Source organism: Nonomuraea sp. H19, assembly GCF_052068215.1.
Classification (GTDB): domain Bacteria; phylum Actinomycetota; class Actinomycetes; order Streptosporangiales; family Streptosporangiaceae; genus Nonomuraea.
Genome location: NZ_JBQHCV010000014.1, coordinates 166,858 through 281,871, shown reverse-complemented (window position 1 = coordinate 281,871; position 115,014 = coordinate 166,858). Strand labels below are relative to the sequence as shown.

General features: G+C 71.3%; 93 protein-coding genes and 1 pseudogene (2 of these 94 cut by a window edge). 57 read left to right on the top strand and 37 right to left on the bottom strand.

The window, feature by feature from the left end:
* The 5 genes in view from ACTMTI_RS30475 to ACTMTI_RS30455 are tightly spaced (at most 40 nt apart) and all read left to right on the top strand, a layout consistent with a single transcriptional unit that may run on beyond the window.
* Positions 1-816, top strand: the 3' portion of a protein-coding gene (locus tag ACTMTI_RS30475) for an SWIM zinc finger family protein (RefSeq protein WP_441124012.1). The gene continues 765 nt to the left of window position 1, outside the view; the window shows 816 of its 1,581 coding nt (coding positions 766-1,581); the start codon falls outside the window, past its left edge; the stop codon is at positions 814-816.
* On the top strand, positions 813-2,183 hold the full coding sequence (locus tag ACTMTI_RS30470; RefSeq protein WP_441124011.1) for a DUF5691 domain-containing protein: 1,371 nt from the start codon (positions 813-815) through the stop codon (positions 2,181-2,183). The genes ACTMTI_RS30475 and ACTMTI_RS30470 overlap by 4 nt, the downstream gene beginning before the upstream one ends.
* 40 nt (positions 2,184-2,223) lie before the next feature.
* On the top strand, positions 2,224-3,288 hold the full coding sequence (locus ACTMTI_RS30465; RefSeq protein ID WP_441124010.1) for an ATP-binding protein: 1,065 nt from the start codon (positions 2,224-2,226) through the stop codon (positions 3,286-3,288).
* On the top strand, positions 3,285-5,624 hold the full coding sequence (locus tag ACTMTI_RS30460) for a DUF5682 family protein (RefSeq protein WP_441124008.1): 2,340 nt from the start codon (positions 3,285-3,287) through the stop codon (positions 5,622-5,624). The genes ACTMTI_RS30465 and ACTMTI_RS30460 overlap by 4 nt, the downstream gene beginning before the upstream one ends.
* Entirely contained in the window at positions 5,621-6,760 is a 1,140-nt protein-coding gene (locus ACTMTI_RS30455; protein WP_441124007.1) for a VWA domain-containing protein, read from the top strand. Before ACTMTI_RS30460 ends, ACTMTI_RS30455 begins: the two co-directional genes overlap by 4 nt.
* A 35-nt stretch (positions 6,761-6,795) precedes the next feature.
* Here the strand turns inward: ACTMTI_RS30455 and ACTMTI_RS30450 are convergent, their stop codons facing one another.
* Positions 6,796-8,229, bottom strand: coding sequence for an MFS transporter (locus ACTMTI_RS30450; RefSeq protein ID WP_441124005.1), 1,434 nt, complete (start codon positions 8,227-8,229; stop codon positions 6,796-6,798).
* A 99-nt stretch (positions 8,230-8,328) separates the two neighbouring features.
* On the opposite strand from ACTMTI_RS30450, the gene ACTMTI_RS30445 reads away from it, so the two are divergent.
* From ACTMTI_RS30445 to ACTMTI_RS30430, 4 genes are all read left to right on the top strand, one after another.
* A complete protein-coding gene (locus tag ACTMTI_RS30445; RefSeq protein ID WP_441124004.1) occupies positions 8,329-9,060 on the top strand; it encodes a TetR/AcrR family transcriptional regulator C-terminal domain-containing protein in 732 nt (243 codons plus the stop codon).
* A gap of 73 nt (positions 9,061-9,133) precedes the next feature.
* Complete coding sequence (locus ACTMTI_RS30440; protein ID WP_441124003.1) at positions 9,134-10,504, top strand: MFS transporter; 1,371 nt, start codon at positions 9,134-9,136, stop codon at positions 10,502-10,504.
* Between the two features lie 13 nt (positions 10,505-10,517).
* Entirely contained in the window at positions 10,518-11,522 is a 1,005-nt protein-coding gene (locus tag ACTMTI_RS30435; protein WP_441124002.1) for an enolase C-terminal domain-like protein, read from the top strand.
* Between the two features lie 37 nt (positions 11,523-11,559).
* The gene (locus ACTMTI_RS30430; RefSeq protein ID WP_441124001.1) at positions 11,560-13,566 is read left to right on the top strand and encodes a methyltransferase domain-containing protein; all 2,007 of its coding nucleotides are present in this window, start codon (positions 11,560-11,562) and stop codon (positions 13,564-13,566) included.
* 332 nt (positions 13,567-13,898) lie between these two features.
* Here the strand turns inward: ACTMTI_RS30430 and ACTMTI_RS30425 are convergent.
* Positions 13,899-13,955 (bottom strand): annotated as a pseudogene (locus ACTMTI_RS30425) (hypothetical protein); the annotation flags it as partial.
* A gap of 90 nt (positions 13,956-14,045) precedes the next feature.
* On the opposite strand from ACTMTI_RS30425, the gene ACTMTI_RS30420 reads away from it, so the two are divergent.
* From ACTMTI_RS30420 to folP, 3 genes are all read left to right on the top strand, one after another.
* The gene (locus ACTMTI_RS30420; RefSeq protein WP_441124000.1) at positions 14,046-14,414 is read left to right on the top strand and encodes a YciI family protein; all 369 of its coding nucleotides are present in this window, start codon (positions 14,046-14,048) and stop codon (positions 14,412-14,414) included.
* 3 nt (positions 14,415-14,417) lie between these two features.
* Positions 14,418-15,581, top strand: a complete 1,164-nt coding sequence (locus ACTMTI_RS30415) for an RNA polymerase sigma factor (RefSeq protein ID WP_441123999.1) — start codon at positions 14,418-14,420, stop codon at positions 15,579-15,581.
* A gap of 285 nt (positions 15,582-15,866) precedes the next feature.
* Positions 15,867-16,742 (top strand): dihydropteroate synthase, encoded by an 876-nt coding sequence (gene folP / locus ACTMTI_RS30410; RefSeq protein WP_441123998.1) that lies wholly within the window; start codon positions 15,867-15,869, stop codon positions 16,740-16,742.
* A gap of 286 nt (positions 16,743-17,028) precedes the next feature.
* On the opposite strand, the gene ACTMTI_RS30405 is transcribed toward folP, so the two are convergent.
* Entirely contained in the window at positions 17,029-17,607 is a 579-nt protein-coding gene (locus ACTMTI_RS30405; RefSeq protein WP_441123997.1) for a helix-turn-helix domain-containing protein, read from the bottom strand.
* 158 nt (positions 17,608-17,765) lie between these two features.
* Here ACTMTI_RS30405 and ACTMTI_RS30400 point away from each other — a divergent pair, with 158 nt between their 5' ends.
* The 5 genes from ACTMTI_RS30400 to ACTMTI_RS30380 all read left to right on the top strand — a co-directional run bounded on the left by ACTMTI_RS30400 (position 17,766) and on the right by ACTMTI_RS30380 (position 21,719).
* Positions 17,766-18,311, top strand: a complete 546-nt coding sequence (locus ACTMTI_RS30400; RefSeq protein ID WP_441123996.1) for an MOSC domain-containing protein — start codon at positions 17,766-17,768, stop codon at positions 18,309-18,311.
* Between the two features lie 11 nt (positions 18,312-18,322).
* Positions 18,323-19,252: a PDR/VanB family oxidoreductase gene (locus ACTMTI_RS30395; RefSeq protein ID WP_441123995.1), complete on the top strand. Its 930-nt coding sequence runs from the start codon at positions 18,323-18,325 to the stop codon at positions 19,250-19,252.
* Positions 19,253-19,371: 119 nt separating this feature from the next.
* Complete coding sequence (locus ACTMTI_RS30390) at positions 19,372-20,673, top strand: MFS transporter (protein WP_441123994.1); 1,302 nt, start codon at positions 19,372-19,374, stop codon at positions 20,671-20,673.
* A complete protein-coding gene (locus ACTMTI_RS30385) occupies positions 20,666-21,490 on the top strand; it encodes a hypothetical protein (protein ID WP_441123993.1) in 825 nt (274 codons plus the stop codon). Before ACTMTI_RS30390 ends, ACTMTI_RS30385 begins: the two co-directional genes overlap by 8 nt.
* A gap of 61 nt (positions 21,491-21,551) precedes the next feature.
* Positions 21,552-21,719, top strand: a complete 168-nt coding sequence (locus ACTMTI_RS30380; RefSeq protein WP_441123992.1) for a hypothetical protein — start codon at positions 21,552-21,554, stop codon at positions 21,717-21,719.
* Here ACTMTI_RS30380 and ACTMTI_RS30375 read toward each other — a convergent pair.
* On the bottom strand, positions 21,701-25,405 hold the full coding sequence (locus tag ACTMTI_RS30375) for an nSTAND1 domain-containing NTPase (RefSeq protein ID WP_441123991.1): 3,705 nt from the start codon (positions 25,403-25,405) through the stop codon (positions 21,701-21,703). The two genes, ACTMTI_RS30380 and ACTMTI_RS30375, sit on opposite strands and share 19 nt — an antisense overlap.
* A 1,221-nt stretch (positions 25,406-26,626) precedes the next feature.
* Between ACTMTI_RS30375 and ACTMTI_RS30370 the strand changes: the two genes are divergently transcribed.
* The gene (locus tag ACTMTI_RS30370) at positions 26,627-27,280 is read left to right on the top strand and encodes a tetratricopeptide repeat protein (protein WP_441123990.1); all 654 of its coding nucleotides are present in this window, start codon (positions 26,627-26,629) and stop codon (positions 27,278-27,280) included.
* Between the two features lie 266 nt (positions 27,281-27,546).
* Here ACTMTI_RS30370 and ACTMTI_RS30365 read toward each other — a convergent pair whose 3' ends face one another.
* Complete coding sequence (locus tag ACTMTI_RS30365; RefSeq protein WP_441123989.1) at positions 27,547-28,689, bottom strand: ROK family transcriptional regulator; 1,143 nt, start codon at positions 28,687-28,689, stop codon at positions 27,547-27,549.
* 106 nt (positions 28,690-28,795) lie between these two features.
* Here ACTMTI_RS30365 and ACTMTI_RS30360 point away from each other — a divergent pair, with 106 nt between their 5' ends.
* The 4 genes from ACTMTI_RS30360 to ACTMTI_RS30345 are packed head-to-tail and all read left to right on the top strand — an operon-like array spanning position 28,796 to position 32,099.
* Positions 28,796-29,698 (top strand): transporter substrate-binding domain-containing protein, encoded by a 903-nt coding sequence (locus tag ACTMTI_RS30360; RefSeq protein ID WP_441123988.1) that lies wholly within the window; start codon positions 28,796-28,798, stop codon positions 29,696-29,698.
* Positions 29,699-29,702: 4 nt separating this feature from the next.
* The gene (locus tag ACTMTI_RS30355) at positions 29,703-30,347 is read left to right on the top strand and encodes an amino acid ABC transporter permease (RefSeq protein WP_441123987.1); all 645 of its coding nucleotides are present in this window, start codon (positions 29,703-29,705) and stop codon (positions 30,345-30,347) included.
* Positions 30,344-31,159 (top strand): amino acid ABC transporter permease, encoded by an 816-nt coding sequence (locus tag ACTMTI_RS30350; protein ID WP_441123986.1) that lies wholly within the window; start codon positions 30,344-30,346, stop codon positions 31,157-31,159. Before ACTMTI_RS30355 ends, ACTMTI_RS30350 begins: the two co-directional genes overlap by 4 nt.
* A complete protein-coding gene (locus ACTMTI_RS30345; protein ID WP_441123985.1) occupies positions 31,152-32,099 on the top strand; it encodes an asparaginase in 948 nt (315 codons plus the stop codon). Before ACTMTI_RS30350 ends, ACTMTI_RS30345 begins: the two co-directional genes overlap by 8 nt.
* A 38-nt stretch (positions 32,100-32,137) precedes the next feature.
* On the opposite strand, the gene ACTMTI_RS30340 is transcribed toward ACTMTI_RS30345, so the two are convergent.
* The gene (locus ACTMTI_RS30340) at positions 32,138-33,646 is read right to left on the bottom strand and encodes an LCP family protein (RefSeq protein WP_441123984.1); all 1,509 of its coding nucleotides are present in this window, start codon (positions 33,644-33,646) and stop codon (positions 32,138-32,140) included.
* A gap of 362 nt (positions 33,647-34,008) precedes the next feature.
* On the opposite strand from ACTMTI_RS30340, the gene ACTMTI_RS30335 reads away from it, so the two are divergent.
* The gene (locus ACTMTI_RS30335) at positions 34,009-34,935 is read left to right on the top strand and encodes an alpha/beta hydrolase (RefSeq protein WP_441123983.1); all 927 of its coding nucleotides are present in this window, start codon (positions 34,009-34,011) and stop codon (positions 34,933-34,935) included.
* Positions 34,936-34,957: 22 nt separating this feature from the next.
* On the opposite strand, the gene ACTMTI_RS30330 is transcribed toward ACTMTI_RS30335, so the two are convergent.
* Positions 34,958-36,451, bottom strand: a complete 1,494-nt coding sequence (locus ACTMTI_RS30330; RefSeq protein WP_441123981.1) for an alpha/beta hydrolase family protein — start codon at positions 36,449-36,451, stop codon at positions 34,958-34,960.
* A 107-nt stretch (positions 36,452-36,558) separates the two neighbouring features.
* Here ACTMTI_RS30330 and ACTMTI_RS30325 point away from each other — a divergent pair, with 107 nt between their 5' ends.
* The 3 genes from ACTMTI_RS30325 to ACTMTI_RS30315 all read left to right on the top strand — a co-directional run bounded on the left by ACTMTI_RS30325 (position 36,559) and on the right by ACTMTI_RS30315 (position 42,402).
* Positions 36,559-37,668: an exonuclease SbcCD subunit D gene (locus ACTMTI_RS30325; protein WP_441123979.1), complete on the top strand. Its 1,110-nt coding sequence runs from the start codon at positions 36,559-36,561 to the stop codon at positions 37,666-37,668.
* Positions 37,669-41,403, top strand: coding sequence for an AAA family ATPase (locus ACTMTI_RS30320; protein ID WP_441123978.1), 3,735 nt, complete (start codon positions 37,669-37,671; stop codon positions 41,401-41,403).
* 114 nt (positions 41,404-41,517) lie between these two features.
* Positions 41,518-42,402: an NAD-dependent epimerase/dehydratase family protein gene (locus ACTMTI_RS30315; RefSeq protein ID WP_441123977.1), complete on the top strand. Its 885-nt coding sequence runs from the start codon at positions 41,518-41,520 to the stop codon at positions 42,400-42,402.
* Between the two features lie 79 nt (positions 42,403-42,481).
* Here the strand turns inward: ACTMTI_RS30315 and ACTMTI_RS30310 are convergent, their stop codons facing one another.
* Positions 42,482-43,114: an HAD family hydrolase gene (locus ACTMTI_RS30310; protein ID WP_441123976.1), complete on the bottom strand. Its 633-nt coding sequence runs from the start codon at positions 43,112-43,114 to the stop codon at positions 42,482-42,484.
* Between the two features lie 117 nt (positions 43,115-43,231).
* On the opposite strand from ACTMTI_RS30310, the gene ACTMTI_RS30305 reads away from it, so the two are divergent.
* Positions 43,232-44,518 carry an MFS transporter gene (locus ACTMTI_RS30305; RefSeq protein ID WP_441123975.1) on the top strand — a complete coding sequence of 429 codons (1,287 nt, stop codon included), beginning with the start codon at positions 43,232-43,234 and terminating at the stop codon, positions 44,516-44,518.
* On the opposite strand, the gene ACTMTI_RS30300 is transcribed toward ACTMTI_RS30305, so the two are convergent.
* Positions 44,515-45,735, bottom strand: a complete 1,221-nt coding sequence (locus ACTMTI_RS30300; RefSeq protein WP_441123974.1) for a LeuA family protein — start codon at positions 45,733-45,735, stop codon at positions 44,515-44,517. The genes ACTMTI_RS30305 and ACTMTI_RS30300 overlap by 4 nt on opposite strands.
* 68 nt (positions 45,736-45,803) lie before the next feature.
* Between ACTMTI_RS30300 and ACTMTI_RS30295 the strand changes: the two genes are divergently transcribed.
* From ACTMTI_RS30295 to ACTMTI_RS30280, 4 genes are all read left to right on the top strand, one after another.
* On the top strand, positions 45,804-46,994 hold the full coding sequence (locus ACTMTI_RS30295) for a citrate synthase (protein ID WP_441123973.1): 1,191 nt from the start codon (positions 45,804-45,806) through the stop codon (positions 46,992-46,994).
* Between the two features lie 149 nt (positions 46,995-47,143).
* A complete protein-coding gene (locus ACTMTI_RS30290; RefSeq protein ID WP_441123972.1) occupies positions 47,144-47,497 on the top strand; it encodes a hypothetical protein in 354 nt (117 codons plus the stop codon).
* Between the two features lie 24 nt (positions 47,498-47,521).
* A complete protein-coding gene (locus ACTMTI_RS30285; protein WP_441123971.1) occupies positions 47,522-47,848 on the top strand; it encodes a hypothetical protein in 327 nt (108 codons plus the stop codon).
* A complete protein-coding gene (locus ACTMTI_RS30280; protein ID WP_441123970.1) occupies positions 47,832-48,872 on the top strand; it encodes a hypothetical protein in 1,041 nt (346 codons plus the stop codon). The genes ACTMTI_RS30285 and ACTMTI_RS30280 overlap by 17 nt, the downstream gene beginning before the upstream one ends.
* Before the next feature lie 45 nt (positions 48,873-48,917).
* Here ACTMTI_RS30280 and ACTMTI_RS30275 read toward each other — a convergent pair whose 3' ends face one another.
* The 3 genes from ACTMTI_RS30275 to ACTMTI_RS30265 all read right to left on the bottom strand — a co-directional run bounded on the left by ACTMTI_RS30275 (position 48,918) and on the right by ACTMTI_RS30265 (position 54,577).
* Positions 48,918-51,974, bottom strand: coding sequence for a chromosome partitioning protein ParA (locus ACTMTI_RS30275; RefSeq protein WP_441123969.1), 3,057 nt, complete (start codon positions 51,972-51,974; stop codon positions 48,918-48,920).
* Between the two features lie 78 nt (positions 51,975-52,052).
* Positions 52,053-53,381: a hypothetical protein gene (locus ACTMTI_RS30270; protein WP_441123968.1), complete on the bottom strand. Its 1,329-nt coding sequence runs from the start codon at positions 53,379-53,381 to the stop codon at positions 52,053-52,055.
* Positions 53,378-54,577, bottom strand: coding sequence for a hypothetical protein (locus ACTMTI_RS30265; RefSeq protein ID WP_441123967.1), 1,200 nt, complete (start codon positions 54,575-54,577; stop codon positions 53,378-53,380). The genes ACTMTI_RS30270 and ACTMTI_RS30265 overlap by 4 nt, the downstream gene beginning before the upstream one ends.
* 150 nt (positions 54,578-54,727) lie before the next feature.
* Here ACTMTI_RS30265 and ACTMTI_RS30260 point away from each other — a divergent pair, with 150 nt between their 5' ends.
* The 8 genes from ACTMTI_RS30260 (at position 54,728) to ACTMTI_RS30225 (ending at position 65,342) form a co-directional block, all read left to right on the top strand.
* On the top strand, positions 54,728-56,848 hold the full coding sequence (locus ACTMTI_RS30260; RefSeq protein ID WP_441123966.1) for a fibronectin type III domain-containing protein: 2,121 nt from the start codon (positions 54,728-54,730) through the stop codon (positions 56,846-56,848).
* 13 nt (positions 56,849-56,861) lie between these two features.
* Positions 56,862-57,890 (top strand): AAA family ATPase, encoded by a 1,029-nt coding sequence (locus ACTMTI_RS30255; protein WP_441123965.1) that lies wholly within the window; start codon positions 56,862-56,864, stop codon positions 57,888-57,890.
* Between the two features lie 9 nt (positions 57,891-57,899).
* Entirely contained in the window at positions 57,900-59,030 is a 1,131-nt protein-coding gene (locus tag ACTMTI_RS30250) for a DUF58 domain-containing protein (protein WP_441123963.1), read from the top strand.
* The gene (locus ACTMTI_RS30245; protein WP_441123962.1) at positions 59,027-61,348 is read left to right on the top strand and encodes a transglutaminaseTgpA domain-containing protein; all 2,322 of its coding nucleotides are present in this window, start codon (positions 59,027-59,029) and stop codon (positions 61,346-61,348) included. Before ACTMTI_RS30250 ends, ACTMTI_RS30245 begins: the two co-directional genes overlap by 4 nt.
* A 7-nt stretch (positions 61,349-61,355) precedes the next feature.
* The gene (locus tag ACTMTI_RS30240; RefSeq protein WP_441123961.1) at positions 61,356-62,324 is read left to right on the top strand and encodes a winged helix DNA-binding domain-containing protein; all 969 of its coding nucleotides are present in this window, start codon (positions 61,356-61,358) and stop codon (positions 62,322-62,324) included.
* A gap of 58 nt (positions 62,325-62,382) precedes the next feature.
* The gene (locus ACTMTI_RS30235; protein WP_441123960.1) at positions 62,383-62,958 is read left to right on the top strand and encodes an RNA polymerase sigma factor; all 576 of its coding nucleotides are present in this window, start codon (positions 62,383-62,385) and stop codon (positions 62,956-62,958) included.
* On the top strand, positions 62,951-63,733 hold the full coding sequence (locus ACTMTI_RS30230; RefSeq protein ID WP_441123959.1) for a hypothetical protein: 783 nt from the start codon (positions 62,951-62,953) through the stop codon (positions 63,731-63,733). Before ACTMTI_RS30235 ends, ACTMTI_RS30230 begins: the two co-directional genes overlap by 8 nt.
* Positions 63,734-63,797: 64 nt before the next feature.
* Complete coding sequence (locus tag ACTMTI_RS30225) at positions 63,798-65,342, top strand: heparinase II/III domain-containing protein (RefSeq protein WP_441123958.1); 1,545 nt, start codon at positions 63,798-63,800, stop codon at positions 65,340-65,342.
* A 60-nt stretch (positions 65,343-65,402) separates the two neighbouring features.
* Here ACTMTI_RS30225 and ACTMTI_RS30220 read toward each other — a convergent pair whose 3' ends face one another.
* From ACTMTI_RS30220 to ACTMTI_RS30205, 4 genes are read right to left on the bottom strand one after another with little or no spacing between them, the layout of a single operon-like run.
* Positions 65,403-66,527, bottom strand: coding sequence for an FAD-dependent monooxygenase (locus tag ACTMTI_RS30220; protein WP_441123957.1), 1,125 nt, complete (start codon positions 66,525-66,527; stop codon positions 65,403-65,405).
* Positions 66,528-66,541: 14 nt separating this feature from the next.
* On the bottom strand, positions 66,542-67,225 hold the full coding sequence (locus tag ACTMTI_RS30215) for a maleylpyruvate isomerase family mycothiol-dependent enzyme (RefSeq protein ID WP_441123956.1): 684 nt from the start codon (positions 67,223-67,225) through the stop codon (positions 66,542-66,544).
* Positions 67,218-68,042 (bottom strand): fumarylacetoacetate hydrolase family protein, encoded by an 825-nt coding sequence (locus ACTMTI_RS30210; protein ID WP_441123954.1) that lies wholly within the window; start codon positions 68,040-68,042, stop codon positions 67,218-67,220. The genes ACTMTI_RS30215 and ACTMTI_RS30210 overlap by 8 nt, the downstream gene beginning before the upstream one ends.
* A gap of 31 nt (positions 68,043-68,073) precedes the next feature.
* Complete coding sequence (locus ACTMTI_RS30205; RefSeq protein WP_441123953.1) at positions 68,074-69,114, bottom strand: cupin domain-containing protein; 1,041 nt, start codon at positions 69,112-69,114, stop codon at positions 68,074-68,076.
* Positions 69,115-69,162: 48 nt separating this feature from the next.
* Here ACTMTI_RS30205 and ACTMTI_RS30200 point away from each other — a divergent pair, with 48 nt between their 5' ends.
* On the top strand, positions 69,163-69,915 hold the full coding sequence (locus ACTMTI_RS30200; RefSeq protein WP_441123952.1) for an IclR family transcriptional regulator: 753 nt from the start codon (positions 69,163-69,165) through the stop codon (positions 69,913-69,915).
* Positions 69,916-69,963: 48 nt separating this feature from the next.
* Positions 69,964-70,716, top strand: a complete 753-nt coding sequence (locus tag ACTMTI_RS30195; protein ID WP_441123951.1) for a Clp protease N-terminal domain-containing protein — start codon at positions 69,964-69,966, stop codon at positions 70,714-70,716.
* A gap of 143 nt (positions 70,717-70,859) precedes the next feature.
* Here ACTMTI_RS30195 and ACTMTI_RS30190 read toward each other — a convergent pair whose 3' ends face one another.
* Genes ACTMTI_RS30190 through ACTMTI_RS30180 form a run of 3 tightly spaced genes read right to left on the bottom strand, consistent with a single transcriptional unit; the run spans position 70,860 to position 73,133 of the window.
* Entirely contained in the window at positions 70,860-71,588 is a 729-nt protein-coding gene (locus ACTMTI_RS30190) for a hypothetical protein (protein ID WP_441123950.1), read from the bottom strand.
* 45 nt (positions 71,589-71,633) lie between these two features.
* Positions 71,634-72,752 carry a magnesium/cobalt transporter CorA gene (gene corA, locus ACTMTI_RS30185; protein WP_441123949.1) on the bottom strand — a complete coding sequence of 373 codons (1,119 nt, stop codon included), beginning with the start codon at positions 72,750-72,752 and terminating at the stop codon, positions 71,634-71,636.
* A gap of 15 nt (positions 72,753-72,767) precedes the next feature.
* The gene (locus tag ACTMTI_RS30180) at positions 72,768-73,133 is read right to left on the bottom strand and encodes a hypothetical protein (RefSeq protein WP_441123948.1); all 366 of its coding nucleotides are present in this window, start codon (positions 73,131-73,133) and stop codon (positions 72,768-72,770) included.
* 146 nt (positions 73,134-73,279) lie between these two features.
* On the opposite strand from ACTMTI_RS30180, the gene ACTMTI_RS30175 reads away from it, so the two are divergent.
* A complete protein-coding gene (locus tag ACTMTI_RS30175; protein WP_441123947.1) occupies positions 73,280-73,978 on the top strand; it encodes a M50 family metallopeptidase in 699 nt (232 codons plus the stop codon).
* Positions 73,979-74,032: 54 nt separating this feature from the next.
* Positions 74,033-75,556, top strand: coding sequence for a protein kinase domain-containing protein (locus ACTMTI_RS30170; protein WP_441123946.1), 1,524 nt, complete (start codon positions 74,033-74,035; stop codon positions 75,554-75,556).
* A 4-nt stretch (positions 75,557-75,560) separates the two neighbouring features.
* Here ACTMTI_RS30170 and ACTMTI_RS30165 read toward each other — a convergent pair whose 3' ends face one another.
* Complete coding sequence (locus ACTMTI_RS30165; protein WP_441123945.1) at positions 75,561-77,780, bottom strand: dehydrogenase E1 component subunit alpha/beta; 2,220 nt, start codon at positions 77,778-77,780, stop codon at positions 75,561-75,563.
* Between the two features lie 198 nt (positions 77,781-77,978).
* Between ACTMTI_RS30165 and ACTMTI_RS30160 the strand changes: the two genes are divergently transcribed.
* A complete protein-coding gene (locus ACTMTI_RS30160; RefSeq protein WP_441123944.1) occupies positions 77,979-79,337 on the top strand; it encodes a hypothetical protein in 1,359 nt (452 codons plus the stop codon).
* A 50-nt stretch (positions 79,338-79,387) separates the two neighbouring features.
* Here ACTMTI_RS30160 and ACTMTI_RS30155 read toward each other — a convergent pair whose 3' ends face one another.
* From ACTMTI_RS30155 to ACTMTI_RS30140, 4 genes are all read right to left on the bottom strand, one after another.
* Positions 79,388-80,242, bottom strand: a complete 855-nt coding sequence (locus ACTMTI_RS30155; protein WP_441123943.1) for an ABC transporter permease — start codon at positions 80,240-80,242, stop codon at positions 79,388-79,390.
* A 3-nt stretch (positions 80,243-80,245) separates the two neighbouring features.
* Positions 80,246-81,223, bottom strand: a complete 978-nt coding sequence (locus tag ACTMTI_RS30150; protein WP_441123942.1) for an ATP-binding cassette domain-containing protein — start codon at positions 81,221-81,223, stop codon at positions 80,246-80,248.
* A complete protein-coding gene (locus ACTMTI_RS30145) occupies positions 81,224-81,805 on the bottom strand; it encodes a PadR family transcriptional regulator (RefSeq protein ID WP_441123941.1) in 582 nt (193 codons plus the stop codon). It lies immediately after the preceding gene.
* 83 nt (positions 81,806-81,888) lie between these two features.
* Positions 81,889-82,485 (bottom strand): SACE_7040 family transcriptional regulator, encoded by a 597-nt coding sequence (locus tag ACTMTI_RS30140; protein WP_441123940.1) that lies wholly within the window; start codon positions 82,483-82,485, stop codon positions 81,889-81,891.
* 61 nt (positions 82,486-82,546) lie between these two features.
* Between ACTMTI_RS30140 and ACTMTI_RS30135 the strand changes: the two genes are divergently transcribed.
* From ACTMTI_RS30135 to ACTMTI_RS30110, 6 genes are all read left to right on the top strand, one after another.
* Positions 82,547-84,118, top strand: a complete 1,572-nt coding sequence (locus tag ACTMTI_RS30135; RefSeq protein WP_441123939.1) for a carboxyl transferase domain-containing protein — start codon at positions 82,547-82,549, stop codon at positions 84,116-84,118.
* Positions 84,119-84,120: 2 nt separating this feature from the next.
* Positions 84,121-86,067: an acetyl/propionyl/methylcrotonyl-CoA carboxylase subunit alpha gene (locus ACTMTI_RS30130; protein WP_441123938.1), complete on the top strand. Its 1,947-nt coding sequence runs from the start codon at positions 84,121-84,123 to the stop codon at positions 86,065-86,067.
* The gene (locus ACTMTI_RS30125) at positions 86,067-86,972 is read left to right on the top strand and encodes a hydroxymethylglutaryl-CoA lyase (RefSeq protein WP_441123936.1); all 906 of its coding nucleotides are present in this window, start codon (positions 86,067-86,069) and stop codon (positions 86,970-86,972) included. Before ACTMTI_RS30130 ends, ACTMTI_RS30125 begins: the two co-directional genes overlap by 1 nt.
* A 1-nt stretch (position 86,973) precedes the next feature.
* Positions 86,974-88,110, top strand: a complete 1,137-nt coding sequence (locus ACTMTI_RS30120; RefSeq protein WP_441123935.1) for an acyl-CoA dehydrogenase family protein — start codon at positions 86,974-86,976, stop codon at positions 88,108-88,110.
* A 75-nt stretch (positions 88,111-88,185) separates the two neighbouring features.
* Positions 88,186-88,620: a GNAT family N-acetyltransferase gene (locus ACTMTI_RS30115; RefSeq protein WP_441123933.1), complete on the top strand. Its 435-nt coding sequence runs from the start codon at positions 88,186-88,188 to the stop codon at positions 88,618-88,620.
* A 162-nt stretch (positions 88,621-88,782) separates the two neighbouring features.
* Entirely contained in the window at positions 88,783-91,734 is a 2,952-nt protein-coding gene (locus ACTMTI_RS30110) for a helix-turn-helix transcriptional regulator (RefSeq protein ID WP_441123932.1), read from the top strand.
* A gap of 236 nt (positions 91,735-91,970) precedes the next feature.
* Here the strand turns inward: ACTMTI_RS30110 and ACTMTI_RS30105 are convergent, their stop codons facing one another.
* From ACTMTI_RS30105 to ACTMTI_RS30095, 3 genes are all read right to left on the bottom strand, one after another.
* Entirely contained in the window at positions 91,971-94,259 is a 2,289-nt protein-coding gene (locus ACTMTI_RS30105) for a hypothetical protein (protein WP_441123931.1), read from the bottom strand.
* Positions 94,260-94,342: 83 nt separating this feature from the next.
* Entirely contained in the window at positions 94,343-95,284 is a 942-nt protein-coding gene (locus tag ACTMTI_RS30100) for a carbohydrate kinase family protein (RefSeq protein ID WP_441123930.1), read from the bottom strand.
* Positions 95,269-96,207, bottom strand: coding sequence for a pseudouridine-5'-phosphate glycosidase (locus tag ACTMTI_RS30095; RefSeq protein WP_441123929.1), 939 nt, complete (start codon positions 96,205-96,207; stop codon positions 95,269-95,271). Before ACTMTI_RS30095 ends, ACTMTI_RS30100 begins: the two co-directional genes overlap by 16 nt.
* Before the next feature lie 397 nt (positions 96,208-96,604).
* On the opposite strand from ACTMTI_RS30095, the gene ACTMTI_RS30090 reads away from it, so the two are divergent.
* From ACTMTI_RS30090 to ACTMTI_RS30065, 6 genes are all read left to right on the top strand, one after another.
* A complete protein-coding gene (locus ACTMTI_RS30090; protein WP_441123928.1) occupies positions 96,605-98,119 on the top strand; it encodes a phytoene desaturase family protein in 1,515 nt (504 codons plus the stop codon).
* A gap of 122 nt (positions 98,120-98,241) precedes the next feature.
* Positions 98,242-98,940 carry a response regulator transcription factor gene (locus ACTMTI_RS30085; RefSeq protein WP_441123927.1) on the top strand — a complete coding sequence of 233 codons (699 nt, stop codon included), beginning with the start codon at positions 98,242-98,244 and terminating at the stop codon, positions 98,938-98,940.
* Entirely contained in the window at positions 98,937-100,298 is a 1,362-nt protein-coding gene (locus tag ACTMTI_RS30080) for a sensor histidine kinase (RefSeq protein WP_441123926.1), read from the top strand. Before ACTMTI_RS30085 ends, ACTMTI_RS30080 begins: the two co-directional genes overlap by 4 nt.
* A 24-nt stretch (positions 100,299-100,322) precedes the next feature.
* A complete protein-coding gene (locus ACTMTI_RS30075; RefSeq protein ID WP_441123925.1) occupies positions 100,323-101,498 on the top strand; it encodes a glycosyltransferase in 1,176 nt (391 codons plus the stop codon).
* Positions 101,495-103,432: a glycosyltransferase family 39 protein gene (locus ACTMTI_RS30070; protein ID WP_441123924.1), complete on the top strand. Its 1,938-nt coding sequence runs from the start codon at positions 101,495-101,497 to the stop codon at positions 103,430-103,432. Before ACTMTI_RS30075 ends, ACTMTI_RS30070 begins: the two co-directional genes overlap by 4 nt.
* A gap of 222 nt (positions 103,433-103,654) precedes the next feature.
* The gene (locus ACTMTI_RS30065) at positions 103,655-104,062 is read left to right on the top strand and encodes a hypothetical protein (protein ID WP_441123923.1); all 408 of its coding nucleotides are present in this window, start codon (positions 103,655-103,657) and stop codon (positions 104,060-104,062) included.
* A 134-nt stretch (positions 104,063-104,196) separates the two neighbouring features.
* On the opposite strand, the gene ACTMTI_RS30060 is transcribed toward ACTMTI_RS30065, so the two are convergent.
* The 5 genes from ACTMTI_RS30060 to ACTMTI_RS30040 form a co-directional block, all read right to left on the bottom strand.
* The gene (locus ACTMTI_RS30060) at positions 104,197-104,463 is read right to left on the bottom strand and encodes a hypothetical protein (protein WP_441123922.1); all 267 of its coding nucleotides are present in this window, start codon (positions 104,461-104,463) and stop codon (positions 104,197-104,199) included.
* 69 nt (positions 104,464-104,532) lie between these two features.
* On the bottom strand, positions 104,533-105,384 hold the full coding sequence (locus tag ACTMTI_RS30055) for a helix-turn-helix domain-containing protein (protein ID WP_441123921.1): 852 nt from the start codon (positions 105,382-105,384) through the stop codon (positions 104,533-104,535).
* A gap of 57 nt (positions 105,385-105,441) precedes the next feature.
* A complete protein-coding gene (locus ACTMTI_RS30050; RefSeq protein WP_441123920.1) occupies positions 105,442-105,702 on the bottom strand; it encodes a hypothetical protein in 261 nt (86 codons plus the stop codon).
* 95 nt (positions 105,703-105,797) lie between these two features.
* The gene (locus ACTMTI_RS30045; protein WP_441123919.1) at positions 105,798-106,811 is read right to left on the bottom strand and encodes a phosphotransferase family protein; all 1,014 of its coding nucleotides are present in this window, start codon (positions 106,809-106,811) and stop codon (positions 105,798-105,800) included.
* 61 nt (positions 106,812-106,872) lie between these two features.
* Positions 106,873-107,679 (bottom strand): GNAT family N-acetyltransferase, encoded by an 807-nt coding sequence (locus ACTMTI_RS30040; RefSeq protein ID WP_441123918.1) that lies wholly within the window; start codon positions 107,677-107,679, stop codon positions 106,873-106,875.
* Positions 107,680-107,749: 70 nt separating this feature from the next.
* Between ACTMTI_RS30040 and ACTMTI_RS30035 the strand changes: the two genes are divergently transcribed.
* Positions 107,750-108,652, top strand: a complete 903-nt coding sequence (locus tag ACTMTI_RS30035; RefSeq protein WP_441123917.1) for an ROK family protein — start codon at positions 107,750-107,752, stop codon at positions 108,650-108,652.
* Here the strand turns inward: ACTMTI_RS30035 and ACTMTI_RS30030 are convergent.
* The 5 genes from ACTMTI_RS30030 to ACTMTI_RS30010 form a co-directional block, all read right to left on the bottom strand.
* The gene (locus tag ACTMTI_RS30030) at positions 108,611-110,323 is read right to left on the bottom strand and encodes an acyclic terpene utilization AtuA family protein (RefSeq protein WP_441123916.1); all 1,713 of its coding nucleotides are present in this window, start codon (positions 110,321-110,323) and stop codon (positions 108,611-108,613) included. The genes ACTMTI_RS30035 and ACTMTI_RS30030 overlap by 42 nt on opposite strands.
* Complete coding sequence (locus tag ACTMTI_RS30025; protein ID WP_441123915.1) at positions 110,320-111,081, bottom strand: enoyl-CoA hydratase-related protein; 762 nt, start codon at positions 111,079-111,081, stop codon at positions 110,320-110,322. The genes ACTMTI_RS30030 and ACTMTI_RS30025 overlap by 4 nt, the downstream gene beginning before the upstream one ends.
* Positions 111,078-112,955 (bottom strand): ATP-binding protein, encoded by a 1,878-nt coding sequence (locus ACTMTI_RS30020; protein ID WP_441123913.1) that lies wholly within the window; start codon positions 112,953-112,955, stop codon positions 111,078-111,080. The genes ACTMTI_RS30025 and ACTMTI_RS30020 overlap by 4 nt, the downstream gene beginning before the upstream one ends.
* On the bottom strand, positions 112,952-114,541 hold the full coding sequence (locus ACTMTI_RS30015; protein WP_441123912.1) for an acyl-CoA carboxylase subunit beta: 1,590 nt from the start codon (positions 114,539-114,541) through the stop codon (positions 112,952-112,954). Before ACTMTI_RS30015 ends, ACTMTI_RS30020 begins: the two co-directional genes overlap by 4 nt.
* A 132-nt stretch (positions 114,542-114,673) precedes the next feature.
* On the bottom strand, positions 114,674-115,014 hold the 3' portion of the coding sequence (locus tag ACTMTI_RS30010; protein WP_441123911.1) for a protein kinase domain-containing protein. 1,888 nt of this gene lie beyond the right edge of the window; only the last 341 of its 2,229 coding nucleotides appear in the window; its start codon lies off the right edge, out of view — the gene reads right to left on this strand; its stop codon occupies positions 114,674-114,676.

Genomic DNA, 115,014 nt, shown 5'->3' with positions numbered 1-115,014 from the left:
GTGTCGCGGCTGTCGCGGGTGCGGGCGGAGGACGACTGGCCCGGGCGGCTGCTGGAGGAATACGCCCTGATCAACCTCCTCGCCGTCGCCTACCGGCGGCGGGCGGAGCTGCCCGCCCCGCTGGCGCAGACGGTCCTGATCCGCACCGGCTTCCCCGTCACCAGGGAACAGGTGCTGACCGGGTCCGCCGTGCGGGACCTGTGGGACGTTCTGGGCCGGCGCGACGACGAGCAGGACCGGCTGACGGCCCGCCGCGTCTGGCTCCGCGGCCGCCGCACCGGCCGGCCCGCGCTCATCCTCTCGTTCGCCCCGCAGGGCCAGGCCCTGGACGCGTCCCTGGTCACCGGCACCACCATCGAAGCCGACGTGACCTTCTACCAAGGCGCCGCCCCGTTGCGCGCCCTGGTCGCCACCCGCTACGGCGCCGTCTCCGCGTCCGAGCTCGCCTCCGGCTACAGCACCGTGTCCGCGTCCGGGTCCGGCTACGGTGCCGGGTCCGCGGCCGGACGCGCCGCCCGGCCGGCGAGCCCGCATCCGGCCGTGCCGCCGGGGGTGTCGCCGGAGGACGCGCTCGATGAGGTGGCCAGGGCGGTGGCCGAGGATCCGTGGACCGAGTCCTGGCCGCTCGTGCTGGCCGCGGTGACCCCCGAGCGGGCCTCGATCGGCGGCCTCCCGCTGCACCCCAAGGCCCGCGACCCCTGGCGGCTGATCGCCGTCTCCGGCGGGCAGCCGCTGACGGTGGCCGTCGAATGGACACCGCAGGGCCTGCGGCCCCTGACCACCTGGGACGAGGACGGAATGGCGGTGATCTTGTGAGCACCTGGGAAGAGCTGGCGTCGGCGGCGCTCGTGGGGACCGACCGGCGGCCGTACCACGGCTCACTGCTCGAAGCCGCCGCCGTCCAGGTGGCGCGGCGGCGGGCCGGGATGCGGCTGGGGACAGTCGGGGGACCGGAGCCCGCGCCCGAGGAGGAGCGGCCCGCCGTCGGCAGGCGCGCCGCCGAGCGCCTGGCCAGGATCATGGGCGGCGAGCACGAGAGGCTGCTCGCGGAGTGGCTGGCCGCGGCGGCCGAGACCGGCCGCAGGGTGCTCCCTTACGTGCTGCCCGAACTGCTCGAACGCGGCAGGCGCGACCGCTCGATCCGGGTCCATCTCGGTGTGCTGGCCGGGCAGCGCGGCAGGTGGCTCGCCGCACAGAACCCCGCCTGGGCGTACCTCCTGGAAGAGCCGACGGGCGAGACGTGGGAGCTGGGCGGTGCGGCCGACCGGCTGGCGCACCTGCGCACGCTCAGGGCCGCCGAGCCCGCCGCGGCCAGGCGGCTGCTGGAGAGCACATGGGAGCGCGAGACGCCCGACGACCGGGCCGCGTTCGTCGAGGTGCTGGCCGACGGGCTGAGCATGGACGACGAGCCGTTCCTGGAGTCGGCCCTGGACGACCGCCGCAGAGAAGTACGCCAGTCCGCCGCCAACCTCCTCACCCGCCTCCCCGGCTCGCGCCTGTCCCAGCGCATGGCCGGGAGGGTGAGAGCCTGCGTGGCCATCGCCGGCAACGTCATCGCCATCGAAGCCCCCAAGGAATGCGACAAGGCGATGGAACGCGACGGCATCCGCCTCAAACCGCCCAGAGGCATCGGCGAGCGGGCCTGGTGGCTGCAGCAGATCATCGCCCGCGCGCCGCTGGCGGTCTGGGGCCGGCCGCCCACCCGGCTGCTCCAGCTGAAGATCCCCGACTGGGACGCCGAGGTGAAGGCCGCCTGGGTGCGCGCCGCCGTACTGCAGAAGGACCCGGAGTGGGCGCGGGCGATGTTCGGGTGGGACCCGATCGCCGACCTCCTGGAGTCACTCCCGCCCGACGAGCAGCAGGAGCTCGCCGCCGAGTTCGTCCGCGAGCACGACCTCGACAGCCAGTTGATCATGGTGCTCGGCGGAGTGTCGTCCCATTGGCGCGAGGGGCTGGCCACGGCCGTCCTCCGCAAGATCGTGAAGGTGGCCACCACGCAGCCGTGGAACCTCGGCGAGCTGGTCAAGCTGGCGGGCGAGCGCATCGACCCGGCGCTGTTCTGGCTTGCCGAGAGTTACTCGCCCGTGGAGTCCATCCAGCAGGTGGCGGCCCTGCTGCGGTTCCGTGCCGACATGTACAGGGAGCTGCGCGCTCCCGACGCGAGCGAAACGAGCAATCGATGACATCCAGCATCTCGGTCATGAGACCGGCGAAGGAGACCCCGTGACCGTTCTGCGCCCGCACGCGGAAGACCAGTACGCCGAAGAGCTGGCTCTCCTGGCCAAGGACGACGACCGGCTCAGGCCGCCGGGCTGGAAGCTGTCGCCGTGGGCCGTCACCACGTACATCCTGGGCGACGGCGACCGCGTCACCCCCAAATACGTCGGCGCGCGGCGCATCGTCGAGGTCGCCGTCGCCACGCTGGCGACCGACCGCGCGCTGCTGCTGCTCGGCGTGCCCGGCACCGCCAAGACGTGGCTGTCGGAGCACCTGGCCGCCGCCATCAGCGGCGACTCGACACTGCTCGTGCAGGGCACCGCCGGCACCGCCGAGGAGGCCATCCGGTACGGCTGGAACTACGCCAGGCTGCTGGCCGAGGGCCCGTCGATGGAGGCGCTGACGCCGTCGCCCGTGATGCGCGCGATGGCCGAGGGCCGCATCGCCCGCGTCGAGGAGCTGACCCGGATGCCGTCCGACGTGCAGGACGCCCTGATCACCGTGCTGTCGGAGAAGACGCTGCCGATCCCCGAGCTCAACCGCGAGGTGCAGGCCGAGCGCGGCTTCAACGTCATCGCCACCGCCAACGACCGCGACCGGGGCGTCAACGAGCTGTCCAGCGCGCTGCGCCGGCGCTTCAACACGGTCGTGCTGCCCGTGCCGGCCACCGCCGAGGAGGAGGTGGACATCGTCACGCGCCGCGTCGCCCAGCTCGGCCGCGCGCTGGAGCTGCCCGAGACGACGACCGGCCTGGCGGAGATCAGGCGGGTGGTGACGGTGTTCCGGGAGCTGCGCACCGGCGTGACCGAGGACGGCCGCACCAAGGTCAAGTCGCCGAGCGGGACCCTGTCCACGGCCGAGGCCATCTCCGTGCTCACCAACGGCATCGCGCTGGCCGCCCACTTCGGCGACGGCGTGCTGCGCCCGGCCGACGTGGCCGCCGGGATCGTGGGCGCGGTGGTGCAGGAGCCGGTGTCGGACCGGGTGGTGTGGCGCGAATACCTGGAGACGGTGGTACGCGAGCGTTCGGACTGGCGAGACTTCTACCGCGCCTGCCGCGAGGCGACATGACCGGCACCCCCGGCCCCACCCCCGACATCGGGCCGGGCGCGACGGGCGTGCTGTTCGTCGGTGACACGAAGGTCTCGGTCCTCGGTGTGCGGCACCATGGGCCGGGGTCGGCGCGGGCCGTGCGGGCGGAGCTGGAGCGCCTGCGCCCCGACGCGATCCTCATCGAAGGCCCGCCCGAGGCCGACCCGCTCATCCCGCTTGCCCCGGATCTGGAGCCACCGGTCGCGTTGCTCGCGCACGTGCCCGGGCAGCCGGCCCGCGCCGCGTTCTGGCCCTTCGCGGTGTTCTCGCCCGAGTGGCAGGCCATCCTGTACGGCACGTCCGCCGGCATCCCGGTACGCTTCTGCGACCTGCCCGCGGCCCATTCCCTGGCTGTGGACCCCGGCGAGGGCGAGGTCCCCGACCTGCGGGCCGACCCCATCGGGTCGCTCGCCGCGGCCGCCGGATACGACGACCCGGAGCGCTGGTGGGAGGACGTCGTCGAGCACCGCGGCGATACGCCGTTCGAGGCGATCGCCGAGGCCATGGCCGCCGTCCGCGAGGGACACGTGCCGGATGAGCGGGAGGCCAGGCGCGAGGCGTACATGCGCAAGAGCATCCGCGCGGCACTCAAGCAGGGCTACGCCAGGATCGCGGTGATCTGCGGCGCCTGGCACGTCCCGGCGCTGGCGGGGCCGCTGCCGCCGGCCGCGGCCGACAACGCGGTCCTGCGCGGCCTGCCCAAGGTGAAGGCCGAGCTGACGTGGGTCCCGTGGACGTACGGGAGGCTGGCGTCGTGGAGCGGCTACGGCGCGGGGATCACCTCGCCGGGCTGGTACCACCACCTGTTCAGCGTCCCCGACCGGCCCGTGGAGCGGTGGCTGGCCGCGGCCGCGGCCGTGCTGCGCGATGAAGGGCTGGCGGTGTCGTCCGCGCACGTCATCGAGTCCGTACGGCTGGCCGGCAGCCTGGCCGCGCTGCGCGGCCGGCCCCTGGCCGGGCTCGGCGAGGTCACCGAGGCGGCCAGGGCCGTGCTGTGCGAGGGCGACGACCTGCCCGTGGAGCTGATCCAGCGGCGCATGGTCGTCGGCGACCGGCTCGGCCACGTCACCGACGGCACGCCGATGGTGCCGCTCCAGCGTGACCTGCGCGAACAGCAGCGGCGGCTGAAGCTCAAGCCCGAGGCGCTGGACCGCGAGCTCGACCTCGACCTGCGCAAGCCGCTCGACCTCGGCCGCAGCCACCTGCTGCACCGGCTGCGGCTGCTGGACGTCGGCTGGGGGACGCCTGGGCAGGCGCGGGGCAAGGGCACGTTCAGGGAGACGTGGACGTTGCAGTGGCGGCCCGAGCACGATCTCGCGCTCATCGAGCACGCCGCGCTGGGCACCACCGTGGCCGCCGCCGCCGCGCGGCGTGCCGGGGATCTGGCGGGGGCGGAGTCGGCGGCGCTGGCGGATCTGACGTCGCTGGTCGAGCAGTGCCTGCTGGCCGAGCTGCCGCAGGCGTTGCCGGAGGTGCTGGCGGCGCTGTCGGCCAAGGCGGCGCTGGACACCGACGTCACGCACCTGATGGCGGCGCTGCCCGCGATGGTGCGGGCCCACCGGTACGGCGACGTCCGTGGCACCTCGGCCGAAGGGCTGGTGGTGATCGTGCGGTCGATGCTGGAACGGATCTGCGTCGGGCTGCCGGTGGCGGCGACCGGGCTGGACGACGACGCGGCGGCCGACCTGCTCAAGCACGTGGACGCGGTGCACGCGGCCGTCGCCCTCCTCACCGAGCCGCCGGCCGGCGCCGTCCTCGCCGGGCCTCCCACATCCGTGCCCGCCTCCACCGAGGACGCTACGCCGGGTGAGGGCCCGGCCTCGGCCGTTGGGGTCGCATCCGGGGCGTCGCCGCAGAGCCGGTGGCTGGTCACGTTGCGGGGCCTCAGCGACCGGCCGGACCTGCACGGCCTCATCGAAGGCAGGCTGACCAGGATCCTGCTGGACGCGGGAGAGCTCGAAGACGCCGGTGACCGGATGTCCAGGGCCATGTCCCGCGGCCAGACCCCGGTAAGGGCGGCCGCCTGGGTCGAGGGGTTCCTGGCCGGGGGCGGCCTGCTGCTGGTGCACGACCCGCGCCTGCTCAACCTGGTGGACGGCTGGCTCACGGGCCTGTCCGGCGACCAGTTCACCGACGTGCTGCCGCTGCTGCGCCGTACGTTCGGGGGCTTCGCCGCGCCCGAGCGCAGGGCGGTCGGCGAGCGCCTGCGGTCGGCGGGGACCGGGGAACGGGAAGGGGAGCAGGGCGTGGACGAGCGGCGTGCGGCGGCGGCCGTCGAGACCATACTGAGGATCATGGGGAGGACGGGCGGATGAGCGCGTCCGACGAGCGCATGCGCAGGTGGCGGCTGGTCCTGGGCGGCGGCGACGCCGACGGCACCGGATGCGGCCTGCAGGGCGCCGACGTGCAGATGGACGCGGCCCTGGCCGCCGTCTACGACCAGGGCAGGGAAGGCGGGCTGGGCGCGTCGGCGCCGCGGGTGGCCCGCTGGCTGGGCGACATCAGGACGTACTTCCCCGCCACGGTCGTCCAGGTCATGCAGAAGGACGCGATCGAGCGGCTGAACCTCACCAGGCTCCTGCTCGAACCCGAGATGCTCGAGGCCGTGGAGCCCGACGTGCACCTGGTCGGCACCCTGCTCGCGCTCAACCGCGTCATGCCCGACCGCGCCCGCGAGTCGGCCAGGGCGCTGGTGCGCAAGGTGGTGGAGGAGCTCGAACGCAGGCTGGCCCAGAAGACGAGGGCGGCCGTGACGGGCGCGCTCGACCGGTCGGCCAGGACGCACCGCCCCAAGCGGGTGGCCGACATCGACTGGGACCGGACGATCCGGGCGAATCTCAAGAACTACCTGCCGGAGCGGAACACCGTCGTCCCGTCCCGGCTCGTCGGATACGCCCGCAGGCAGCGCTCGGTGCAGCGCGAGGTGGTGCTGTGCATCGACCAGAGCGGGTCGATGGCGGCGTCGGTGGTGTATTCGAGCGTGTTCGGCGCGGTGCTGGCCTCGATGCGGTCGCTGAAGACGTCGCTCGTGGTGTTCGACACGGCGGTGGTGGACCTCACCGAGCAGCTGCACGACCCGGTGGAGCTGCTGTTCGGCACGCAGCTCGGCGGCGGCACGGACATCAACCGGGCCATCGCCTACTGCCAGGGCCTCATCACCCGCCCGACCGACTCGATCTTCATCCTGATCAGCGACCTGTACGAAGGCGGCGTCCGCCAGGAGATGCTGCGCCGGGTGGCGGCCATGACGCAGGCGGGCGTGCAGGTGATCGTGCTGCTGGCGCTGTCGGACGAGGGCGCGCCGTTCTACGACCACGAGAACGCCGCCGCGCTGGCCGCGATGGGGGTGCCGGCGTTCGCCTGCACACCCGACGCGTTCCCCGATCTGATGGCCGCCGCGATCGAGCGGCGCGACATCGCGCGGTGGGCCGAACGCCATGTTCCGTCATAGAGCGGCGGGCCCTTCGCCCCGGGGCACGATGGTCGTCAAGCCGCCCGGGCGAATCGGGGCAGGAGGAACGACAGGGCGAAGGTCAGGGCCAGCAGCCCCACCTCGACCCACACGGTCACCTGCATGGCCGAGCCGAACCCCCACTCGCGGGCGAGCAGGTTGAAGAAGATCGTGCCCAGCACGGCGGTGCCGAGCGCGCCGCCGAGCTGTTGCGTGGCGGTCAGCGTGCCGTTGGCCGAGCCGGACTCGTGCGGCTCGACCCCGGCCAGCACGATGTCGAAGAACGGCGCCATGGTCAGGCCCATCCCGATGCCGACCAGGCCGAGCCCGGGAGCGAGCTGCCAGGCGCTGACGTCGAGCCCGGCCAGGTGGATGGTCAGCGCGAGCACGGCCGCGCCCGCCGCCATCACGACCGTGCCGATCTGCAGCAGGCCCCGGCCGAGCTTCTCCTGCAGCCCGGACATCGCCAGCCCGAACCCGAGCACGCCGCCCACCGCCTGTGGCAACCCGGCCAGACCGGCCTGCAGCGGCGTGAAGCCGAGACCCTGCTGGGCGTAGAGGCTGAAGACCAGGCCGAAGCCCATCAAGCCGGAGAAGAACGCCAGCCCGGCCACCAGCCCGCCGGTGAAGGCGCGCTTGCGGAACAGGCCGGGCGTGACCAGCGGATCCTTGCCCGCCCTGACGCGGCGCGACTCGTACCGGCCGAACACCGCGAACAGCACCAGCGAGGCCGCCATCGACACGAACGTCCACGCGGGCCAGCCCAGCTCGCGGCCCTGGATGAGCGGGTAGATCAGCAGGACGGCGGCCGCCGACACCAGGCCCACGCCGCCGAGGTCGAGCCTGGTGGAGTTCGCTAGGCGGAATTCCGGCAGGAAGCGCATCCCGGCCAGCGCGGCGGCCAGGCCGATCGGCAGGTTGATCAGGAAGATCATGCGCCAGCCCGTACCGAAGAAGTCGGCGTCGACCAGCCAGCCGGCCAGGACGGGACCGCCGACGGATGAGATGGCCATGACGGGGCCGAACATGCCGAACGCCTTGCCCAGCTCGCGCGGCGGGAACATCTCCTTGATCAGGCCGAGGCCCTGCGGGATCATCACGGCGCCGAACAGGCCCTGCAGCACCCGGCTGCCGACCAGCATCCCCGGGCTGACAGCGACGCCGCACAGCAGCGAGGCGGCGGTGAAACCGCACGCGCCGATGAGGAACATCCGCTTCCTGCCGTACAGGTCGCCGAGCCGGCCACCCGTGATCAGGCCGACGGCCATGGCCAGCGTGTAGCCGGCGCCGAGCCACTGCACGAGGCTGTCGGAGCCGCCCAGCTCCTGCTGGATCGTGGGGGCGGCGATCGCGGTCACGAGCGCGTCGAGCAGGTCCATGACCTCGGCGGCCAGGATCACGCAGAGTGCGACCCAGCGCCAGCGATAGGGCTGGATCTCGGTCGTCGCCGCGGAGGCGGTGACTGTCATGGGGGGCTCCTCGATAAACCGTGTTCTATGGACGAACGATGTTCGCTGACGAACACCGTTTTAGTAGCGAACGATGTTCGTGTCAAGTACGCTGTTCGCATGGATGGCAAGGAAAGCGGAGGCGTGCCCGTACCTCCGTGGCGCAAGTCGCGTAAGCCGGTGCAGCCCAAGCGGCAGCTGAGTCAGGAGCTGATCGTCGAGACCGGGCTGCGGATCATGGACGCCGAAGGTCTCGACGGGTTGAGCATGAGACGCGTCGCCCAGGAGCTCGACACGGGCCCCGCCTCGCTCTACGCGCACGTCGCCAACAAGGACGAGCTGCTCGAACTGATCTACGACCGGGTGCTGGGCGAGATCGTCCTGCCGGAGCGCGATCCCGGCCGGTGGAAGGAACAGCTACGCGGGTACGCCATGGAAGTGCACCGGGTGCTCGGCGCCCATGCCGACGTCGCCAGGGCGGCGCTCGCCAACGTCCCCACGGGGGAGAACTCCGTCCGCGCCGGCGAGTTCATCTTCGGGCTGCTCGTCGAGGCCGGAATGCCGCCGCGGGAGGCGTCGCTGGCGATGGACCGGATCTCGCTGTACGTCGTCGGCGACGCCTACGAGGGCTCCCTGCACTTCGCGCGGATGAGGGCGGCCGGGATGACGGAGCCGCGGGAGTATTTCGAGTCCTTCGCCGGGCAGATCGCCACCTACTATCGGGCGCTGCCGCCGGAACGGTTCCCCCACCTGACCAAGTACATCGACGAGCTGATCGCCGACGACGGCGAAGCACGCTTCGCGTACGGCCTGGAACTGCTGCTCGACGGCCTCGAGGCGCGCATGCCTTAGGCCCAATGGCCGAGGACCGTCTAGGCCCCGCGCCCGATGTGGCGGCCCGCGCCGACGCCATAGCTTGCCTGGCATGACGACAACTGTTGAGACGCCCCCGGCCGGCGTGGTGTCCGCGCCGTACCGGGCGCTGAGCGTGGGGCTGGTCGCGCTGGTCATGCTGGTGGCGTTCGAGGCCATGGCGGTCAACACGGCGATGCCCGTCGTGGCCCGCGACCTCGACGGCCTGCCCCTGTACAACCTGGCCTTCAGCGCCACCCTCGCGGCCAGTGTGATCGCGACCGTGCTGGGCGGGCGGTGGAGCGACGTGCGCGGCCCACTGCCGCCGGTCGCGGTCGGTGTGGCGGGTTTCGTGGCCGGGCTGCTGATTGCCGGGTTCGCGCCGAACATGGAGGTGTTCGTCGCGGGCCGGTTCGTGCAGGGGCTCGGCGGCGGGTTGATCCAGGTCGCGTTGTACGTGCTGGTCGCCCGGGTCTATCCCAGCGAGATGCATCCCAAGGTGTTCGCCCTGTTCTCGGCCGCCTGGGTGGTGCCGTCCATGGTGGGGCCGGCGATCGCCGGGTTCGTGGTCCAGAACGCCGACTGGCGATGGATCTTCCTGGGCGTCTCCTTGATCGTCATCCCGTCGGCGTTGCTGCTCTGGCGCGGCACCGGCGGCCGTGACCTGCGCGACGGCATCGCCGGACCGGCTCCCGGCCTCGGCCGCAAGCTCGTCTGGGCCACGCTGACCGCCGTCGCCGCCGCCCTCATCCAGTACGGCAGCGCGCTGAAGCTCGCGGGCGTGCCCCTGCTCCTCGCGGGCATCGTCCTGCTGGCCGTGGCCCTGCCCAAGCTGCTGCTGCCCGGCTCGCTCACGGGCGCACCCGGCCTGCCTGCCGCGCCCGTGCTGCGCGGCCTGGCCTTCGGCTCGCTCACGGCGGCCGAGATCCTCATCCCACTCATGCTGATCAACGAGCGCGGGTTGACCGCCACCGGCGCGGGCATCGTGCTCACGATCGGCGCGCTCGGCTGGTCCACCGGCTCCTGGCTCAAGGGCCGCGGCATGATCAGCCACATGGCCGCCATCCGCGGCGGCGCCGCCATGATCGCGGCCGGGATCGCGCTGGTGACGCTGGTGCTGGTCGACTCGGTGCCGCTCGCGGTCGCGTACGTGGCCATGGCCATCGCGGGCCTCGGCATCGGCGCGCTGCACCCGACGGTGTCCGTCCTGGTGCTGGAGTTGTCGGAAGAGGGCGAGGAGGGCCAGAACAGCGCGGCCGTGGGCGTGGGGGAGTCGGTGTTCACCGTGGTGGCGGTCGCGGTCAGCGGAGCCCTGTTCACGGCCACGGGCGGCAGCTACGCCATCGCCCTGGCCTTCACCGCCGCGCTCGCCGTCCTGGCGTTCGTCTTGGCCCCGCGTTTTGCGCACTCCTCGCGACCAGGCACCATGGAGGTAAGTGCGTGAAAAAGGGGGGTACATGCCGCGAGTGCGGGAGCTTGAGGTCTTTCGGCTGGTCCTGCCGTTCGGCAGGAGGTCGGAGACCCTGCTCGTGAAGCTCACCGACCACGGCGGCATGGTCGGCTGGGGCGAGGCCACCTCCCCGCAGCCGAAGACCTGGTCCAAGCTGGAGGAGACGCTGGCCGCGCTGCTGATCGGCGTCGACTGGGAGCATCCGGACGCCGTGCCGAGCGGCGACGCCGCGGTGGACATGGCCTGCTGGGACCTGTGGACCAGGATGCGCGGCGTGCCGCTCGCGGAGGCGATCGGCGGCACCCGCACCTCTCTCATGGCCACCGTGCGGCTGACCCCCGACCCGTCGCCGGAAAGCCTCGTGTCCCGGGTCAACCAGCAGGTCTGCGCCGGCTACGGGCACGTCACGCTGGACGTCCGGCCCGGGTGGGACGTCGAGCCGATACGCGCGGTGCGGCAGGCGTACCCGGCGCTGACCCTGGCCGTCGACTGCGGCAACGCCTACACCGACCTCGGCCAGCTCGTCGCGCTCGACTCCTACGGCCTGGAAGTGATCGAGCGGCCCTTCGCCGCCGGCGACGTCTACACGCACGCCGCGCTGCAGGACCAGGTGGCCGCCTCCGTCGCCGTCGAGGTCGGCTCGACGGCCGAGCTGGACGACTACCTGACGCTGCGGGCGGCGCGGGTCCTGCTGCTGCGGCCGGCCGCGTTCGCGTCGCTGAGCGAGGCCCGCAGGGCGCACGACCGGGCCGCGGCGGCGGGCTGGGACATCCAGTGCGCGGGCGGCCACGGGGCCGGGCTGGCCAGGGCGGCCACGGTGGCCGTCGCCAGCCTGCCGGGCTGCACACTCCCGTGCGACGTCACGCAGCCGCCCCGCCAGAACCAGATCGTCACCCCGATCGTGGGCGCGAACGCCGGCGTGATCGCCGTTCCCCTGACCCAGTCCGGCCTGGGCCACGACGTCGACGAGACCCGGTTGCGGCGGCTGGCGAAGGACACATTCCACGCGTAGGGTGCCATCCTGATCATCACGGGGTGGAGGGCTGGGCGTGCGGCTGACTCGCCGGAACGTGTTACGGCTCCGGCTGGCCCGCGAACCGTCCTCCCTGCTGTCGGAAGGCGCCAAGCTCGTCGCCGGCGTGGTTGCGATCATGGCTGCCGCCGCCGGGCTGCTGCTGGTCAGCAGCGTTTACACGATCCCGGAGGTCGTGCTGCTCGTGACCGCCGCGTTCGTCGCCTGCGCCTTCGCTTTCGCGGTGAACCGGTGGCCGCGGCGACTCCGCTGGCGTTACCCCGTGCTCGCGCTGGACGACCATCCGCGGCTCGCGGCGCTGGTCGCCGACGCGGCGCGGCTGGCCGGCTACGAGAGCGCGCCCCGCGTGCGCCTGTCGGCCTTCGCTTTCGTACGAGCCGACCGCAGCTGGCGCGGCACGCCCGATCTGGTGCTGGGCCTGCCCTTGCTCATGGCGCTGAGCGAGCCGGACCTGCACGCGCTCATGGTCAGGGAACTGCTGACGGTGAAGCTGTGGCGCCGGCACGAGCACTCGGCCGTCCTCCTGTTCCTCCACCACGGGACCGAGGGGGACGAACTGCGGCAGGCGTGCCGGCCGCTGCGTCAGGCGCTCTGGGCCGAGGCCCACTCCCTGGTCGGGCGCGAGCGGCTGGCCGCCGCCTCGCGGGCCGAGGTGTTCGTGAAGAGCGCCTTCAACTGGCACCTGACCCGGTACGTGGCACCGTTCGCGTACCGCGGCGCCGCCCTGGACATGTACGAGAGCTTCCTGTGGAAGATCCAGTGGGATGGATTGCTGAACCGTATCGTGCAGCACGTCCAAGCGGACGTGACCATCCATCCCGAAGAGGAGGAACTGTTCGGGGAGGGGCCCTGGAGCACCCCGGATCCGGCCGGGATGGTGGCCGCGCCTTCGGGAGTGGTGCAGCGGGTGGACGGCGGGCTCGAACTCCGGCTGGCGAAGGTGATCAACCATCGCCTGCTGGAACATGGCGGTTTCTCGCTGTTCAACAAGCCGTACCGGCTGGACGAGATCCCTGCCGCGGACTGGAGTCTCGCCACGGAGCAGGAGCGCGAGGCCGTCATCGAGGCCGCCGGCAAGCTCCTCGGCCGCCCTGTCGCCGCCCTGGACGTCGTGGAGCTGGCGGTCGCGGGCCGGGCGGGTGAGCTTTCGTGGTGGCACACCGAGCAGCTGTGCCCGCACGCCTCACCCGGCGTCTGCGCGCTCCTGCCGCTGTTCGACGTGGCGCTGAGGCGCAAGGGGTACGTGCATGAACACCCGTTCGTCCAGCGCGAGCTGGTCGGCCCGCTGGGCAATCGCGTCAATCTGGTAGAACTGGCCGCGAAAGCGGCGCGCGGGGAGCCGTACGGGATCCTGCTGGGGGGATGGATGGAAGGGCGAGACCCGGAGGCGGACGCCATCAGGCTGGCCGCCGAGTCGCTGGCCGAGGGGGACCCGGTCGGCTGGTTCGAGCGTCTCTACGCCGAGTCGGCCGCCGGCGACGCGATCGTCCCGTGGGACTCCCATTCCCCGCACTACCTGCTGGTGGAGTGGGCCACAGCGCACGGCTCCGGGCAGGGGCGGGCGCTGGTCGTGGGCGCCGGGCTGGGGGACGACGCCGAATGCGTGGCGGGCCTCGGCTACGAGACGGTCGCGTTCGACGTGAGCGAGTCGGCGATCCGCCTGGCGAAGGAACGCTTCCCCGAGAGCCGGGTGCGTTATCAGACCGCCGACCTGCTGGATCCGCCTACGGAGTGGCGGCACGCCTTCGACCTGGTCGTCGAGATCATGACCGTGCAGGCGCTGCCCGAGCCGCTGCACGCCCAGGCCGTCGCCGCCGTCGGGGAGTTCGTCCGGCCCGGGGGCACGCTGCTGGTGATCGCGTCGGGCAGGGAGGAAGGCGGGCCGGTGTTCGCGCCGCCATGGCCGCTGACCCCGTCGGAGATCGCGGCCTTCGCCGGCGGTGGGCTGGAGGCGGGGACGATCGAGGACCTGCGCGACGGCGAACGCCACCGCTGGCGCGCCACCTTCCACCGCCCGGCGTAGGTCCTGTCGCGGCCGCTCGGGAACGGCACCGCGTGGGCGTCTGCGGTGTCGCGCCAGGAAGGTACGTGATCTACAGTGTAAAGGCGCTTGGCGGCCGTCGCCAGGATCGTCCAGCAGGGCACTATTCCTCGTCCACCAGCCGCCGCAGCAGATCCCGCAGCGTCTGCTGCTCCGTGGTGCTGAGGCGTGTGGCCTGTGGGGTTGCCGGCCAGCAAACTCTCCTGGAGTCGTCGCTTGAGAGCCGCGCCCGCTTCGCTCAGTCGTACGGCACGCACCCGGCGATCTCCGGCCACCTCGTCGCGCTCGACCAGCCCGCGCCCCTCCAGCCGGTCCACCGTGATGGTGACGTTGGAGGGGTTGGCGCTGAGGAGGTCGGACAGTGCCCGCATCGACATGGATTCCTCGGCGGACAGCACCATCAGGGCGCGCGCCTGCGGCATCGTCAGCCCCGTCTCCGCGACCTTGGCTTCGTAGTGGGCGTGTGTGCGCGTGTGCAGCCGCCCCGCCAGCTCGATGATCTCGCGAACGCACCCATTCGTCTCGCTCCTGGTCACGACTGCAGCGGTGACGAGCGCGCCGCCATCACCGCGGAGTACATCGCGCTGATGGCGGACGACCGCATGATCGGAGGCGAGCAGCTCCAGCCGGCCGACACCGCGACCACCGTACGAGTCGCCGGCGGCGAGTTGCTGGTGACCGACGGGCCGTTCGCCGACACCAAGGAGATCTTCGGCGGCTTCTACCTCATCGAGGCGGCCGACCTCGATGAGGCGCTGGAGCTCGCCGCCCGGATCCCGGCCGCGCGCCTGGGCGGCTCTGTCGAGGTGCGACCGCTGGCGGAACGGTAGGTCGTGCTCGAGGAGATCTTCCGCGACCAGTGGGCCCGCGTCTTCGTCTACCTGGTGAGCTTCACCGGGGACATCGACGTGGCGGAGGAAGCGGCGCAGGAGGCGTTCGTCATCGCCGCCGAGCGCTGGTCCCGCGACGGGCCCCCGGACAATCCGGGGGCCTGGCTGGCGGTGACCGGGCGCAACCGGGCGATCGACCGGCTGCGCCGCGACCGTACCCAGGCGGACAAGTTCCGGCTGCTGGACCGCCCAGACCCCGGCGGGGAGGTGACGGTGGACGAGACCACGATTCCGGACGAACGACTCGAACTGTTCTTCATGTGCTGCCACCCGGCGCTGGCGACCGAGGCCCAGGTCGCGCTGACGCTGCGGGCGCTGGGCGGCCTGTCGACCCCGGAGATCGCCCGCGCGTTCCTGGTGAGCGAGGAGACGATGAAGCGCCGGCTCTCCCGCACCCGCAACAAGATCCGGGCGGCGGCGATCCCGTTCGCGATACCCCGGGACCACGTGCTGCCCTCCCGTCTGGGAGCGGTGCTCGCGGTGCTCTACCTGATCTTCAATCAGGGGTACGGCGACGGCCGGGCCGATCTGGCGGCCGAGGCCATCCGGCTGGGCCGGATCCTGGCCGGGCTCATGCCTGACGAGCCCGAGGCCATCGCGCTGCCGGCGTTGATGCTGCTGCACGACTCGCGGCGCGCGGCCCGCGTCCGCGACGGCGAGATCGTTCTGCTGCACGAGCAGGACCGCAGTCTCTGGAACGCCGCCCAGATCGCGGAAGGGCGGGCGCTGCTCGACCGCGCCGTCGCGCTCGGGGCGCGCGGCGTCTACACGGTGCAGGCCGCCATCGCCGAGCTGCAGACGGAGGCGCGGATCGACTGGCCGGCCGTCGCCGCGCTCTATGATCGCCTGCGGGAGCTGACCGGCTCCGCGGTCGTCGAGCTCAACCGCGCCGTGGCCATCGCCGAGGTGGAAGGACCGCGTGCGGCGCTGGCCATTGTCGACGGGCTCCACCTCGACGGCTACCGCTACTTCCACTCCACCCGGGCCGAGCTCCTGCGGCGCCTGAACGACACGGTGCGGGCACGGGAGGCGTACCGCAGGGCGCTCGTACTGGCCACGACCGAGGCCGAGCGCCGTTTCCTCAACCGCCGTCTCAGCGAACTCTGACTCTGCTTCGGTCTGGCGGACGACGCCGGACTCGTACGCGGCGATGACCAGGTGGACGCGGTTGCGTGCGCCGAGCTTGGTCAGCAGATGACCGACGTGCGTCTCACCGTGCCGACGCTCACGAACAGCTTCTCGGTGATCTCCGCGTTGGACAGGGCCCCTTGCCACCAGGAGCATGGGAGATCATCATAGCCACGATGGATCTAGAGGAATCAGCAGGCGTAGGGTCCATCAGCTTTTTGTGGTGTTGCGGTGGATCATACATTTCCGAAAGAGCGGGAAATAATGCAGGCGTACTACCCCGAACTCGTAGCGCCGGTGCGAAGGATCGGGAGGCGAGAGTTCGACTTTGCGCGACACATAGTCGTGATGGGAATTGTGAATCGGACCCCGAACAGCGGTTTGGATCCCAATAGATCGATGGAGGTCAGCGCGGCGGTCGGCAGAGCGGAGCAAGCCCTGCGCGAGGGGGCGGAATGGGTAGACGTCGGAGGGCGGGCGTTTCGAAGCGATCAGCCGCCTTTGTCTGCGACGGAAGAGATAGAGCGCGTGGTGCCGGTGATCCGAGGTATTCGGGAACTGAGTGACGCGGTGATCAGCGTGGACACGCACCTGCCGGAAGTAGCGGAAGCGAGCTACAAGGCAGGGGCGGACGTGATCAACGATACACACGGACTCCGCTCGCCAGGTATGGCGGGGATCATTGCCGAAACGGGGATGAGCGTCGTCATCACTCATAGCCTGAGAGGTCCGGGGCAGGCGGTAGTGAGGCCAACCTATGAGGACGTTGTCTCAGAGGTAGCTGAATTCCTGCGGCAGCGGGTGGACTATGCGGTTGGGTCGGGAATCGCACCGGAGAAGATCATCATCGATCCGGGGCATGACCTGAACAAGAACACTGAGCACTCGAACGCGCTGACCCGGAGGCTGGCAGAGATTGCAGCCATCGGCTTCCCGACGCTGGTGGCGTGCAGTAACAAGCATTTCATCAGAGAAAGCCTGGGAGTGGAGCGCGGAAGCGAAGCGCTGAGAAACGGAACTATCGCAGCGCACACGTTATGCGTATACCAGGGTGCGCGGATTGTGCGAGTGCATGATGTCGGGGAGCATGTCGCCGCGATGAAGGCAGCGGAACTGGTCTTGGGGTTGACGGAAAGATAGTGGCTCTTCGTCGGACTTGATCGGGTTCAGGGTTCCGCCGGGCACGGCGGCCTGAGCGGGGCCGGGGTCATCTGGCCGCCTGTCTGCCCGCGACCGCGCGCATGGCCCTTACCGGGACTGAGTACTACTTCCAGGTTCAGTCCGGCACGCGTTCCGTTGCTCCGGGTTCGTGGTGACAGAGCTGCCATCGCGAACACCGCCGAGAAAGAACTGACGGATGAATGCTCCGTTTGACATCGCTCGGCAGAGAGGGGGGCGGGATGACGGTCTGTCCCGGAAACGCGGATCAATGGCCCGGTGATGCGCCGGTGACCGGCGAGACCATCACCAACATCAGTCGTGCGGCACCAGAGACGCTGCTCAGCATGTGCTCCTCGCCGGAGTCGAAGTCGATGGCGTCGCCGGCCTCGAGTGTCCAACGTCGCGGGCCTATGCCGAGCTCGACAGCGCCTTCCATGAGAAAGATCCACTCGGTGCCGGAGTGGGATGACGGAGGTGTCGTCGTCCCGGCTGCGATGTCCACCAGGACGATTTGCACGCTGCTCGGGCCTGCGTGGGTGAGCAGCGGCCGGTAGCCGACGCCCGCAGTGAGCGGATGTGTGCGAGGCGAGCTGTGTCGCACGGCGGGGGAGGCGGACTGGTGCTCCCCGACGAGCTCGCCCAGCGTGAGGTCGTAGGCCTTCGCCAGCTGCAGAAGCACCCCGAGCGACGGGGCGCGTTCCCCGCGCTCGATACGCGACAGGTGGGCGGCGGACACCCCGCTCGTCTCCGCGACGCTGGTCAGGCTGAGGCCGCGGCTGCGACGGTGTTCCGCGATCATCCGGGCCGCGAGCCCCTCCAGGTCCTCGGCGTGCGCCTGCGACATCGATCTCCTTCGGCCCCTGGTTCAGATGGTAGCTTTGCCTATTGGCAAAGCAGGCATCGTTTCGGCTCATTTTAGTCCGATCCAGCCGGCACAGGAGTGATACCGGCGCCGAGGAGAGGTGAGGACCGATCGTGATGGATACAGAGAGGCGTGACGAGGTGGCCGACGAGCCATGGCTCGGAGAGGTCCGGGCGATCTACGCAGCCGAGGGCGCCGGCGTGGAGATGCACGCGTTGCCGGCGGCGCGCCTGCTGGCCGGGGTGGGTGTAGAAGGCGACAGGTATGCGCTCGGCACCGGCCACTACTCACACCTTTGGCACCCGGACCGTCAGCTCACCCTGATCTCCCAGGAGGTGATCGACGGCCTCGCCCACGCCCTTGGTGAACCGGTGGACGGGGTGGAGTTGCGACGCAACATCGTGACCAAGGGCGTCCCGCTCAATTCTCTGGTCGAGCGGTGCTTCGCGATCGGGGAGACCGTTGTCTACGGAGGCAGGCTGAATGTGCCGTGCCGTTACCTTGAACGCTTGATCGACAAGCCCGTATTCGAGCCGCTTCTCGGCCGGTCCGGGCTCAACTGCCGCATCTTGCGCGGCGGCACGATACGTCCGGGAGATCCGATACGTCCGCTGCGGCCGGGAGAGGCCGCCGGGATCCAGATACCGCTGGTAGAGCCGGCCGAGATGGGCGGGGGCGCCGAATGAGCGTGCGTCTCATGGTGGCCGCGCGGCTGCAGGCGGACGCGTGGCCGGCGCCGGGGGTACGCGAGCTCACCCTTGTTCCCATTCACCGCGAGGCATTCCCGCCGTTCGTGGCCGGCGATCATGTCCAGATCCAGCACCGGAACGGGACCCGGCGCGAGTACTCGCTCATCGGGCCGGTGAGCGACTCATCGGCCTACCGGATCGCCATCCGCCGGGACGAGGACGGCCGCGGCGGCTCAGTCCTTTTCCATGACGACCTCGCGATCGGCGACATGCTGTTCGTCTCGTACCCGCAACCGGGTATGCGCATCGATCCGACGGCGTCGCACCACGTGTTCGTCGCCGGGGGGATCGGTATCACGGCGATCCTCGGCCTGCTGGGCGGGCTGCCGCCTGGTGCATCCAGCGAGATCAGGTACTGCGTACGGCGTCGCGAGCATGCTGCCTACCTCGACGTGCTGCACGGGACGGGCGCCGATGTGGTCGTGCACGAGTCGTCCGCTGGAGACCGGCTCGATCCGCATGAGCTGGCGGCTGAGCTCACCGGTGACACGACGCTGTATTACTGCGGTCCCGACGGCCTTATGGCCGGGATGGCCCAGGCGACCACCCATCTCGAGCCGGAGCGAGTGCGCTGCGAAAGCTTCACTGCCCGGGCGGGCGCATCCGGCGACAAGCTCGGTAACGCGTTCGACACATGGCTTGTGCTGTCCCAGCGAGCAATTCACGTCGGTGCGGACGAGTCTCTGGTCCAGGCGATGGTGCGGGAGGGGCTGCCGGTCGACTACTCGTGCGAGGGCGGTGCCTGCGGCACCTGTGTGCTCGACGTGGTCGACGGCGACATCCAGCACCGCGACCTGTGTCTGACCGACGACGAGCGCGCCAGGTCCATGGCCGCTTGCGTTTCGCGCGGGAAAGGTGCCATTTCCGTGCTGGCCTGACCCTCGGCGGCGTTTACCTCGCCGCAATGCGCGGCAATCGGCTGGCAACCTAAGGACCGTACTTTGCCAATTGGCAAAAGTCTTGCCTGGTCCCCCACCGATCGCGATTGGACTGGCACATGACCGACACGCTCCCGGCCACAGGCAGCACACAGGACAGTCCCCGGCGCATCAGACGCGTGGTAGCCGCCAGCACGGCGGGCAGCACCATCGAGTGGTACGACTTCATGCTGTACGGCACGGTCGCCGCGCTGGTGTTTCCCACACAGTTCTTCCCTGCGAGTGACGGTCTTGCCGGGACGCTGCTCACTTTTTCGACCTTCTTCGTCGGGTTCGCCGCGCGCCCGATCGGCGCGGTCATCTTCGGGCACCTGGGCGATCGGATCGGGAGGAAGTCGGCCCTCATCAGCACGTTGATACTCATGGGGATCGGCACGGTCGGAGTCGGGCTCATCCCGGGTTACCACTCGATCGGACTGTGGGCGCCTGTCCTCCTCGTGCTCATGAGGACCCTTCAAGGTATCGGGATGGGTGGCGAGTGGGGTGGCGCCGTCCTCATGGCCACTGAATCCGGTGACGCGAAGAGCCGTGGTTTCCGCGCTGCGTTTCCGCAGGCCTCGGCCATGCTCGGGGTGGCTCTGGCCAACGTGGTGGTGCTCGCGGTCAGCAACCTCGCGGGAGAGGCGTTCCTCAGCTGGGCCTGGCGACTGCCCTTCGTGGCGAGCTTCGTGCTGGTCATCCTCGGGTTCTGGATGCGCAAGGGTCTCCCCGAGACGGCGGACTTCGCGGCGGCCAAGGACGCGGGGGCGGTCCACCGCGCCCCTGTGCTCAGCGTCGTGCGGTCGCATCCGCGAGAGATTTTGCTGGGTCTGTTCCTGAAGGTGGGCGAGATGGCGGCGGTGTTCGTGTTCATCACCTTCGTCTTCGCCTACGGCACCTCGGTGGGCGGGTTCGACCGCGGACTGCTGCTCGGACTCGTCGCGGCGGCCGCGCTGCTTTCGGCCTTGATCATGCCGCTGATGGGCTTGCTCGGTGACCGCTTCGGTCCCCGCCGGGTCTACCTGGCCGGCGCCGCCGGCACCGCCGTCATCTGCGTCGTCTACTTCGCGGCCATCAAGAGCGGCAACCCTGCCATGGCGATCCCGGTGATCCTGGTTTCGCTTGTGCCGTACGCGGCCATGTTCGCCAGTGAGGCACCTTTGCTCACCGGGCTGTTTCCTGCTCCGGTGCGCTACTCGGGCAGTTCCCTGGCCTTCAACCTCGCGGGGATCTTGGGGGGCGGGCCCGCGCCTTTCATCGCCGCTGCGATCGCGGGCAGCTTCGACTCTCCGTTCGCCTTGAGTGCCTACCTCCTGGTGACCGTGGCGCTCGGCGTCATCGCGACAGTCCTGCTCGGCCGCCGGGAGCGGCAGCATGCCTGACGACCCGGCCAAATGCGCCGAGGTGCTCGTCATCACGCCGCAGGACGCCCCCTTCGTGGCCGGCTCCGCCGCCGACCGCTCGGTCCACGATGCCGACCTCGCCGGCATCGAGAGTGCGAACCTGTTCTCAGACCTTGCCGATCCACGGCACCCCCTGTTGCAGCGCACGCTCGCCCGGCTTCCATCCGCCGGTGGCCCTTCGGTCGTGGCACTGACCATCGGCTACCTGTCGCGTTACCAGGGCAAGTTCGCCGCCGCCAGTGAAGCAGTGGTCGTGTCTTCACCGTTGCTGGCGGTGCCGACCCTTCTGACGACCATCGCGCCGGACCGGGCGATCCTCGTGATCTACGCGGACTCACGACTCGCGTCGACCGCCGATCTGCCTGGCGTCGCCTCCAAGGACCGTGACCGCCTTGTCGTCGCCGGGTTGCAGGGACCCGGGCCGTTCCGCCGCGCGGTGATCGACCGGGCGGAGGCGTTCGACGCCATAGCCGTCCTCGAGCAGATCGAGGGCGTCATCACCGAGTTCGCGGCGGCACACCGAATCGGCGCGGTCGTGCTCGAATGCGGCGAGATGGCGTCCATCGCCGACCGGCTGCGCGAGCGGATCACGGTTCCGGTAGTCGACTACCACGCCCTCATCCACTTCTTCCGAGGAACGATCGGCCGGACCCCCACGCTCCACCGAGGCGCGCTCGCGCCGACGCGGATCGATCCCTTATCTCGGTGGGAGCCGGAGGCTCTCCTCAGCGGCGCTGAAGAAGACGTGGAAGACGCCGCCAAGGAACGCCGTGAGGACGAGCTCGACGACGCTTGACTCGCCCAGTCAGAGCGCCAGGGGGATCGTGGCGATGCTGACCGCGCGACACGAGTCACAAATGATCACGATCCGTTTGCGGCTCCATCGGTCAACAAGCGCACCGGCCAGCAGCCCCAGCCGCTGGGACGGCGCGGCCTGGGACCGGAGTGAGGTCAACGCCCAGCGCGCCGAGCTCGGCGCGGGCTGGGCGTGGCGGCCGCCGCAGCCTCAGTGGCAGGTCTTCTGATAGGCCAGTTCTGGGATGTGTCGTTGCCACTCGGCAGGGGACAGGCCGCCGTCCCGGCGGCAGATCACGGCGGTGGCAGTGCCGGGATCGACGGTGATCTCACGTAAGGCCCCGTCGGCGGATGAGACGAGGAGAGCCGTCCGGTTGAATGCCACGGCCGGTACGGACTGGGTGTTGAAGCTGATCGGTGTGGCGATCCGCTGATATCCCCGCCAGTCCCATAGCTGGATGCCGAACTCGCCTTCGTCGGCGACGGTGGCGAGTAGTTCACCCTGCGGGTAAGGGACAAGAGCGGTGATCGATGTCGTGTGGCCCTGCGGCGGGGCCAGGGGCCTGCGCAGCTCCCTGTCCCAGAACGTCAAACGCCCCTCCATGTCGCCGATCGCGGCCATGTTCTCGATGAAGAGAGTCTTTCCCTCGGCGCGGGCGTCGGATGAGTGCCGGCGTATCTCTCCGGTGGCCGTATCGACCAGGATTCGCCCCTTGCTGGATCCGTCCACGAACAACCGGCGCCCGTCCGGCTCGAAGATCATAGCCCCTGATCCCGCACCGGAGACGGTGCGGATCCATCTTCTGGCTCTCACGTCCCACAGCTCCAGGTCGTCGAAAAGCAGGCCGTCGAGCGCCTCTTCGTTATCTGGGTTCGCGCTGAGGGGCGCGACCGCGACGGTTCTGCCGTCGGGGGAGAAGGCCATGGACAAGACTCCGACGGCTCCCTGTCTCCGGACGCGCAATGCGCCGACGTTGCGGCCGGTCGTGGCGTCCCACAAGGTCACCACGGGGGACGCGGGGTGGGTGAGCGCAAGTGTGCGCCCATCGGGGCTGAACACCGGGGAGTACGCCGTCTTCGTAGGGTCGTTTTCGGGGAGATCGTCGACAGGTAGCGGGTCGCTCACGGGTTTCCGCGCGGCGACATCCCAAATGCGCACCTCCGGCCTGCCTAGTCGGTGATTCGCCGTCACCAGGAAGCGGCCGTCAGGGCTGAACAGCCGCTTGTCGCTTCCCGGAGCGAGCACCTCAGAGCGGGTGTAGGGAGAGATGTCCAGGACGTTCACCGTGCCGAATCTGCCGATCACTCGGAGAACCCGGCCATCCGGCGAGATACGGGGATGGGCTCCCACAACGCCAGAGTGAACCGAGGTGCTCATCAGCAGTGTGCCGTCGTCCACCCGCCACAGAAGCATCCACCCCCCACCCCGCGTCCCGGCCAGGAACCGGCCGTCGGGGCTGAACTCCACACGTTCCGCAGGCGGAAACAGCGGGCTTAGAACCTTCTTGCCCGAGGAGATTTCCCACAGCCGGACACCGTCGTTCATCGAGGAGACGGCCAGGCGCTTCCCGTCTGGACTGAACACGCCGTCCGTTGCGGTGTCCGGTAGCCAGGGGGCCCGGAGCTGCTTGCGCTTCTCGATGTCCCAGAGCTCCACTCTCCGCCCAGAGCTCGCGCTGCCGCCGGGGGCCGACGGGGGGCTCGTCGGTTCCTTGGCGTCCGCCGGGATGACCAGGGCCAGCCGGCCGTCCGGGCTGATGGCGCTGACCGGCTCGTCGAGCACGCGTGTCCGGTCCGTGATGCTCAAGGCTTCGCTCCTGCCATCGCGGACCCCTATGAGAAAGCGCCCGTCCGGGCTGAACTCCGTAGGGTCGAGGTGGGGGAATGCCACGCCGAGGTCCGTCAGACCGCCGGCGCTGACGGTCCACAGCTGTGCGTTGGTCCCGTCGTTCACCGCCACCGTACGGCCGTCGGGACTCCACACCACTTCCGAGACAGGTTGCCCCGTCCATCTGGCGCTCGCGCTCTCCTTCTTCATGGCCAGGTCGAGCACGCGCAGGGCGCCCGGTTCGGTCGCCGTCCCGGGGGTGTAGACGGCCAGCCTGGTGCCGTCCACGCTGAGCCCATGCACCAGATCCGTCGCGTCGTAGGGGGCGGTGACGACGTCCACCAAGGGGAGCGCCATCGAGTCGATCAGCTCGCTCTTGGCCTCGGGGACCGGGGCGATCCGCCAGGCCGCGGCGCTCAACCGGCGGGCCAGCTTCGGCTCGCTCAACCGCAGGGTGGTCGCGCGCCGGGCGGCCAGCCGGGCCGTCGCCTCCCGCAGCCGGTCGTCGGCCAGTCCGGCCTGCCGGATGGCCACTCCCGCCGCGGCCATGGAGGCGACCAGCAAGACCACCAGAACGGCCGAGACAGCGACCCGCCTGCGGGAGGTGCGCCGGGCCAGTACCGCGCTCGCGTCGACGAAGTTCCGTTCCAGGGGTGTGAGGTCGTCGCGGTTCCCCGGCTCGACGAACAGCTTGTCGACGACGGCCAGGCGGGTGCCCCGGTAGAGCAGCCCGGTATCGCGGCCATGCGCCTGCCACGCCTGGGCCGCCTCGGTCAGCTGCCGATGGGTGCGCAGGCGATCGCGTCCTTCGTCCACCCAGCCACGCAGTCGCGGCCACGACTCGATCAACGCCTCGTGCGCGAGCTCCACGGTGTCCTGGTGCAGCGTGAGCAGCCTGGCCCCGGCCAGCTGCTCGATGACCAGCGCGGTGTCCGCCTGGCCGTACGGGTCCAGCTCCGCCCGGGCGGCGGGACGGCGGGTGTCCTGGGCCTGCTCGCCCGGCTGGATCAACCTGAGCAGGACCCGCCGGGCGATCCTCGCCTGCGCCGGCGACAGCCCGGCATAGAGCACCTCCGCGGTATGACTGATCGCCCCGTGGACCCTGCCCACGCTCTCGTAGGCGTCCAAGGTCAGCATCTTGCCCGTACGGCGGCGCCACACCTCGCGCAGCGCGTGCGACATCAGCGGAAGCGCCCCGGGCTCGTCGGCGACGTCGGCGACGATCTCGGTCGTCAGCGCCCGCTCCACGGTCAAGCCCTCGGCCATGGCCGGCCGGACGATCGCCTCCCGCAGCTCTTGCTGGTGCATCGGCCCCACCAGCAGGTTGGCCTCGCGCAGGGCTGCGGTGAGCTCGCGGTGCTCGGCGCATCGCCCGTAGAAGTCGGCGCGCACCGCAATGACCACCTTCATCCGGCTCTGCGGTTGCCGCGCGTTGAGCAGCAGGTCGATGAACCGCCCCCGCTCGCGCTGGTCCTGGCAGAGCGTGAACACCTCCTCGAACTGGTCGACCACGATCAGCGTGTCGCAGTCGCCCTCACCCGGGAGGAGCCGGTCGGCGTGCCGCATCGGGTGCTCGCCGGGTGTGAGGATCAGGCTCTGCCCGAAGGATGCGCCCGCGGGCGTCGTCTCCCCGCGTGCGGCAGGCACGAGCCCGGCACGCAACAGCGACGACTTACCGCTGCCCGAAGGGCCGAACACCGCGGCGAAACGATGCCGCCGAAGCAGCTCGTGCAAGTCCTCGACGAGCCGCTCCCGTCCGAAGAAACGACCGCGATCGTGGGTGTCGTAGGGGGCCAGGCCCGGGTACGGCCCGGCGGCATCGTCATCGTCTTCTCTCTGGCGGGCCAATTCATGAGCGACCTGCTGCCAGCGGCGCTCCCATTCGGAGACGTCCGCGCCGCATGTTTCCACGAAGGCGAGAACGACGGGCAGTGAAGCCAGACGCTCACCTGCCGCCGCCTGCGACAGCGTGGTGACCGAATAACCGGCACGCTTGGCCATGGCCCGATAGGTGAGTCCGCCCGCTTCCTGGCGCAGCTTGCGTAACTCGGAAGCAAAGCGTTGAACCGGTCCCGCTGCCGGATCCACCGGACTTTCACGACGGCCTGCCACCGTTACGGGACTCCATTCACTAGACGACGAAGACGGCTCAGATGCGCTCGCTGATCACATGTTGGCCCCGGCCCGCCGATCGCGCTCGTTGCAGGCCCGAATCCCTGTGCGCGTGAGCGACACGCACATGGCCGTCGACAGTAGCCCGCCGGACGGGCGGCCGGTGTCAGGAGCCGATGCCTCGGGGGAGGCGCGGAGAGGAGCCATTCGCCGAGAAAAGCATTGTTTGCCCGCCTGATGAGGGGTGCCGAACAATCTTGCCGCCACGATCCTGGTGCCACAGGCCTCGGCGGGCAAGCGATCACGGGACCGCTTGCCGCTGAGACCGCCGGGAGCCGGCACACGGACGTGTGACCTGTCCCAGCCGGGATCAGCGACTGTTGATGATCGCGACCAGTCTCGTGATCCCGTCCCCTACGGATCGACCACCTGCGAAAGGACATCCATGCACACGATCTCCAAGACCGCCGAATTCGGAGGCCAGATGAACGACAGAGCGACGCCTCACGCGTGGCGTGGGGCGACAAGGCACAACGCCATGAGGCGCAGCATCTCTCTTCTTGGGCTCGTAAGCGCCGCGACCGTGGCCTTCGCCACGGTGACCGCCGCGCCCGCCGTGGCCGACCAATCCCGCCTCCCGGGTTCGTGTGGCCCTGTCGGCCACGGCACCACCTGACTTGGTTGTTCATCTTGCCCAGGCCGGGTCGGACAGCGCCCGAGTTGCAGGCCGAGAGCGCCTCCCGCGGTAGCGCCGGGCTCTACACCCGAATCTACGACCACTGGCTTTGGCGGGCGTGGGGGAAGGCCCTGCGCGCCGGCGATGTCGTCTCCATCGACTGGGCCGGCGGCAACCAAGCGAGCAGGTACCACGCCTGCCACCGGACCGTGGCCGGCGGAGCCGGCAGCATGACCACTTACGCCGTCAACTGGCTAGAAGGCCGGCAGTCCGCGCCTGCGCCAATGCCGGCAGCACGTGGCGCTGCACCCCCGGGTTCTGATCCCTGCCCCGGCGGCCCGGCGCGACGCTCAAGGCCCACAAGAGCGTAGGGCACCAGCACAGTGTGCGTGGGCCCAAACCGTCCAAGCCGCGCCCACCGCGCCTGAAAGGGCCGTCATGGACCTTCAGGCCCGTGACGGCCTTTCAGGAAAGAGCGGCACCGCAGCGGTCGCTGCCTGATGTCGATGGAGAGATGAACTGTGGCGAGGGTCCCGGACGAGGGCGACGAGAGCAGGCGGGCTCGGTTGCTCATGGAACGGGTGCATCTCGGGGAGTTGGACCGCGCGGCCGACGCCCTGAGCGCCGAGCGAGAGGCCATCGCCATCTACCGACGGCTGGCCGCGGTCTCCCCCGAGCTCTACCTGTCTGAGCTCGCCACCTGCCTGACCAGTCTCGGCGTGACCCTCTCCGAGCTCGACCGGCATGGCGAGGCGTTGAACGCCGAGCAGGAAGCGGTCTGTGTCTACCGGCGCCTGGCCGCGGTCTCCCCCGGCCGCTACCTGGCCGACCTCGCCGATGCCCTCATCAACCTTGGGACGACTCTGGCGGAGCTGGACCGGCCGGCCGAAGCACTGAGCGCCGAGCAGGAAGCGGTCTGTGTCTACCGGCGCCTGGCCGCGGCCTTCCCTGACCGTTACCTGGCCGACCTCGCAGAGGTGCTCGCCGACCTCGGCATGACCCTGACCGAACGCGGCCTGCCGGCCGAAGCGCTGCCCCTGGCGGAAGAGGCGGTCACCATTCTCCGGGAACTGGCCGCGGCCTCCCCTGAGCGGCGCCGCGCCGGCCTCGCCCACTCCCTGGCCGGCCTCGACACCGTCCTCTCGGCGCTCGGCCGCGACGAGGGAGCACTCTAGCGGGCCAATGCATGAGCGACCTGCTGCCGGCGGCGCTGGTCTCGGAGTGGTGGACGAGATCACCGGTGGCCTCTGCGATGCGAGCACTTGATATGGATGCGTCGATGCGGGGGCACGACGCACCCGTTCTGCCACCATGCTGCGCGGGGAGGGGGCGGAGCCCCTGGTGATGCTGCCCGGAGCTCCCGTCGCGCGTAGCGCGCCATTGCGGAGGGACTTGCAGTGGGGTGTTGCTTCCTCGGATTCCTAGGGCTTGCGGGGATGGCCTAGGGCTGGGTCAGGGCGGCTTCCAGGAGGAGGGAGCCGGCGCCCAGCAGCGCTGCGTTTCGGCCGGCTTTTGCGGGTGCTATCTCCAGGTCTCGGGTGGCCAGCGGGAGGCAGCGTTCCCATACTGCGGCGCGGATCGAGGTGAGCAGGGGTTCGGCTGCTGACAGGCTGCCGCCCACGACCACCACGTCCGGGTTGAAGAAGTTCACCAAGACCGTGAGGACCTCGCCGATGCGGCGGCCGGCGTTGCGGACCAGGCTGGTGGCTTCCGGGATGGCGTCGTTGACCAGGCCCACGATGTCGGCGGGGCGGGTCACCTCGATGCCGGCCTCGGACAACGCGGCCATGAGGGCGGCGCCGCTCGCGTACGCCTCCAGGCAGTCCGGGTGGCCGCAGGCGCACAGGACGGAGGAGTCGGAGCGGACGCGGACGTGGCTGATGTCGCCGGCGGCGCCTCTGCCGCGGTGTAGGCGGCCGTTGACGATCACGCCGCAGCCTATGCCCGTCCCGGCCTTGACGACCATCAGGTTCTCGCGGTCCGGCCACCACCGTGCCTCGCCGGCCGCCATCAGGTTGGCGTCGTTCTCCACGAGGATCGGCAGGTCGTAGCGGGTGGCGAGGTGGTCGGCCACGGGGAAGTCGTTCCAGCCGGGCATGCGCGAAGGGGTGACGACGCGCAGGGTCGCCGGGTCCACGGGGCCGGGGATGCCGGTGCCGACTCCGCGGAGCGGCACCCCGGGTGGTACGTGCGTCTTCACCAGGTCGTCGAAGGCGTCCGCGATGCGGTTGAGGGTGCTTTGGGGGCCTTTGGCGATCTCGCAGGAGCGTTCCTCGACCACGAGTGGGGTGCCGCTCAAGTCGAGGAGGCCGAGGCGTACGTGGTGGGCGCCCAGGTCGGCCACCGCCAGCACGCCGGCCGCAGGCGCGAGGCGCAGGCGGCGCGGGCGGCGGCCGCCGCGCGAGGTGCCGGAGCCCTCTTCGGCCAGGAGTCCCGCGTCGATGAGCTCCTCGACGCGGAGCGACACGCTGGAGGCGGCCAGGCCCGATAAGCGGGCCAGATCGGCGCGTGACTCGGCCTTGCCGGTGGCGACGAGTCTCAGCAGGTCGCCCTGTGCCCCCTGCACGGGCAGCCGCTGGTTCATGTGAGATACCTACCATGCCGTGACTTACGTCGCCAACGTATTGACTTGCTATGAAATTTACCACTACGGTCCGGCTTATCTTCGAAATCGAAGGAAGTGACCGCACATGAAGAAGTTTGTCGCTGTTGCCGCTATCTCCGTGTTAGCCCTTGCAGCCTGCGGTGAGTCGAGCAGCCCCGCCGTCCCCGGTGAGTCCCCGAAGACCGACCTTCTCGCCAAGGCACCCGTCGCGACGGCGGCCGAGATCCTGCCCGGCTCCACCATGGAGAAGATCAAGCAGCGCGGCGAGCTCCTCGTGGGCGGCTCGCTGGATGCGCCCCTGCTCTCCCAGCAGAACCCCGCCACCGGCGAGGTCGAGGGGTTCGACGCGGCGATGGGCAAGGCCCTGGCCAAGTACATCCTGGGCGAGCCCAAAGTCAAGATCGTCAACTCGGCGTCGGAGACCCGCGAGGCGTTGCTGGCCAACGGCACCGTGGACGTGGTCTTCCAGACGTACACGATCACCGAGGAACGCGCGAAGCAGGTCGCGTTCGCGGGCCCGTACTACACCTCCGGTCTGACGATCGCGGTGAAGAAGGGCACGACCGGGATCGCCAAGCCGGAGGACCTGAACGGCAAGAAGGTCCTGGCGGGCGCGAACACCCCGGCCATCCCGGCGATCAAGAAGCTGGCGCCGCAGGCCGAGATCATCACCTTCGGCAGCGACCCGGAGTGCATCCAGGCGCTCAAGCAGGACCGGGGCGTCGCGTACGTGCAGGACGAGACGATCCTGATCGCCGACGCCAAGAAGGACCCGTCGATCGAGATCGTGACCAAGCCGTTCACCGTGGACCCGTACGGCATCGGGCTCAAGCACGGCGACGACCAGTTCAAGAAGTTCGTCAACGACTGGCTCAAGAAGACGCAGGACGCCGGCCTCTGGCAGGAGATCTGGAAGACCTCGATCGGCACCGTCGTGACAGGTGAGGCTCCCCAGCCGCCGCAGATCGGCTCCGTCCCGGGGTCCTGACCTGATGTCCGTCCTCCTCGAACACCTGCCCGAGCTGTGGCAGGGGCTGATCGTGACGTTCCAGCTCACCGCCGCGTCCTTCACCGGCGCGGCGGTGCTGGGCGTGCTGATCTGCGCCCTGCGCGTCAGCCCGGTACGGGTGCTGCGCGCCCTCGGCACCGCGTACGTCGAAACCTTGCAGAACCTGCCGCTCCTCGTGCTCCTCGTGCTGGCGTTCTTCGGCCTGCCGGAGATCGGCATCCAGGCGGACCTGCTGGTGACGGCCATCGTCGTCATCGCCGCGTACGAGGCCGCCTACATCGGCGAGGCGCTGCGCTCCGGCGTGAACTCGGTGTCGAAAGGGCAGGGCGAGGCGGCGCGGGCGATCGGGCTGACGTTCGGCCAGTCGCTGCGGCACGTCGTGTTACCGCAGGCGCTGCGCACGGTCGTGCAGCCGATCGGCAACATTTTCATCGCGACCACCATGAACACCTCCCTCGCCGCCGCCGTCGGGGTCGTCGACCTGACGGCCGCCGCCAACCGGGTCAACCTGGTCGAGGCCCAGCCCATCCCGATCTTCGTGGGCGCCGGGCTGGCGTACGCGCTGATCTCCTCCGCCGCCGGTTTCGTCACCGGCAGGCTCGAACGCCGGCTGGTGATCCTCCGATGAGCGCGCTGTTCGACGAGCCGGGGCCCAGGGCGCGCCGGCGCATCCGGGCCGCGACCGTGCTCGGCACGCTGGCCGCCGTGGCCCTCGCCGCCCTGGCCGTGCGGCAGTTCGCCGCGAACGGGCAGCTCGACGCCGCGCGCTGGCAGCCGTACGCGACCTGGCCCATGTGGCGGTACCTGCTGGACGGGCTGTGGTCGACGTTCCTGGCGGCCGTCGTCGCGGCCGCGCTGTCGATGGCGTTCGGGCTGGTCCTGGCGCTGGGGCGGTCCTCGCCACACGCGTGGGCGCGCTGGCCGGCCGCCGCCTACGTCGAGGTGGTCCGGGTGGTCCCGGCGCTGCTGCTGGTGTACATCGTCCTGTTCGCCCTGCCGCGGTACGGGCTGGACCTGCCGCTGTTCTGGAAGCTGGTCGTGCCGCTGACGGTCTCCAACGCGGCCGCGTACGCCGAGATCTTCCGCGCCGGAATCAACTCCATCGAACGCGGCCAGAGCGAGGCGGGCCTGGCGATCGGCCTCACGCGCCTGCAGACCATGCGCCTGATCGTGCTGCCCCAGGCCGCCCGCCGGGTGCTGCCGTCGCTCGTCAGCCAGTCCGTCGGCCTGCTCAAGGACACCTCGCTCGGCTTCGTCGTCAGCTACGGCGAACTGCTCTACAGCGGCAAGGTCCTGGCCGCGTACAACGGCCTGCTCATCCAGACGTACCTGATCGTGGCGCTGATCTACCTGGTGGTCAACGCGTCGCTGTCCAAGCTGGCCCGCACACTGGAGGCGCGCCAGCCCGTCACGCTCAGAAGGAGGCTCGCCCGTGCCTGACCTCGCCGTGCTCGCCGAGGTGATCCGCTCGGGATTCGTCGAGAGCGTCCACTACGGCAGCGCCGTCGGCCTCGACCCGTCGGGACGCGCCGAGGTGGCGCTCGGCCAGGTGGAGGCGCCGGTGCTGCCGCGCTCGTCCGCGAAGCCGTTCCAGGCCCTGGCCTGCCTCACCGCGGGCGCCGGACTGGAGGGGCCGCGGCTGGCGATCGCGGCGGGCAGTCACACGGGCGAGGACTTCCACGTACGCCTGGTGCGCGAGCTGCTCGGCGACTACGGCCTGGACACCGGGGCGCTGGCCTGCCCGCCGTCGTGGCCGGAGGACCGGCGCACCATGGAGGAGCTCGTCAGGCGGGGCGCCGGCGTCTCCCGGGAGCGCATGAACTGCTCGGGCAAGCACGCCGCCATGCTGGCCGCCTGCGTGGCGAACGGCTGGGACGTGCCCGGCTACCTGTCGCCGGATCACCCCCTGCAGCTCCGGGTACGTTCGGTCACCGAGGAACTGGCGGGGGAGAAGAGCGCGCACGTGGCGGTGGACGGGTGCGGGGCGCCGCTGTTCGGGCTGTCGCTGACCGGCCTGGCGCGGGCGGTTCAGGCCCTGGTGGCGGCGGCGCCGGGCAGCGGGCCGCGGCAGGTCGCCGGCGCGATGCGCGCGCACCCCGAGTACGTCGGCGGCACCGGCCACCAGAACACCGAGCTCATGCGGGCCCTGCCGGGCGCCGTGGCCAAGGGCGGCGCGGAGGGCGTGCTGGTGATGGCGCTGGAGTCCGGGCACGCGGTGGCGGTGAAGGTCATCGACGGCAGCCCGCGCGCCACCACGGCGATCGCGCTGGCGGCGCTGCGCCTGATGGGCTGCGACGTCACGCCCGCCGCCGCGTTCGAGCACGTGGAGGTGCTGGGCGGCGGCGTGCCCGTCGGGCGGATCGTCACCAAGCTCGGATAGAGCCGGCCTCCGGGGAACCGGAGGGCGGGGCCTGACGGTCAGAGCGCTCCGCCGCAGCCTTCGGTGAGGCCCTTGAGCGGGTTCTGGCTGCTCTGCTTCGGGGTCTTCTTCGGCGACGGGCTCGCCGGCACCTTGGGCGAAGCGGAGCCCGCGGGCGAAGCGGAGCCGGTCGGCGCAGCGGGGGCGGTGGCGGCGACGGCCGGTCTCTTGGCGGCCGAGTCGCGGATGGCCTTGGACGCGATGTCGCGGATCTTCTCCCAGTCCGGGTAGCCGGTGTTGATCAGCGGCGGCACGAACTGCACACTCGCCACCTTCGCGTTCTTGACCTTCAGCGCGAGCGGCACCAGTTGATTGAACATCGGCCGCGGGATGTCGGTCCTGATCAGTTCCTTGGTGGCCAGCGCGATCTTGTTGAACCTGGTCAGCACCGTCAACGGGTCCGCCTGGTCGAGCAGCGCGCCCATCACGCACCGCTGGCGGCGCATCCGGATGTAGTCGTCGGTGTTGGTCCGGGAGCGCGCGTACCACATGGCGTCCGCGCCCTTCAGCCTGCGCGTGCCGGCCTTGACCAGGCCCTCGTTGTACTTGCCGAACACGACGTCCGTCTCGACGGTCAGCGTGATGCCGCCGATGGCGTCGATGAGGCGGGCGAAGCCCCACATGTTGACCAGGGCGTACCAGTCGACCTTGACGCCCAGGGTGTAGCCGATGGTGTCCATCAGGACCCTGGCGCCCTGGCGCTGCTTGCCGCCGAAGATCTCCGGGTGCGCGTCGGCGTACTCCCAGACGCTGTTGAGCAGGTCGCTGCGCCCGCCGCCGGGGTCGGGCGGCAGCCGGAAGCCGTCGGGGAAGCGCAGGGCCATCGGCGTGCCCGGCCGGAAGCGGACGTTCTCCAGGTTGCGCGGCAGGCTGAACAGCACGGTGTTGCCGGTCTTCACGTCGATGCTGGCCAGGTTCATGCTGTCGGTACGCACGCCGATCCGGTTGTCGTCGGCGTCGCCGCCGAGGAGCAGGATGTTGACCCGCTGCCGCCCCGCCCACGGGTCATCAGGCTTGGGCTGGGCCACGGCCGGGGACTCGTCGTCGTCCGGGTTGTTCTGGAAGATGTCGTTGAGCGTCTTCTGGTAGGTCAACACGGTCTGCCCGACCGCTCCGAACGGCACCACCACCAGGACCGCCAGCAGCCCGGCCAGTGTGCCGGCGACGATCTGCCCGCTCTGTGGCAGCCGCCCGGGCCGCAGCACCACGAACGAGTGCACGATCAGCACGAACCACGCCAGCCCCAGCACGCCCGCGCCGACCGTGATCGTCGTCAGCCAGCTGTCCGCGGTCAGCGAGCCCAGCAGGTTGCCGGAGTCGGTCAAGAGCCACAGCGCGAGCAGCGCCAGCAGCCCCGCGGCGTAGCAGGAGATCAGGACCAGGCCGGTCTTGCGCCAGCCGGCGCGCAGGTGAGCCGCCCCCGGCGCCAGTGCCGCCAGCGCCAGCCAGCCGAGGAGCCCGCCGACGCTGACCGGTGCCGTCGCCTGCCGCACGCCTGCCTGCTGCACGCCATCCCCGTTTCCTTGTGAACTACAACGCATTGCCGGTTCCGCTACCCCAGGCGGACCGCTGGACGCAGCCACCTAAGGCCTGAATTGAGGCGGCAGCCTACGCACCGAATACGAAATCTGTCTTTATCGGATGGTGAACATCAGGAGCCTTCTCATCGCGTTCCGCGTAACTGATGCATCGCCATCGTCACATTGAACCGGTCCCGGGCGGCTCAACGCCTTTCCCTTTACGCTGCGTGAACAGTTGATCGCACGCATTTGACATCCCCGACACCGAGGATGAGATTGCCCGGCGGAAGTGAGCGAGGATCTGCCGCCAAGCGTGCCGGACAGGCCCGACAATCCCTATCGTGTCTAGCATGTACGAGATCACCGTCCTGCCCATGCCGGACGACTTCGAAGGCCCGGTCGTCGCGACGCTGGTCTCCAGGAAGACCGGATCCCGCCGGGCGGTGCTCTACCTGCACGGGTTCACCGACTACTTCTTCCAGGACCACCTGGCCGACCACTACGTCCAGCGCGGCATCGACTTCTACGCGCTGGACCTGCGCAAATACGGCCGCTCGCTGCTGCCGCACCAGACCAGGGGCCTGATCAGGAGCGTCACCGACTACTTCCCCGAGATCGACGAGGCCGTCCGCATCATCAGGCAGGACCACGACGAGCTGACCATCAACGCCCACTCGACCGGCGGGCTCATCGCGCCGCTGTGGGCCGACCGGGTCCGCGGCCGCGGCCTGCTGCACGGGCTCGTACTCAACAGCCCGTTCTTCGACCTCAACGTTCCCACGCCGCTGCGCCTGGCCGCCGACCTGCTCAAGACGCCGCTCTCGTACACGCGCCGGGCGCTCCCGCTGGGCGCCAGCACCGTGTACGGGCGCACCCTGCATCGCAGCCACGACGGCGAATGGGACTACGACCTGGAGCTGAAGCCGCTCGGCGGCTTCTCGGTGCACGCCATGTGGCTGGCCGCCATCCGCCGGGCGCAGCGGCGGCTGCACGCGGGCCTCGCGGTGGACGTGCCGGTCCTGGTGCTGGCCGCCAAGGCCGGGCTGCGGGTACGCGACTTCGTGCCCGAGGCCCGATCCGCCGACGTCGTGCTCGATCCGCGGCAGATCGCCCGCTGGGCCACCTCGGTCGGGCCGCACGTCACGTGCGTGCGCGTCGCGGACGGCATCCACGATCTGGTGCTGTCGGCCGAGCCCGTACGCAAGCAGGTGTTCGCCGAACTCGACCGCTGGATGAACGCCTATCTCGGTCCGCGTTCAGCGGACCACGACAGGTAGGGGACGACGCCCGCACCTGTGTCTACCAGGGGAACGAGAACAGCCCGTAGTAGGCCGCCGCCACCATCAGCAGGCCGGTGCCGCCGAGCACGCCCGCGACCGCGACGTGCTGCCACCGGGTCGGCCGCAGGCCCTCGCGCAGCGCCGACACGACCGCCGCCACCGCCGTGACCTCCTGGATCAGCATCAGCACCGCCAGCACCCGCACGACCAGCCACCCGGCCAGCACGGCCGGCCAGGCGCCCGCCTGATTGATCGAGAACATCACCAGCAGCGTGATGAACGCCACCACCGAAGCCAGCAGGCCCAGGCTCGTCCACGCGATCCTGACCAGCCTGCGCCTGATCGGCGGCCACAGCTTGGCGTTCGTCTCGACCGGGAGATGGCCGCGGCCGCGCAGGCGTTCGACCATGGCGGCGACGGGGCCGGCCACGTAGCCGACGGCGGCCAGGCAGATCGTCAGGCCCAGCATGGTGCCGCCCGCGTACCAGGGCGCGGCGGGCACGTCGGCGGCCTCGAACCGCTGCACGGGGGTGGCGCCCGCCATGTGCACCGGCGGTTTCGCGGTCCCGGGCAGACCGGTGATCCAGTTGGTGAGCGTTTCCAGATAGCCCTTGGTGAAGTCGCCGCCGTTGACCCGCATGGCGTGGTCGCCCATGGCCATGAAGCGGATGGTGTAGTCATCGTTGCCGGCACTGTCCAGGGCCGTGACGAGCGTCTTGGTGGACTCGACGAAGGGGATCGAAGGGTCCGTCGTGCCGTAGAACGCCAGGACCGGCTGCTTCACCTGGCTTAATGCGGGCATCGCGTCGTAGCGCAGGAAGTCGAAGCCGACGCCGCCCATCGCCCTGGTCAGCAGGTCGCGGGCGCCGATGGGGGCGCGCAGCCGCAGCAACTGCTCGTTGAGCGCCCAGGCGACCTGCCGGAGCGGGGAGACGTTCGGCGAGGACACCAGCACCACGAACCCCACCGCCGTGCTCTTGGCCGCCGCGATCGGCACCACCCAGCCGCCCTCGCTGACCCCCCAGATGCCGACCCGCGCCGGGTCCACCTCCGGGAGCGTGCGCAGGTACTCCACCATGCGCAGCGCGTCGTCGGCGAGCAGGGCGAAGTCCCGCTCACGGAAGTTGTAGCCGACTGTGCGCTTGTCGAACGCGATCGTCACCACGCCCGCCTTGGCCAGGAACTCGGCCTGCGGCGTGAACTCGGTACGAGAGCCGTTGCCCGACCCCGACACGAACACCATCGCCGGATGCCGCCCCGGTGTGAGCGGCGCCCGCAGCGTGCCCTCCAGACGCTGGCCCTCCGCCGGGATCGAGATCTCCTGCCTGCGGATGGGATCGACCGCCACCACCGGCAGCAGCTCGTTCTTCGGCTGCGCCGGAATGGACTGGAAGGTGGAATCCGTCTTGAGCGGCGGCGGGTCGAAGGCGGGCGGCAGCACGTAACCGACCGTCGCGAGAGCCACCAGCACCAGACCGGCGGCGACGCTCAAGGTGCCACGGCCTGTGCGCATTGGCCTCCCCATGTGCGTTGGTTTGCCCGCTGATCTTCTAGCCTACTCCCGGGCGGTGGGACAGCAGGGGCCTCTTTTGTCGGTGGGAAATGTTAGCTTCCTGCGACATGCGGATCCTGCACACTTCGGACTGGCACCTGGGACGCTCCTTCCATCGCGAGAGCCTGCTCGCGGCGCAGGCGGCGTTCGTCGACCACCTGGTGGAGACGGTGCGGGCCGAACAGGTCGACGTGGTGGCGATCGCCGGCGACGTCTACGACCGCGCCCTGCCGCCGGTCGACGCGGTCGCCCTGCTCGACGAGACGCTAGCCCGGCTGCGCTCGGCCGGGGCGCGGGTGGTGCTGATCAGCGGCAACCACGACTCGGCGCTGCGGCTGCGGTTCGGCTCGGCGCTGTTCGAGGCCGCGGGCGTGCACGTGCGCACGTCGCCGGACCAGTCCTGGGAGCCGGTGCTGATCGACGGCGTGGCCTTCTACGGCATCCCCTACCTGGAGCCCGAGCTGGTGCGCGCGCCGTGGGAGCTGCCCGATCGCAGCCACACCGCCGCGATCTCGCACGCGATGAACCGCGTCAGAGCCGATTCCGTACGTCACCGCGCCTCGGTGGTGCTGGCCCACTGCTTCGTGACCGGGGGCCAGGCCAGCGACAGCGAACGCGACATCAGCGTGGGCGGGGTGGCCCACGTGCCGCTGGCGGCCTTCGACGGGGTCGACTACGTGGCGCTCGGCCACCTGCACGGGCGGCAGCGGATGTCGGAGACGGTGCGTTACTCGGGTTCGCCGCTGGCCTACTCGTTCTCGGAGGCCGATCACGTCAAGGGCTCGTGGCTGGTCACGCTGGGGTCCGGGGTGGAGTTCGTGCCCGCGCCCGTGCCCCGGCCCGTCGGGCGGCTGCGCGGGGAGCTGGAGGAGCTGCTGGCGGCCCCGAAATACGCCGAGGTCGAGGACCACTGGCTGCAGATCACCTTGACCGACCCGATCCGCCCCAAATCCGCCATGGACCGGCTGCGCGCCCGCTTCCCCCACGCCCTCGCCCTGTCCTTCGACCCGGTCGGCGGCGCCCCCGCCGCCCAGCCCGCCCGCCTCAGCGGGCGGCCGGAGGCGGAGGTGGCCCTGGATTTCGTTCGGGAAGTACGCGGCGAGCCTGCCGCACCCGAAGAGGAAGACCTGCTAAGACAGGCCATCGAGGCATCCCGGGTGAAGGAGACGATGGCGTAGATGCGGCCGCACCGGCTCACGCTGACGGCGTTCGGGTCCTTCCCGGGCACCGAGACGGTCGACTTCGACGCCTTGGCCGAGGCGGGCCTCTTCCTCGTTCACGGGCCCACCGGGGCGGGCAAGACCACCATCCTCGACGCCCTGTGTTTCGCCCTCTACGGCCAGGTGCCCGGCCAGCGCAACAGCGCCCGCAGCCTCCGCTGCGACCACGCCCCGCCCTCGGCCGGGCCGTCGGTCACGCTGGAGGTCTCGATCCGGGGCCGCTTATTGCGCATCCAGCGCTCACCCGCCTGGCACCGCCCCAAGCTGCGCGGCAGCGGGGTCACCGAGGAGAAGTCCAAGGTCATCGTCTCGGAATGGCAGGGGTCGTCCTGGCAGGGGCTGACCACCCGGCTGGACGAGGCCGGGGATCTGGTGGGCGGGCTGCTCGGCATGAACGCCGACCAGTTCTGCCAGGTGGCGATGCTGCCGCAGGGTGACTTCGCGCGGTTCCTGAGGGCGGACGGCGAGGAGCGCGGCAGGCTGCTGGAACGGCTGTTCACCGTCAAGGTGTTCAGGCAGGCCGAGTCGTGGCTGGCCGAGCATCGCAAGCTGGCGTGGCGGGCGGCGCAGGAGCTGCGGCAGCAGGTGGATTTCGCCATCCAGCGGGTGGAGGAAGCGGCGGGAGACGAACTGCAGGCGGCGCTCAGGGAGGCGGCGTTCGCGAAGGCGCCGCTCGCGGAGGCGGCGTTCGCGGAGAAGCCGTTCGCGGAGGCGGCGCTCAGAGAGGCGGCGCTCAGGGAGGCGGCGCTTGCGGAGGCGCCGCTCACCCCCGACGCCGATCCTCAGCGCTGGGCGGGGGCGCTGCTCGACGCCGCGCAGGCGGTTGTGGCGCGGGCCGGCGAGGAACACGAGGCGGCAGAGCAGGCGCTGCGTGCGGCGCGGCTGCGCTACGAGCAGGCCGCCGCGCTCACCGAACGCCAGCGCCGCTACGCCGAGGCGCTCACCCTGCGCCGCACCCTCGACGAACGCGCGGAGGAACGCGCGGACCTGCAGGCCGTCCTGGACGACGCGGCCAGGGCCGACCGGGTGCTCCCGCTCATCACGGCTGCCCGGCAGCGCGCCGAGGCCGCCGCCAAGGCCCGCACACTGGCCGCCGACGCCCGCGCCCGCGCCCGCCCCCTCCTGGCCGCCGACGCTCCAGTTCGCGCCCGCCACTCCCGGGCCACGCCCACCCCCGCTCGCGCCCACCCCCTTCTGCCCACGGTTCGTGACGAGGCGGTTCGTGACGAGGCGGTCCGTGACGAGGCGGTCCGTGATGAGGCGGTCCGCGATGAGACCGTCCGCGATGACGCGGCCGGCGGCGTCGAGCGTCCGGCGACCGATCTTGCCGCGCTGGCGCGGCAGCGGCAGGCCGAGATCGCCCGCCTTTCGGAGCTGCTGACCGAGGAGGCCCGCCTGTCGGTGGTCCGGCGCGACCTGCTGCGCGTGGAGCAGGAGCTGGCCGAGCTGGCGAGCGCGGACGAGTCCGTCGCCGCCCGGTTCGCCGTCCTGCCGGGCCTCATCGAGGAGGCCGAGGCCAGGCTGGCCACCGCGCGGATCGACCTGGCCAGGATCCCGGCGGTGCAGGCCGTCCGCGACGCCGCGGCCGACCTGATCGAGACCGACCGGGAGCTCGCCGGGCTCGCCGTCGAGCTCGAAGCGCTGGAGCAGCGCGAGGCTCACGTGTCCGCCGCCGGCGCGGAGCTGCCCGGACGGCTCGACGACGCCGCCGCGGCGCTGGCGGACGTACGCGCGGAGACGGCGGCCATCCCGGCGGCCGCCGCGGCACTCGACGCCGCCGCAGCCGCGCTGGAGGCCGCCCACCGCCGCGAAGCCCTGGCCGCCGAGCTGGGGTCGGCCACCGCCGACCTCCAGGTGCTCGTCGATCGCGCTCAGGAGCTGCGCGAACGCTGGCTCGACCGGCGCCAGGCCCGCATCGACGGCATGGCGGCCGAGCTGGCCCGCGACCTGGTCGACGGGCAGCCGTGCGCCGTCTGCGGCTCCGGACACCACCCGGCGCCCGCTTCCCCGGCGCCCAGCGCGCCGTCCGCCGAGGACGAGCAGGCCGCCCAGGCCGCCTGCGAAGCCGCGCTCGCCGAGCGCGAGGCCGCCGAACGCGCCCTCGCCGCGCTCGAATCCTGCCACGCCCAGGCCGCCGAGGCCGCCGCCGGCCTCGACATCGGCACGGCCGAGACCCAGGTGCGCGAGGCCGAGCGGGAGCTCGCCCGCCTCCGCGCGGCGGCCGAACGCGAGCCCGCCCTGGCGGCAGTGCTGGAGCGCATCGAAGCCGACCGCGAACGCCTGCGGGAGCAGGCGCGGGAGATCGCCGAATCCCTCGCGGCCCACCGCGCCCACCACGCCCGTCTCCAATCCGAACGCACCCGCAGGCAAACCCGCCTCGCCCAGGCCGAAGACGCCCAGGCGGCACTCGGCGGCGCGCAGGGGGACATCGACGGAGCGGTGATTCTCCACGCCGTAGAGAAGGAGCTGACGCGGCTCAGGGAATCGGCGGGCAGGGAACGCGAGCTGGCTCAGGAGGCGGCCGGCCTCAACCAGGAGCGTCAGGAGCTCGAGGAACGCAGGCGGCGGGTGGTGGCGCGGCTTGCGGCGTGCCGCACCAGGCATGAGGAGTTGAGCGGCGACGCCGGGCGGCTCACCGCGCGGCTGGACGCCGCCCGGGGCGGCGACGCGACGCTGACCGCGCGCCTGTCCAGGCTGCAGGACGAGGTCGAGCTGCTGCGCGAGGCGCTGGAGGCCACGCAGGTGGCGGTCACGGCCGGCGACGAGCTGACCAGGGCCATGCGGGAGGCTTCCGAAGCGGCGGCCGGCGCCGGGTTCGGCGACGTGGCGGAGGTGGAGGCCGCGCTGAGGAGCCCGTACGAGCGGGAGCGCAAAGCGGAGCTGCTGCGCCGGCTGGATGCCGAGCACGCCGCCGTCACCAGCACCCTCGCCGACCCCGAACTCGTCGCAGCCGCCGCCGAGCCCGCGCCCGACCTGGAGGGGATCGAGGCCGAGCGCGAGGCGGCGGAGCAGGCGCACACGAGGCTGGCGAGCGTACGCGACCGCGCGGTGGCCAGGGCCCGGCGGCTGGCGGAGTTGCACGCCGAACTGTCGGCCTGCATCGACCGCTGGCGACCGGCCGGCGAACGCCACCGGCTCACCGAGCACCTGGCGGCCCTGGCCGGCGGCACCTCCAGCGACAACCGGTGGAACATGAGCCTGACCTCCTTCGTGCTGGGGGAGCGGCTCAGGCAGGTGGTGGCGGCCGCCAACGAACGCCTCGACCAAATGTCGGCCGGTCGCTATCTCCTGCGCCACGACCTGAGCAAGACGGCCGGCGCCAGGACCCGTTCCGGCGGCGGGCTGGGGCTACGGGTGGCCGACGGCTGGACGGGCGTGGACCGCGACCCGGCGACGCTGTCCGGCGGCGAGAGCTTCATCACCTCCCTGGCCCTCGCGCTGGGGCTGGCTGACGTGGTGACCGCCGAGGCGGGCGGCGCGGAGATCGGCACGCTCTTCGTCGACGAGGGCTTCGGCACCCTCGACGAGGACACGCTCGACGACGTGCTGGACATCCTGGACGGTCTGCGTGACGGAGGCCGAGCCGTGGGCATCGTCAGCCACGTCGCCGAACTGCGTACCCGCGTCCCCGCCCAGCTCAAGGTCACCAAGTCCCGCACCGGCTCCACCCTGACCACCGTGGGCGCGCGGTAGCACGCCCGCGGGCCGGCGGCGGGTGCTTCCGGACGTGCCGTGGCGGCCCGGGTGCTCCACGTGAGCGACGGGCGCGTAGATTGCCCACGATTGATTCTGTCGAGGGAGCAGCACATGCGCGTCGTTGTCACCGGAGCCCACGGGAAGGTCGGCCGTGCGGCCGTGCGAGCGTTGGCCGCGGCCGGTCATGAAGTGACCGAGGTCGATGTCACCCGTCCGATCTGGGAGCGTTCCGAGCCGGGCGCTCCCCGCTACCAGCAGGCCGATCTCACCGACGCCGGGCAGGCGTACGCCGTGGTACGCGGCGCCGAGGCGGTCGTGCACGCCGCCGCCATCCCCGACCCCTCACAGAACCCGCCCCACGTGGTGTTCCAGAACAACCTCATGGCCACCTTCAACGTCCTGGAGGCCGCGGTCCGCTTCGGCGTGCGGCGCTTCGTGAACATCTCCAGCGAGACGGTCCCCGGTTTCTTCTTCCCGGAACGCCCCTTCTTGCCGGACTACGCCCCGGTCGATGAGGATCATCCGATCCGGCCGCAGGACCCGTACGCGCTGGCCAAGCACTTCGGCGAGCAGCTCATGGACGCCGCCGTGCGCCGGTCGGACATCCGGTGCATCTCGCTGCGGCCGAGCTGGGTGCAGCACGAGGGCAACTACGAGCGCAACCTCGGCCCGCAGGTCCGCGACTCCTCCTCAATCGGCGCGGGTCTGTGGAGCTACATCGACGTGTACGACCTGGCCGACGCCATCGTCCTGGCCGCCGAGTCCGGCCTGCCCGGCCACGAGGTCTTCTACATCGCGTCCCCGGACAACGCGGGCGGGCACGACTTCGCCAAGGTCCTGCGCCAGTACTACGGCGACCAGATCGAGCTGCGGCCGCTCGCCCGCACCGACGCCTCCGGCATCTCCTGCGCCAAGGCGCACCGGCTGCTGGGCTGGAACCCGAAGCGGTCGTGGCGCGACTACCTCGACGACGACGGGCGCGCCCGTCAGCGGTGACAGCGTGGCCGCACCAGGCCGCCGGATCGGATCTGGTGGTCGCCTCGCCAAGGGAGACGGCCGTGCGGGGCGGGGCTGCTCAGTCCAGGGATTCGATCAGGTCGGGCAAGGTGGCGGGGTCGTGGAAGAGGCTGGCGCCCAGGCCGGCCAGGCGGGAGGCGGGGATGAGGCCGCTGGCGTAGGCCAGGCAGCGCATGCCCGCGTTCATCGCCGCCGTCACCCCGAACGGGCTGTCCTCGACCACGACGCAGCGCTCCGGGGTCACGCCCATCGTGGCCGCCGCGTGCAGGAACAGGTCCGGCTCGGGCTTTCCCCTGGGCACGTCCTCGGCGCTGAACACCCGCCCCTCGAATCGCTTGGCCAGCCCCGTGACCTCCAGGCTGCGGCGGATCGAGGTGTGCCGGCCGTTCGAGGCCACGCAGCTCGGGATCGTGAGCCGGTCGAGTGCCGCCACGATGCCCTCGATCGCCTGCAGCTCGGCCTTGATGGTGGCGGCGTACTCTTCGTGGAGCCGCTCCCACCAGCCCGGCGGGGTCTCGCCGACCTGCTCCTTCCAGTATTCGTTGGTGCAGCCCACGAACCGCTCGGCGTACTCCGCCTCGTCGATCGACCAGCCCAGGCGCCGCAACGCCGCCGTGGCGACGCGTACGGAGATGGGCTCGCTGTCCACGAGCACTCCGTCGCAGTCGAAGATGACCAGATCGACAGCCAAACCGGTTCCTTTCCACGAGAGATCCACTGTCGAACCTATCGGGAGGATGTGACATTTCGCGGGTGATAGCGTCTCCGTATCGCTTCACAAGACGCTAGTCCGCATGGTGAGACATTTATGGAGACCTCCCCCCAAGTCGCGGCGCCGAGCCGGACCAGGATCGCGGCCGCCAGCCTCATCGGCACCGCGATCGAGTTCTACGACTTCTACATCTACGGCACCGCCGCGGCCCTCGTGCTCAACACGGCGTTCTTCCCCGGCATGGACCCGGTGGCCGGCAGCCTGGCCGCGTTCTCGACCTTCGCCGTGGCGTTCATCTCGCGCCCGCTGGGCTCGGCCGTGTTCGGGCACTGGGGTGACCGGATCGGGCGCAAGTCCATGCTGGTCGTGTCGCTGCTGGTGATGGGGTTGTCGACGGTGGCGATCGGGCTGCTGCCCGGCTATGCGGCCATCGGGGTCGCCGCCCCCGTGCTGCTGGTGCTGTTGCGGTTCACGCAGGGCATCGGGCTCGGCGGCGAGTGGGGCGGTGCGGCGCTGCTGGCCACCGAGCACGCGCCGCCCGGCAAGCGCGGGCTGTACGCGATGTTCCCGCAGCTCGGCCCGTCGGTCGGGTTCATCGTGGCCAACGGGCTGTTCCTGATCCTCGGTGAGGTCCTCAGCGACGGGCAGTTCGACAGCTGGGGCTGGCGGCTGCCCTTCGTGGCTAGCCTGCTGCTCGTGGTCGTCGGCCTGTACGTGCGACTGAAGATCTCCGAGACGCCGGTCTTCCAGGCGGCCATGGACCAGCGGCGCATCGCCAAGGTGCCGTTCGCCGGGCTCATGCGGGACCAGTGGCGGCGGGTGCTGCTCGGCGCCGGCGCGATGACGGTCGCGTACACGCTGTTCTACACGGCCACCACCTACTGCCTGGCGTACGGCACCAGCACGCTGGAGATCCCCCGGACCACGATGCTGGCACTGACCATGATCGGCGTCGTGTTCATGGCCGCGGGCACTGTCGTCTCCGCCATGGTGTCCGACCGGGTGGGGCGGCGGCGCATGCTGATCAGCGGCACCGTGGCGGCCGTCGTGTGGGGGCTGGTGATGTTCCCGCTGATGGAGACCAGGTCTGTGTTCCTGGTCGGGGTGGCGCTGGCGGGCGCGCTCGGGCTGATGGGGCTGATCTTCGGGCCGATGGGGGCGTACCTGCCTGAGCTGTTCAAGACCGAATACCGCTACAGCGGGGCGTCGGTCGCCTACAGCCTCGGCGGGGTGCTCGGCGGTGCGGTGCCGCCGCTGGTCGCCACCAGCATGCAGGCGAGCGGGCTCGGCGTGACGGCCGTCGGGATCTACGTCTCGGCCATGGCGCTGCTGAGCCTGCTCTGCCTGTTCGCCCTCCCGGAGACGGGCGACGAAACGCTCTAGGCGGCCTCGTAGCCGGGGAACAGCAGCGACAGCTCACGCGGGTAGGCCGCGATCAGGCGCAGCTCGTCGTCCGTGAGCGGCCTGCCGGTCATCGCGTTGCAGAGCTGGACCAGCCGGAACGCCAGGTCCTCCTCGTGTGCCTCGATCCCCAGGCCGTCCATGACGTGCCGGAAGCCGGCCTTGCCGCCGTACTCGCCGGTCAGCACCACCCGGCCGGCGCGCGCGTGCCAGTCCTCGGGGAACGGGCCCAGCGTGGCCTCGTCGTACAGCTCGTAGTTGCCGTGGTCCTTCAGCGCGCCGTCGGCGTGGATGCCCGACTCGTGCGCGAACGCGTTGCGCCCCGCCCCCACCTGGTTGTACGGCAGCGGCTGCCCGAACGCGTAGCTCGCCCACAACCCGAACCTGCGGGCCCACGACAGGTCCAGCGCGTCGCCGATCTCCGCGTTCAGCCCGAAACCGTGCTGGAACGCCAGGATGGTCGACAGCAGGTCGGCGTTGCCGGACCGCTCGCCGATGCCGTTCACACACGTGTTGATCCACGCGTCCTGGCCCGCGTCGAGGTCGCCGAGCGCGCCCGACACCGAGTTGGCCACGGCCATGCCCAGGTCGTTGTGGCAGTGCGTCTCGATCGGCAGCGCCGTGGCCGCGGCCAGCTTGGCGAAGCGCTCGCGGATCCGGTCCGGCGTGTCGCCGCCGATCGTGTCGCAGTATCGCACCCGGTCGGCGCCCGCCTGCTTGGCCGCCAGCGCGAACTCCAGCAGGAAGCCGTCATCGGTACGCGAGCCGTCCTCCGCGTTCACCCCCACCGTCAGCGCGCCGGCCTGCTTGGCCATGCGCACCGCCGCCGTCATCTCCCTGATGATCGCGTCCCTGTCGAGGCGGCCGCGGAACTTGTTCTGGATCATGTAGTCGGAGGTGGAGATCGACAGGTTGTAATGCTGCAGCCCGAGCGGCGCCGCCTTCTCCACGTCCTGCGGCACGCCCCGGCACCAGCCGGACAGCCGCAGGTTCCCGAACGCCCCCGCCTCGGCCAGCGCCACCTGCGCCCTGACGTACGGGACCTCGTGGAAGAGGAACGGGAAACCGATCTCGGACTGCGCCACGCCGAGCCTGGCCAGATAGAAGTTGACCATGGTCTTGCCGAACTTCGACAGGCCGGTGCGCGCGGTCTGCACGCCGTCCCGGTTGGTCACATCGAGGAAATGGATTTTGGGCATGCCCCCACGTTGACATGGTCGCTCAACATGGATCAATATTGATTTTAGTCAATATAGGAGGCTGTCGGGTGGAGTGGATCGACGCGGCCACGGCGTCCGAGCGTCTCGGCGTGAAGCCGGCGACGCTGTATGCGTACGTGAGCAGGGGCGTGCTCAAACGGCGCCACGGTGACGACCGGCGCAGCCTCTTCGACGCGGCGGAGATCGAACAGCTCGCCCGCCGCGGCCGTCCCCGCGGCCAGCCGCCCGAGCTGGTGATCGAGTCGGCCGTCACCGCGCTCGGCGTCGACCGGCCCTACTACCGCGGGGCCGACGCGCTGGAGCTGGCGCGGACGAGCGACTTCGAACCGGTCGCCGAATGGCTCTGGACCGCCGATCCCGAGGTGTTCCAGGGTTCAGGGCCGTGGCGGCACGAGCCCGGCGCGCTGCGTGCCGCCGTCGCCGCGCAGCACGGCCTGCCGGACGACCTCCTGCCCCTGGACCGCCTCCAGGTGATCGCCACCGTCCTCGGTGCCTCCGACGCCCTCCGCTACCAGCTCGACCCCGTCTCGGTCGCCGCCACGGGCCGGCACCTGGTCTCCGGCCTGGTCGACGCCCTGCCACGGCTCGGCGAGCCGCAAGGCGACGCGATCGCCGAGCGCCTGTGGGCCCGTCTCTGCCCGCACCCCGCCCCGCCGGCCCTGCTCGGAGCGCTACGGGCCGCCCTGGTGCTGCTCGCCGACCACGAGCTCGCCGCCTCGACACTGGCCGCCAGGGTCGCCGCCTCCGCCAAGGCCGACCCGTACGCCGTCGTCCTGACCGGCCTCGGCGTGCTGGGCGGCCCGCTGCACGGCGGCGCCGCGTACGGCGCCGAGCGGCTGCTGGCCGAAGTGGGCGACCCGGCCCAGGCGCCCCGCGCCATCGCCGATCGGGTACGCCGCGGCGAACGCATCCCCGGCTTCGGCCACAGCGTCTACAAGAACGGCGACGCCCGCGGCGGTCTTCTCCTCGACCTGGTCGAGCAGGCCGCCCCCGGTCACGAGCGGATCGCCGCGGCGCGGGCCGTGCTCGACGAGGTGCGCAGGCGGCGGCTGCCCGAGCGGAACATCGACTTCGCGCTCGCCGCCCTGACCGCCGTGAGCGGGATGGCGCCAGGGGCCGGGGAGGCGATTTTCGCGGTGGCCAGAGTGGCCGGCTGGCTGGCGCACGCCATGGAGGAGTACGAACGCGGCACTCTGCTGCGGCTGCGCGCCTCCTACGTCGGCCCGCCGATCGCGTGACGCCCCGCGACGCCGTGGTTCGTGGGCCGGTGGTGCCGGCGGCCACCGCCCCGCAAGCCGGAGGCCGGGTGGTCAGGAAAGCGCTGTGGCGGGTTTAATGCCCTTTGGCATTGGTGTGTCGAGGTGAGTGCTGGGACTGGAGTGATGACGTGCGTGCGGCGCCTGAGGACGACCCGCCCACCGGCGCGGGGGAGACCGCCGGCGGTCTGGTGGGGGCGGTCGTGGGGGAGGATGGTCTGCTGGCCAGGCTGAGACTGGACCCGCGGGCGATGCGTTTCGGGTCGCACGAGCTGGCCGACTACATCCTCGGCGCCGTGCGGGCGGCGCAGCAGGATCGGCTGAAGCGGGTCGGCGAGCCCGCTCCCCCGCCGGAGGAGAGTCTGGACACGGAGGAGCTCATTCGCCGGGTGAACGACATGGAGGCCCAAGCGGCCAGCGATTTCGCCCGGTTGACGTCAAGTCTCGAGGAGATGTTGCGCCGCCTGGATGAGCCGCTCGGCTGAGCTGCCCGCATGAAAGGGTGAAATGTGGTGACAAATGATGGGATCACGTGGGATGTAGCCGGTCGGCAGTCGTCCGCCCGGCAGTTCCGTACGCTGACGGACGAGCAGCAGCAGGTCCACCAAGGCCTTCGAGGGCAGGTGACGGGAAGCACGAGCCCGTTGCCCTACCCGGACTTCGCAGGCCCTTACCAGGAGTTCTTGGTCGCATTGTTCGGCGGCTCCGCGGAAGTGATCGCTCAACTCGGCGGGACGGGAGAGGGCCAGGCGTTGATGGCGGCACGGAACGCGGAGGCGGAGGCGGAGTCGGTGGCGTTGAGCGAGGTGATTGCCGACCATGGCCACAGGGCTTGAAGAAATCGGTTTCGGCCTGCTGGGTGTTCCGCGTCCGCCGGACACCGCCGAGCTCGAACGCCAGGCCGGCGTCCTGCAGTCCATGAGCAGCTCGCAGGCGTCGCTCGGTGACGACGGCGCTCGCGCGTACCGGCTTGCCGGCGCGAACGCGGGCGCCGCCACGGACGCGTTGAATGAGCACGTAATGGGACAGGCCGGCGTGCTACGGCGGAGCACCGCGCAGGCGCAGTTCGCCGCGCTGGGAGCGGGCGCCGCGCAGGTCGCGTGGAACGCGGTCAAATGGGCCGGAGGGATGCTCGTCGGGCTGGCCGGGATGGCGGGCCTGGCGGCTCTCACACCGCAGGGGCGGGCGCTGATCAGGCCGCTGCTGCGGCCGATCGCCCAGCGGATGCAGCAATGGCTGCTGACCGCAACGCGGTTCCTCGGACGGATCTACACCCGCCTGGCCGGACGGCTGGGGGGGACGCCCGCCAAGCCGCCGATCGGCGGGCAGCTGGGAACGGGACAGCGGCTCATCACGGCGGCACGCACCAAGGTCGCGCACGCCAGGGTTTCGACGAACCAGGTCACCATGAGCTTGAACCGGGCCGAGGACCGGCTGCGCCAAGTCGAAACGCACGTGCGCAACGCCAGGGACACCCTCAACGCCAGACTGAACGCCGCGTACGCCCGCGGGGAGATCGACGACGCCATGAGGGCCCGGCTCAACGCACAAAGGCTCGCGGATCACCCGTATCTCGACGACATGACCAGATGGAACCTCGGCCGGCAGGGGGAGCGGCTGCAACAGATCGAGACGCAGCTCAGCAGGCACACCGCCGGGCACCTGGACGACGCCCGCCGCCACGTGGACGAAGGGCTCGGGATCGCCAGGACGAACGGGCTGGACGCCACCGACCTGAACCACCTGCAGAGCGAGGTGAACGGGCTGGCCTGGCGGCGTTCGGAGCTGGCCGACCGCGCATGGACCAGCCGCCTGGACATCCGCGGCCCCTTCGACATCCAGGACATGTACCGGATCTGACGGCCAGCCGGTCGGGGCGGCCGAGCCGCGACCGGCCTCGGCGGCTCAGCCCGCAGGGAGGGCGCGGTCCACGTAGGCCGCCAGCGCCCGCACCCGCTCGGCGTGCTCGTCGTGACCGACGATCACCGGCGGCTCGTTGTACGGCATCGCGTCCGACGACCGGCGCAGCTTGATGTATTGACCGCAGGCGTCGATCGCGTACGGCTCCATGTCGTCCTGCAGCGCCCCGATCACCGTGATCCCGTACGTCTCGCCGATCCTCCTGAACAGCGCCACCGCCTCCCTGCGATGCTCCTTGCCCAGGTTGCGGCCGAGCTCGTCGAGCACCAGGCACAGATGCCCGCCCCCGGACGAGGCGATGGCCGCCGCGCACACCAGCTTGACGGCCTTCTCGTCCATGAGCGCGGTGTTGGCCCGCCGGTTGTACGGCACGAACCCCTGCCCCTCGCCGCGCCGCCACTTCGGCGTCACCCGCCACTGCCAGCGCTGCTCGGGGTCGGCAGGCGCGGGCGGCACCGGGAACTCCAGCGTCGCCCCGTACCCGCCGTAGGAGGTGTCGAGCTTGTCGAATTCCTCGGCCACCCGCGTCAGCCGCGCCTTGATGGCCGCCGTCAGCGCCGCCCGGTGCACGGCCGTCGACTGCGCCGCCTCCTCGGCGCCCCTGGCCGCCGCCGCCAGGTCCCGCTGCCTGGAGCCGATCTGCGCCTCGATCTGGCGGCGCTGGTGCCGTTCGTACTCCTCCTGCGCCCGCAGATAGGACGCCAGCGCCCCGCACACCGCCGCGAACGTCGCCTGCTCCCGCGCCGCGCTCCCGCCCCGCTCGCTCAGCAGGAACCGCAGCTCCTCCGGGATCTCGGCGTCCTCCTCCGGGAACGTGTCCCGCAGCGCCTGGTCGAAGTGCCGCTCGGCGATCCGCCACCACTCGTCGGCGGTCCGCGGCCGCTCCTCCTCCGGCAGCGCCTCCAGCCACGCGCGGGCGGTCTCGGCGGTGCCGCCCCAGTCGGCGGCCAGCGCGTCGAGTTTGAGCGCGTCCCGTTCGGCGCCGACCTTCGCCTCCAGGTCGCGGGCCTGCGCCCGCTCGGCCTCGTGCCGCTGCCGCCGGCCCTCCAGCCGCTCGATCTCCATGTCCCTGGTACGGGCGCGGAAGTCCAGCGCCCCCGCCTGCCGCTCGGCCTCGGCGACCTTGGGCGACAACTCCTCGATGGCGGCGTTGAGCTCGCCCAGCCTGGTCCGCCGCTCGCCCAGCTTCGCCTCGATCTCGGCCAGCCGCACCCCGGCCCCGGCCCCCTCCAGCCGCCGCTGCGCCTCGGCGACGGCCTCCTCCCCATCGCGCACGGCCTGCGCCGCCGTCTCCTGAGCGTCCTTCGCCCGGTGCAGCCGCTGCTCGGCGGCCTTGATGCGGGCCTCCCGCCCGGTCGCCACCCCGTCGAACGCCCCCACCACGCTCACCCCGGCCGCGCTGACCAGCACGGATCCGGGCAGGTCCGCCAGAGCGTCCGCGGCGGCGCCGAGGTGCGCGGCCTCCACGATCACCGCATGCTCGTGCGGCCACCCCCGCGGCCTGCCGGACTGCGCGGCATCGCGGGCCTGCTCGGCCACATCCAGCGCGTCCAGCAGCCCGGTCGCGCCGATGCCCGCCGCCGCGAGCGCGTTGAGCTGCGCCGCCGCCGGGCCGCCCTCCGCATCGTCCAGCGCCGCCTGAGCGGACGACACCTCCCGGTCGGTCACCCCGAGCGCCTTGAGCGCCTCGTTGAGCCGGAGCCTGACCTCCCGCAGCTCCCGCTCGGCCGCGGGCACGTCGCGCCCGTCGGCGAACCTGCGAGTCTCCTCCAGCGCCGGGATCTGACCACGCAGCTCGTCGGCGGAGTTTTCCGCCACCGCGCGGTCGGCGTCGAGCTTGGCGGCCCTGGCCTGCAGCGCCGCCAGCTCCTTGCGGGCCTGCGACACCTGCCTGTCGAGGGTGTCCTCCTTCAGCGTGGCGATCTCCGCCCTCACCATGGCGATCGCCTCGGCGGCCGCCTCCCCGGCCGCGCGGTGGCGCTCGAGATCGGCGGCCAGCGACTCGTCCCTGGCCGCGGCGTCGGCCAGCTTGCGCGCCTGCCTGCCGCGCCAGCACCGCAACGCGTCCGCCAGGCGTACTCTCGCCTGATCACGCCGGTCGAACGTGGTCAGCAACGCCTTCGACTCCGCCTCGAACTCCGCCAGCCGGTCGCCGGCCTGCGCCGCGCGCACCCGCTTGGCGTGCTCGTCGCGGCGGGCCTCCCGCTCCTGCTCCAACTCGGAGTCGAGGCCGGTCAGCGCGGCGATGGCCTCGAAGACCCGCTCGGGGGAGATCTCGTTGAGCGGCTGGGAGAGCAGGTTGGTGGCGACCTTGCTGCGCACGGAGGTGGAAAGGAACGACACGCACCTGACCCGGTCGCCGTAGAGCACCTTGGTCAGGTCGCGGGCCACCACGTCGCGCCGCCCGGCCGACTTCGGCAGCGACGCCCAGATCTCGTCGGCCCGCGCCACCCGCTCGGCCTCGGACGGCGAGGCCGCCAGGTGCACGCCTTCGCGCCAGCGGATCTCCAGGTGCGGCGCCTCCTGGTTGACCTTGAGCCACACGGTGACCGCCCCGCCGGAGGTGTCCGGCACCTCGAAGAGCTCCCCGCCCAGCTCCTCCTCGGGACCGCCGAGCACGAGCTCAGCCGTGCCCCCGCCGGACGGCGTGGACGCGGCACCGTCCACGGAGACGGAAGCTGCGACGCCGTCCGCCATGTCCGCGGGGAAGCCGTCCATGCCCGGCGGGCCGAAGACGCCCACGATGTAGCCGTGGTCGGCGCTGGCCCACTGACGGGCACCCGCGCCGCTGGCCAGCTCGGCGTTGAACAGCAGCTCCGACACCGCCTTGGCGCCCGAGGCGAAACGCCACTGCTCGTCCCCGAGCAACGCCGTGATCGAGGCGATGAACGACGACTTGCCCGCCCCGTTGGAGTCCTTCGGCCCGGCGCCCGCCACGACGATGAGGGTGCCTGGGACGGTGGGCACCGGATGGGTCGACAGCCGGGAAATGTTGACCGCCTGCACGGCGATCAGCACCCGGTCCCCGACGACGTTCTCCACTTGCGACACCGATAACCCCCGTAACCCTTCCATCCGACTTGGCGAAGCTATGTCCGTCCCGCGAGAGCGGGCAGGCGTTCATCTGGCCGATCTTCGAGCGCGTACGGCCGTCGCCAGCGGCGTGTTCGGCCCGGCCGCCAGGATCAGCTCCTCCTGCAGCCGCCGCCGCGCCGCCGGGGTGAGCCGGTGGAACTGCGGCCCCGGCACGTAACCACCCGCCTCCTCGCCGGCCTTGACCTGGGCGAGCAGTCCCGCGTGCCGCAGCGTCCGCAGCGCCGACTCCAGCTCGCCGATGGGCAACTGGGTGTGGCGGCGCAGCTCGTCGATCTGCGTGGGGTGCGGCGACAGCCAGGAATCCTCGGGCAGCAGACCCTCGGCTCTGGGGATCGCCACCGAATGCACCAGCACCAGCGTCAACACCGCCCGCTCGCGCACGCTCAGCGGTGTCTCGCGGCCGGACCTGTCGTCGTGGGTCACCACGTCGTCATAGCCGGACGTCCAGCGGTCGCGGTGCTGGATCAGCGTGCGGCCGCGCCGGGCCAGCATCTCGCCCAGCGTGTGGCGCAGCGCCGGGTCGCGCAGGGCGGCGAAGCGGACCTCCTGCACCGGCTCGGCGGCGTGCTCCACCACCATGAACGCCGCCACCAGCTCGGCCCGCCGCCGCTCGTCGTAGCCGCCCAGCAGGTCGTCGAACTCCGCCGCGCCGCCTTCGACCCGCCCCCCGGACTCCGCCTCCGGACCGGGGACGGCCTCGGCGGGCCGGGCGGCGGCCACGATGTCGGCGTCGCCCACCACGGTGAGCTCGGGGCGCTCCGGCTCGGGCAGGCGGCGGACCAGCTCCTGCAGCTGCGCGTGCGACTCCACCGGCCACAGGGCACAGCGCGGCCCCAGCAGGACCACGCCGTCGTCCATGACGATCCACGCCGAGTCGTGCAGGCGGCGCAGCGCCCCGATCGCCCAGTTGCGCATCAGGTCGTCGGTGCGGCCGATCAACGCCCGGTAGGTGTCGAGCACCAGCTCCACCGGCGCCGGATCGCCCGGCCAGGGATCCACGGACAGATCGGTCCAGCAGCACTTCAGCACCGCCGCCAGGACCCGCCGGGTCTCCCCGGACCGCTCCACGGGGGCGGGCGCGACCTGGTATTCGTCCAGCAGCGACGGCGTCACCCCGTCGGGCCACACCGGCAGCGCCTGCCCGGTGGAGTCCGGTCGCGTCAGGCGCGCCATCCCGGCCGGTGCGGCATCCCCGGCGTCCAGCCACAACGGCCCGCCCGACCGGGCGCGCACATGGGCAACCGGCCCATTTACGGCCTCCGCCCGCCCCGGCACGGCGGCGCCGACCTGCCCGTCACCGGTCTCGGAGCGGGGCTGCGCGGTGGTGAGGGCCGCATCGTCCGTGGTGCTCATGAGGTGCGCTCCAGGTAGCCGTGGGACAGCCAGGCCGGCTCGCGGCCCGGATCGATCGTGAGCCCATCAGACCAGGTCAGCCGGTAAGGCAGCTCCGGGCGGAGATCGACGGTCGTCAGGTCGGCGAGCACGCGGCGCGCCGACGGCCAGTCGGGACCCAGCACGTCGGCCAGCGCCACCCGAGAGGCGTCCCCGAGCAGCGACTCGGCCACCTCGCGCAGCCGCTCCATCGCCGCGCTCGGCGAGCCGTCCAGCGAATCCGCGGGCCCGGGATCGGGCAGGTTGGAGCGCGGGGGAGTGGGCTGGGCGGGCGCCGGGCGCGGGGCCTCGTCCACGGCCCGCGCGATCGCGGCCGGATCGTGCCACGGCGCCGGCGCGTCGAACACGAACCCGTCGAGCACCGCGGCCAGCCGCTCCCTGGAGGCGGTCTGCGCGAACGTCCGCCACGTCTCCGTCGGCAGCAGCGTCAGGTTGCGGGTGGTGCCGGCCGAGTCGGCCAGCCGCCCGGCGGCGCGGCGCGAGGCGTCGCTGTAGGAGTAGATCGCCGCGCGCAGATCGGTGCAGACCCGGTCGAGCTCGGGCCAGCGGGTCAGGATCGTGCCGTGCAGCCCCTGCGCCCGCCGGGCGATCTCCTCGGTGCCCCACAGCTTGGGCGCCTGCTCGCGCAGCTCCTCGATCGTGCCCGTGGTGAGCGTGATCAGCTCCAGCGCCCACAGCCGGAACGCCCGCGCCAGGTTGACCGCGCTCTGCCTGGCCTCCTCCATGGTCGTGCGCGGGTCGGTGACGTTGAGATCCTCCAGCGCCAGCAGCCGGTGCATCTCCGACTGGCCGCCGTCGTCCATCATCCGCCGGATGAACATCAGCCCGACCACGCTCGTGAACGACGCCCGGTAACGCAGCTGGTTGGGCTTGGGGAACACCTCGCGGATCGCACCCAGCCCCTTGAGCACCCGCAGCCGGTTGTCGAACTGGTCGCTCGGATAGGCCCGGCACACGAAACGCATCTGCTCGTGCGTCAGCCACTCCTCGCCCGCCTCCGCGAACGCCGCGAAGAGCGTCTCGGCGATGTCCACCAGGATCGGGTCGTCGATCACCGCGCCGCTGTCGCGGGCCAGCGCGGCGAACATGCGGCGGTAGGTCGACAGGACCGCCTCGTCGGTGAGGACGGCGTCGAGGGTCAGGGGCTGTTCGGACACGCGCACTAAGGTACGGCTTCACACCGACACTCACGGAACGCAAAGCGGCTACCAGCCGGTACGGGCGCATGAGTGACGCCTGACCGCTAGGGTGATGCCCGGTAATACGGGGGCAATTCGCGTTATACGTACATACGGGGTGAGTGACGGATGCGGATCCGCGGGCTCCGAGGCGACCGGGCGACGGCCGTGATCGCCGGTGCGGCGGCCACGATCCTGGTCGCCGCGGCGGCGTGGTTCGGCGTGGGCGTCTCCAGCGCCAGCCCCAAGCTGGCCGACGTCGGCGCCTGGCTCTGGACCACGGCCAAGGGCAGGATCGTGCACGTCAACGGCCTGTCCGGCGAGGTCGACGGCTACCTCGACGACAAGGCGGGCCGGCAGCTGCGCGTCGTCCAGGACGGCGGCAACGTGCTGCTCGTCGACGACCGCACCGGCTTCGTCAGCCGCGTCGAGCCAAGCCAGCTCACCGTCGCCCAGACCCGCGACTTCGGCGCGGCCGGGCTGCAACTGGCCGTGTCTGGCACGGCCGGGTACGCCGTGAACCCGGCGGCGGGCACGATCCAGCAGATCGACCCCGCCACGCTCGACTCCGTCGGCGCGCCGATCACGCTGCCGGGCCCGCTGGGCGCGGCCCGCCTCGACGGCGGCGGCCGGCTGTGGGTGCCGGTGACCGCCAAGGGCGAGGTCGTACCGGTGTCCCAGGGCGTGGCCGCGAGCCCCCTCAAGGTCGGCGAGCCCGGCGAGGAGCTGTCGGTCACGATCGCCGACGGCCGGCCGGTCGTGGTCAACAGCCGCGCCGCCACCGCCACGATCGTCGGCGCGGACGGCGGCGTCGGCGAGATCACGCTGCCCAAGGGCGTGGCCCAGGCCGCCAAGGGAGGCGCGCTCACCCCGGCCACGACGGAGGGCACCCTGGTGCCGATCCTGACGGCCGGCGACTCGGGGTTGCTCGTGGTGATCGACACCGCGTCCAACTCGGTGCTCAGCACCAAGTTCACCGCCGGCGACCCGGCCAAGCTGGGCGTGCCGCAGGTGCTCGGGTCCAAGGTGTACGTGCCCGACCAGGGCAGTGGCGCCCTGATCGTCTGGGACAGCGCCGCCGGCGGCCGGCCGACCACGCTCCAGGTGGCCGAGGGCCCGGGGCCGGTGGACGTGTTCGTCAAGGACGGGCTGCTCTGGGCCAACGACGAGAACGGGGACAAGGCCGTCGTCATCGACCCCGAGGGCCGCAAGCACGACGTCGACAAGGACGACTCCGACGTACCGGGGCCGACCAGCACGCCCAAGCCCAAGCAGACGCCGCGCCCCGAACCGTCGAACACCGACGCCCCGCCCCAGCCCGACCCGGTCAGGACCACCACCGAGCCGCGCCCGACGCAGACGCGGGAGGCCGAGCCGACCCGCGAGCCCACGAAGAAGGCCACTCCCACCGCGACGCCCACTCCCGAGCCCAGCGCGCCCTCCGCGCCCGGCGCCGTCACCGCCAGGTCGGGTCCCGGCAAGGTGACGGTGACCTTCAGCCCGTCCACCGGGGGCAAGGTCGAGCGGTACACGCTCAAGCCCTCCGGCGCAGGCACGTCCCGGCCGCAGTCGGTGGACGCCGAGGGGCCGTACCGGTTCGAGTTCACCGGCGGGGACTGCGCCGACGAGTACACGTTCGTCGTGGTAGCTCACTGGTCGGGCGGCGAGGTCGAGTCGGAGCCGAGCGCCGGGGCCAAGCCGTGCGTGGCGCCCGGCTCGCCGTCCGGTTTCACCGCCAAGGCCAAGAACCGGGGCGCCGTGCTGAGCTGGACCGCCCCCGAGGGCGCCGACGACGGCACCACGTACGAGCTGACCGGAGCCGCCACCCAGACCGGCATCAAGGGCACCTCGTTCACCGTGGACGGGCTGAAGAACAACGTCAAGCACGCCTTCACGCTCAAGGCCAAGAACGCGGCGGGGGAGAGCCCGGACGTGGCCACGGCCGAGGTGGACCTGGCCTACCCGAGGCAGCAGTACAAGAACGCCAGCAACGAGGACACCAACACGATCATCCGGCCGGGCCCGGCACGATCCGGGAACAACGGCAGCATCCCGCAGAAGGTGTACATCACGCTGACGGTGATCTGCCAAGTCAAGGGTGAGAACTACACCGACAGCTCGACCGGCAGGTCCAGCGACATCTGGAACCGGATCGAGAGCCAGTACGGCAACGGTTACCTGAACGACACTCTGGTGGCGACTCCGGACGGCGGCTTCCCCGAGGGGCCGCTCTTCGAGTGCACCGACTGAGAAGGGGACTCAGTTGACCCAGTACAACTACCAGGACCAGTTCGAGCAGACCGCGCAGCCGTACCAGCAGCCGCAACCGCAGCAGCAGCCGGCGGCGCTGGCGCAGCAGTTCGCCCAGCGCTTCCAGCTGCTGGCCGGCAACATCGAGCGGATCATCCGCGGCAAGCACGAAGCCATCGAGCTGGCCCTGATCTGCCTGTTCGCCGAAGGGCACCTGCTCATCGAGGACGTCCCCGGGACCGGCAAGACCACCCTCGCCCGCTCCATCGCGGCCAGCGTGGACGCCGAATGGCGGCGCATCCAGTTCACCCCCGACCTGCTGCCCAGCGACATCACCGGCGTGTCGATCTTCAACCAGGCGCACCAGAAGTTCGAGTTCCACCACGGTCCCGTCTTCGCCAACATCGTGCTCGCCGACGAGATCAACCGCGCCTCCCCGAAGACCCAGGCCGCGCTGCTGGAGGTCATGGAGGAGCGCCGGGTCACGGTGGACGCCGAGCCGCATCCGGTGCCCCGGCCGTTCCTGGTCGTGGCCACGCAGAACCCGGTCGACATGGACGGCACGTACCCGCTGCCCGAGGCCCAGCTCGACCGGTTCCTGATGAAGATCTCCGTCGGCTATCCCGACCACGTCTCCGAGGTCGAGGTGCTCAAGGGCATGCCGACAGGGCCGCAGGTGGAGCGGCTGCCGGTGGTGGCACGGGCGTCCGACGTGGCCGGGATGATCGACTTCGCCTCGCGCATCCACGTGGCCGACCCGGTCTACGACTACATCGTGGCGCTGTGCGCGGCCACCCGCACCAACCCGCACCTGCGGCTCGGCGCCAGCCCCCGGGGCAGCCTGGCGCTGCTGCGCGCGGCCCGGGTCAAGGCCGCCGCCGCCGGGCGGCACTACGTCGTGCCCGAAGACGTGAAGGCGCTGGCCGTACCGGTGATCGGGCACCGCCTGATCCTCTCGCCCGAGGCCGAGCTGCGCGAGATCACCGGCGCGGCCGTGCTCGCCGAGATCCTCGCCGGGATGCCGGTGCCGCAGGCGGCTTAGGTGCCCGTGATGACGATGACCGCAGGGCAGAGCCCGCCACCTGCGGTGCGCCGCTGGACAGTGCTCACTCCGCTGGGCTGGGGCACGCTGGCCGGGTCCGTCGTGCTCTACGCGGCGGGATTCGCCCTCGGCTACCCCGAACCCGTCGTGCTGGCCACCGGCGCGCTGCTCGCGCTGGCCGCCGCGCTCGCGTGGACCGCCCCGAAGCCCAGGCTGGAGGTGCACCGCGAGGTCACACCGGTCAAGGTGCCGCGCGGGGACGCCGCCGTGGCCGTCCTCAGCGTCACCAACCTGGGCCGCCGCGGCCTGTCGGGGCTGCGCGCCCAGGACCGGCTCGGCGCGTCCCAGCACACGATCGACCTGCCCAGGCTGCCCGCGAACGGGGTGCGGACGGTGTCGTACCCGCTGCCGACGGACGTCCGCGGCGTGATCCCCGTCGGGCCGCTGCTGCTCGTGCGCGCCGACCCGTTCGGGCTCACGCGCCGGGTCCGGCAGTACGGAAGTCCCGCCACCCTCCTGGTACGGCCCCGCACCGTCCCCTTGCCCGTCCCCGCGTCCGGCAAGGCCCACCACCTGGAGGGACCGACCAGCGACAACGCGCCCAGCGGCACGGTCACCTTCCACACCCTGCGCGAGTACGTCGTCGGCGACGACCTGCGCCACGTCCACTGGCGGTCCAGCGCCCGCACGGGCACCCTCATGGTCCGCCAGCTCATCGACGCCAGCCTGCCCACCACCACGGTCGTGCTCGACACGCGCGACCTGGCTGAGCAGGCGGTGGACGCGGCCGCCTCGGTCGCGGTGGCCGCCGCCCGGGCCGGCTTCCCGGTACGCGTACTCACCGGCGACGGCCCCCTCCCGGACGCAAAACCCGACGCCGACGCGATTCTTGACCGCCTCGCCCTGGTCCAGGCCGGCACGGCAGGCGTGACGGAGGCCCTGCGGCTGGCGCGCGGCGGAGGGGCGCTGGTGCTGGTGACGGCGGACCCGGCGGAGGCTGGGCGGGTCGCGGGGGTGCGGCGCCGCTTCGACCGGGTCATCTGCATATATGTCGGCACAGCTCCGGTCGCCGTCCCCGGCGTCACGGTCCTGCCGATCACCTCCCTGGACACGTTGCCGCTCATCTGGGGGACCCGATGACCCACCACCGCGGCACCCCACCAAACCCCATCCCCGGCCAACCGTGGGCCGCGGAATCGCCGTCCGCCCGGCACGGCGCCACCCGATCCCACCGGCGCGCCGGGCAGTCCGCCGCGCAGTCGGCCCAGCCGCAGTCCCGTCAGGCGCCGGCGCCCCCGGCGGGGAGGCGGTCCGCACAGGTCCCTGCGCCCCCGGCGGAGCAGCGGTCCGGGCGGCCGGTTGGACCGGCGGGGCAGCGGTCCGGGCGGTCGGCCGGGAGGCCGGCCGGGCAGGCGGTGGCCGGCTGGCGGCGGCCGGCCGGGCTGGTGCTCGTGGCGGCCATCGCCGGTGTCGCGGGCTGGGGTTTTCACCGGGTCTTCCCCGGCGGGGAGCTGGTCCTGGCGATCGTGCCGGCGGCCGTCGCCCCCGCCGTCGTCGCGGCGCTCACCGCGACGCGTCCCCTGTGGCTGGCCCTCGCCCTCGACCTCGTTCTCTGGCTGGCCGGAACCATCCCCCTCTACAAGGGCCTGGAGCAAACCCTCCTCGCCGACGTGGCGAACTCCTGGCACGCGCTGCTCACCACGCTCCTCCCCGCCCAGCCGGCCCCGGAGCTGCTGATCCTGGTCCACACCCTCGTCTGGGCGGCCGCCACGATCGGCGCCGAGACCCTGGCCCGCACCAGGACCAGGATCACCGCCGCGCTCCCCGCCCTCCTCGTGTACGGGGTCGCGCTCCTCCTGGGCGTGGACGGCGAGGGCTCGAACCTTCCGGTGGCCGCCGCGCTGTTCGTGCTGATCGCGGCCCTGGCGATGCTCCGCGACGACCGCCCGCCGCTCTGGTTGCTCGCCGGCCTGCCCGCCGCCGCGGCGCTGGCCGCCCTGGCGCTGGTCGCCGGCCCGTTGCTGCCGATCGCCGGGCAGCCGTACAACCCGCGCGAGCACGCCGACCTGCCGCCGCCCGTCCGCGTGGACAGCGTCAGCCCGCTGGACCGCGTGTCGGCGTGGCTGCAGATCCCAGACAGGAAGCTGTTCACCGTCAAATCCGATAAGCCGCTCAACTGGCGGCTGGCCGCGCTCGACCGGTACGACGGCGTACGGTGGACCTCCGGCGCCCGCTTCCAGCCCACCGGCGGCCGGGTGCCGGAGGGGGAGTGGACCGGCGAGGCGGACGTCGTGCGGCAGCAGGTGACGTTCGACGGGCTGCCCGGCACCTGGCTGCCCGCGGCCGAACGCCCCGAGCAGGTCAGCGGCGTGCGCGGGCTGGCGGTGGACCCGGAGAGCGGGGCGTTGCTGGCCGGGACCAGGCCCGCCAGGGGATTCCGTTACGAGGTGACCTCGCGGGTGCCGCGGCCGTCTAAGGAGGACCTGCTCGCGGCCACGCCGGTGCGTGATCCGGACCTGACCGCGTTCCCTGAGGGACCGCAGAAGGCGCTGTTCCGCAAGCTCGCCCAGGAGGCCGTCAAGGGTGCGGACGAGCCGATGCGGCAGGCGTTCCGGCTGCAGAACTACCTGCGCGCCAACGCCCGCTACGACGTCACCGCGCCGCCTGGCCACTCGCTGAAAGGGCTGGAGTTCTTTCTGCAGACGACGCATCGGGGGACGTCGGAGCAGTTCGCGACCACGTTCGCGCTGATGGCGAGGACGCTGGGGCTGCCGTCGCGGGTGGTGGTGGGGTTCAGACCCGGGCAGACTTCTGGCGGTATTTACCACGTTGCGTCGGGCCACGTGATGGCGTGGGCGGAGATCAAATTCGACAAGCTGGGCTGGCGGCCGTTCTACCCGACTCCCGGCCGCAGCGGCGCCAAGGACGACCATGACGTCGTGTCCGCGGCCGTCGAGGAGAGTGAGGAGCTGGCGGGCGAGTTCGCTCAGGGCGGGAGCGACAAGCAGAAGCCGTCCCAGCCGCAGGCCACCGGCAACGGCGACGAGCCCGCGGGCGGCCCGTCCCCGTGGCTGATCGCGGCGGTGGCGGGCGGCGGACTGCTGGTGGCGTACGCGGGCGTGGTGCCGGCGCTGCCGTGGTGGCGCAGGCGCAGGCGGCGCCGCGCCCAGGGGCCCGAGCAGCGGGTGCTCGGCGCCTGGCGGCAGGCCTGCGACGACCTGGGGCTGACGGAGGTGCGGGCCTTGACGGCGGGAGACGTGGTCGCCCAGCACCCGGGCGACATATCAGCCCATCTCATGCCGTTGGCTGAAATTTCCAACTTCGTCAGGTACGCCCCCGACGCCGTCACCGACGACGCCGCCACCGCCGCCTGGCAACGCAGCGACGCCATCCGCCGGGCCGTACGCGCCCGCACCCCCCTCACCGCCCGCCTGCGCAGACGCCTGCTCCTGCGATGATGCCGCGATGAGAAGCGTCGCGGCCCAGCTCTTGCACCGCCCGCCCGGCCTGGCCCCGGGCGAGATCGTCAGGCGGCTGGCGGCGATGCAGGCGCAGGACGTGCCCGCCGCCTACCTGGCCTTCCGCGCCCGCTCGGCCACCCTCACCCCGGCGGACATCGACACCGCGTGGCATTCCCGCGAGATCGTCAGGACCTGGGGCCCGCGCGGCACCCTCCACTTCGTCCACGCCGACGACCTCCCCTGGATCCACGCTCTCACCAGGCGCGACACGAACATCCTGCGCCGCCTCGCCGAGGAGGGCGTCACCGGCGACGACCTCCTGCCGCTCATCGAGGGGGCGCTCGCGGGCCAGGGGCCGCTCACCAAGGGCGACCTGGAGGAACGTCTGATGGGCCGGGCCCGCGGGCAGGGCGTCGTGCATCTGGTGGCGCTGGCCGCGTACCACGGCCGGGCGGTGCTCGGCCCGCCGCGGGCCGGCAAGCCCACGTACGTGCACGCCGCCGACTGGCTGGGCGCCCCGATCGTCCCCGAGCCGGACAGGGAACGCGCGCTCAAGGAACTGGCCATCCGCTACCGCGGCGCCCACCACCCCGCCGGCCCGGAGGACCTGGCCGCCTGGTCCGGCCTGCCGCTCGGCGCGGCCCGTACGGCCTGGAGCCTGAGCCCGGCCCCGCCGCCGCCCGCCGCGGACAAGCCGGTGGTGCGGCTGCTGCCCGCCTTCGACGAGCACCTGATGGGCTGGCGAAGCCGGGACCCGATCCTGCCCGCCCCCGAACATGCCAGGCAGGTGTTCCCCGGCGGCGGCATCCTGCGCCCGGTCGTGCTCGTGGACGGCGTGATCAGGGGCGTGTGGGGCAGGAAGGGCGCGCAGGTGAGCGTGCGGCCGTTCGAGGAGCTGCCGGACGGCCTGCTGGACGCCGAGATCGCCGACGTACGCCGCTTCCTGGCCGGACGAGACGGCGCCCGATCGTGAAAGCAAAGCGGTGTATCGGGTGATAACAGATGACCACTGATACATCGGAAGGTTGCACATGACGGGGGAGACGATCGCGCCCACCGTGCCCTGGGCCGCTCGCGCGCCGGGGGCGCTGGACGACGCCGGAGGGTTCGCCGAGGCGTTCGGCGCCTACTTCGGCGAGATCCACACCTATGTGGCCCAGCGCCTGGGCCCCGACAACGCGGAGGACATCGTCGCCGAGACCTTCCTCACCGCGTTCCGCAAGCGCGCCCAGTACGACCCTTCCCGCGCGGCGGTGCGCACCTGGCTGTACGGCATCGCCACCAACCTCATCGGCAAGCACCGCCGCCTGGAGGCCCGCACCCTGCGCGCGCTCGGCCGCTGCGGCCCCGAGACGGAGTCTCCGGGGCACGAGGACTCGGTGGCCGTTCGGGTCAGCGCCCAGAGCCTGCGCCCGGAGCTGGCCGCCGCCCTGGCGGAGCTGGACCGGCGGGACCGGGACGTCCTGCTGCTGATGGCGCTCGCCGGGCTGAGCCACGACGAGATCGCCACCGCGCTCGGCATCCCGTACGGCACCGTCGGGTCGAGGCTGAGCCGGGCCAGGAAGAAGCTGCGCGCTCTGCTGGGCGAGGTGCTGGTCCATGGATGACCTGGAGCTCGTCCGCGACCTGTACGGCCGGCCGCGGCCCGGCCCCGACGCTCAGGCCAGGGTGTGGCGGCGGTTGGCGGCCAGGCGCCGGCGCCGGCGGCTGTCGTGGCTGGTGATCCCCGCCGTGGCGGCGACGCTGGCGCTCGTCTTCGCCATGAACCAGCCCCCTGCCCGGCAGCAGATCTCCGGACGGTCGATCCTGCTGTCGGCGGCCACCACGGCGGCCTCCGGACCGGGCGGAACATACTGGCACGTCAAGAAGCTGCACGACGGCGGCCGGGAGACCGAGCTCTGGGTGACCAGGCAGGGCCAGGCGTGGACCGCCGTGCAGGGCCGGGTCACCCGCGTCACCGGCCGGTCGCCGTTCAGCATGGCCGGGCGCGATATGACGGTCCAGCAGATCCAGGCCCTGCCGGCCGAGCCCGGCGTGCTACGGGAGCGGGTGGCCGCCATGCTGCCCGCTGGCTCGGAAGGGCTGCTGGCCGACGCGCTCAGCGGCCTGCTGTGGACCAAGCCGTCCGCCCCGGGCGTGCGCGCCGCCGCCTACCGCGCGCTCGCCGACCTGGCCGGGGTCCGATACCTGGGAGCCCGTACGGACGCGCGGGGGCGCGCGGGTGAGGCGTTCTCCTTCGGCCTGCCCTCCGGCGTCCAGCGCACCTTGATCATCGACCCGGCCACCTCGCAGGTGCTGTCGAGCGCGGACAGCGGTCAGGGCGGCCGCTCCGAGATCGTGCTCAGCGCGGGCTGGACCGACCGGGGACCGGACCTTCCTTAGCCCCTGCGGAGGGCTCATCGGCGTGGCGCGTGGGTTTCGCGCGCCCTGAAACAGGAGCCGCGACGTGTTCTGGCGTGCCCGCACGACCTCAGGCAGGGCCATCTGCCTCAGCGACCAGTTTCCCGGGATCAAAGTGGAGGAGGTGATGCGCGGGCGGGTCACGTTCGTCGGCCTGCCGGCCGTGGATCTCGGCACGGACGTCGACTGGACCGCGAACCCGCACGGCAACCGCTCCTGGGCGTTGAACCTGCACGCGCTGCGCTGGGTGGGCCGCCTGGTCGCGGAGTACGAGCGAACGGGGGAGCCCGGCTATCTCGACCGCGCCGCCGCCCTGGCCGACCACTGGATCCGCGCGAACCCGCGCGGCGCCCGCGGGATCAGCCCCTGGGCGTGGGCCGAGCACGCGGTCGCGCTGCGCGCCCCCGCGCTCGTGTGCCTCAGCGAACACGTACGCACCCCGCGGCTGTGGGACAGTCTGGCCGAGCACGGCGAGATCCTCGCCAACCCCGCGCTCTACCGGGAAGGCCACAACCACGGCCTGGACCAGGACATCGCGCTGCTGGTCGTCGGCTGCAGGCTCGGGCGGGCGCGCTGGCGGGACCTGGCCGTCCGCCGGATGACCGCCTCGGCCGAGCTGGCCATCGACGCTCAGGGAGCATTGCACGAGCAGGCCCCCCGCTACGGCCTGTACGTGCACCGCAGGCTCGGCGTGGCGCTGCGGGCCATCGGCGAGAGCGGCGCCGAAACTCCCCAGAGGCTGGTGGCCAGGCGGACCGCGCTGGAGGCGTACATCGCGCACGCCACCGAACCCGACGGCCGCCTCGTGCCCATCGGCGACGGCCCCGCCGACCTCCGCGCGGCCGGCTTTCCCCGTGAGGGGCCGGTGGTGCGGGTGTTCGACGGCGGCTACGTCTTCGGCAGGACCGCGTGGGACGACCCACGCTCGGCCCACTACTCCATCAGGTTCGGCCCGGGCCGGCGGCTCCACGGGCACGAGGACCACCTGGGCGTCACCTACACCGCCCACGGCCGCCGGATCCTGGTGGAGGCCGGGTTCCACTCCTACGAGCGGACCGGCTACGTGGAGTGGACCCGCTCGCCGCAGGCGCACAACGTGCCCGTCGTGGCGGGCACCTTCCGGCCCGGCACCGCCACGCGCCTGGTCAGCTCCTCCGTCGGCCCGTCACGCCAGTCGTTCGAGCTGACCGACGACGCCTACGGGGTGAGCAGGACCCGGCGCATCCTCGTCAACCACGGCCCTGACCTGATGGCCGTGCACGACTCCGTCCCCGCGGGGACCCTGCGGAGCCTGTGGCACTTCGATCCCTCGCTGGAGCTGGTCTCCTGGGGCGACGGGAGGGTCGTACTCGGCGACGGGGACTACCGCGTGACGCTGCTGCAGGTGCCGGGGACCGGGCAGGCGGTGCGTCCAGGCCTGGTCTCGCCCGGTTACCTGCGTACCGCGGAGGCCGTGACCGTGCTGTCTCCCGAGGCGGCCGGCGTGCTGACCGTGATCGTGCCGGGCAGCGCCGCTCCCGGCGTCTCCGTCTCCGGACAGGTCATGACCGTCGACACACCGAGCGGCCCTGTCACCTTTCAGGCGCCGTAGACGCGGACGACCTGTGGCGGGCCGCTGGACGCGGCCCACCATAGGTGCGGACTCCGTCCGCTACCTGTGGCGAGCCGCTGGACGCGGCCCGCCATACAGCCAGTCGACGTAGGCGTAGCTCGACAGGTCCCTGGTCCGGAACAGCTCGTTGCGCAGCACCCTGGCCACCCCGTCCACGTGCCAGATGTCGCCCCACATCCGGGCCGTGGTCTGGACGCGGGCCGTGCGCGGGGCGCGGATCTCCTGGTACGCGGCCAGCGCCTCGTCCCAGTCCCGTCCCGCCGACTGCTCGGCCAGGACGTGAGCGTCCTCGATCGCCTGGCAGGCACCCTGGGCCAGGTATTGCAGCATCGGGTGCGCCGCGTCCCCGAGCAGGGCGAGCCTGCCCCGCACCCAGGTGCCGATCGGCGGCCGGTCGAGCATGGGCCAATGGCGATCCCGCCACAGATAGGGCAGGCCCTTGCCGATCTCCGCGCAGCAACCGTCGAAGGCCCGCTCCGGCTCGCCCGGGCCGCGGAAGACGGCCACCTGGTTGAGCAGCTCGCCGCCGCGCAGGGCGTACTGGACGAAGTGGCATTCGGGGCCGAGGAACGCGACCACGTCGGAGGTGTCGAAGTCCTCCGGAAGTGGACACGTACCCCTGTAGGCGACATATCCGGAATCTTCGGGTTGGTCGGTCGCCAGTTGCGCCCGCAGCCCCGATTGGAGCCCGTCCGCCGCCACCACCACGCCGCCCTCGTGCACCGACCCGTCCGCGCAGTACGCCCGCGCCCGCTCACCTTCGGTCGCCACCCGCTCGACGTGCTGCCCGTTCAGCAGCTCCACTCCGGCTTCGGCGCAGGCGCCGAGCAGGACGGCGTGCAGGTCGCTGCGGTGCGCCACCACGTACGGCGCCCCGTAGCGCCGCCGGAACTCCTCGCCCAGGTCCAGGTGAGTGAGCTCATCGCCGGTCAACGCGTCACGGAAGACCAGGCGCCGGGGCAGCACCCCCGCCGCGATCACTTGGTCGAGCAGGCCCCAGGAGGCGAGCACGCGGGTGGCGTTCGGGCCGAGCTGCAGCCCCGCGCCGACCTCGCCGAACTCCGGCGACCGCTCCAGCAGCCGGACCGACCGCCCGGCCCTGGCCTGGGCGAAGGCCGCGGCCAGGCCGCCGATGCCGCCCCCGACGACCAGCACCTCACTCACCGGCGCTCCCTCCGTCACAGCCAGCGGCCGATGGCAGGGGCGTCGGGGGCGGGCGCCGGCCCGCGCCCGGTCAGCCAGGCGGCCAGCCCGGCGGCGGTGCCCCGCACCTCGGAGCCGTCATCGCCGCCGGCCGGGGCGGCCACGTGCCAGGTCATCTCCCTGTCGGCCGGCCGGAGCGTCATCGCCGGTCCCTGGCCGCGCAGTCCCCACATCCGGACCACGTCACCGACCAGCGCGTCCACCAGCTCACCGGGAAAGTCCTCGAAGCTCCCGCCGAGGTCCACGCCGTGCACCCAGACCTCGCGCGTGCGCATCCAGACGATCTCGGTGGCGGGCACCACGCGCCCCTGCGCCGTCCGCACCGGCGCGTCCCACTGCGCCCCGGTCAGCCGCCCCAGATCCGCGCGCAGCTCCCCGGCGGTCTCCTTCACCAGCGTCGCGAGCTTCGCGGCGGACAGCCCGGCGGCCAGCTCGTCGATCTCGGCGTCCCGGGCTTGCGGCGAGGCGTACATGGGCCGCTCCTCTCCGGTACGCGCCCAATGCACCAGCCTGCCCAGGGCCCGGGCGTTCGCGGCCACGTGCGCCGCCACGTGCCGCCCCGTCCAACCGGGCAACCCGCTCGGCAGGTCGAGATCGACCGCGTCCACCCGAGACCCGAAGTACGCGGTCCCCGAATCCAGCCAGCCCAGGTCAACCATGGCGGCGCGCCGTGTTCACGAGCTCGCCGACGCCGGAGATCCGCGTCACGACCTTGCTGCCGTCCGCCAGGTACCGGGGTGGCTTGCGGGCATGCCCGACACCGCCCGGCGTTCCGGTGGCGATGACGTCGCCCGGCTGCAGCGTGAGGATCTCCGACAGGTACGCGATCAGCTCGGCGGGCGAGAACACCAGGTCATCGATGTCCGCCTGCTGCATCACCTCCCCGTCCACCTCGCACTGCATGGTCATCGACATTCCTGTCAGCTCGTCGGGCGTGACGAGGTACGGGCCGAACGGCGTACTGGCCTCGAAGGTCTTGCCCTGGAGCCACTGCAGCGTGCGGGTCTGGTAGTCCCGGGCGGTCACGTCGTTGAGCACCGCGTAGCCGGCGATGCAGGCCGGTGCCTGCTCGGGCGAGACGTGCCGCGCCGCCGTACCGATGATCACCGCCAGCTCCGCCTCCCAGTCCATGGCCTGGGAGACCGCGGGCAGCGCGATGTCGTCGTACGGCCCGGTCAGCGCCTCGGCGAACTTCGCGAACACCGTCGGATACTGCGGCAGCTCCCGTCCCATCTCCAGGATGTGGTTGCGGTAGTTGAGCCCCACGCAGATGATCTTCCCGGGCCGGGGCACCACGGGCGCGAGATCGGCCGTGGCCAGCGGATGCCTGGGCCCGTCGGCGGCGGCCGCCAACTCGCGCCACCGGGGGTCGGCCAGCAGCGCCCCGACGTCGGGCCGACCGATCTCCACGGCGTGGTCGTCGTCGATGCGGGCGGCGGTCGTACGGCGCGGCAGCCGCAACGTGGCGAGCCTCACGCGCGCTCTCCCCGATCCTTGAACGCGAGCCTCATACGAGCTCCTCCCGGTACTGGTGCAGGCCCTCGAAAACGGGCGTGTCAGAGAAACGGAACAGATCAAATCGGGTCTCGGCGCGGAACGACCACGCGCACCACGAAGGCACCACGACGAGGTCGCCGCGCGCCAGCCGCCGCTCGGCCCCGTCGAGCGTGACCGACCCTTCCCCGTCGAACACCTGGTACACCGACGAGCCCACCTCCCGCCGCGCGGCGGTGACGGCGCCCGGCCGCAGCCGGTGGAACTCGGCCCTGATCGTCGGCATCACGTCGCCGCCCGTGGTCGGGTTCGTGTAGCGGACGGCGGCGTGACCGGGCTCGGCGACTCCCGGATGGCCCTCGTCCTCCAGCGCGAGCTGCTCATCCAGCGCCCGGTCCGTGTGCTCCCAGCGGTAGGCCGCGATCGGCGAGCTGGGCCTGGCACCCGGCGCCGACACGGGCCGCAGCCCGGGATGCGCCCACAGCCGCTCCGACCGGGACACGCTCGGCGTCGTGGTGTCGGTCACCTGATCGGGGCCGAACTCGAAGAACGAGGTGTCGGTGTAGTGCACGAGCGGGATGTCCAGCCCGTCGATCCACGCCATGGGCGCGTCGGCGGTGTTGTGGTGGCCGTGGAAGTGCCAGCCGGGCGTCAGCAGGAAGTCGCCGCGGCGCATGGCCACCGGGTCGCCGTTGACGACGGTCCAGACGCCCTCGCCCTCGACGACGAAGCGGAAGGCGTTCTGGGTGTGGCGGTGCTCGGGCGCGACCTCACGCGGGCCCAGGTACTGGATGGCGGCCCAGAGGGTCGGTGTCGCGTACGGCAGCCCGCCCAGGCCGGGGTTGGCCAGCGCGATGGCCCGCCGCTCTCCGCCCCTGCCGACCGGCACCAGGTCACCGGCCCGCTCGGCCAGCGGGTAGAGACTCTTCCACTCCCACACATGCGGCCTGGCCTTCGGCTTGGGATGCATCGGCATCAGATCGCCGACCTGCGTCCACAGCGGGATCAGGTTCTCGGCCGTGAAATCGGCGTACAGCCTCTCCTCCGGGTTCATGGACCCCACGCTAGAGAGGTGTTCTGCTCGGCGCACTAGCATTCTGCTGTGAAGAACAAACCCGCGTACGCCGTCGGCTCGGTGGACAACGTTCTGCTGCTCCTGCACATGCTGCGCGACCAGGGGCGGCTCAAGGTCAGCGACGTCGCCAGGGAGCTCAGGATCGCCCGGTCGACCGCGCACCGGCTCCTGGCCATGCTCGTCTATCGCGACTTCGCCGTCCAGGACGAGCATCACACCTACCTGCCGGGCCCGTTCTTCGCCTCCATGCCGGCCACTACGGGCGGCTCGGTCCTGCGCGAGCTGCGCGCCAGGACCAGGCCCGCCATGGAGGCGCTCTGCGCGCGGGCCGGCGAGACGGTGAACCTCATGATCAGGGTGGGCGCGGAGGTGCGTTTCCTGGACAGCGTGGAGTCCTCGCAGATCCTGCACGTGGGGGACAGGAGGGGCACGATCCTGCCGGCGCGGCAGTCCTCCGGTGGCAAGGTCCTGCTCGCCGCGCTGCCCCGCGACCGCCTCTGGGAGCTCTACCCCGATCTCGCCGGACCGGAGCGCGCCGCCCTGGCGCGCGAGCTCGACGAGGTCCGGGCACGCGGTTACGCGCTCAACATCGAAGGTACGGAGCGGGGCGTCTCGGCCATCGGGGCCACCCTCCACGACGGACGGGGCGCGGCCCTGGCGGCGCTGTCGATCTCGGCTCCGTCGGCCAGGTTCGGGGCCGGCCGGGTGGGGGTGTTCGCGGAGGAGCTGAGACGCGCGGTCGCCGAGGCCGAGCAGGCTCTGGCCGACTTCCCGGGCTGACCGCTCGCTCTTATTTACATGTAACCCCTCTGGGGTTATGCTGGGGTCATGCCCAAGATTAACGTGTACCTGCCCGACGAACTCGCGGAGGCGGTCAAGCAGGCGGGCGTGCCGGTCTCGGCGGTCTGTCAGCGGGCTCTGGAGCAGGCGGTGCGCCGGGTGACCGCCATCAGGGAAACCGTTCTGACCGACCTCGACCTGGACGTGCCGACGGGGGCGCTGACCCATCTGACCGCCAGGACGCGCACCGTGCTCAAGCTCGCGGCCGAACAGGCGGGGACCGCGAGCGTCGGCACCGAGCACCTGCTCGCCGGCCTGCTCGGCGAGGGCACGAACCTGGCGCTGCACGTGCTGCGCGCCATGGACATCGATCTGGATCAGGTGAAACGCGACCTCGCCCGGCACGAGCCGGCACCCTCCGAGCAGCCCGCCGAGGCCCCCGCTTCACAGGGCTTCAGCGCGCCCGCCGCCAACGCGCTGGAGTTCGCCGTCAACGAGGCGATCGCCCTCGGCCACAACTACGTCGGCTGCGAGCACCTCCTGCTCGGTCTGGTCGCCGAGCCCGACGGGAGCGCCGGTCAGGTCCTGCGCGCCCTCGGCGCCGAGCCCAAGCTCACCCGGCGCGCCGTGGCGGCGGCCCTGGCCGGCTACGTCCATCTGCGCGCCCAGACCCAGCAGAGCCCGCCCGCCGCCCCGGCCCAAGGTCAGGCCGCGGCCCTGGCCGCCGCGATCAGGGACGAGCTCCAGCCGCTCGTCCAGCGCCTCGAACGCCTGGAAGCGCACGTCGGCCTGGACACCTGAGGATCTCGTGAACACCGTCGTCCGCAGGCGGGCGCTCGCGGCCCTGCGCGTCACCCTCGCGGCCGCGATCGTGGTGGGCCTGGTGATCGGCGCCCTGTGGTGACCAGGCGTTCCAGGCCAGGGCGCTCACCCGGCGCCGGCCGTCACGCGACCTTGGAGGAGGCGGCCGTCCACGTGTTGCACGCGCCGGCCCGGCCTGACTTGTAGCCCTTCTCCATCCAGTGGAGGCGGTTGTCGGGCTTGCCGTGGAATCTGTTCTTCCAGAAATCCTCGACCTTGGTCACGGGCTTCCAGTCCTTGACCGCCCGCCCCAGGCTCTTCGCCGACACTCCCGCGAAGCAGTCGATCTGCAGGTAGTAGCGGCGGTTGTGCTCGTCCATGACGGACTCCGACGCGCCGCTCTCCAGCGCCCACCAGGCTCGCCCGATGCCGGTCTGCCCGGTGACGACCCCGCTCCATGTCGTGACGATGGAGGTGAACGCCTTGAGGTCGTCCTTGGCCTTGACCCAGTCATCGGCCAGCCGCACCTCGATGGTCGTACGGCAGATCTCGGCGAAGGAACTCGAGATCTCCATGCCGGTGGAGCAGGACTTCTTGTCGTCCGCCTCCTTGAACTTCACCTCCACCGGCACGAAATCCTTGATGGCCGGCCGCCACGCCGAGTTCAGGCAGCCGACGAGTTTGGTGATGTATTTCTTGGTCGAGGCGCTGCTCGTGCCCTTGTCCAGCTTGCAGGCGACCTTGGGGAGCTTGGCCGCCTTATAGAGCTCGTTGTGGGTCAGGTCGGGAGCGCCCTTGACCGGCTCGGCGTGCGCCGTACCGGTGAGCAGTGCCAGACCGGCGGCCGATGCCGCCAATAAACGGGTGATCATGGGGCTGGATACTAGGGCCAAAGATTTCCGGCCGCAAAAAGGGGTCTAGAGCCAGTCGCGGCGTTTGAAGACCGTGTAGAGGACCAGGCAGACGACGGCCATCAGCAAAATGGCGAACGGATAGCCGAACTCCCAGTGAGTTTCCGGCATGAAGTCGAAATTCATGCCGTAAATGGTCCCGACCAGGGTGGGGGCGAACAGGATGGCCGCCCAGGCGGAGATCTTCTTGACCTCCTCGCCCTGCCTGATGCTCGCCTCCGTCATCCGCGCCATTTCCGCGTTCTGCGCCTGCGTCACCAGCGTCGAGTTGACGACCAGGATGTTCTGCAGCATCTGGCGGAAGGCCGAGATCCGTTCGGTCACCGTGATCGCGTGGTCGGCCACGTCACGCAGGTAGCTCTGCAGTTCCTCGTTCACCCCGTACTTCGACGCCCCCGCGATGAACCCGTGGATCAGGCCGACGAGCGGTGCCGTGGCCCGCTGGAACTCGATCACCTCGCCGGACAGCTCGTACACGCGGCGCGACACCGACGGGTCCCCGCCGAAGACCTGGACCTCGATCTCCTCGATGTCCTTCTGCAGCCCGGCCACCACCGGTGCGTAGCCGTCCACCACGGCGTCGAGGATGGCGTAGAGCACGGCCTGCGGGCCCTGCCGCAGCAACTCGGGGTCGGACTCCATCCGCTTGCGCACGGCCTGCAGGTCGGGGGCCTCGGCGTGCCGTACGGTGATCACGAAGTTGGGGCCGACGAAGACGTGCACCTCGCCGAACGCGACCTCCTCGGCCTCGTCCAGGTAGCGGGCGGCGCGCAGCACCACGAACAGCGTGTCGCCGTAGCGGTCGGCCTTGGGGCGCTGCGAGCCGACGATGGCGTCCTCCAGCGCCAGCTCGTGCAGTTCGAACTCCTCGCCGAGCTTGACCAACTCCCACTCCTTCGGCCGGTAGAGGCCGATCCAGGCCATGCTGTCCGGCATCTCCTTGAGGCGCTCGAAGGCGTCGGCCAGCGAGCCCGGGTTGTCGACGCGCTCGCCGTCCCGGTAGATCGCGTTGTCGATGACCGTCGGCCGGTAGGGCCGCTCCTCGGTGGCACGCGGGTCCATCGAGTGTTCAGGCGCCTCCTCGCGGACGTCCCCGCTGCGCCGGAACCCCTTCACCCTGGCCATGGACCCTCCAAACGACTATGCCGACCCGAGTTGGTCAAGCTGCTGCGCCGCCCGGTCTCTGATGGTCTTGCGCCACATCGGCGTCCATCCGGACAGCCGCCCGTGCGCCATCTTCGACCAGCGCCTGAAGCCGAACTCGTCATGGTGGTGAACGATCAGGTCGTCCTCGAATCTGAACAGCGCCTCGATCTCGGTGACGACCTCGCGACCCGGACCGGCGAAGCTGTAGCGCGCGGTCCGGTGCGCGATCTTGGCGCCGGCCTCGTGCGCCCGTCGCACGTAGTCCACGACGCCAGGCTCGGGGAAGAAGGTCGCCGGCGGAAGGCACTCAGGTGTACGGCGGGCGAACTCGAGCGTCCAGGCATGGAGATCGACCGACATATCGGGTTTATGTGCATAAGCCAGAGCGGGAAACCTCCGTACGCCCATCGCCCGCAACCGGGCCGGCCCGCTCCTCCGCCGGCCGCTCGTCAGAATCTTGTTCTGTTGCCACAGGAGAGACTCTACCTGGATAGGGTTTCTCCTCGATGGACAAGCTCTGGGCCCACCTCATCAAGGTTCAGCCTGACCCCGACCCCTGGGTCGTGGCGGTCTCGGCTCTGGTCGCGCTCGTGATCGTCGGTTTCCGCATGCCCTGGCAACTGTCCAGGGGGCTCATCACGATCGCCCACGAGGGCGGCCACGCGCTGATGGCGCTGGTCACCCGGCGCAAGCTCGAAGGCATCCGGCTGCACTCCGACACCTCGGGCGTGACGCTGACCAGGGGCAGGCCCAACGGGCCCGGCATGGTGCTGACCGCGCTCGCGGGCTACCTCGCGCCACCACTGCTCGGCCTGGCCGCCGCGTGGCTGACCGAGCAGGGCCGCATCACGCTGCTGATCTGGAGCGTGCTGCTGTTCCTGGTCTGCATGCTGCTGCTGATCCGCAACCTGTACGGCGCGCTGATCCTCCTGGTCACGGGCGGCGCCGTGTACGCCTTGATCATGTACGCGCCCGCTGAGGTCCAGCAGGTCGTCGCGCTGGTCGCGGTGTGGTTTTTGCTGTTCGGCGGCATCCGGCCGATCATCGAGCTGCAGCGCAAGCGGCGCAGGCGGCAGGCCAGGGACTCCGACGCCGACCAGTTAGCGAGACTCACGTTCCTGCCGGGCGGCTTCTACGTGTTCTTCTTCTTCCTGGTGTCGGTGGCCTCCGTGGGCTTCGGGGCGTACCTCATGAACCCACTCTGATCCCGCTAATACCCACTAAACTCCCCCGCGAGCGCTGTAACAGGGGGGAGTGCCGTGCTGCCAGTCGAGGACGCGCCCGGCTATCGGGTACTCGATCAGGCGGGCCAAGGCGGTTTCGCCGTCGTGTACCGCGCCTACCAGGAGCGCCTCGACCGGCTCGTGGCGCTGAAGGTGCTGTCCGTCGACCGGGTCGATCAGCGCACGATGCGCAGGTTCCAGCGCGAGCTGCAGCTCACCGGCCGCCTCACCGGCCACCCGAACGTGGTGACGGTCTTCGACACCGGCGTGACGCGCTCCGGCAAGCCGTACATCGCGATGGACTTCTTCGAGAACGGCTCCCTGCGCGACAAGATCCGCCGAGAGGGGCCGCTGCCGGTGCCCGACGTGCTGCGGGCGGGGGTGAAGCTGGCCGGGGCGCTGGCCGCCGTACATGAGGCGGGGGTCCTGCACGGCGACATCAAACCGCAGAACATCCTCATCTCCCGGTACGGCGAGCTCGCGATCGCCGACTTCGGTGTGGCCAGAGTGGTGGACGCGGCGGAGATCTCGGCCACCTCGCAGGCGTTCACCCCGTTGCACGCCGCGCCCGAGGTGCTCACCGGCGCCCCGCACTCCGCCTCGACCGACATCTACTCGCTCGGCTCCACGCTCTACCACCTGCTGGCCGGCCAGCCCGCCTTCCACAACCCGTCGGACCCGTCGATCGCGCCGCTGATGTACCGGGTGCTCAGCCTCGAGCCGCCGCGCATCAACCGCTCCGACGTGCCGCCGGCGGTCTTCCAGCTGATCCTGCGGGCCATGTCCAAGCAGCCCGAGTTACGGTACGGGTCCGCGCGGGAGCTCGCCCGGCACCTCCAGGCGGTGCAGGCCGAACTGGGCCTGCCGGTGACGGACCTGGTGGGCCAGGATCCGGGACCACAGGCCGCGGGCCAGGGCGGGACACATGGGACGGGCGCCGGCGGTCTGCCCCCGACGGACCGGCACGGAGATTACGCGACCGGCCGGCCAGAGGCGCAAGGGCCGGGCCCGGATGGCGTGCATGCGGCACGATCAGCGCAAACCGTCCCTCCCGGGCAGCCCGATTCCCCGGACCGGGCAGGGCGGCTGCCGAGGGGCCTGGTGATCGGTGGCGCGGTCGCGGCCGTGGCCATCGGCGGCAGCGCGGCGGCGGTGTACCTGTCGCTCCAGCAGACGACGGCGCCCCAAGCCGCCCCCACCTCGCAGCAGACGAGCCGGCCCCAGGCCACCGCCCCGATCGGCAAGCAGGACATCGCCGCGCTCAAGCCGCGCAGCGTGAAGGTGACGGCCGACCAGGGCGCCCTGGTGGAGTTGCGGTGGGCGCTGCCCGCCGGCGCCCGCCGCTATCCGGTAGTCCTCCAGCGCTCCCCGGTCAAGAAGGGCGAGCAGGCCATCACCGCTCTCGGCCAGGGAGCCACCTCGGCCCGCGTCGCCGGCCTGGACCCGGACACCGGCTACTGCTTCCTGGTGGGCGTGCCGCTGCGCATCTCGGAGGACTCGACGGTCGCCTGGTCCAAGCCGACGTGCATCAGGGGCGCGGTGGCCCGCCGGACCCCATGACCGATCAGCCCAGGAGCTTGCGCGCCGCCTGCTCGATCTCCTCCTCCGACAGCAGCACGTGGTCGGCCGCCGGCCCCAGGGGGACGAAGCTGTCGGCCGAGGTGACCCGGGCGATGGAGCCGGTGTATCCGGCGTCGACGAGCTCGGCGATGATGCCCTCCGAAATGCTGCCGGTGTGCCGGGTCTCGTCGGCGATGAGCACCTTGCCCGTCAGCTCGGCCATCCGCAGGAGGTCGTCCAGCGGGAGCGGAGCCAGCCAGCGCAGGTCGAGGACGCGGACGCCGTAGCCCTCCTGGGTCAGCCGCACGGCGGCGCGCAGGCTCATGCGCAGCCCGTTGCCGAACGTCACGATCGTCAGGTCGCGTCCGTCGCCGTAGGAGCGCGCCCGGCCGATGGGCACGTGCGTCTCCGCCCAGCGACCCGTCGGCGCGTAGGACGCCATCCAGCCGCCGTCGCCCTCGTCGAACAGGTCTTTCGTGTGGTAGAGCGCGATCGGCTCCAGGAACACGCACACCGTCCCGCAGGTCCTGGCCGCCGCCAGGCAGGTGCGCAGCATGGCCGAGGCGTCGTCGGGACGCGCCGGCGAGGCGATGACCAGCCCGGGGATGTCTCGCAGCGCGGCGATCGCGTTGTCGTTGTGGAAGTGGCCGCCGAACCCCTTCTGGTAGGCGTATCCGGCCACCCGCACCACCATCCCGTTGCGGTAGGCGTGACGGGAGAAGAACGACAGCGTGGCCGCCTCGCCGCGGATCTGGTCGAGCGCGTTGTGCAGGTAGGCCAGATATTGGATCTCCGGCACCGGCAGCAGGTCCGACACGCCGGAGCCGAGCGCCAGCCCCAGGATGGCCTGCTCGTCCAGCAAGGTGTCGAACACCCGCCCAGGACCGAACCGCTTCTGCAGCCCCCTCGTCACGCCGTAGACGCCGCCCTTCTTCGCGACGTCCTCGCCGAACACCATCATCTCCGGATAGACGGCCAGCGCGTCGGCGAGCGTGCGGTTGATCGCCAGCGAGAGCGTCATCGGCTTGTCGTCCTCCGGCAGCGCGCCGGCGAACGCCTTCTCCCTGACCTCGGGCGCGGCCGCCGTCGGCGCCAGCTTGGCGATCAGCTCCGGTTTGCGCGGCGCGATCGGCTCCATGACCTCCGCGGCCGACCCCAGCCGCGGGCTGCGCGTGGTCTCCAGCGCGATGCGCAGCACGTGCTCGCGCGCGGAGTCGTACTGCTTGAGCAGGTCTTCCGGGGTCGCCAGCCCGGCCTCCACCAGCAGCGCCGCCGTCCGCACCAGCGGGTCGCGCGCCAGGTCGGCCCGGATCTCGCGCTGCGTGCGGTAGGCGACCTCCACGTCGGAGCCGGCGTGCCCCATCAGCCGCACGGTCGACAGGTGCAGGAACGCGGGGGAGCGGTTGGCGCGTACGTGCTGGACCGCGCGCAGGGCGGCGTCGTACGCGTCGGCCAGGTCGCAGCCGTCGGCGGCGAAGTATTCGATGCCCGGACGCCGCGCGGCCGACTCCACCCAGCCCTGGGGCGTGCGGACGCTGATGCCGATGCCGTTGTCCTCGCACACGAACAGGATCGGCAGCGGCTGCCCCTGGTAGGTCGCGTAAGAGGCGGTGTTGAAGCCGGACAGCGCGCTCGCGTGGTTGATCGAGGCGTCGCCGAAGCTGCACACCGTGATCGCGTCCGCGCCCCACGGCGGGCTCGTGCCGAGCGCCTTGGCCCGTTCGATGGCGAAGGCCACGCCCACGGCCCTGGGCAGGTGGCTGGCGATCGTCGACGTCTGGGGGATGACGGCCAGCTCCGGATGGCCGAACACCTTGTGCCGGCCGCCCGCGATAGGCTCCTCCGCCGCCGCGGTCAGGCCCATCAGCACATCCCTGATGCCCTGCTCGGGCAGCCGATCACGCTGCTCCGACCGGGTCAGGTAGAACGCCCCGGAGCGGTAGTGGAGCAGCGCCGGGTCGCCGGGCCGCAGGGCCGCGGCCACGGCCGCGTTGCCCTCGTGACCGGCGGAGCCGATCGTGTAGAAGCCTTGGTCCTGCTCGCGCAGCCAGCGGGCGGCGATGTCGAGCAGGCGGCTGTTGAGCTGGTGCCGGAACAGCATCCTGCACTGCTCACCGGTCAGGGCCGTGCCCTCGCGGACCGGCCGGCTGGGATCTCGCGCGGGGCCTGCCTTCAGCGCCGCAACCGTCTGGGTGAAATGAGTCTCAACTGTGTCGCGCGCCACACCACCGATTATGTCTTTGATCGGCCCTGACGTCTGCTGGACACCGGTGACAGATTACGGACCGGTCCGATTGACGCGCGCTTATAACCGTTTGTCAGAATCCGCAACTTCGTCCGCATGGTGGACGTCTACTGAAGAGACACACGTGGCACCCTCAATGCCGCGTTGAACCACTGGGGTCTCCAGAAAGGAACCCGCATGTTACAACGCATCCGTGTCGCCGCCCTCGCCATCGCACTCGGCGCGGGGGCTCTGGTAGCCCTCGCACCGTCCGCCGCGACGGCGGCCGCAGCACCGATCCTCACCCGAGTGGACATCAGTCCCACCCCGCCGATCGACGTCACCAAGGGCGCGGTCACGGCCACGTTCAGCTTCGCGACCAAGGGCGCGGAGCGGGCCGAGCTCCAGCTCAAGCCGCCGGGCGACGTCGGCGTCGGCTCCCCCCTCACCCTCACCCCGAACAAGAACGGCGACTGGACGAGGTGGACCGGCACCAAGTCCTTCGACGCCGCGAACGCCGGCAAGTGGAGCTGGCTCGCCGTCGCCCACGGCGACGGCAGCCCCTCCCGAGGCGGCACGTTCGAGGTCGTCGTCAAGAAGGTGCTCGACACCAAGATCGTCGACTTCGACGCCAGTCCCGGCCTGGTCGACAAGGGTGATCTGATCAGGATCTCCGGCCGGCTGCTCGCCGACGGCAAGGGGTACGACGGGCAGACCGTCTCGATCACCTTCCGCGAGCGCGGCTCGGACACCTACCGCGAGGTCACCAAGGTGACCACCGGCCGCGACGGCTGGTTCGGCGCCACGGTGCGGGCCGGCGCGACCGGCTGGTGGCGGGCGGAGTTCGCGGCCACGGCCGCCGCCAAGGGCTCCGTGAGCGACGCCGACCGGGTCGGCGTCAGGCGCGGGAACCTCGGCAGCCGCATCGTCCGCTTCGACGCCGAGCCCGAGCCCGTGGACAAGGGCGGCAAGCTGACGTTCACCGGCGCCCTGCTGGTGGAGGGCCGCGACGGCGTGCCCGGCCAGCGGGTGGCGATCTTCTTCAAGCCGTCCGGTTCGAGCAGGTGGCAGTACGTCACCAGCGACGTGACCGGCCGCCACGGCCGCTTCTGGGCCTCCACCACCGCCGAGAGCTCCGGCTGGTGGCGCGCCGAGTACGCGGGCACCCGCGGCGTCAACGGCTCGGTCAGCGACGCCGACTGGGTCAAGGTCGACCAGCCCGCCCCGCCGCCCGAGGAGAAGGCGGACACGCGGCTCATCAAGTTCAACGCCTACCCGGAGCCGATCAAGCGCGGCAAGTACCTGAAGTTCAAGGGCGCGCTGCAGATCGACGACGAGGGCTCCTGGGAGGGCTACTCGGGCCGGGTCGCGCTGTACTTCAAGCAGGCGGGCTCGAAGAAGTGGGAGTACGTGAAGACGACCTGGTCGAGCGACAGCGGCCGGCTCTACACCAAGGTCAAGGCCTGGAACTCCGGATACTGGAGGTTCGTGTTCGGCGGTGACGAGGACACCTACGGCGACACCAGCCGCAAGGACTACGTCCGCGTGAAGCGCTGAACGTCATGAGTTGAGCCGAGGCCCGGGAGATCACCGCCCCGGGCCTCGTCTTATTCCGCCCGCCGGAACTGCGCGATCCCGATCCCCAGCAAAACCGCCCCGAGCGCGGCCACGACGCCCAGCTCCAGCGGCACCGGCACCTGGTAGCCGAACCACTGGACCCCGGGATTCAGCATCGCGTTCACCTGAGGCGGCACGTCCAGATGGGAGAACACCGCCTGCCGCATCGGATCCACCGCGTACGTCATCGGGTTGACCACGGTGAGCACGTGCAGCCACGAAGGCAGGTTGGCCAGCGGGAACATCGCCCCCGACAGGAACATCATGGGCATGATCGCCATCTGCATCAGCCCGAAGAACGTCTGCATGTTCTTCATCCGCGCGGCCACCATCACCCCGAACGCCGTGATCGTGAACGCGGCCAGGAACATCTCCGCCAGCAGCGTGACGATCAAGGTGGCCGAATAGGGCACGCCCACCAGGCCCGCCATGGCGACGATGATGACGCCCTGCGCGGTGGCCACCAGGGCGCCGCCCAGGCACTTGCCGACCACGATCGCCCCTCGCGAGACGGGCGCGACCAGCATCTCCCTGAGGAAGCCGAACTCGCGGTCCCACACGATGGACCCGGCCGAGAACATGCCCGTCATGATCACGGTCATGGAGATCATGCCGGGATACATGAAGGTGCGGAAGTCGATCCCCGGGATCGAGCCCTGTACCAGCGACCCCAGACCGGTGCCCATGACGAACAGCCACAGCACCGGCTGCACCAGCATGGACAGCATGCGGGTGCGGTCGTTGACGAAGCGCAGGATCTCCCGGTGGAGCACTATCTTGATCGCCCGGACGTCGTGCCCGGCGCTGCGCGCGGGCACCCGGACGCCGATCGTCTCAGTAGCCATCGCTCATCGCCTCGCCATCGCCCTCATGAACGCCATGTTGCCGTCGCCTGCCTCGGCGTCGCGGATCGTGGAGCCGGTGTAGGACATGAACACGTCGTCCAGGGACGGCCGTGACACGCTCACCGACTTGATCGGCATCCCGAGGTCGGCGAACAGCTTCGGCACGAACTCCTCGCCCGAGGCCACCGCGAACGTCACCGCGCCCTCGTGCACCGCCGCCTCCAGTCCGAACCGCTCCCGTAGCGCCGTGATCGCGGCCTGGTCGTCGCCGGTCTGGATCTGCACGCGGTCCTTGCCGACGCTGGCCTTCAGCGCCTCGGGGGAGTCGATGACGACGATCTCACCGTGGTCGATGATGGCGATCCTGTCGCAGTATTCGGCCTCGTCCATGTAGTGCGTGGTCATGAAGATGGTGATGTCCTCCATGAGGCGCAACTGGTTGATGTACCCCCAGATGGCCGAGCGGGTCTGCGGGTCGAGCCCCACGGTCGGCTCGTCGAGGAACAGCACCCGCGGCGAGTGCAGCAGGCCGCGGGCGATCTCCAGCCGCCGCTTCATGCCGCCCGAGAACGTCATGACCTTGGCGTCCTTGCGGTCCCACAGCGCGACCATCTCCATCACCTGGCGGATGCGGTCGCCGACCAGGCTCTTCGGCACGCCGTACAGCTCCGCGTGGAAGCGCAGGTTCTGCTCGGCGCTCAGATAGCCGTCCAGGGTGGGGTCCTGGAAGACGAGGCCGATGTTCCTGCGTACCTCGTCGCGTTCGCGCACCACGTCGTGCCCGGCCACGGTGGCGCTGCCGCCCGTCGGTCTGACCAGGGTGCAGAGCATGCTGATCGTGGTGGTCTTTCCCGCGCCGTTCGGCCCGAGAAAGCCGAACACCTCGCCGGGCCGCACCTCGAAGTCGACGCCCTTCACGGCCTCGACCTTGCCGTACGCCTTGCGCAGCCCTCGTACGGCCACCGCCGCTTCCGCGGTCATTCAGTCCTCCGCCAAGATCTGGAAAACGGACTTGCGGGTCTGCTTGATCAACTTTTTGGCCTCCGCCACCTGCCGGTCGCTGGCCGTGCGCACCAAATGGGCGACGGCCTCGTTGAGCTGGGCCCAGAGCAGGCGCAGCTCGTGGTGGTCGGCCGGCACCGTGCGGGCGACCTCGTCCCACGGGGCCTCGCCGGCGTGCCTGGCCGCCTGGCCGCGGCCCTGCTCCGTCAGCCGGTACGTACGGCTCCCGCCCGCTTCGTCGGAGGCCACCAGGCCCTCGTCCTCGAGCTGCTGGAGCGCCGGATAGACCGAGCCGGGACTGGGCCGCCACACGCCCAGGCTGCGCTCCTCGATGTCCTGGATCATCTGGTAGCCGTTTTGCGGCCCCTCGTGGAGGAGGGCCAGCAGGGCCGCCCTGACGTCGCCGCGCCGGACCCGCGGTGCGGGCGTCTCCCAGTGGACGATCGGGCCGAATTCAGGCCCGGGCGGCGCGGACGGTCCCGGCGGGGCGAACGGGGGCGGCGGGGCGAACCCGCCCGGCCCAGGCGGCGGGGGAGCGTCCCAGAAGTCCGGATCATGCATGATGACTCCCAACTATCGAGATATCTTGACGATATATCTAGATAGTTGGGGCAACAAGGCCAAGAGAGAAATCGGCCTCTTGGTTATTGAGCGTTAACGGCGGCGTCGATCGCGGCCCTGGCCATCGCGTGCAGCAGCGGCCGCATGTCCCGCCCCGGCAGCTCGCCGGCGCTGTGCGGCGTGGAGTTGAGCAGGCCGAAGACGGCGTGGGTGGCGGCGCGCAGGCGCGCGGGCGGGCACGAGGGGTGCAGCTCGGCCAGCACGGTGACCCACTCCTCGACGTAGAGCCGCTGCAACCGCCTGATCTGCCGCCGCTGCGGCTCCGGCACGTTGCCCAGCTCCCTGTCGTGCACCGTGATCAGCGCGGGCTGCTCGATGGAGAACGTGATCTGCACGTTGAGCAGCGCGTCCAGCGTCTGCTGCGGATCCGGGGACGAGGTGGCGACCGCGACGGCCGACTCGCGCAGCCGCGAGCTGATGTCCAGCAGCATCTCGGCGAGCAGCGCGTCCTTGCCGCTGAAATGGCGGTAGAGCGCCGGCCCCGAGACGCCCACCGCGCCGCCGATGTCCTCGATCGAGACGCCGTGGAAGCCGCGCCCGGCGAACAGCCGGGCGGCCGCCTCCAGGATTTCCGCGCGCCTGTTGCGCCGATTGCGGGTAGGTGTGGAGACGGTGGTCACGTCTCACATGCTAGACGACTACGTTAATGATGACTAACATCCGTGCCATGAGAGGTGACTCATGAGCAGCGATTGGCCGGTGCTGAAGTCGGTCGCCGACCCCGGGGGCGCGGCGTACAAACGCAACGCCGAGGTCAACGAGAGGCTGGCCGCCGAGCTGCTCGAACGCCTCGACGTCGCCGCGCTCGGCGGCCCCGAGAGGTCACGGCAGCGCCACGTCGAACGCGGCAAGCTGCTGCCCCGCGACCGCGTCGACGGCCTGCTGGACCCGGGCTCCCGCTTCCTGGAGCTGTCGCCGCTGGCCGCGAACGGCCTCTACGACGACCAGGCCCCCGCCGCCGGGATCATCACCGGGGTGGGCCGGGTCTCCGGCCGCGAGTGCGTGATCGTCGCCAACGACGCCACCGTCAAGGGCGGCACGTACTATCCGATCACCGTCAAGAAGCACCTGCGCGCGCAGGAGGTGGCGCTGCACAACCGCCTGCCCTGCGTCTACCTCGTGGACTCCGGTGGGGCGTTCCTGCCGAGACAGGACGAGGTGTTCCCCGACCGCGAGCACTTCGGCCGCATCTTCTACAACCAGGCCACGATGTCGGCCCGCGGCATCCCCCAGATCGCCGCGGTGCTCGGCTCCTGCACGGCCGGCGGAGCGTACGTGCCCGCGATGAGCGACGAGGCGGTCATCGTACGCGGCCAGGGCACGATCTTCCTGGGCGGCCCGCCCCTGGTGAAGGCGGCCACCGGCGAGGAGGTCACGGCCGAGGAACTCGGCGGCGGCGACCTGCACGCGCGGGTCAGCGGCGTCACCGACCACCTGGCCGAGGACGACGCGCACGCGCTGGCCATCGTCCGCGACATCGTCTCCACGCTCGCGCCGCGCCCCCCGCGGCCGTGGGAGACGACCACGCCGGAGCCGCCCAAGCATGACCCCCGCGACCTGTACGGAATCGTGCCCGGCGACACCCGCCAGCCGTACGACGTGCGCGAGGTGATCGCCAGGATCGTGGACGGCTCGCGTTTCCTCGAGTTCAAGGCCGAATACGGTGCCACGCTCGTCACCGGCTTCGCCCACCTGCACGGCCACCCGGTGGGGATCGTCGCCAACAACGGCATCCTGTTCAGCGAGTCCGCGATGAAGGGCGCGCACTTCATCGAGCTGTGCGACCAGCGGCGGATCCCCCTGGTGTTCCTGCAGAACATCAGCGGTTTCATGGTCGGCAAGGCCTACGAGGCGGGCGGCATCGCCAAGCACGGCGCCAAGATGGTCACCGCCGTCTCGTGCGCGCGCGTGCCCAAGTTCACCGTCGTGATCGGCGGGTCGTTCGGGGCGGGGAACTACGCGATGGCGGGGCGGGCGTACTCTCCCCGGTTCCTGTGGATGTGGCCGAACGCCCGCATCTCCGTCATGGGCGGCGAGCAGGCCGCGAACGTCCTGACGACCGTCGGCAGCGCCGACGCCGAGGCGATCAGGGCGCAATACGAGCGCCAGGGAAACCCGTACTACTCCACGGCCAGGCTCTGGGACGACGGCGTGATCGACCCCCTCGACACCCGCACCGTCCTGGGCCTGGCGCTGTCCGCGGCGGCCAACGCCCCGCTCGAGCCCGCCGGCTACGGCGTCTTCCGGATGTGACCATGCTCTTCAACCGTGTTCTGATCGCCAACAGGGGCGAGATCGCCGTACGGATCATCCGCACACTGCGGGGTCTCGGCATCACGTCGGTGGCCGTGCACGCGCCGTCCGACGCGGGCGCCAGGCACGTGCGCGAAGCCGACCTGGCCCTCCAGGTGCCGAATTATCTGGACATCGAGGCGATCGTGGGAGCGGCTCGGGATTCGGGTGCGCAGGCCGTCCATCCCGGATACGGGTTCCTCGCCGAGAACGCCGAGTTCGCGCGGCAGTGCGCGGCGGCCGGGCTGGTCTTCGTCGGGCCGCCGGCCGCGGCCATCGACGCGATGGGCGACAAGATCCGCGCCAAGGCCACGGTGTCGGCCGCCGGCGTGCCCGTGGTGCCGGGCGCGGCCGAGCCGGGCGACGCGCTGGAGGGCTGGCGCGACTTCCCCGCACTGATCAAGCCGTCCGCCGGCGGCGGGGGCAAGGGCATGGTGCTGGTCCGCTCGGCCGCCGAACTGGCCGAGGCGCTGGAGTCGGCACGGCGTACGGCGCGGGCCGCGTTCGGTGACGGCACGCTGCTCATCGAGCGCTACGTCGAGAGCCCGCGCCACATCGAGATCCAGATCCTGGCCGACACCCACGGGAACGTCGTCCACCTGGGCGAGCGCGAGTGCAGCCTGCAGCGCAGGCACCAGAAGATCATCGAGGAGGCCCCGTCGCCGTTCGTGACCCCCGAGACGCGCGCCCGCATGGGAGCGGCGGCGGTGGAGGCCGCCCGCGCGGTCGGGTACACCGGCGCGGGCACCGTCGAGTTCATCGTGGACGGCGCCACCGGCGCCTACCACTTCATGGAGATGAACACCCGCCTGCAGGTCGAGCACCCGGTCACGGAGCTGGTGACCGGGGTGGACCTGGTGGAGCTGCAGCTGCGGGCGGCGGCGGGGGAGCGGCTGCCGTTCGGGCAGCAGGACGTGCGGCTGTCCGGCCACGCCGTCGAGGCCCGCGTGTACGCCGAGGACCCGGCGCGCGGCTTCCTGCCCACGGGCGGCCGCGTGCTGGCCCTTCGCGAACCCGATGCGGCCATGCCGGGGATCCGGGTGGACTCCGGGCTGGTCGAGGGCGGGATCGTGGGCAGCGAGTTCGACCCGATGCTGGCCAAGGTCATCGCCTGGGCGCCGGACAGGCAGGCGGCGCTGCGGGCGCTCGACCGGGCCCTCGCCCGGACGGCCGTCCTGGGCGTGGTCACCAACATCCCGTTCCTGCGCGCGCTCGCCGCGCACCCCGCCGTCCTGGCGGGCGAGCTGGACACCGGCCTGGTCGAGCGGGTGCTGCCCGGCCTCCTTCCTGGCGTCGAGGTGCCCGGGGAGGTGCTGGCGGCCGCGGGGCTCGTCTTCCACGCCATGCCGCAGGGCGACGATCCGTGGGAGGTCACGGACGGGTGGCGGGCCGGCGCGCCGGCGTGGACCACGTGGCGGCTGGAGTCCAGGGACGGCGGGCACGAGGTCCAGGTACGCGGCCTGCCCGAAGAATCCGCCGAAGTCCAGATAAATGGCCAGAAGTTCGCCGCACGTATCCAGGCCGACGGCGCCGACCTCGCGGTCACCGTCGGCGGCCGTACCGAGCACTACCTCCACGTACGCCACGACGACACGCTCTGGCTCGGCAAGGACGGCCGGACGTGGGCGTTCACCCGCCACCTCATCGGCGACCCCGGCGACCGCCCGGGCGCGGCGGCGGCCGGGGACGGCGTGGTCAGGAGCCCCATGCCGGGCACCGTCCTGGTGGTCAAGGCGCAGGTGGGCGAGCGGGTGAGCGAGGGGCAGGCGCTGGTCATCGTGGAGGCCATGAAGATGGAGCACACGGTCACCGCCCCGTGCGACGGCGTGGTCACCGAGCTGCCCGCGCAGGCCGGGCAGCCGGTCGACATGGACGCCGTGCTGGCCGTGGTCACCGTCGAGGAGGCGTGATGGCGTACCCCATGGAGGGTCTTCCGCAGCAGATCACGATCTACGAGGTCGGCCCGCGCGACGGGCTGCAGAACGAGTCCTCCGTCGTGCCCGTCGAGGTCAAGGCCGAGTTCATCGACCGGCTCGCCGACGCCGGGCACAAGGTGATCGAGGCGACCAGCTTCGTGCACCCGAAGTGGGTGCCGCAGCTGGCCGACGCCGACGAGCTGCTCACCAGGCTGGACCGCCGGCCGGGCGTGCGCTACCCGGTGCTGGTGCCGAACCAGCGCGGCCTGGACCGGGCGCTCGACCTGGGTGTGGAAGAGATCGCGATCTTCGCCAGCGCCACCGAGACGTTCGCCGCCAAGAACCTCAACAGGAGCCTGGAGAGCCAGTTCGGCATGTTCGAGCCGGTCGTGGCCAGGGCGCTGGACAACGGCGTCAAGGTGCGGGCGTACGTGTCGATGTGCTTCGGCGATCCCTGGGAGGGGCCGACGCCGATCCAGCAGGTCGTCACGGTCGGCGAGCGGCTGCTCGGGCTCGGCTGCCACGAGCTGTCGCTCGGCGACACGACAGGGGTCGGCACGCCGGGCCACGTGACCGCCCTGATCCGCGCGCTCGGCAGGCCCGAGCGGCTGGCCGTGCACTTCCACGACACCTACGGCCAGGCGCTCGGCAACACCCTGGCCGCCTTGCGCGCGGGCGTGACCACCGTGGACGCCTCCACCGGCGGCATCGGCGGCTGCCCCTACGCCGAGTCCGCCACCGGCAACCTCGCCACCGAGGACCTGGTCTGGATGCTGCACGGGCTCGGCATCGAGACCGGGCTCGACCTGGACAAGCTCGTGGCCACCAGCACCTGGCTGGCCGGGCTGCTCGGCCGGCCCAGTCCCTCCCGCGTCGTACAGGCGCTGTCGAAAGGCTGACATGCTCAAGGACGAGTACGAAGAGCTGCGCAAGACGGTCGAGGCGTTCGCCCGCGACGTGGTGGCGCCGGTGATCGGCGACTATTACGAGCGCGAGGAGTTCCCTTACGACATCGTGCGGCAGATGGGCGCGATGGGCCTGTTCGGCCTGCCGTTCCCCGAGGAATACGGCGGCATGGGCGGCGACTACTTCGCGCTCTGCCTGGCGCTGGAGGAGCTGGCCCGCGTCGACTCCAGCGTGTCGATCACCCTGGAGGCCGCGGTGTCGCTGGGCGCGATGCCGATCTACCGGTTCGGCACCGAGGAACAGCGCCTGCACTGGCTGCCCAGGCTGACCTCCGGCGCCGAGCTGGGCGCGTTCGGCCTGACCGAGCCCGGCGGCGGCACGGACGTGCCGGGCGGGATGCGTACCACGGCCGTGCTGGACGGCTCCGAATGGGTGATCAACGGGACGAAGGCCTTCATCACGAACTCCGGCACCGACATCACCGCCGTCGTCGGGGTGGCCGCGCTCACCGGCGAACGGGAGATCTCCACGATCCTCGTGCCGAGCGGCACGCCCGGATTCACGGTGTCGAAGAAGTACTCCAAGGTCGGCTGGAACGCCTCCGACACCCGCGAGCTGTCCTTCACCGACTGCCGCGTCCCCGCCGGCAACCTCCTCGGCCGGCGCGGCCGCGGCTACGCCCAGTTCCTGCAGACGCTGGACGAGGGCCGCATCGCGATCGCCGCCGTCAGCGTCGGGCTGGCGCAGGGCTGCGTGGACGAGTGCCTGAAGTACGTACGGGACAGGAAGGCGTTCGGCCACCCGATCGGCCACTACCAGGCCATCCAGTTCAAGATCGCCGACATGGAGGCGCGGGCGCACACGGCCCGCCTGGCGTACTACCACGCGGCGGAGCGGATGCTGGCGGGGATGCCGTTCAAGAAGGAGGCGGCGATCGCCAAGCTGGTCGCCTCCAACGCGGCCATGGACAACTCGCGCGAGGCCACGCAGGTGTTCGGCGGGTACGGCTTCATGAACGAGTTCCCCGTCGGCCGCTTCTACCGCGACGCCAAGATCCTGGAGATCGGAGAGGGCACGAGCGAGGTCCAGCGCATGCTCATCGCCCGCCAGCTCGGGCTGGGCGACCTGTGAGCTCGGGCGGTGTCCACGCGCTGAGCTCGGCGGGTGTTTGCGCGGGTGAGGTGGCACGATCTAGGGTCATCTGTCATGACGGCTGACGATCTCCTGATCAGGAGGGCGGACAAGGCGGACGCGGACGAGGTGTTCGCGCTCGCTCGCGAGTTCGGGCTGACGTTCCGGCCCGAGCGCGAGGCCTTCGACGCCGCGCTGCCGGAGCTGCTGGCGAACCACGACGCCCTGCTGCTCGTGGCGGTCGTGGGCGGGCACGTCCACGGCTACCTGCTGGGGTTCGTCCACTTGACGCTGTTCGCCAACGGGCCGGTCGCCTGGGTCGAGGAGGCCATGGTCCAGTCGGGGTCGCGCCGGCAGGGGATCGGGCGGAGGCTGCTGGAGGAGTTCGAGCAGTGGGCCCGCTCGCGCCAGGCGGGCTATGTGGCCATGGCGACGCGGCGGGCGCCCGAGTTCTACCACGCGCTGGGCTACGAGGCCTCGGCCACGTTCTTCCGCAAGGTCCTGCGCTGACACCAACGCTTCCACCACGCCACATGGCGCGTCGGGCGCCGGGTGCCGTGCGGGCATGCCATCGCACGCGGTGGTCCGTGCTGCGGCGGACGGTTTCGCCGGGCGGGCCGCCGGAAAGTGCGGAAGGCCGTTTCAGTCGTAGCCGGATGGCATGCTGATGTCGTGAGTATCCATGCCGTGAGCCCCTTGTTCGTCGGGCGTGCCCGCGAGCTCTCCGCTCTCGGCGACGCGCTGATCAGAGCGCGTTCCGGGGTGTCGTCGACCGTGCTGGTCGGCGGCGAGGCCGGGGTCGGCAAGACGCGGCTCGTCAAGGAGTTCATCGACCGGGCCGGCGACGCTCTGGCGCTCGTGGGCGGGTGTCTCGAGCTGGGCACGGAGGGTCTGCCGTTCGCGCCGTTCACCGCCGTGCTGCGCGGCCTCGTGCGGGAGCTGGGCCGCGACGGGGTCGCGGCGCTCGTGCCGGGAGGCACCACGCGCGGGCTGGCGCGGCTGCTGCCCGAGTTCGGGGAGCCGGACAAGGACGGGGCCGAGGCCAGGGCGCGGCTGTTCGAGCAGGTGCTCGGGCTGCTGGAGCGGCTGGCCGAGGAGCGTCCCGTGCTGCTGGTCGTCGAGGACGCGCACTGGGCCGACCGGTCCACCCGCGACCTGCTGTCGTTCCTGGTCCGCTACCAGCGCACCGCGGGCCGCCTGCTGATCGTCGTCACCTACCGCACCGACGAGCTGCATCGCACCCACCCGCTGCGGCCGATGCTCGCCGAGCTGGGCCGCGTGGAGTGGGTGACCAGGGCCGAGCTGCGCAGGCTCACCCGCAGGGAGGCCGTCGCCCAGGCGGCCAGCATCCTGGAGCGGGAGCCGTCCCCCGCCGACATGGACCTGATCTACGCCCGCAGCGAGGGCAACCCGCTGTTCGTCGAGGCGCTGCTCAGCGAGGCCGGCGGCGGCGACGCGCTGCCCGAGTCGCTGCGCGACCTGCTGCTGGCCAGCGTCGAGCGGCTGCCCGAGGAGACGCAGGAGCTGCTGCGCGTGGCCAGCGCGGGCGGCCAGCGCATCGAGCACGATCTGCTCTCCGCCGTCGCCGGGCTCGACGACAACGCGCTCTCCGGCGCCCTGCGGCCCGCCGTGGCGGGCAACGTGCTGGTCGTCGACGGCGAGGGCTACAGCTTCAGGCACGCGCTCATCCGCGAGGCGCTCCACGACGACCTGCTGCCCGGCGAGCACACCCGCCTCCACACCCGCTACGCCGAGGCCCTGGAGCGCGACCTGTCGATCCTGCCCGCCCCGCGCGGCGCGATCGAGCTGGCCCACCACTGGCACTCCGCCCACGACTCCACCTGGGCACTGGTCAGCGCCTGGCGCGCGGCCGCCGCGGCCCGCAAGTCCACCGCCTACGACGAGCAGCTCAGGATGCTCTCCAGGGTGCTCGAGCTGTGGGACCAGGTGCCCGACGCCCCTGATCGCATCGGCTGCGACCGGATCGACGTGCTCGGGCAGATCGCCACGGTGGCCCATCTCGCCGGCGAATTCGAGCGCAGCATCGCCCTGGCCAGCGCCGCCCTGGCTGAGCTGGACCACGCGAGCGACCCGATCAGGACCGCCCGCCTGCTGCGCCAGCGCGGCCTGACCCGCTACGACCTGGGCCGCCTCGGTTTCCGCGAAGACCTGCGCCGCGCCGCCGAGCTGGTGCCCGCCGACCCGCCGACCAAGCTGCGCGGCCAGGTGCTGGAGAGCCTGTCGCGCATGCTCCACGGCGCGGAGAACTGGTCGGAGAGGATCGCCACCGCCCAGATCGCGAGAGAGATCGCCCACCAGGTGGGCGACGCCAACGTCGAGGCCCACGCGCTGATCGATCTCGCCTGGGCGCGTTTCTGCTTTTCCGAGATCGAAGCCCAGCTCGACGCGTTCGCCGAGGCGCGCCGCATCGCCGCCGGCGGCGATGCGTACAACGCGCTGATGCGCTGCGCCATCTCCGAGTCCGACGCGCTGGAGGGCGCGGGCTGGCACGAGCGGGCCGCGCAGGTGGCCCGCGACGGCGTCGAGGAGGCCGGGCACTACGGCCTGGCGCGCACGTCGGGCGCGTTCCTGGCGATCAACCTGGCCGAGCCGCTGGTGTCGCTCGGCCGCTGGGACGAGGCCCTCGAAGTGATCGAGCACGCGCTCGACCTCGCGCCGCCGGCACCCTACCGGGCCAGCCTGCAGGGGTTCGCCATGGACATCGCGCTCGCCCGGGGCCAGCTCGACCGGGCCGAGCAACTGCTGGGGGCGTCGCGCAGCGTGCTGTCGCGGGGCACGTACCGGGATCAGGCGGTGCTGCCGCACCTGTGCAGGGATGTGCAGCTGCTGCGGGCGCGCGGGCAGCTCGACGAGGCCGTGGAGACGGCCGCCCGCGCCCTGGAGGAGCGCGACCTGGTGAGCACCCCGCGTTACTCCTGGCCGGTGCTTGTGACGTTCGCCCAGCTCCTCGCACAGGTCACCGGGCCGATGTCCGCGGGGTCCGATCGGTCAGGTCTCGGCGCGCTCGCGCGACTCGGGCTGTCGCTCCTGCCGCGGCTGCGCGCGCTGGCAACGGAGCTGGGGGTCGTGGGCGATCTCCAGCAGGCGCAGCAGCTCACGTTCACCGCGCTGACCGGTCCCGAGACGCCGCCGGACGATGCCGCCGAGCTGGCCGCCTGGCAGTTCAAGGCCTGGGACGGGGCGGTGGCGGCGTGGGCGGGGCTGCGGCAGCCGTACTCCGAGGCCAAAAGCCTGATGGGCGCCGCGCGGGCCGCGCTCGCGGCCGGGGACCGGCAGGAGGCCGCGGCGCGGCTGACGCGGGCCCGCGAACTCGCCGCCCGGCTCGGCGCCACGCCGCTGCTGGAGCAGCTCGACGACTTCCGGCGGCGCGCCAGGATCGGTGGCGAGGAGGCTTCCGACGGGCTTCCGCTGGGATTGACGGCGCGGGAGCTGGAGGTGCTGCGGGAGGTTGCGCATGGGCGCAGCAACCGGGAGATCGCGGAGGCGCTGTTCATCTCGGTGAAGACGGTGAGCGTCCACGTCTCCAACATCTTGGCGAAACTGGGCGTTTCGACTCGCGGCGAGGCGGCGGCAACCGCACATCGACATGGGCTCTTTGACTGAGATCCTCCGCCGCTTCTCCGCCGTGCTGGTCTTCTGAGACCTTCATTCTTTACGCGCTGCCGTGGTCCCCCAAACGCCGTACTTCGGCTGAGGGCCCTCCAGGGTAACGGCCTCTGACCCTTCAGGGGTTACGCGCCGATACGCGAGCCCTCCTTGCCCGGCCTCCGTGGGTCGGGGTCAGGGCTCTGCGTCCAGCTTCGACGCCGGCCTTGTTGATCCGTTCCCGGCCGGCCTGGTCAGCCGGTGAGCTGCGCCTCCAGGCGGTAGCCGTCCACCGTGACGTACACCTGGTCGCCGGGCCGCGCGTTCAAGCGCATGAGCACCGGCTGCAGGGAGTCGAAGACCGGCTGGTGCCCTTGCCAGACCAGGACGATGGCGTTGTCGCCGGGGCCCGTCACCGACAGCAGGGTGCCGGGACGCATGCCGAGCTGTGCCGCGTACCCCTCCGGCACCGGCACCGGGCCGCCCCGCAGGTGCTCGGGGGTGACCTCGATGCGCTGCCAGCGGCGCGGGTCCGACGACGGGCCCGGGAGCGGCGGAGGTGGCGTGGACGGGGCTCCGGCCACGGGCAGTATCCCGGAGCGGCCGCCCGACAGGGCCGACAGCGTGGCCAGTGCGGCGGACGGGTCGATCGAGCTCGCCGTCGCGGGCGGGATGGGCTGGCCGCCCCGATGGTGGTGGCCGTTGGCTCCCGGCGTGCGACGGGGCAGGGGCTGGTCGAGCGACGGCCCCGAGCCCACCGGGTCGGGGGCGGTCTTGGGAGGCAGGGCGTCGAGCCAGGCCTTGGCCGAGTGGGCGCGGATGCCCAGCTCGCCCACCAGCGCCACGACGTCGGCGTCGGGCGAGGCCGTGGCCAGGAGCTGCCGCGTACGGGCCTGCAGGCCATGGAGGTCGCCCACCACCAGCCAGCCGTCCTGGAGGCGGCGGTCGGGCATGAGCGTCACCAGCACCCGCCACAGCGGCGTGCGCAGCGACGGCACGGTCACGGGGTGGGCCGGGTCGGCGCCGATGAGCTGGTCTTCCGTGGCCGCCGCGCCGAGCCACTCGGTCAGCCGGAACATGTGCCCGGTGACCGGTGCGGACTCCGACGAGCGGAGCCAGTGCAGCACGCGTTCTTCGGCGGTGCGCTGGGCCTGGGACAGCGCGTCCCTGTCCACGAGCATCTTGTGCGCGAGCGTGCGCAGGCTGACCGGGTCCTGCGCGAACAGCCGGTGCACGGCCACGGCCAGTTCGAGCTTGTCCAGGCTGCGGAACAGGCTGTCCACCACGCGGACCATGGCGTGGTCGGTGTCGGACGGCACCGGGCTGGACGGCGTCGTGCCGGGAACGTAGCCCTTGGCGCCGTCCGTCCCGGGCACGGCCGGGAACGACCCGGTGTGCGGGCCGCCGGCGCTCGCCGCGCCGGGTGCGGGGCTGCCGGGCTGCGGGCCGGGGGGGCGCTGAGGGAGGCGTTCGGCCTGGCCGGGCGCCGGGCGCTGCGGAAGGCCGCCGCTCTGGGGCTGCGCGGCGAACGAACCGCTCTGCGGGGTGAACGACCCCGTCTGGCGTTGCGGGCCGCTCTCCGATGGCTGGGCCGGGAAGGTGCCGGTCTGACGCGGCGAAGGCCCATCCGCCGGCTGAGCGGGGAACGACCCCGTCTGGCGCTGCGTGCCGCTTTCGCCCTGGGCCGGGACCGGCCCGGTCTGGCGTTGCGGGCCGCTCTCCGATGGCTGGGCCGGGAAGGAGCCGGTCTGACGCTGGGAGCCGCTGTCCGCGGGTGGTGCCGGCTGGCGTTGCGGGCCGCTGTCCTGCGGCTGAGCGAAGAAGGAGCCGGTCTGGCGCGGCGGCGCGCCGTTGCTGCCCTGGCCCGCGAAAGGCCCGGACGGCGCGGGAGGTCCAGAGGGGGCGGTCCGTCCTGGTGCGGTGCCCTCGGACGGGGCGGCGAGCGGGCCGGACTGAGCGGCGAGCGGGCCGGACTGCGGCTGCGGCGTGGCTTCCGGCTGGACGGGGAAGGGGTCCGTGCCTCTGACCTCGTCCTGCGCGGGACCGGTGGGCTGGCTGGGGACCCCGCCCACCTGCAGCGGGCGCGTCACTTCGGGATGGGCGGCCTTCGGGGCCTCGCGCTGGGCCGGGATGCGCCCGAGGATCTCGCGGAAGACGGCGCGGATCACCACTTCGGGCGTGGCCGAGGGAGTGCTCAGGTCGCTGGGGGCCAGGCGGCGCAGCCGCTGCCAGCCGCCGAGGCCGATGATCGCCGTACGGGTCGCCTCGGGCCAGCCGGGCAGCGCGGGATCCACGTGGTGAACCGCCAGGGCGGGCAGCAGATCGGACAGCGGCAGATGGTCCCAGCGGGAGGAGGCCAGCCGCGCCAGGCGTTCGCAGATCCAGTCGAGGCCCGCCGTGCCGAGTGCCTTCGACAGCGCCAGGGAGGACCACCACCCCGCGGGCAGGCGCGGATCGCCCAGCGCCTCGGCCACCTGCTGCGGGCGGCTCCAGCGCAGAGCAGGAACTAGGTCGCTCAGGCAGATCGATGACTCGACTTCCATCGGCGGACCTTATCCTCCCCAGTGAGCCGTGTGGTGCGCCCGTAAACACATGTGGCTAGTGGTGCAGCCTACGCGGCAAGCTATCAATCAGTGTGAATAGGGTAAAGACGGTTCAGCTCCAAACCGTATCGCGGTCGACCGCCTACCTGGGCCACACATTCAGCACCGGCACGGCAACCTGCCTCCAAAGCAGTCCCTTCGCCGGCACCCTGCAAAATCGCAGCAAGGAAGCCCGCGGCGAACGCGTCGCCCGCTCCGGTCGAGTCTACGACCTCGGCGGGCAGGCCCGCCGCCGTCGCCACGATCCCGCCGTCCACGGCGGCCAGCGCGCCCTCCGCGCCCAGCTTCACGACCGCTGTGCCATATCTCTCACTCAGCAGTACGGCGGCCCGCTCCGGCGTCGAGGAGCCGCTGAGGAGCAGGGCCTCGTCGAGGTTCGGGATGATCAGGTTGGCCGGGGCGGATTCGGACAGGAAACGTTCGACGCCGAAGTCGCGCAGGGGACCCGTGGAGGCCGGGTCGATGCTGATCGCGACGCCCGCGGCCGCCGCGTCGGCCATGGCGCGCCTGGCCAGGCGCAGCCCGGGCGCGGCGAAGAAGATATAGCCGGACAGGTGGAGCCGGCCGACGCCGTCGAGCAGGGCCGGGTCCCAGTCGCTCTCCGAGATCAGGCTGCCCGCGCCGCGGTTGGTGAGCATCGAACGCTCGCCGCTCTTGTCCACCATCGCGATCACGACCGCGGTGGGGTGCTCGGGATCCACCGTCACGTGCGTGCGCACGCCTGTCTTGGCCAGCTCGGTGGTGTGCCAGTCGCAGCTGTCGTAGCCGAGCCTGGCCAGCAGGCGGACGTCGGCGCCCAGACGGGCGGCCCAGGCGGCGGTGTTCGCGCCGGAGCCGCCGGGGCGGAGCACGATGTCGGCGGCCGTGTCGGTGCCCGACATGACTGGTGAACCGTGCAATGCCACGACATCGGTGACCGCGTCACCGATGATCAGGAGCCCGCAGTCCGTCACGATCTCGCCCACGCGAGGGCGATCTGGGCGGCCAAGGCGGTGTTGCCGCGCACGGCGGCCAGGTTCGCCTCCAAGGAGGCGCCGCCGGTGCCGTCCACCAGGTAGCCGAGCAGGAACGGAGTGATCGCCTGCCCCTTGACGCCCGAGCGTTCGGCGGCGGCCAGCGCCTCGCCCAGCACGCGGTCGTGCAACTCCGGGTCGAGCTGCCGGTCCGTGGGGATCGGGTTGGCGACGATCAGCGCCGTCTCCTGGCCGCCGAGCGCGTCCTGGCCGCGCATGACGGCCGCCGCCTCCTCGGGCGACTCGATCCGCCAGTCGATCGGCTGCCCCGAGGAGTGCAGGTAGAAGCCGGGGAAGGTGTCGGTGCGGTACCCCACCACGCTCACGCCCCTGGTCTCCAGCCGCTGCAGCGTCGCCGGCACGTCGAGGATGGACTTCACGCCCGCGCAGACGACCGTGATGCGGGTACGGGCGAGCGTGTCGAGGTCGGCGGACTCGTCCTGGTCCTCGATCCAGCCGCGGTGCACGCCGCCCAGCCCGCCGGTGGCGAAGATCCGGATCCCGGCGCGCGCGGCGAGGAACGACGTGGCCGACACGGTGGTCGCGCCGCTGGCCTTCAGCGCCGCCGCCACCGGCAGGTCCCGCTGGCCCAGCTTGCGCAGGCCCGGCTCGGTCGCGATGCGCTCCAGCTCCAGCTCGTTCAGGCCGATCCGGGGAACGCCGTCCAGCACGGCGATCGTGGCCGGCACCGCTCCCGCCGCCCGTACGACTCCCTCCAACTCCCGCGCCACCTCCAGGTTGCGCGGCTGCGGCAGCCCGTGAGAGATGATCGTGGACTCCAGCGCCACGACGGGTGCGCCGCCGGCCAGGGCCTCGGCGACCTCGTCGGACGGCTGGAGAACGGAGTCGGCGGTGGTGCGCATGGTGAGTTTCATACTCCTTGAGTAATTCCGGCAAGGCATTAGGGGAACGGCGTATTTTACGTCATTTGTTGGGATGGGCTCCGGTTGCTGGCTCGCTGGGCTGACTGTCCGTCTTGACACTGGCTTCCTTGGAACGCGGCACCTGGGTCTTGCCGCGATCTACCGCCCCAAGCAGCATCGCATCGGGGGTCGGGCCGATCAAGGAGCCACCTGTCTCGGAAGTGGACGACGACCAGGGGTAGCGCGCCCATGCCCGGGGCGCCGGCGGCGACCTCGGCGTCCGGGTCCACGGCGTCGAGTCCTCCCGCGCGGGCGCGCCGTCGCGGAGGGGACCGCTCCCCGCCCGGTCGGGGATCTTGTGCCCGGCGGGCGTTGACGGGGAGCGTGGTTTGAGTCGTAAAGTGCGGGGATGGTGTCGTATGACGTGGTTGTCGCCGGGGGCGGGCACAACGGGCTGGTCGCCGCCGCCTACCTCGCCGGAGCCGGTCGGCGGGTGCTCGTGCTGGAGCGGTTCGACCACGTGGGCGGCCTGGCGGTCTCCGCGCGGCCCTTCCCCGGCGTGGACGTACGGCTGTCGCGCTACTCCTACCTGGTCAGCCTGCTGCCCTCCAGGATCGTCCGGGACCTCGGGCTCGACCTGGAGCTGCGCCGCCGCCGCTACGCCTCCTACACCCCCAAGGGAAACACGGGACTGCTCGTCGACAACGAGGACGAGGCACGTACGGCGGCCTCGTTCCGAGCCGTCACCGGCGGCGAGGCCGATCACAAGGCGTGGCGCGACTTCTACGGCATGACCGCGCGGGTGGCCCGGGCCCTGGCCCCCACCCTGCTCGAACCCTTACGCGCCCCCACCGAGATCGAGCGGCTGGTCGGCGCGGAGGCGTGGCGCGATCTGTTCCAGCGGCCCATCGGCCAGACCGTGGCCGAGCGGTTCGGCGACGACACCGTACGCGGCGTCGTGCTCACCGACGCGCTGATCGGCACGTTCGCCGACACCGACACCGACCTGCCGGCCAACCGGTGCTTCCTCTACCACGTGATCGGCGACGGCACCGGGGAGTGGAACGTGCCCGTGGGCGGGATGGGCGCGGTGTCCGGCGCGCTCGAAGCGGCCGCCAGGCGGGCCGGCGCCGAGATCAGGACCGGGGCGGAGATCGTCGGGATCTCGCCGTCCGGGGAGGTCGCCTTCGTGGACGAGGCCGGCGAGCACGCGGTGAACGGCCGGCACGTGCTGGTCAACCTGCCGCCCACAGTGCTCGACCGGGTGCTCGACCGGGTGCTCGGCAGCCCGGCGACCGTGCCCGAGGGGGCGCAGTTGAAGGTCAACATGGTTCTCAGCAGGCTGCCCAGGCTGAAGGACGCGTCGGTGGATCCCTCGGCGGCATTCAGCGGGACGTTCCACATCAACGAGGGGCGCGAGCAGCTCGCCAGGGCGTACGCGCAGGCGGCCGCCGGGCGGATTCCGGACGTGCCGCCGGCCGAGGTCTATTGCCATTCGCTGACCGACCCGTCGATCATCGGGCCCGATCTCAGGGGTAGGGCCGAGACGATGACGTTGTTCGGGCTGCACATGCCCGCACGCCTCTTCCGGACAAATCGCGATAAGGCGCGTGAAGACGCCCTGCGGGCCACCTTCGCCTCCATCAACTCCGTCCTCGCCGAGCCCATCGAGGACTGCCTGCTCCAGGCCCCCGACGGCACCCCGTGCGTGGAGGTCAAGACCCCGGTGGACCTCGAAACGGAGGCCGGGCTGCCCGGCGGCCACATCTTCCACACCGACCTGAGCTGGCCGTACGCGGCGGGCGGCGGCTGGGGCGTGGAGACCGAGCACGAGCGCATCCTCATGTGCGGGGCGGGCGCACGCAGGGGCGGCGGCGTGAGCGGCATCGGCGGGCACAACGCGGCCATGGCCCTCCTGACCTGAGCCCGCCGCGTAGGATGGCATCGGTTCCGGGCTCACCTCCATGCCCGCAACGTGGTGATCCTCATGAAACAGGATGACCTCGTTCATCACGTTTTCATGATTTGCCCCTAGCCTTGGCAAACATGAGTGAGCTCGCACGGTTGCTGGTGGTGGACGACGAGCCCGCGTTGCGTGAGGCGTTGCAGTCGAGCCTGGAGTTCGAGGGCTACAAGATCGTCACGGCCAACGACGGGCAGGCGGCCCTGGACGAGCTGGCGCGCGAGACGTACGACGCGGTGCTGCTGGACGTCATGATGCCGCGGCTCGACGGCCTGACGGCGTGCCGCAGGCTGAGGGCGCAGGGCAACCACATCCCGGTCCTCATGCTCACGGCCCGCGACGCCGTCGGCGACCGGGTCTCCGGACTCGACGCGGGGGCCGACGACTACCTGGTCAAGCCGTTCGAGCTGGACGAGCTGCTGGCCAGGGTGCGCGCCCTGCTGCGGCGCGGCGCGCTGAGCACGGGCACCGAGGAGGACGGCTCGCTGTCGTACGGCGACCTGCGCATGGACCCGGCGACCAGAGAGGTCATCCGGGGCTCGCGCCGGCTCGACCTGACCAGGACCGAATACCTGCTGATGGAGCTGTTCCTGGCGCACCCGCGCCAGGTGCTGACCAGGGACCAGATCCTGAGCGAGGTGTGGGGGTTCGACTTCGAGCCGACCTCCAACTCGCTCGACGTGTACGTGATGTACCTGCGGCGCAAGACCGAGGCCGGAGGGGAGCCGCGAGTGATCCACACCGTGCGCGGGGTGGGTTATGTGCTGCGAGCGACACTGTGATCAGGAAGAGCCTCCGCACCCGCCTCACCGTCCTGGTGGCGGCCGCGGTCGCGCTGGCCATCGCGGTCTGCGCGGGTGCGTGCTTCATGATCGTACGCGGGCAGCTATACCAGCAGATAGACCGGGAACTGAGGCCGCATCCCGGCAACGACCTGTCCTGGCTCATGAAAAAGTGCGGGCCCGAACCGGTGCCCGCCGGCCCGTACGGCCCGCCGCAGTCGACTCAGGTCATCTACGCCGATGGCACTCCTACCTGTTACCTCGGAGCGGCGCTGAAGGTGACGCCGGATGATCTCCGCATCGCGAGGGAGCCAGGCGCGGAGCACATGCACAACGGGGTCGCCGAGGACGGTGCGCCCATGCGCATCTTCACCGTCAACGTGGCTCCGGGCATGGCTGTCATGGACGCCCGGCCGATCGGTCGCCTACAGGGCACTTTGCGTAACGTGGCACTGCTGCTCGGATTCGTTTCCGCGCTTGGTGTGCTCGGCGCGGCGACCGCGGGGCTGCTCATCGCCCGTGCGGCGTTGCGCCCGGTGGGTCGGCTCAGCAAGGCGGTCGAGCACATCGCGCAGACCGAGGACCTCGGCACCCGCATTCCCGTCAGGGGCAACGACGAGATCGCCCGCCTGTCGTCCTCCTTCAACGCCATGACCGCCGCCCTGGCCGGTTCCCGCGAGCGCCAGCAGCAGCTCGTGGCCGACGCCGGACACGAGCTGCGTACGCCCCTCACCACCCTCCGCACCAACATCGACCTGCTGCTCCGCAGCGAGCAGACCGGTCGCAGCCTCGATCCGGACGCCAAGCGGCGCCTGCTGGTCAACGTGAAGGCGCAGTTCGCCGAGCTGTCCACGCTCGTCGCGGACCTGCTCCAGCTCGCCAGGGGCGACACCGACCACGAGCCGCACGTCGAGCTGGCATTCCACGAGGTGGTGACGGCGGCCGTCGAACGCGCCAGGCTGCGCGGCGCGGAGGTCGTCACCGACCTGTCCCCGTGGTACGTCGTCGGCAACGCCGCCTCGCTGGAACGTGCCGTGCTCAACCTCATCGACAACGCCGCCAAGTTCAGCCCGGACGGCCAGGTCGAGGTGGCGCTGGAAGACGGCCGGCTGACCGTCCGCGACCACGGCCCAGGACTGCCGGAAGAGGACCTGCCGCACGTCTTCGAGCGGTTCTGGCGCTCCCCGTCCGCGCGTGGCCTGCCCGGATCCGGGCTCGGGCTGGCGATCGTGGCCCAAGCCGTGGCGGAGTCCGGCGGCCAGGTGAGCTTGGCGAACGCGCCGGGTGGCGGAGCGATCGCGACCATGGATCTGCCGGGAACTCTCATGCGTAACTCAGAAACGGCTAAGTCCCTGTAAAGACCTGAATCGTCAGCTAGGTGCATGGAAGCAACAGCAGTAAGGACGCGCCTGGTCGAGGTGGTCGTCCCGGTTTTCAACGAGCAGCGGGCGCTCAGGGCCGGTGTCACCCGGCTGCACGACTACCTCACCAGAACCTTCCCGTACGGTTTTCGCATCACGGTCGCCGACAACGCCAGCGTGGACAACACCTGGCAGATCGCCACCGAGCTGGCTGAGGAGCTGCCCCACGTGCGGGTCGTGCACCTCGATGAGAAGGGCCGTGGCCGGGCGCTGCGCCGGGTCTGGTCGGAAAGCGACGCCGACGTCGTCAGCTACATGGACGTGGACCTGTCCACCGATCTGGACGCGTTCCTGCCGCTGGTGGCGCCGCTGCTGTCGGGGCACAGCGACCTGGCCATCGGCACCCGCCTGGCCAGGTCGTCGCGGGTGGAGCGGGGCCCGAAGCGGGAGTTCATCTCCCGCTCGTACAACCTGCTGCTCCGCTCCGTGATGGGCGCCGGCTTCTCGGACGCGCAGTGCGGGTTCAAGGCCGTCCGTACGGAGATCGCGCAGGCCCTGCTGCCCGGCGTCGAGGACGAGGAGTGGTTCTTCGACACCGAGCTGCTGCTGCTGGCCGAACGGCACGGACTGAGGATCCACGAGGTGCCGGTGGACTGGGTGGACGATCCGGACAGCCGGGTCGACCTCCTGCGTACCGCCCTCGACGACCTGCGCGGCCTGGCCAGGGTGGCGCGCAAGACGCTGTCCGGGGCCGCGCGCATCCCCGTGCCCGCCCGGGTGCAGCGGGCCGAGCTGCCCAAGGGGATGGCCAGGCAGCTGCCCCGGTTCGCGATCGTGGGCGTGGTGAGCACGCTGGCGTACCTGGCGCTGTACTCGCTGCTGCGGCAGGTGGTCTCGCCGCTGGCCGCCAACGCGGTCGCGCTGCTGGTCACGGCCGTGGCCAACACCGCGGCGAACCGGCGCTTCACGTTCGGCGTGACGGGGTCGGAGGGGGCCCTGCGGCACCAGCTGGAGGGGCTGCTCGCGTTCCTCGTCGGCCTGGCGCTCACTTCGGGCAGCCTGGCGCTGCTGCCCGAAGGGGTCTCGCACGGCGTGGAACTGATCGCGGTCATCGTCGCGAACGCGGCCGCCACGCTCATACGCTTCCTGCTGCTGCGCGTGTGGGTCTTCAACCCCCAGCGGAGGACGGCCCGATGATCGCCACCGCCCTGCGGCCCGCACACCGGGCCGCCGAGAGCCGCAGCCTGCCCGCCCGCCTGTTCCTGGGCTCCGAGCAGGACCCCCGCTGGTCCCGTCCCGCGCTGTGGGCGGTGCTGGCGACCGCGTTCGCCCTGTACGCGTGGGCGCTGAGCGGCGACGCCAACCAGTACTACTCCGCCGCCATCGTCTCCGGCACGCAGAGCTGGAAGGCGTTCTTCTTCGGCGCGCTGGACGCCGGGTCCTTCATCACCGTGGACAAGCCGCCGCTGGCCCTGTGGGTGATGGGGCTGTCGGCGCGGATCTTCGGCTACGGCACCTGGAGCATGCTGCTCCCGCAGGCCCTGGCCGGCGTGGCCGCCGTCGGCGTCGTCTACTCCGCCGTGCGCCGGTCCTTTTCCGGGGTACGGGCGGGGCACGTGGCCGCCCTGGTCGCGGCCGTCGTCATGACGCTCACACCGATCACCGTGGCGATCAACCGGGACAACAACCCCGACACGATCCTGGTGCTGCTGCTGGTGCTGGCGGCCTGGTTCTGCCTGGAGTCGCTGCGGACAGGACGGCTGCGGCCGCTGCTGGTCGCGGCGCTGTTCGTGGGGCTGGCGTTCAACACCAAGATGCTGCAGGCGTACTTGGTGGTGCCCGCGTTCGGGGTGGCGTACCTGGCGTGCGCCCGCGTCCCGTGGCTCAAGCGGGCCGGGCATCTGCTGGCGGCGGGCGCGGTGCTGCTCGTGTCCAGCGCCTGGTGGATGGTGATCGTCGACCTGTGGCCGGCCGGTTCGCGCCCGTACGTCGGCGGCTCGACGAACAACTCCGTCTGGGACCTGGTGATCGGCTACAACGGCCTCGGCCGGATCTTCGGCCAGGGCCAGGGTGGTGGCGGCGGTGGTGGCGGTTTCGGCGGCTTCGGCGGCGAGTCCGGGGCCGGGCGGCTGTTCAACGAGATCGTGGGAGGGCAGATCTCCTGGTTGCTGCCGTTCTGCGTGGTGGCGCTGGCGTTCGCGGTGGTGCGGCGCAGGTCGTCGGACGAAGGGCCCGCGGGGGCCTCGTGGCTGGTGTGGGGCGGCTGGCTCGCCGTCCATTACGTGGTGTTCAGCTTCTCCAGCGGCGTCTTCCACCCGTACTACACGACCGCCATGGCGCCTGCCGTGGCTGCGCTGGCGGGGATGGGCGTGGTGGTCATGTGGCGGGCGTACCGGCGGTCGCGCGCGTGGGCGTGGGTGCTGCCGCTCGCCGTGGCGTTGACCGGCGGCTGGTCGTTCGTGGTGCTGCGCCGCACACCTGAGTGGGTGCCGTGGCTGGCCTGGGTCGTGCTCGGGGCGACCCTGGTGGCCGTGGCGACGATGGTGCTGGCCCGCGTGCGGGCGCAGGTCATGCTCAAGGTGGCGGGGGCCGCGCTGGCGGCCACGGTGGTCGCGGGGCTGGCGGGTCCGGCGGCGTACGCGGTCACGCCGCTGCAGTCCCCGGTGAACGCCGGCAACCCCACGGCCGGGCCGTCGACGGGCGGGATGGGCGGGTTCGGCCGCCCGCCGGGTATGCAGGGTTCGCCCGGCGGTACGGGCGGGGCGGTGCCGTCCGGGTTCATGGGCGGCGGACCCGGTGGCGGGGTGAGCGAGTCCACGGCCAGATACCTCGTCGCCAACCAGGGGACGGCCACGTGGCTGGTGGCGGTGAACAGCGCCCAGCAGGCCTCGTCCCTGATCGTTTCCACCCGCAAGCCGGTGATCGCCATGGGCGGCTTCACGGGCAGCGACCCCGCCATGACCGTGGACCGGCTCAAGTCGCTCGTCTCGTCGGGGCAGCTCCGTTATGTCATGACGGGCGACGGCCGAGGGGGTCTCGGGCGGGGGAACGCGGAAGTGACGAGTAGTTGGGTGCAGGAAAACTGCACGGCGGTGGACGGACAGGACGGTCTGTACGACTGCGCCACATAGCCGGATTTGGGGCGTCGTACGCGAGCGGCGCCCTGCGAATTTTTTCGCTGCAATATAGCGGGATTAGTCCGTATTTTGCGTCGCAATATCGCCGCTGACCAGGGGGAATGTTTTTTCGGTTTCGTTGGTGGGCGGCGATCAGAGGAGTATTCTCAAGGCAGCCGACGGGACCGGAGATGACGAGTATCCCCGGTCCCTCCCCCCAACCTACGGGAGATCAACTTGGGCTACAAGGAAATCTGCTGCACGCTCGGCACCTCGCTGGACAACGACTTCATCCAGGTCCGGGCAGACCAGGCCGAACTGGCACAGGACCTCACCGAGCGGATCAATGGCGTGGCCTCCCGCGTCAAGGCTTTGGACGCCAAGTTCGACAAGCGGTTCGCGGAGCTGGACGCCCATGTCGACCAGAAGTTCGCGGAGGTCGACCAGAAGTTCGTAGAGCTGGACGCCAAGGTCGACCAGAAGTTCGCGGAGGTCGACCAGAGGTTCGCGGAGGTCGACAAGAAGTTCGCAGAAGTCGACACGAGATTCGACAGGCTGGAAGGCAAGGTCACCGAGATACAGGGGACCCAGACGGAGATGATGGACATCCTCATCGCCATCCAGCGCAAGCTCGACGTCAACTAGCACATCCCCACTCCGAAAGGCGGGCCCGTCTACACCACGGGCCCGCCTTTCGCATGAGCGTTTTCGGGCCCGACAAAGGCGCTGATCGCGCAATTGCCCGGCGACCTCGGCCGCCTGCAAGGCGGGAGTGCTGATCAGGCGGGTAGCGCCGCGAGGAGGAAGGCCAGCCGGGCGGCGGCGGACTCGACGTCCTCCGCCGTGCCCAGGCGGTAACCCCACGAGGTGACGAACGCACCCTCCTCCGAGCATGTCACGGTCTCGGCGAGCGTGGTCGAGAAGCGGTTGCGGACCGACACGTACGCCGGGTCGCTGGACAGGGCGAGGCTCTGGACCGACAGGTCGGCATGACGACCTGCGTGCCAGGCGAACCGCTCGAGGCAGAGCGTGGTATCAAGCATCATGCGTCACCTCCGCAACGTATCTGCGCCAGAATTGCACGATCTTGCGGTGGTGGCAAGCAATTGCTGCGGTTAATGTGGGCTTTCTTTTCGGTAAGCGTCAAGGATGCGGATCATGACCTCGCGCCCGCCCTCGTCGAACTGGGCCACCTTGGCGTACTCATCGAAGGCCTGGACATAGAAGGCGATGTCATCGGGATCGCGCAGGACCAGGTCCTTGGTCATGGTGGCCACACCCACCATGGCCTCGTTGTAGATCCAGAAGCTGTTGATCGGCGCGGACGGGAGCTCCGTGGCGAAGGGGATCACGCCGAACTCCACGTTCGGCAGTGTGCTGACGGCCAGCAGCCGGTCGAGCTGGCCGCGCATGACATCGGGCGGGGCCAGTGCCATGCGCAGCGCCGACTCCGGCACCACGAACCTGAACGTCCTGCTCCGGTCGTACAGGATCTCCTGGCGCTGCATCCGCACCCGCACCGCCGCGTCGATCTGGTCGGCGGCGCTGTAGAGGCGCTTGACCTTGTGGAAGACGTGCCTGGCGTATTCGGCGGTCTGCAGCAGGCCCATGATGATGCCCGGCTCGAAGGCGCGGAACAGCTTCGTGCGCGCCTCCAGGTCGCGCATGTCCTCCTGGATCGCGGCCAGGCCGCTGCGGTAGCGCTGTTTCCAGCTGTCGTGCCGCTCCAGCAGGGCCATGGCCTGCCTGATCAACTCGTCTGTCGTGTCGGGCGAGGCCCCCACAGCCTGCGCCCACGCGACCACATCATCCTCGCTGGGGGTCTGCCGGGCGTTCTCCAGCCGGGAGATCTTGGACGGCTGCCAGCGCAGCCGCTCGGCCAGGTCTTTGCCCGAGAGGTGGGCGGTCTCGCGCAGCGAGCGCAACTGGCCGCCGAGGTCGATGCGCGCCTGCTGAAACGACGTCACGTCGCAAGAGGCTAGCCCCGATTGCGCCGATCATGCCAGCATTGGCGGCAATTGTGATCAACCGGTTGCCGTCGGTGTTCCTCCGCTGGTCGGGAAAGCGGTTGCCGGGCCGTCCGCGAGGACGCGGCGGGCGATTTCGGTAATGAGCTCTCGGGGGACCTCGACCGCGGTCTCGCCGTCGAGGACGTCACGGAGATCGGCGAGCGCCTCCGCGTCGGTGAGTTCGAGCCCCTGCACGACGATGGTGCCGCGGTCGGTCTCATACAGGGTGGGACAGGCGCCGGCCTCCGAGGTGGAGCCGAGAAACCGCATACGCATGACGATCCTTCCCTGAAAATCAAGTGCAATTGCGCGCAATTGTACGACTTGGCGAGGAAGGCGTGATTATTATTCCAAAAATCATGACATACCGGTCAGCCGAGAACGCCGTCCATGAACTCCCGCGCTCGCTCGAACAACCCCAGAGCGGTCGCATGCAGCACGTCCCCGATGTCCTTGGGCGCCTTGCCGGCGAACGCCCGCGCGTGGGTGCCCTCCAGCACGATGCCGAGCTTGAAGCAGGCCATGACCGCATACCAGTCGACGGCTGACAGGTCGCGCTCGGACAGCGCCGCGTAGTAGGCGACGAGCTCGCGTGGGGAGGGCAGTCCCGGCACGTGGCCGTTGTCGGTGGGCCAGGTGGCCAGCAGCCAGCCCAGGTCGAGCAGCGGGTCGCCGATCGTGCACATCTCCCAGTCCACGATCGCGGCCACGCGGGGGCCGTCGCAGGCGAACATCAGGTTCGCGAAGTGGTAGTCACCGTGCATGATCCCCGGGGTGAAGGCCGCGGGAAGACGGCGGGTGAGCCAGTCCGCGGTCTCGTACAGACCGGGGATGCCGGGTCCCGGGTAGCCGTCGAGGGCACCATAGGAGTCGAGCTCCTTGAGCCAGCGCGGCACCTGCCGCTCCAGGAACCCCTCGGGCCTGCCGAACCCCGGCAGCACCGCCGGATCGACCCGGCCCAGCTCGGCCAGCGCGGCGGCGGCCTCCAACCCCATCCGATGCCTGATCGCCGGGTCGGAGGCGTGCGGCTCCGGCAGCCCTGTCGAGGGGTTGAACCCGTCGACCGGCTCCATCAGGTAGAACACCGGCTCGCGTGCGGTCTGCGCGGCCACCAGCGCCGGCGCGGGGACCGGCGTGCCGCGCAGTGCCGTCAGCACCCGCGCCTCGCGGCGCAGCACCTCGTTGCTCTTCTGGCGGGCATGCAGGGGCGGGCGGCGCAGGATGTACGGGCGACCGCCGCGCTCGAAGCGGACCATGACGTTCTGCGTGCCGCCCAGGACCGGCGCCACGCCCGTGATCGGGCCGCCCGGCAGCCCCTGGTCGTCCATCCACGTGCCGAGCGTCTCGAAGTCGACGGCGTTGACGTCGATGTGGGTGGAGGTCATGTACCGCCCCTCGACAGAAGGATATTCTGGCGGCGACCCTATGAGACGGCCGCGCACCCGGTCAACCAAGGGCCTGCATGAACGGCAGGAACTGACGGGCCGGATCGCCGGGCAGGTCGCCGCCCCGCACCATGCGCGAGACCGGCCACGGGCTGCCGATGCCGTGCTCGCCCGCCCAGGCGATCATCGACTCGTGGGCGAGGTCGAAGTCCATCCGCACCTCGCCGTCAGCCCCGAGCGCCAGGTCGCCGATCAATGCCCGCGCCGTCTCCTCCTCCCGCGCCACGACCGGGCCGATGACCGTGTTGCCGTCGTTGCGCCAGCAGTGGCCGAAGCCGCCGTCGGCGACCCTGACCTGCTCGCCGAAGGTGAACATCCGCCGCAGCAGCGCGGACCTGTCCGTGCCGAACACCTCGGCGTCGAGCGCCAGGATCGCGTCGAGGTCGGCCGGCGTCGCGGGGCGGGTCCTGCCCGAGAGGGCGCCTGCGAAGACGCCCGTATGTATGGCGGCCCTGCCGACGACGCGGAAGCCGAGCCGCTCGTAGAGCGGGCGGCCGTACTCGGTCGCGTACAGCGAGACGATCCGGTCGCCGGCCCGCTCCAGCACGTGCTCCATGAGCCGGCGGGCCAGGCCCTGCCGGCCGTACCTGGAGGCCGTGAGGACCATGCTGATCGTCGCGTGGTCGTCGCCGTAGCAGGTCAGGATGTTCGTCGCGGCCAGGCCGTCGCCGTCGGGGGCGTCGATGCCGTATGGCTCGCCGATCTCGAACAGCAGGCGCCACTTGTGCCGTTCGGGCCCCCAACCGCGGTCCTTGGCCAGGCGGGCGCAGTCGTCCAGGTCGTCGGCGGTGAGACGGCGAGGGGTCATAGGGCACATCTTTTCCCAAGGGGGATGCCGATCTCAAAGGGATTGTCGAGGGCTGAGGGAGGATGGCGGGATGGAGTACGTTGCGGCGGTAGATGTCGGCGGGACCACCATGAAAGGCGGACTTGTCGCCCGTGAGGGGACGATCATCTCCTTCGACCGCCGTCCCACACCCCGCGCTGAGGGGCCGGACCGGGTGATCGCCGCCATCTCCGCCTTCGTCGCCGACCTGTGCCGGCCGCGCTCCGGGACGCGGCCCGTGGCCGTGGGACTGGCGGTGCCGGGGCTCGTCACGGACACGCATGCCGTCTTCTCCGCCGCCTTCGGGTGGCGAGACGTTCCGCTCTCCGCGTTCACGGACGTGGCCCTGCCCGTGGCGCTGGGCCACGACGTGCGCGCCGCGGCAGAGGCCGAGCTGGTGCACGGAGCCGGCGGGCGGGACGTGCTGTTCCTCCCCATCGGCACGGGCATAGCGGGCGCGTGCGTCCTGTCCGGCTCCCTGTACGGGGGCGCGGGCGGGTGGGCCGGGCAGATCGGGCACATCCCGGTCCGGCCCGATGGGCGGGCGTGCGGATGCGGGCAGCGGGGATGCCTGGCCGCGTACGCCTCCGCGAAGGCCATCGCGGACCGGTGCGGCGAGACCTCGGCGGAGGCGGTCGTGCGGCGGGTCGCCCAAGGGGACGACCGGGCTGTCGAGGTGTGGGACGAGGCCGTGGAGGCGCTCGCCCTGGCACTGGCCACGTACACGATGGTGCTGGATCCGGCGGCCGTCGTGATCGGCGGCGGGCTCTCGCTGGCGGGGGAGTCGTTGCTCGTACCGCTGCGGGCGCGGCTGGCCGCCCGCCTGGCGTTCCGGCCCGCTCCAGAGGTGCGGGCTTCGGCGCTGGGGGTTCGGGCCGGGGTGATGGGGGCGGGGCTGCTGGGGTGGCGGGCGCTAGCGCAGAGCCGCGGGGATGTCGACGAACCGCTCGCGTAGCTCCTCGCCCAGGGCCTTGGCCTGCGGGTCCATGCGCGGGCTCGCGGCCACGCCCCTGCCGAGCAGGCCGTGGACGACGAAGTTGAGCGCCTTGATGCCGGGCAGCTCGTAGCGGTCGATGCGGTGGCCGGCCAGGGGCGGGAGGAGTTCTTTGAGCTTGGCGGCGGTCAGGTGCCTCTCCAGCCAGGCGTAGCGGTCTTCGGTGTCGGTCCAGACGCCCACGTTGGCGTTGCCGCCCTTGTCGCCCGAGCGGGCGCCGGCGATCCGGCCCAAGGGGACGCGCACGGTGGGCCGGGGGTCGTCGCGGTCCTGGCTCGCGGGTGCCCGGCCACCGTCCACGGGCGCAGAGCCGCGCCGTACCATTTCCCGCTCGCCCGGCGCGGGAAATGCGCCGGCGCCTTCGCCGGGCAGTTCCTCGCCGTTCATGAAGACTCGCGGACGGACCGCGGCGGCCGGGACGAGGACCGGCCAGTAGATGCCGTACGGCGCGGCGTTGCCCGGCGGGGTGAGGCCGTAGAAGCCGGGATAACTGGCCAGCCCCGTCTCCACCACGGCGGCCGAGAACGCGCGCCCCACCTTGCGCTGGTCGGCGTCCATGACCGTGATCCGCAGCAGCCCCGGCTCGGCCAGTGTCACGTCGACCGCGTCGAACGACTCCCGCGGGATCCGCGCCCAGATCGCCTCCTCCGCCACCCGCGCCTTCGCCTCGACGTCCAGCCCCGTCAGCACGAGCGTCATCGTGTTCCGGTATCCGCCCAGGACGTTGACCGCGACCTTGAGCGTGTCCGGCGGCGGCTCCCCGCGGACCCCGGAGACCAGCACCCGGTCCGGGCCGTCGTCCGCCAGCGTGATCGTGTCGAACCTGGCCACCACGTCCGGACCCGGATAGCGCGGCCCGCCGATCTCGTACACCAGTTGCGCGGTCACCGTCCCGATCGAGACCAGGCCGCCCGTGCCCGGATGCTTGGTGATCACCGCCGACCCGTCCGCCCGCAGCTCGGCGATGGGGAAGCCGCAGTGCGCCAGGTCCGGTACGTCCTGGAAGAACGCGTAGTTGCCGCCTGTGGCCTGGCAGCCGCATTCGATGACGTGCCCCGCGACCACCGAGCCCGCCAGCGGGTCGAGATCGTCTGGCGTCCACCCGTACCGCCAGATGCCGGGACCCGTCACGAGGGCCGCGTCGGTCACGCGGCCGGTCACCACCACGTCGGCGCCCGCCGACAGGGCGGCGGCGATCGGCCGGCCGCCGAGATAGGCGTTAGCGGTCAGCGGCGTCGCGTCGAGCCGCTCGCCGGTGTCGGCGTTGACCAGGTCGAGGTCCCTGCCGGTGAGGTCGTCGCCGGTCACGTACGCGACCGCGGGGGACAGGCCGAGCCTTGCGGCGAGCTCGTGTACGGCCTCCGCGCACCCGGCCGGATCCAGGCCGCCCGCGTTCGAGACGATCTTGATCCCCCGGTCGAGGCAGGGGCCGAGGACGTCCTCCAGTTGCCGCAGGAACGTCGGCGCGTAGCCGGGGCGGCCCTTGAGGCGGTTGCCGGCGAGGATGAACATGGTCAGCTCGGCCAGCCAGTCCCCGGTCAGCACGTCGATCGGGCCGCCCTCGACCATCTCCCGCGCGGCCGAGAGCCGGTCGCCGTAGAAGCCGCTGCAGTTCGCGACGCGCAGGGTCATCGCGACGCCCACTTGGGCGGGCGTTTCTCCCAGAACGCCGCGATCCCCTCCTGGCCCTCCTCCGAGGTGAACCGCTCCGCGGACAGCTCGGTCATCTGCCGCAGCCCTTCCTCGAACGACAGCCCGGGCACGTCCCTGATCAGCCGCTTCGTGATCGCCAACGCCTCCGGGCCGCCCTTGACCAGCATCTCGGCATAGTGCGCCACCGTCGCGTCCAGCTCCTCCTCCGGCACGGCCCGCGACAGCAGCCCGATCTCGGCCGCCCTGGCGGCGTCGAACACCTCGCCGGTCAGGAAGTATTCGGCCGCGGCCCTGGAATCGAGCCTCCTCAGCACCGGCACGGAGATCATGGCGGGCACGACGCCGAGCCGTACCTCCGTGAACGCGAACGACGCCGTCAGCGGCGCGACCGCGAAGTCGGAGCACGCCACCAGCCCCAGGCCGCCCGCCCGCGCGGTGCCGTTCAGCCGGCAGATGACCGGCTTCGGGCTCTCCCACAACAGCGTGAAGATCTCCGGGAGCGCCCCCGTCACCGGCGCGCCCGCGGCCCGCTGCTCCTTCAGGTCGGCGCCCGAGCAGAACACCGTCCCCGTGGCCGTCAGCACGATCACCCTGGCGTCCGGCTCGGCCAGCGCCCAGGTGAGCCGGTCCTCGAGATCGGCGAGCAGGCGTACGGACAGCGCGTTGCGGTTGTGCGGCGAGTCCAGCGTGATCGTCGCGATGCCCTCCGCCAGCTCCTTGTGGACCAGGCTCGTCATGAGTTCCCCTCCTGGATGATCGCCAGCACGGCCCCGGCTTCGACCTGCTGTCCTTTCTCGGCGTGGACGACGGACACCACGCCGTCGGCCGGGGCGGCGATCCGATGCTCCATCTTCATCGCCTCCAGCACCAGCACCGTCTGCCCCTTGACGACCCGCTCGCCGGCCGCCACCTCGACCCGCAGCACGCTGCCCGGCATGGGGGCGAGCAGGGATCCCGGGGCGACATGCTCGACCGGCTCGGGCAGGCGCGGGACCGGGGTCAGCTCGACGTGGCAGGCGACGGAGTCGACGTAGACCTTCCCGTCGTCGTACCGGGCGACCTCGAAGGAGTGCCGGACGCCGTCACGCTCCAGGACCACCTCGTGCGGCTCCACGCTGATCGTCGTGACACCGCCGGGGAGCGGGTCGTAGACCACCTCGGCCTCCTCGAAGCGCGCCTGGCGGGGCTGGGAGCGCACGTTGCGCCAGCCGGCGGGCAAGCCGGCCAGCACGGCCGTCCCCCGGCGGTTGGCGGCGGCCATCGCCAGAGCGGCGGCCAGCACCGGGAGCTCGTCGGCCTGGTGCGGGTCCGGTATGGTCGCGTGGACCGGGCCGTCCGGGTCGAGGAAGCCGGTGTGGGTGTCCCCGGCCCCGAACTCCGGAGTGGTCAGGATTTTTATGAGTGAATCGCGATTCGTCGTGAGGCCATGCAGCTTGGCCCGCCGCAGCGCCGTGACCAGCTTCCGCACCGCTTCCGCCCGGGACGACCCGTGCGCGATGATCTTGGCCAGCATCGGGTCGTAGTAGGGCGGGACCACCGATCCCGACTCCACCCCCGAATCCACCCGCACTTCACCCGTGACCTCGAACCGCCGCAACACCCCCGACTGCGGCAGGTAGTCACCGTCCTCCGCATAAAGCCGCACCTCGACCGCATACCCGGAGGGCCCGGGCGGCACCGGTGGCAATGCGGCGCCTTCGGCGACCTCCAGCTGCAGCCGTACGAGATCGACCCCGAAGACCAGCTCGGTGACCGGGTGCTCGACCTGGAGCCGGGTGTTCATCTCCAGGAACGCCACCCGGTCTCCCTTGACCAGGAATTCCACCGTTCCGGCGCCCACGTACCCGATCGCCCGCGCGGCCCGGACGGCGGCCGCGCACAGCCGTTCCCGCAGCTCGGGTGAGATCCCTGGCGAGGGGCACTCCTCGACGACCTTCTGGTGCCGCCGCTGCACGCTGCACTCGCGCTCGCCGAGCGCCCACACGGTGCCGTGCCGGTCGGCCAGCACCTGGACCTCCACGTGCCGGGCCCGCTCCAGCAACGGCTCGGCGAACACGGTCCCGTCCCCGAACGCCGCTGCCGCCTCCCGCCGCGCGGACTCGACCTCCCGCGCCAGCTCGCCGGCGTCCCGCACGATCCGCATCCCGCGCCCGCCCCCGCCGGCGGACGCCTTCACCAGCAGCGGGAACTCCGCGGGCGCGGCCAGGTCGAGCGAGGGCAGGACCGGAACCCCTGCCGCCTCCATCAGCTGCTTCGCCTCGATCTTGGCGCCCATGGCGGCGATCGCCGAGGGCGGCGGGCCCACCCACACCAGCCCGGCCTCCAGCACGGCCTGCGCGAACTCCGCGCTCTCGGACAGGAATCCGTATCCGGGGTGCACGGCGTCCGCGCCGGAGGCCCGGCACGCCTCCAGGATGCGGTCCACGGCCAGGTAGGTGTCGGAGGGCCGAGCGCCGCGCAGCCGTACCGCGAGATCGGCCTCGGCCACGTGCGGCGCGCCCGCGTCGGGGTCGGAGAACACGGCGACCGTGGAGATGCCGAGCGACCCGCAGGTACGGAAGACACGACGGGCGATCTCGCCCCGGTTCGCGACGAGCAGACGCGTGATCACGGCCGGAACACCCCGTACCCCGCGGCCGGCGGGACCGGCGCGCTGTTGATCGCCGACAGGCACATGCCCAGCACGGTACGCGTGTCGCGCGGATCGATCACTCCGTCGTCGTACAGGCGCCCCGACAGGAAGAACGGCAGCGACTCGGCCTCGATCTGGGCCTCCACCATCGCGCGCATGGCCGCGTCCGCCTCCTCGTCGTAGACCTGCCCCTTGGCCTGCGCCGAGGCCCGCCCCACGAGTGACAGCACCCCGGCGAGCTGCGCGGGTCCCATCACCGCCGACTTGGCGCTAGGCCAGCTGAACAGGAAGCGGGGATCGTACGCGCGGCCGCACATGCCGTAGTTGCCGGCGCCGTACGAGGCTCCCATGACGATCGTCAGGTGCGGGACGGTCGAGTTGGACACGGCGTTGATCATCATGGCGCCGTGCTTGATGATGCCGCCCTGCTCGTAGTCCTTGCCGACCATGTAGCCGGTCGTGTTCTGGAGGAAGAGCAGCGGGGTGCGGGACTGGCCGGCGAGCTGGATGAACTGGGTGGCCTTCTGCGATTCCGGGCTGAACAGCACGCCGCGCGCGTTGGCCAGCACGCCCACCGGGTAGCCGTGAATCCGCGCCCATCCCGTCACCAGCGAGGCCCCGTAGAGGGGCTTGAACTCCTCGAACTCGCTACCGTCCACCACCCGGGCGATCACCTCGCGGGGGTCGAACGGGATCTTGAGATCTTCGGGGACGATGCCGAGCAGCTCGTCCGCCGGATATTTCGGCTCTTGGGCGGGGAGTGGGGTGACGCCCTGCTTGCGCCAGTTCAGCGACCGTACGATGCGCCGCCCGATCCTGAGCGCGTCGTGCTCGTCCTGGGCGAGGTGGTCGGCCAGGCCGCTGACCCTGGCGTGCATCTCGGCGCCGCCCAGCGACTCGTCGTCCGATTCCTCCCCGGTCGCCATCTTGACCAGCGGCGGCCCGCCGAGGAACACCTTGGCGTGGTTCCGGACCATCACCACGTGGTCGCTCATGCCGGGCACGTACGCGCCGCCGGCCGTGGAGTTGCCGAAGACGAGCGCGATGGTTGGGATCCCGGCGGCCGACAATCTGGTCAGGTCCCGAAATATCCGCCCACCCGGGATGAAGATCTCCTTTTGCGTCGGCAGGTCGGCGCCACCGCTCTCGACCAGGTTCACGTACGGGAGGCGGTTCTGCAGCGCGATGTCGGCCGCCCGCAGCGACTTCCTGAGCGTCCATGGGTTCGAGGCACCCCCGCGGACCGTGGGATCGTTCGCCGTGATCATGCACTCGACGCCTTCGATCACCCCGATTCCGGCGACCATGCCCGCCCCGACCTGGAACTCGCTGCCCCAGGCGGCCAGCGGCGACAGTTCGAGAAATGGCGAATCGGCGTCGACCAGCAACTCGATGCGCTCGCGTGCGAGGAGCTTGCCGCGGCGGCGATGCCGCTCGACGTACTTCTCCCCGCCCCCGGCCACCGCTTTGGCGTGCTCGGCGTCGAGGTCGGCCAGCTTGGCGAGCATGGCCTCGCGCCGCCGTCGGTGGTCGTCGCTCGCGGGATCGAGCCTGCTCCTGATCATGAGCCTCCCTCGCGCGGCTCCAGCAGCAGCCGCTCGAATCGATCATCGGCTACGGTAACCGTCGCGTTGTCCCCCCAGCAAGCACGAAAACCCCGCCCGGACGGGCGGGGTTTTCGTCACAGCCGAACGAGGTCAGGTGCAGTGGCTCCAGCCGGACTTCCAGGTCTGGCCGCCCCACGAACCGCCCCAGATCACGCATTTCTTGTAGGCGGGCAGGCGGATGGGACCCGCGTATGCGGTGAACTTGCCGGCATTGCTGGCGCTGGCGCCTCCCTTGACCTGGAGGATCGCATTCATGTGCACCTTGCCCGGATGAACCAGGCGCGACATCGTGACCACGCAGTTCTTACGGGCGGCCGAGTTGTAGAGCAAGTAGATCGTGGCGTTGGAGCCCAGGGCCCGAGAGTTGATGATCTTGTAGCCGGAGCCACACAGCGCGACGGGCTTGAAAGGGTTCGGCTTCGGCGCGACGG

What these genes read in the sequence shown, in the direction of transcription:
- ACTMTI_RS30460 (WP_441124008.1), top strand. Translation starts at nt 3,285, where the DNA reads ATGACCGGCACCCCCGGCCCCACCCCCGACATCGGGCCGGGCGCGACG.
- ACTMTI_RS30455 (WP_441124007.1), top strand. Translation starts at nt 5,621, where the DNA reads ATGAGCGCGTCCGACGAGCGCATGCGCAGGTGGCGGCTGGTCCTGGGC.
- ACTMTI_RS30450 (WP_441124005.1), bottom strand. Translation starts at nt 8,229, where the DNA reads ATGACAGTCACCGCCTCCGCGGCGACGACCGAGATCCAGCCCTATCGC.
- ACTMTI_RS30445 (WP_441124004.1), top strand. Translation starts at nt 8,329, where the DNA reads ATGGATGGCAAGGAAAGCGGAGGCGTGCCCGTACCTCCGTGGCGCAAG.
- ACTMTI_RS30440 (WP_441124003.1), top strand. Translation starts at nt 9,134, where the DNA reads ATGACGACAACTGTTGAGACGCCCCCGGCCGGCGTGGTGTCCGCGCCG.
- ACTMTI_RS30435 (WP_441124002.1), top strand. Translation starts at nt 10,518, where the DNA reads ATGCCGCGAGTGCGGGAGCTTGAGGTCTTTCGGCTGGTCCTGCCGTTC.
- folP (WP_441123998.1), top strand. Translation starts at nt 15,867, where the DNA reads ATGCAGGCGTACTACCCCGAACTCGTAGCGCCGGTGCGAAGGATCGGG.
- ACTMTI_RS30405 (WP_441123997.1), bottom strand. Translation starts at nt 17,607, where the DNA reads ATGTCGCAGGCGCACGCCGAGGACCTGGAGGGGCTCGCGGCCCGGATG.
- ACTMTI_RS30395 (WP_441123995.1), top strand. Translation starts at nt 18,323, where the DNA reads ATGGTGGCCGCGCGGCTGCAGGCGGACGCGTGGCCGGCGCCGGGGGTA.
- ACTMTI_RS30390 (WP_441123994.1), top strand. Translation starts at nt 19,372, where the DNA reads ATGACCGACACGCTCCCGGCCACAGGCAGCACACAGGACAGTCCCCGG.
- ACTMTI_RS30385 (WP_441123993.1), top strand. Translation starts at nt 20,666, where the DNA reads ATGCCTGACGACCCGGCCAAATGCGCCGAGGTGCTCGTCATCACGCCG.
- ACTMTI_RS30380 (WP_441123992.1), top strand. Translation starts at nt 21,552, where the DNA reads ATGATCACGATCCGTTTGCGGCTCCATCGGTCAACAAGCGCACCGGCC.
- ACTMTI_RS30365 (WP_441123989.1), bottom strand. Translation starts at nt 28,689, where the DNA reads ATGAACCAGCGGCTGCCCGTGCAGGGGGCACAGGGCGACCTGCTGAGA.
- ACTMTI_RS30360 (WP_441123988.1), top strand. Translation starts at nt 28,796, where the DNA reads ATGAAGAAGTTTGTCGCTGTTGCCGCTATCTCCGTGTTAGCCCTTGCA.
- ACTMTI_RS30355 (WP_441123987.1), top strand. Translation starts at nt 29,703, where the DNA reads ATGTCCGTCCTCCTCGAACACCTGCCCGAGCTGTGGCAGGGGCTGATC.
- ACTMTI_RS30350 (WP_441123986.1), top strand. Translation starts at nt 30,344, where the DNA reads ATGAGCGCGCTGTTCGACGAGCCGGGGCCCAGGGCGCGCCGGCGCATC.
- ACTMTI_RS30335 (WP_441123983.1), top strand. Translation starts at nt 34,009, where the DNA reads ATGTACGAGATCACCGTCCTGCCCATGCCGGACGACTTCGAAGGCCCG.
- ACTMTI_RS30330 (WP_441123981.1), bottom strand. Translation starts at nt 36,451, where the DNA reads ATGCGCACAGGCCGTGGCACCTTGAGCGTCGCCGCCGGTCTGGTGCTG.
- ACTMTI_RS30325 (WP_441123979.1), top strand. Translation starts at nt 36,559, where the DNA reads ATGCGGATCCTGCACACTTCGGACTGGCACCTGGGACGCTCCTTCCAT.
- ACTMTI_RS30320 (WP_441123978.1), top strand. Translation starts at nt 37,669, where the DNA reads ATGCGGCCGCACCGGCTCACGCTGACGGCGTTCGGGTCCTTCCCGGGC.
- ACTMTI_RS30315 (WP_441123977.1), top strand. Translation starts at nt 41,518, where the DNA reads ATGCGCGTCGTTGTCACCGGAGCCCACGGGAAGGTCGGCCGTGCGGCC.
- ACTMTI_RS30305 (WP_441123975.1), top strand. Translation starts at nt 43,232, where the DNA reads ATGGAGACCTCCCCCCAAGTCGCGGCGCCGAGCCGGACCAGGATCGCG.
- ACTMTI_RS30300 (WP_441123974.1), bottom strand. Translation starts at nt 45,735, where the DNA reads ATGCCCAAAATCCATTTCCTCGATGTGACCAACCGGGACGGCGTGCAG.
- ACTMTI_RS30280 (WP_441123970.1), top strand. Translation starts at nt 47,832, where the DNA reads ATGGCCACAGGGCTTGAAGAAATCGGTTTCGGCCTGCTGGGTGTTCCG.
- ACTMTI_RS30270 (WP_441123968.1), bottom strand. Translation starts at nt 53,381, where the DNA reads ATGAGCACCACGGACGATGCGGCCCTCACCACCGCGCAGCCCCGCTCC.
- ACTMTI_RS30260 (WP_441123966.1), top strand. Translation starts at nt 54,728, where the DNA reads ATGCGGATCCGCGGGCTCCGAGGCGACCGGGCGACGGCCGTGATCGCC.
- ACTMTI_RS30250 (WP_441123963.1), top strand. Translation starts at nt 57,900, where the DNA reads ATGACGATGACCGCAGGGCAGAGCCCGCCACCTGCGGTGCGCCGCTGG.
- ACTMTI_RS30245 (WP_441123962.1), top strand. Translation starts at nt 59,027, where the DNA reads ATGACCCACCACCGCGGCACCCCACCAAACCCCATCCCCGGCCAACCG.
- ACTMTI_RS30240 (WP_441123961.1), top strand. Translation starts at nt 61,356, where the DNA reads ATGAGAAGCGTCGCGGCCCAGCTCTTGCACCGCCCGCCCGGCCTGGCC.
- ACTMTI_RS30235 (WP_441123960.1), top strand. Translation starts at nt 62,383, where the DNA reads ATGACGGGGGAGACGATCGCGCCCACCGTGCCCTGGGCCGCTCGCGCG.
- ACTMTI_RS30230 (WP_441123959.1), top strand. Translation starts at nt 62,951, where the DNA reads ATGGATGACCTGGAGCTCGTCCGCGACCTGTACGGCCGGCCGCGGCCC.
- ACTMTI_RS30215 (WP_441123956.1), bottom strand. Translation starts at nt 67,225, where the DNA reads ATGGTTGACCTGGGCTGGCTGGATTCGGGGACCGCGTACTTCGGGTCT.
- ACTMTI_RS30205 (WP_441123953.1), bottom strand. Translation starts at nt 69,114, where the DNA reads ATGAACCCGGAGGAGAGGCTGTACGCCGATTTCACGGCCGAGAACCTG.
- ACTMTI_RS30195 (WP_441123951.1), top strand. Translation starts at nt 69,964, where the DNA reads ATGCCCAAGATTAACGTGTACCTGCCCGACGAACTCGCGGAGGCGGTC.
- ACTMTI_RS30190 (WP_441123950.1), bottom strand. Translation starts at nt 71,588, where the DNA reads ATGATCACCCGTTTATTGGCGGCATCGGCCGCCGGTCTGGCACTGCTC.
- corA (WP_441123949.1), bottom strand. Translation starts at nt 72,752, where the DNA reads ATGGCCAGGGTGAAGGGGTTCCGGCGCAGCGGGGACGTCCGCGAGGAG.
- ACTMTI_RS30180 (WP_441123948.1), bottom strand. Translation starts at nt 73,133, where the DNA reads ATGTCGGTCGATCTCCATGCCTGGACGCTCGAGTTCGCCCGCCGTACA.
- ACTMTI_RS30175 (WP_441123947.1), top strand. Translation starts at nt 73,280, where the DNA reads ATGGACAAGCTCTGGGCCCACCTCATCAAGGTTCAGCCTGACCCCGAC.
- ACTMTI_RS30160 (WP_441123944.1), top strand. Translation starts at nt 77,979, where the DNA reads ATGTTACAACGCATCCGTGTCGCCGCCCTCGCCATCGCACTCGGCGCG.
- ACTMTI_RS30155 (WP_441123943.1), bottom strand. Translation starts at nt 80,242, where the DNA reads ATGGCTACTGAGACGATCGGCGTCCGGGTGCCCGCGCGCAGCGCCGGG.
- ACTMTI_RS30150 (WP_441123942.1), bottom strand. Translation starts at nt 81,223, where the DNA reads ATGACCGCGGAAGCGGCGGTGGCCGTACGAGGGCTGCGCAAGGCGTAC.
- ACTMTI_RS30145 (WP_441123941.1), bottom strand. Translation starts at nt 81,805, where the DNA reads ATGCATGATCCGGACTTCTGGGACGCTCCCCCGCCGCCTGGGCCGGGC.
- ACTMTI_RS30135 (WP_441123939.1), top strand. Translation starts at nt 82,547, where the DNA reads ATGAGCAGCGATTGGCCGGTGCTGAAGTCGGTCGCCGACCCCGGGGGC.
- ACTMTI_RS30130 (WP_441123938.1), top strand. Translation starts at nt 84,121, where the DNA reads ATGCTCTTCAACCGTGTTCTGATCGCCAACAGGGGCGAGATCGCCGTA.
- ACTMTI_RS30125 (WP_441123936.1), top strand. Translation starts at nt 86,067, where the DNA reads ATGGCGTACCCCATGGAGGGTCTTCCGCAGCAGATCACGATCTACGAG.
- ACTMTI_RS30120 (WP_441123935.1), top strand. Translation starts at nt 86,974, where the DNA reads ATGCTCAAGGACGAGTACGAAGAGCTGCGCAAGACGGTCGAGGCGTTC.
- ACTMTI_RS30115 (WP_441123933.1), top strand. Translation starts at nt 88,186, where the DNA reads ATGACGGCTGACGATCTCCTGATCAGGAGGGCGGACAAGGCGGACGCG.
- ACTMTI_RS30105 (WP_441123931.1), bottom strand. Translation starts at nt 94,259, where the DNA reads ATGGAAGTCGAGTCATCGATCTGCCTGAGCGACCTAGTTCCTGCTCTG.
- ACTMTI_RS30095 (WP_441123929.1), bottom strand. Translation starts at nt 96,207, where the DNA reads ATGAAACTCACCATGCGCACCACCGCCGACTCCGTTCTCCAGCCGTCC.
- ACTMTI_RS30090 (WP_441123928.1), top strand. Translation starts at nt 96,605, where the DNA reads ATGGTGTCGTATGACGTGGTTGTCGCCGGGGGCGGGCACAACGGGCTG.
- ACTMTI_RS30085 (WP_441123927.1), top strand. Translation starts at nt 98,242, where the DNA reads ATGAGTGAGCTCGCACGGTTGCTGGTGGTGGACGACGAGCCCGCGTTG.
- ACTMTI_RS30075 (WP_441123925.1), top strand. Translation starts at nt 100,323, where the DNA reads ATGGAAGCAACAGCAGTAAGGACGCGCCTGGTCGAGGTGGTCGTCCCG.
- ACTMTI_RS30070 (WP_441123924.1), top strand. Translation starts at nt 101,495, where the DNA reads ATGATCGCCACCGCCCTGCGGCCCGCACACCGGGCCGCCGAGAGCCGC.
- ACTMTI_RS30060 (WP_441123922.1), bottom strand. Translation starts at nt 104,463, where the DNA reads ATGATGCTTGATACCACGCTCTGCCTCGAGCGGTTCGCCTGGCACGCA.
- ACTMTI_RS30050 (WP_441123920.1), bottom strand. Translation starts at nt 105,702, where the DNA reads ATGCGTATGCGGTTTCTCGGCTCCACCTCGGAGGCCGGCGCCTGTCCC.
- ACTMTI_RS30045 (WP_441123919.1), bottom strand. Translation starts at nt 106,811, where the DNA reads ATGACCTCCACCCACATCGACGTCAACGCCGTCGACTTCGAGACGCTC.
- ACTMTI_RS30040 (WP_441123918.1), bottom strand. Translation starts at nt 107,679, where the DNA reads ATGACCCCTCGCCGTCTCACCGCCGACGACCTGGACGACTGCGCCCGC.
- ACTMTI_RS30035 (WP_441123917.1), top strand. Translation starts at nt 107,750, where the DNA reads ATGGAGTACGTTGCGGCGGTAGATGTCGGCGGGACCACCATGAAAGGC.
- ACTMTI_RS30030 (WP_441123916.1), bottom strand. Translation starts at nt 110,323, where the DNA reads ATGACCCTGCGCGTCGCGAACTGCAGCGGCTTCTACGGCGACCGGCTC.
- ACTMTI_RS30025 (WP_441123915.1), bottom strand. Translation starts at nt 111,081, where the DNA reads ATGACGAGCCTGGTCCACAAGGAGCTGGCGGAGGGCATCGCGACGATC.
- ACTMTI_RS30015 (WP_441123912.1), bottom strand. Translation starts at nt 114,541, where the DNA reads ATGATCAGGAGCAGGCTCGATCCCGCGAGCGACGACCACCGACGGCGG.